110 protein-coding genes (1 of these 110 running past the window's edge) are annotated in these 112,301 nt (G+C 70.5%); 47 read left to right on the top strand and 63 right to left on the bottom strand.

The genetic code is table 11. The features are described from left to right. From EER30_RS23210 to EER30_RS23165, 10 genes are all read right to left on the bottom strand, one after another. Nucleotides 1–559, bottom strand: the 5' portion of a protein-coding gene (locus tag EER30_RS23210; RefSeq protein ID WP_127502615.1) for a hypothetical protein. The gene continues 500 nt to the left of window position 1, outside the view; the window shows 559 of its 1,059 coding nt (coding positions 1–559); the start codon lies at nt 557–559; the stop codon falls past the left edge of the window. 185 nt (nt 560–744) lie between these two features. Further along, complete coding sequence (locus tag EER30_RS23205) at nt 745–1,245, bottom strand: BON domain-containing protein (RefSeq protein ID WP_164842457.1); 501 nt, start codon at nt 1,243–1,245, stop codon at nt 745–747. A 5-nt stretch (nt 1,246–1,250) separates the two neighbouring features. Next, complete coding sequence (gene mnhG / locus EER30_RS23200) at nt 1,251–1,601, bottom strand: monovalent cation/H(+) antiporter subunit G (RefSeq protein WP_127502614.1); 351 nt, start codon at nt 1,599–1,601, stop codon at nt 1,251–1,253. Next, a complete protein-coding gene (locus EER30_RS23195) occupies nt 1,598–1,870 on the bottom strand; it encodes a monovalent cation/H+ antiporter complex subunit F (protein WP_127502613.1) in 273 nt (90 codons plus the stop codon). Before EER30_RS23195 ends, mnhG begins: the two co-directional genes overlap by 4 nt. After that, the gene (locus EER30_RS23190; RefSeq protein WP_127502612.1) at nt 1,867–2,406 is read right to left on the bottom strand and encodes a Na+/H+ antiporter subunit E; all 540 of its coding nucleotides are present in this window, start codon (nt 2,404–2,406) and stop codon (nt 1,867–1,869) included. Before EER30_RS23190 ends, EER30_RS23195 begins: the two co-directional genes overlap by 4 nt. Continuing rightward, entirely contained in the window at nt 2,403–3,902 is a 1,500-nt protein-coding gene (locus EER30_RS23185) for a Na+/H+ antiporter subunit D (RefSeq protein ID WP_127502611.1), read from the bottom strand. The genes EER30_RS23190 and EER30_RS23185 overlap by 4 nt, the downstream gene beginning before the upstream one ends. Next, the gene (locus tag EER30_RS23180; RefSeq protein ID WP_127502610.1) at nt 3,899–4,297 is read right to left on the bottom strand and encodes a Na(+)/H(+) antiporter subunit C; all 399 of its coding nucleotides are present in this window, start codon (nt 4,295–4,297) and stop codon (nt 3,899–3,901) included. The genes EER30_RS23185 and EER30_RS23180 overlap by 4 nt, the downstream gene beginning before the upstream one ends. After that, a complete protein-coding gene (locus EER30_RS23175; RefSeq protein ID WP_127502768.1) occupies nt 4,297–7,089 on the bottom strand; it encodes a Na+/H+ antiporter subunit A in 2,793 nt (930 codons plus the stop codon). Before EER30_RS23175 ends, EER30_RS23180 begins: the two co-directional genes overlap by 1 nt. Nucleotides 7,090–7,091: 2 nt before the next feature. Beyond that, nucleotides 7,092–7,802, bottom strand: coding sequence for a response regulator (locus EER30_RS23170; RefSeq protein ID WP_240670253.1), 711 nt, complete (start codon nt 7,800–7,802; stop codon nt 7,092–7,094). Continuing rightward, complete coding sequence (locus EER30_RS23165) at nt 7,799–8,737, bottom strand: sensor histidine kinase (protein ID WP_127502609.1); 939 nt, start codon at nt 8,735–8,737, stop codon at nt 7,799–7,801. Before EER30_RS23165 ends, EER30_RS23170 begins: the two co-directional genes overlap by 4 nt. A gap of 535 nt (nt 8,738–9,272) precedes the next feature. Between EER30_RS23165 and EER30_RS23160 the strand changes: the two genes are divergently transcribed. From EER30_RS23160 to EER30_RS23150, 3 genes are read left to right on the top strand one after another with little or no spacing between them, the layout of a single operon-like run. Then, nucleotides 9,273–10,088, top strand: coding sequence for a hypothetical protein (locus tag EER30_RS23160; protein WP_127502608.1), 816 nt, complete (start codon nt 9,273–9,275; stop codon nt 10,086–10,088). Then, nucleotides 10,085–10,996, top strand: coding sequence for a hypothetical protein (locus EER30_RS23155; protein ID WP_127502607.1), 912 nt, complete (start codon nt 10,085–10,087; stop codon nt 10,994–10,996). The genes EER30_RS23160 and EER30_RS23155 overlap by 4 nt, the downstream gene beginning before the upstream one ends. Further along, nucleotides 10,993–13,311 carry a hypothetical protein gene (locus EER30_RS23150; RefSeq protein WP_127502606.1) on the top strand — a complete coding sequence of 773 codons (2,319 nt, stop codon included), beginning with the start codon at nt 10,993–10,995 and terminating at the stop codon, nt 13,309–13,311. The genes EER30_RS23155 and EER30_RS23150 overlap by 4 nt, the downstream gene beginning before the upstream one ends. A gap of 5 nt (nt 13,312–13,316) precedes the next feature. Here EER30_RS23150 and EER30_RS23145 read toward each other — a convergent pair whose 3' ends face one another. From EER30_RS23145 to EER30_RS47255, 4 genes are read right to left on the bottom strand one after another with little or no spacing between them, the layout of a single operon-like run. Continuing rightward, nucleotides 13,317–14,438 carry a cation:proton antiporter gene (locus EER30_RS23145; RefSeq protein ID WP_127502605.1) on the bottom strand — a complete coding sequence of 374 codons (1,122 nt, stop codon included), beginning with the start codon at nt 14,436–14,438 and terminating at the stop codon, nt 13,317–13,319. Then, nucleotides 14,435–15,424 (bottom strand): hypothetical protein, encoded by a 990-nt coding sequence (locus tag EER30_RS23140; RefSeq protein WP_164842456.1) that lies wholly within the window; start codon nt 15,422–15,424, stop codon nt 14,435–14,437. Before EER30_RS23140 ends, EER30_RS23145 begins: the two co-directional genes overlap by 4 nt. A gap of 41 nt (nt 15,425–15,465) precedes the next feature. Further along, nucleotides 15,466–19,239 (bottom strand): FxSxx-COOH system tetratricopeptide repeat protein, encoded by a 3,774-nt coding sequence (gene fxsT / locus EER30_RS23135; RefSeq protein ID WP_127502603.1) that lies wholly within the window; start codon nt 19,237–19,239, stop codon nt 15,466–15,468. Next, nucleotides 19,236–19,466: a hypothetical protein gene (locus tag EER30_RS47255; RefSeq protein WP_164842455.1), complete on the bottom strand. Its 231-nt coding sequence runs from the start codon at nt 19,464–19,466 to the stop codon at nt 19,236–19,238. Before EER30_RS47255 ends, fxsT begins: the two co-directional genes overlap by 4 nt. 109 nt (nt 19,467–19,575) lie before the next feature. On the opposite strand from EER30_RS47255, the gene EER30_RS23130 reads away from it, so the two are divergent. After that, nucleotides 19,576–20,874 (top strand): aKG-HExxH-type peptide beta-hydroxylase, encoded by a 1,299-nt coding sequence (locus EER30_RS23130; protein ID WP_164842454.1) that lies wholly within the window; start codon nt 19,576–19,578, stop codon nt 20,872–20,874. Here the strand turns inward: EER30_RS23130 and EER30_RS23125 are convergent. From EER30_RS23125 to EER30_RS23105, 5 genes are all read right to left on the bottom strand, one after another. Next, entirely contained in the window at nt 20,795–21,772 is a 978-nt protein-coding gene (locus EER30_RS23125; RefSeq protein ID WP_127502601.1) for an AraC family transcriptional regulator, read from the bottom strand. The genes EER30_RS23130 and EER30_RS23125 overlap by 80 nt on opposite strands. Before the next feature lie 4 nt (nt 21,773–21,776). Next, nucleotides 21,777–22,589 (bottom strand): NmrA family NAD(P)-binding protein, encoded by an 813-nt coding sequence (locus EER30_RS23120; protein WP_127502600.1) that lies wholly within the window; start codon nt 22,587–22,589, stop codon nt 21,777–21,779. A 67-nt stretch (nt 22,590–22,656) separates the two neighbouring features. Then, nucleotides 22,657–23,043 (bottom strand): SPW repeat protein, encoded by a 387-nt coding sequence (locus EER30_RS23115; protein ID WP_127502599.1) that lies wholly within the window; start codon nt 23,041–23,043, stop codon nt 22,657–22,659. A 78-nt stretch (nt 23,044–23,121) separates the two neighbouring features. Continuing rightward, nucleotides 23,122–24,021, bottom strand: coding sequence for an alpha/beta fold hydrolase (locus EER30_RS23110; RefSeq protein WP_127502766.1), 900 nt, complete (start codon nt 24,019–24,021; stop codon nt 23,122–23,124). Nucleotides 24,022–24,026: 5 nt separating this feature from the next. After that, on the bottom strand, nt 24,027–24,437 hold the full coding sequence (locus EER30_RS23105; RefSeq protein WP_127502598.1) for a cupin domain-containing protein: 411 nt from the start codon (nt 24,435–24,437) through the stop codon (nt 24,027–24,029). An 84-nt stretch (nt 24,438–24,521) separates the two neighbouring features. Here EER30_RS23105 and EER30_RS23100 point away from each other — a divergent pair, with 84 nt between their 5' ends. Next, the gene (locus EER30_RS23100) at nt 24,522–25,199 is read left to right on the top strand and encodes a hypothetical protein (RefSeq protein ID WP_127502597.1); all 678 of its coding nucleotides are present in this window, start codon (nt 24,522–24,524) and stop codon (nt 25,197–25,199) included. Between the two features lie 4 nt (nt 25,200–25,203). Here EER30_RS23100 and EER30_RS47250 read toward each other — a convergent pair whose 3' ends face one another. Further along, complete coding sequence (locus tag EER30_RS47250; protein ID WP_164842450.1) at nt 25,204–25,365, bottom strand: hypothetical protein; 162 nt, start codon at nt 25,363–25,365, stop codon at nt 25,204–25,206. Between the two features lie 196 nt (nt 25,366–25,561). On the opposite strand from EER30_RS47250, the gene EER30_RS23095 reads away from it, so the two are divergent. Next, complete coding sequence (locus EER30_RS23095; protein ID WP_127502596.1) at nt 25,562–27,016, top strand: carboxylesterase/lipase family protein; 1,455 nt, start codon at nt 25,562–25,564, stop codon at nt 27,014–27,016. Between the two features lie 119 nt (nt 27,017–27,135). Here the strand turns inward: EER30_RS23095 and EER30_RS23090 are convergent, their stop codons facing one another. After that, nucleotides 27,136–27,543: a VOC family protein gene (locus tag EER30_RS23090; RefSeq protein WP_127502595.1), complete on the bottom strand. Its 408-nt coding sequence runs from the start codon at nt 27,541–27,543 to the stop codon at nt 27,136–27,138. Between the two features lie 63 nt (nt 27,544–27,606). Between EER30_RS23090 and EER30_RS23085 the strand changes: the two genes are divergently transcribed. Further along, nucleotides 27,607–28,659 (top strand): helix-turn-helix transcriptional regulator, encoded by a 1,053-nt coding sequence (locus EER30_RS23085; RefSeq protein WP_205650373.1) that lies wholly within the window; start codon nt 27,607–27,609, stop codon nt 28,657–28,659. Here the strand turns inward: EER30_RS23085 and EER30_RS23080 are convergent. Both EER30_RS23080 and EER30_RS23075 read right to left on the bottom strand, forming a co-directional pair. Beyond that, nucleotides 28,561–29,676: a M15 family metallopeptidase gene (locus EER30_RS23080; protein ID WP_240670252.1), complete on the bottom strand. Its 1,116-nt coding sequence runs from the start codon at nt 29,674–29,676 to the stop codon at nt 28,561–28,563. The genes EER30_RS23085 and EER30_RS23080 overlap by 99 nt on opposite strands. Nucleotides 29,677–29,785: 109 nt before the next feature. Continuing rightward, a complete protein-coding gene (locus EER30_RS23075) occupies nt 29,786–30,322 on the bottom strand; it encodes a TetR/AcrR family transcriptional regulator (protein ID WP_127502594.1) in 537 nt (178 codons plus the stop codon). 83 nt (nt 30,323–30,405) lie between these two features. Between EER30_RS23075 and EER30_RS23070 the strand changes: the two genes are divergently transcribed. After that, complete coding sequence (locus EER30_RS23070) at nt 30,406–31,347, top strand: LLM class F420-dependent oxidoreductase (RefSeq protein ID WP_127502593.1); 942 nt, start codon at nt 30,406–30,408, stop codon at nt 31,345–31,347. Here EER30_RS23070 and EER30_RS23065 read toward each other — a convergent pair. Then, nucleotides 31,337–31,945: a TetR/AcrR family transcriptional regulator gene (locus tag EER30_RS23065; RefSeq protein WP_127502592.1), complete on the bottom strand. Its 609-nt coding sequence runs from the start codon at nt 31,943–31,945 to the stop codon at nt 31,337–31,339. The two genes, EER30_RS23070 and EER30_RS23065, sit on opposite strands and share 11 nt — an antisense overlap. 36 nt (nt 31,946–31,981) lie before the next feature. Continuing rightward, nucleotides 31,982–32,164, bottom strand: a complete 183-nt coding sequence (locus EER30_RS23060; protein WP_127502591.1) for a hypothetical protein — start codon at nt 32,162–32,164, stop codon at nt 31,982–31,984. Nucleotides 32,165–32,258: 94 nt separating this feature from the next. Between EER30_RS23060 and EER30_RS23055 the strand changes: the two genes are divergently transcribed. The 5 genes from EER30_RS23055 (at nt 32,259) to EER30_RS23035 (ending at nt 35,430) form a co-directional block, all read left to right on the top strand. Next, nucleotides 32,259–32,648 carry a hypothetical protein gene (locus EER30_RS23055; RefSeq protein ID WP_127502590.1) on the top strand — a complete coding sequence of 130 codons (390 nt, stop codon included), beginning with the start codon at nt 32,259–32,261 and terminating at the stop codon, nt 32,646–32,648. A 78-nt stretch (nt 32,649–32,726) separates the two neighbouring features. Next, nucleotides 32,727–33,521, top strand: a complete 795-nt coding sequence (locus EER30_RS23050) for a hypothetical protein (RefSeq protein ID WP_127502589.1) — start codon at nt 32,727–32,729, stop codon at nt 33,519–33,521. Nucleotides 33,522–33,648: 127 nt separating this feature from the next. Then, a complete protein-coding gene (locus EER30_RS23045) occupies nt 33,649–33,873 on the top strand; it encodes a bleomycin resistance protein (protein WP_127502588.1) in 225 nt (74 codons plus the stop codon). A 67-nt stretch (nt 33,874–33,940) separates the two neighbouring features. Beyond that, nucleotides 33,941–35,176 carry an aminotransferase class I/II-fold pyridoxal phosphate-dependent enzyme gene (locus EER30_RS23040; protein ID WP_205650372.1) on the top strand — a complete coding sequence of 412 codons (1,236 nt, stop codon included), beginning with the start codon at nt 33,941–33,943 and terminating at the stop codon, nt 35,174–35,176. 17 nt (nt 35,177–35,193) lie between these two features. After that, entirely contained in the window at nt 35,194–35,430 is a 237-nt protein-coding gene (locus EER30_RS23035) for a hypothetical protein (RefSeq protein ID WP_205650371.1), read from the top strand. Here EER30_RS23035 and EER30_RS23030 read toward each other — a convergent pair. Then, the gene (locus EER30_RS23030) at nt 35,427–36,350 is read right to left on the bottom strand and encodes a GNAT family N-acetyltransferase (protein ID WP_240670251.1); all 924 of its coding nucleotides are present in this window, start codon (nt 36,348–36,350) and stop codon (nt 35,427–35,429) included. The two genes, EER30_RS23035 and EER30_RS23030, sit on opposite strands and share 4 nt — an antisense overlap. A gap of 16 nt (nt 36,351–36,366) precedes the next feature. Continuing rightward, nucleotides 36,367–37,488: an ankyrin repeat domain-containing protein gene (locus EER30_RS23025; RefSeq protein WP_164842453.1), complete on the bottom strand. Its 1,122-nt coding sequence runs from the start codon at nt 37,486–37,488 to the stop codon at nt 36,367–36,369. Nucleotides 37,489–37,506: 18 nt separating this feature from the next. Between EER30_RS23025 and EER30_RS23020 the strand changes: the two genes are divergently transcribed. Beyond that, complete coding sequence (locus EER30_RS23020; protein ID WP_127502586.1) at nt 37,507–38,400, top strand: DUF2199 domain-containing protein; 894 nt, start codon at nt 37,507–37,509, stop codon at nt 38,398–38,400. 181 nt (nt 38,401–38,581) lie between these two features. On the opposite strand, the gene EER30_RS23015 is transcribed toward EER30_RS23020, so the two are convergent. After that, nucleotides 38,582–38,893: a hypothetical protein gene (locus EER30_RS23015; RefSeq protein ID WP_127502585.1), complete on the bottom strand. Its 312-nt coding sequence runs from the start codon at nt 38,891–38,893 to the stop codon at nt 38,582–38,584. A 62-nt stretch (nt 38,894–38,955) separates the two neighbouring features. Here EER30_RS23015 and EER30_RS23010 point away from each other — a divergent pair, with 62 nt between their 5' ends. Both EER30_RS23010 and EER30_RS23005 read left to right on the top strand, forming a co-directional pair. Beyond that, on the top strand, nt 38,956–39,198 hold the full coding sequence (locus EER30_RS23010) for a sensor histidine kinase (protein ID WP_127502584.1): 243 nt from the start codon (nt 38,956–38,958) through the stop codon (nt 39,196–39,198). Beyond that, nucleotides 39,195–39,854 (top strand): response regulator, encoded by a 660-nt coding sequence (locus EER30_RS23005; protein WP_127502583.1) that lies wholly within the window; start codon nt 39,195–39,197, stop codon nt 39,852–39,854. Before EER30_RS23010 ends, EER30_RS23005 begins: the two co-directional genes overlap by 4 nt. A 4-nt stretch (nt 39,855–39,858) precedes the next feature. Here EER30_RS23005 and EER30_RS23000 read toward each other — a convergent pair whose 3' ends face one another. The 4 genes from EER30_RS23000 to EER30_RS22985 all read right to left on the bottom strand — a co-directional run bounded on the left by EER30_RS23000 (nt 39,859) and on the right by EER30_RS22985 (nt 43,325). Continuing rightward, on the bottom strand, nt 39,859–40,164 hold the full coding sequence (locus EER30_RS23000) for a hypothetical protein (RefSeq protein ID WP_127502582.1): 306 nt from the start codon (nt 40,162–40,164) through the stop codon (nt 39,859–39,861). Nucleotides 40,165–40,629: 465 nt separating this feature from the next. Further along, the gene (locus tag EER30_RS22995; RefSeq protein ID WP_240670250.1) at nt 40,630–41,589 is read right to left on the bottom strand and encodes a glycoside hydrolase family 6 protein; all 960 of its coding nucleotides are present in this window, start codon (nt 41,587–41,589) and stop codon (nt 40,630–40,632) included. A 9-nt stretch (nt 41,590–41,598) separates the two neighbouring features. After that, on the bottom strand, nt 41,599–42,900 hold the full coding sequence (locus EER30_RS22990; protein ID WP_240670249.1) for a PQQ-dependent sugar dehydrogenase: 1,302 nt from the start codon (nt 42,898–42,900) through the stop codon (nt 41,599–41,601). Next, nucleotides 42,897–43,325, bottom strand: coding sequence for an Lrp/AsnC family transcriptional regulator (locus EER30_RS22985; protein WP_240670248.1), 429 nt, complete (start codon nt 43,323–43,325; stop codon nt 42,897–42,899). The genes EER30_RS22990 and EER30_RS22985 overlap by 4 nt, the downstream gene beginning before the upstream one ends. Nucleotides 43,326–43,456: 131 nt before the next feature. Here EER30_RS22985 and EER30_RS22980 point away from each other — a divergent pair, with 131 nt between their 5' ends. The 12 genes from EER30_RS22980 (at nt 43,457) to EER30_RS22925 (ending at nt 61,291) form a co-directional block, all read left to right on the top strand. Continuing rightward, the gene (locus EER30_RS22980) at nt 43,457–44,539 is read left to right on the top strand and encodes a thiamine pyrophosphate-dependent dehydrogenase E1 component subunit alpha (RefSeq protein ID WP_127502581.1); all 1,083 of its coding nucleotides are present in this window, start codon (nt 43,457–43,459) and stop codon (nt 44,537–44,539) included. After that, nucleotides 44,536–45,522, top strand: coding sequence for an alpha-ketoacid dehydrogenase subunit beta (locus EER30_RS22975; RefSeq protein WP_127502580.1), 987 nt, complete (start codon nt 44,536–44,538; stop codon nt 45,520–45,522). Before EER30_RS22980 ends, EER30_RS22975 begins: the two co-directional genes overlap by 4 nt. Continuing rightward, nucleotides 45,519–46,748, top strand: coding sequence for a dihydrolipoamide acetyltransferase family protein (locus tag EER30_RS22970; RefSeq protein WP_127502579.1), 1,230 nt, complete (start codon nt 45,519–45,521; stop codon nt 46,746–46,748). Before EER30_RS22975 ends, EER30_RS22970 begins: the two co-directional genes overlap by 4 nt. A gap of 39 nt (nt 46,749–46,787) precedes the next feature. Next, the gene (locus EER30_RS22965; protein ID WP_127502578.1) at nt 46,788–49,973 is read left to right on the top strand and encodes an ATP-binding protein; all 3,186 of its coding nucleotides are present in this window, start codon (nt 46,788–46,790) and stop codon (nt 49,971–49,973) included. Between the two features lie 16 nt (nt 49,974–49,989). Beyond that, nucleotides 49,990–50,334, top strand: a complete 345-nt coding sequence (locus tag EER30_RS22960) for a hypothetical protein (protein ID WP_127502577.1) — start codon at nt 49,990–49,992, stop codon at nt 50,332–50,334. Between the two features lie 455 nt (nt 50,335–50,789). Continuing rightward, nucleotides 50,790–51,653 carry a CPBP family intramembrane glutamic endopeptidase gene (locus tag EER30_RS22955; protein ID WP_164842452.1) on the top strand — a complete coding sequence of 288 codons (864 nt, stop codon included), beginning with the start codon at nt 50,790–50,792 and terminating at the stop codon, nt 51,651–51,653. 6 nt (nt 51,654–51,659) lie between these two features. After that, on the top strand, nt 51,660–52,565 hold the full coding sequence (locus EER30_RS22950) for an ABC transporter ATP-binding protein (RefSeq protein ID WP_127502575.1): 906 nt from the start codon (nt 51,660–51,662) through the stop codon (nt 52,563–52,565). Then, nucleotides 52,562–53,326, top strand: coding sequence for a hypothetical protein (locus tag EER30_RS22945; RefSeq protein ID WP_127502574.1), 765 nt, complete (start codon nt 52,562–52,564; stop codon nt 53,324–53,326). The genes EER30_RS22950 and EER30_RS22945 overlap by 4 nt, the downstream gene beginning before the upstream one ends. A 354-nt stretch (nt 53,327–53,680) precedes the next feature. Then, nucleotides 53,681–56,971 carry a discoidin domain-containing protein gene (locus tag EER30_RS22940; RefSeq protein ID WP_127502573.1) on the top strand — a complete coding sequence of 1,097 codons (3,291 nt, stop codon included), beginning with the start codon at nt 53,681–53,683 and terminating at the stop codon, nt 56,969–56,971. After that, a complete protein-coding gene (locus tag EER30_RS22935; RefSeq protein WP_127502572.1) occupies nt 56,971–59,376 on the top strand; it encodes a glycoside hydrolase family 127 protein in 2,406 nt (801 codons plus the stop codon). Before EER30_RS22940 ends, EER30_RS22935 begins: the two co-directional genes overlap by 1 nt. 9 nt (nt 59,377–59,385) lie before the next feature. Further along, the gene (locus EER30_RS22930; RefSeq protein ID WP_127502571.1) at nt 59,386–60,819 is read left to right on the top strand and encodes a family 43 glycosylhydrolase; all 1,434 of its coding nucleotides are present in this window, start codon (nt 59,386–59,388) and stop codon (nt 60,817–60,819) included. 61 nt (nt 60,820–60,880) lie between these two features. Continuing rightward, nucleotides 60,881–61,291 carry a nuclear transport factor 2 family protein gene (locus tag EER30_RS22925; RefSeq protein ID WP_127502570.1) on the top strand — a complete coding sequence of 137 codons (411 nt, stop codon included), beginning with the start codon at nt 60,881–60,883 and terminating at the stop codon, nt 61,289–61,291. On the opposite strand, the gene EER30_RS22920 is transcribed toward EER30_RS22925, so the two are convergent. Continuing rightward, on the bottom strand, nt 61,276–61,827 hold the full coding sequence (locus EER30_RS22920) for a hypothetical protein (RefSeq protein WP_127502569.1): 552 nt from the start codon (nt 61,825–61,827) through the stop codon (nt 61,276–61,278). The genes EER30_RS22925 and EER30_RS22920 overlap by 16 nt on opposite strands. Nucleotides 61,828–62,028: 201 nt before the next feature. Between EER30_RS22920 and EER30_RS22915 the strand changes: the two genes are divergently transcribed. Further along, complete coding sequence (locus EER30_RS22915) at nt 62,029–62,877, top strand: alpha/beta hydrolase (protein ID WP_127502568.1); 849 nt, start codon at nt 62,029–62,031, stop codon at nt 62,875–62,877. On the opposite strand, the gene EER30_RS22910 is transcribed toward EER30_RS22915, so the two are convergent. Beyond that, nucleotides 62,833–63,093: a hypothetical protein gene (locus EER30_RS22910; RefSeq protein WP_127502567.1), complete on the bottom strand. Its 261-nt coding sequence runs from the start codon at nt 63,091–63,093 to the stop codon at nt 62,833–62,835. The genes EER30_RS22915 and EER30_RS22910 overlap by 45 nt on opposite strands. A gap of 160 nt (nt 63,094–63,253) precedes the next feature. Here EER30_RS22910 and EER30_RS22905 point away from each other — a divergent pair, with 160 nt between their 5' ends. Beyond that, nucleotides 63,254–64,687, top strand: a complete 1,434-nt coding sequence (locus EER30_RS22905; RefSeq protein ID WP_127502566.1) for a hypothetical protein — start codon at nt 63,254–63,256, stop codon at nt 64,685–64,687. A gap of 175 nt (nt 64,688–64,862) precedes the next feature. Here EER30_RS22905 and EER30_RS22900 read toward each other — a convergent pair whose 3' ends face one another. From EER30_RS22900 to EER30_RS22895, 3 genes are all read right to left on the bottom strand, one after another. Then, a complete protein-coding gene (locus tag EER30_RS22900; protein WP_127502565.1) occupies nt 64,863–65,495 on the bottom strand; it encodes a TetR/AcrR family transcriptional regulator in 633 nt (210 codons plus the stop codon). Nucleotides 65,496–65,505: 10 nt separating this feature from the next. Next, on the bottom strand, nt 65,506–65,739 hold the full coding sequence (locus EER30_RS48845; protein ID WP_240670247.1) for a hypothetical protein: 234 nt from the start codon (nt 65,737–65,739) through the stop codon (nt 65,506–65,508). An 89-nt stretch (nt 65,740–65,828) separates the two neighbouring features. Further along, the gene (locus tag EER30_RS22895; protein ID WP_240670246.1) at nt 65,829–66,491 is read right to left on the bottom strand and encodes an FAD-dependent oxidoreductase; all 663 of its coding nucleotides are present in this window, start codon (nt 66,489–66,491) and stop codon (nt 65,829–65,831) included. A 175-nt stretch (nt 66,492–66,666) separates the two neighbouring features. Here EER30_RS22895 and EER30_RS22890 point away from each other — a divergent pair, with 175 nt between their 5' ends. Then, nucleotides 66,667–67,398, top strand: coding sequence for a hypothetical protein (locus tag EER30_RS22890; protein ID WP_127502564.1), 732 nt, complete (start codon nt 66,667–66,669; stop codon nt 67,396–67,398). 65 nt (nt 67,399–67,463) lie between these two features. Here EER30_RS22890 and EER30_RS22885 read toward each other — a convergent pair whose 3' ends face one another. Beyond that, nucleotides 67,464–69,554: a glycoside hydrolase family 99 protein gene (locus tag EER30_RS22885; protein WP_127502563.1), complete on the bottom strand. Its 2,091-nt coding sequence runs from the start codon at nt 69,552–69,554 to the stop codon at nt 67,464–67,466. Nucleotides 69,555–69,914: 360 nt separating this feature from the next. Between EER30_RS22885 and EER30_RS22880 the strand changes: the two genes are divergently transcribed. Beyond that, on the top strand, nt 69,915–73,904 hold the full coding sequence (locus EER30_RS22880; protein WP_127502562.1) for an AAA family ATPase: 3,990 nt from the start codon (nt 69,915–69,917) through the stop codon (nt 73,902–73,904). Here the strand turns inward: EER30_RS22880 and EER30_RS22875 are convergent. The 4 genes from EER30_RS22875 to EER30_RS22865 all read right to left on the bottom strand — a co-directional run bounded on the left by EER30_RS22875 (nt 73,894) and on the right by EER30_RS22865 (nt 78,235). After that, complete coding sequence (locus tag EER30_RS22875; protein WP_127502561.1) at nt 73,894–74,538, bottom strand: DUF2182 domain-containing protein; 645 nt, start codon at nt 74,536–74,538, stop codon at nt 73,894–73,896. The two genes, EER30_RS22880 and EER30_RS22875, sit on opposite strands and share 11 nt — an antisense overlap. Further along, complete coding sequence (locus EER30_RS22870) at nt 74,535–77,120, bottom strand: FG-GAP-like repeat-containing protein (protein WP_127502560.1); 2,586 nt, start codon at nt 77,118–77,120, stop codon at nt 74,535–74,537. Before EER30_RS22870 ends, EER30_RS22875 begins: the two co-directional genes overlap by 4 nt. Nucleotides 77,121–77,420: 300 nt before the next feature. Next, a complete protein-coding gene (locus tag EER30_RS48000; protein ID WP_205650370.1) occupies nt 77,421–77,576 on the bottom strand; it encodes a hypothetical protein in 156 nt (51 codons plus the stop codon). Continuing rightward, on the bottom strand, nt 77,573–78,235 hold the full coding sequence (locus EER30_RS22865; protein ID WP_205650369.1) for a zinc-binding alcohol dehydrogenase family protein: 663 nt from the start codon (nt 78,233–78,235) through the stop codon (nt 77,573–77,575). The genes EER30_RS48000 and EER30_RS22865 overlap by 4 nt, the downstream gene beginning before the upstream one ends. 109 nt (nt 78,236–78,344) lie before the next feature. Here EER30_RS22865 and EER30_RS22860 point away from each other — a divergent pair, with 109 nt between their 5' ends. Next, nucleotides 78,345–78,941 (top strand): DUF998 domain-containing protein, encoded by a 597-nt coding sequence (locus tag EER30_RS22860; RefSeq protein ID WP_127502559.1) that lies wholly within the window; start codon nt 78,345–78,347, stop codon nt 78,939–78,941. Between the two features lie 172 nt (nt 78,942–79,113). Here the strand turns inward: EER30_RS22860 and EER30_RS22855 are convergent, their stop codons facing one another. Genes EER30_RS22855 through EER30_RS22840 form a run of 4 tightly spaced genes read right to left on the bottom strand, consistent with a single transcriptional unit; the run spans nt 79,114 to nt 82,365 of the window. Beyond that, nucleotides 79,114–80,037, bottom strand: a complete 924-nt coding sequence (locus tag EER30_RS22855) for an ABC transporter substrate-binding protein (RefSeq protein ID WP_127502558.1) — start codon at nt 80,035–80,037, stop codon at nt 79,114–79,116. A gap of 14 nt (nt 80,038–80,051) precedes the next feature. Continuing rightward, the gene (locus EER30_RS22850; RefSeq protein WP_127502557.1) at nt 80,052–80,711 is read right to left on the bottom strand and encodes an ABC transporter permease; all 660 of its coding nucleotides are present in this window, start codon (nt 80,709–80,711) and stop codon (nt 80,052–80,054) included. Continuing rightward, nucleotides 80,708–81,358: an ABC transporter permease gene (locus EER30_RS22845; RefSeq protein WP_127502556.1), complete on the bottom strand. Its 651-nt coding sequence runs from the start codon at nt 81,356–81,358 to the stop codon at nt 80,708–80,710. Before EER30_RS22845 ends, EER30_RS22850 begins: the two co-directional genes overlap by 4 nt. Then, nucleotides 81,355–82,365, bottom strand: a complete 1,011-nt coding sequence (locus EER30_RS22840; protein WP_127502555.1) for an ABC transporter ATP-binding protein — start codon at nt 82,363–82,365, stop codon at nt 81,355–81,357. The genes EER30_RS22845 and EER30_RS22840 overlap by 4 nt, the downstream gene beginning before the upstream one ends. Before the next feature lie 120 nt (nt 82,366–82,485). Here EER30_RS22840 and EER30_RS22835 point away from each other — a divergent pair, with 120 nt between their 5' ends. Then, a complete protein-coding gene (locus EER30_RS22835) occupies nt 82,486–83,934 on the top strand; it encodes an aromatic amino acid lyase (RefSeq protein WP_127502554.1) in 1,449 nt (482 codons plus the stop codon). Nucleotides 83,935–84,356: 422 nt separating this feature from the next. On the opposite strand, the gene EER30_RS22830 is transcribed toward EER30_RS22835, so the two are convergent. Beyond that, a complete protein-coding gene (locus tag EER30_RS22830; RefSeq protein ID WP_127502553.1) occupies nt 84,357–84,851 on the bottom strand; it encodes a cysteine dioxygenase in 495 nt (164 codons plus the stop codon). Between the two features lie 121 nt (nt 84,852–84,972). Beyond that, a complete protein-coding gene (locus tag EER30_RS22825; RefSeq protein WP_240670245.1) occupies nt 84,973–85,869 on the bottom strand; it encodes an amidohydrolase in 897 nt (298 codons plus the stop codon). 125 nt (nt 85,870–85,994) lie between these two features. On the opposite strand from EER30_RS22825, the gene EER30_RS22820 reads away from it, so the two are divergent. Further along, nucleotides 85,995–86,981 carry a LacI family DNA-binding transcriptional regulator gene (locus EER30_RS22820; protein ID WP_127502551.1) on the top strand — a complete coding sequence of 329 codons (987 nt, stop codon included), beginning with the start codon at nt 85,995–85,997 and terminating at the stop codon, nt 86,979–86,981. Between the two features lie 6 nt (nt 86,982–86,987). Here the strand turns inward: EER30_RS22820 and EER30_RS22815 are convergent, their stop codons facing one another. From EER30_RS22815 to EER30_RS22805, 3 genes are all read right to left on the bottom strand, one after another. Continuing rightward, a complete protein-coding gene (locus EER30_RS22815) occupies nt 86,988–87,749 on the bottom strand; it encodes a DUF899 family protein (RefSeq protein WP_127502550.1) in 762 nt (253 codons plus the stop codon). A 77-nt stretch (nt 87,750–87,826) separates the two neighbouring features. After that, a complete protein-coding gene (locus tag EER30_RS22810; protein WP_127502549.1) occupies nt 87,827–89,287 on the bottom strand; it encodes an aromatic amino acid lyase in 1,461 nt (486 codons plus the stop codon). Continuing rightward, nucleotides 89,284–90,297: an ornithine cyclodeaminase family protein gene (locus EER30_RS22805; RefSeq protein WP_240670244.1), complete on the bottom strand. Its 1,014-nt coding sequence runs from the start codon at nt 90,295–90,297 to the stop codon at nt 89,284–89,286. Before EER30_RS22805 ends, EER30_RS22810 begins: the two co-directional genes overlap by 4 nt. 59 nt (nt 90,298–90,356) lie before the next feature. Here EER30_RS22805 and EER30_RS22800 point away from each other — a divergent pair, with 59 nt between their 5' ends. Next, the gene (locus EER30_RS22800; RefSeq protein ID WP_240670243.1) at nt 90,357–91,184 is read left to right on the top strand and encodes a MurR/RpiR family transcriptional regulator; all 828 of its coding nucleotides are present in this window, start codon (nt 90,357–90,359) and stop codon (nt 91,182–91,184) included. On the opposite strand, the gene EER30_RS22795 is transcribed toward EER30_RS22800, so the two are convergent. Further along, entirely contained in the window at nt 91,181–91,819 is a 639-nt protein-coding gene (locus tag EER30_RS22795) for a hypothetical protein (RefSeq protein ID WP_127502548.1), read from the bottom strand. The genes EER30_RS22800 and EER30_RS22795 overlap by 4 nt on opposite strands. A gap of 163 nt (nt 91,820–91,982) precedes the next feature. Between EER30_RS22795 and EER30_RS22790 the strand changes: the two genes are divergently transcribed. Then, on the top strand, nt 91,983–93,311 hold the full coding sequence (locus EER30_RS22790) for an FAD-dependent oxidoreductase (RefSeq protein WP_127502547.1): 1,329 nt from the start codon (nt 91,983–91,985) through the stop codon (nt 93,309–93,311). Nucleotides 93,312–93,425: 114 nt separating this feature from the next. After that, on the top strand, nt 93,426–94,898 hold the full coding sequence (locus EER30_RS22785; RefSeq protein WP_127502546.1) for an RNA-guided endonuclease InsQ/TnpB family protein: 1,473 nt from the start codon (nt 93,426–93,428) through the stop codon (nt 94,896–94,898). Between the two features lie 118 nt (nt 94,899–95,016). Here the strand turns inward: EER30_RS22785 and EER30_RS22780 are convergent, their stop codons facing one another. Continuing rightward, the gene (locus tag EER30_RS22780; protein ID WP_127502545.1) at nt 95,017–95,640 is read right to left on the bottom strand and encodes a TetR/AcrR family transcriptional regulator; all 624 of its coding nucleotides are present in this window, start codon (nt 95,638–95,640) and stop codon (nt 95,017–95,019) included. Between the two features lie 92 nt (nt 95,641–95,732). Here EER30_RS22780 and EER30_RS22775 point away from each other — a divergent pair, with 92 nt between their 5' ends. Beyond that, the gene (locus EER30_RS22775) at nt 95,733–96,410 is read left to right on the top strand and encodes a hypothetical protein (RefSeq protein WP_127502544.1); all 678 of its coding nucleotides are present in this window, start codon (nt 95,733–95,735) and stop codon (nt 96,408–96,410) included. After that, complete coding sequence (locus EER30_RS22770; RefSeq protein ID WP_127502543.1) at nt 96,407–97,087, top strand: DUF4166 domain-containing protein; 681 nt, start codon at nt 96,407–96,409, stop codon at nt 97,085–97,087. The genes EER30_RS22775 and EER30_RS22770 overlap by 4 nt, the downstream gene beginning before the upstream one ends. Here EER30_RS22770 and EER30_RS22765 read toward each other — a convergent pair. The 3 genes from EER30_RS22765 to EER30_RS22755 form a co-directional block, all read right to left on the bottom strand. Beyond that, nucleotides 97,080–97,673: a sensor histidine kinase gene (locus EER30_RS22765; RefSeq protein WP_205650368.1), complete on the bottom strand. Its 594-nt coding sequence runs from the start codon at nt 97,671–97,673 to the stop codon at nt 97,080–97,082. The two genes, EER30_RS22770 and EER30_RS22765, sit on opposite strands and share 8 nt — an antisense overlap. A 301-nt stretch (nt 97,674–97,974) precedes the next feature. Continuing rightward, nucleotides 97,975–99,603 carry a thiamine pyrophosphate-binding protein gene (locus EER30_RS22760; protein WP_127502542.1) on the bottom strand — a complete coding sequence of 543 codons (1,629 nt, stop codon included), beginning with the start codon at nt 99,601–99,603 and terminating at the stop codon, nt 97,975–97,977. Next, nucleotides 99,600–100,373, bottom strand: coding sequence for a cyclase family protein (locus EER30_RS22755; RefSeq protein WP_127502541.1), 774 nt, complete (start codon nt 100,371–100,373; stop codon nt 99,600–99,602). The genes EER30_RS22760 and EER30_RS22755 overlap by 4 nt, the downstream gene beginning before the upstream one ends. A gap of 219 nt (nt 100,374–100,592) precedes the next feature. On the opposite strand from EER30_RS22755, the gene EER30_RS22750 reads away from it, so the two are divergent. From EER30_RS22750 to EER30_RS22740, 3 genes are all read left to right on the top strand, one after another. Then, entirely contained in the window at nt 100,593–100,844 is a 252-nt protein-coding gene (locus tag EER30_RS22750; RefSeq protein ID WP_127502540.1) for a type B 50S ribosomal protein L31, read from the top strand. A gap of 72 nt (nt 100,845–100,916) precedes the next feature. Next, nucleotides 100,917–101,840 (top strand): NADP-dependent oxidoreductase, encoded by a 924-nt coding sequence (locus EER30_RS22745; protein WP_127502539.1) that lies wholly within the window; start codon nt 100,917–100,919, stop codon nt 101,838–101,840. A gap of 51 nt (nt 101,841–101,891) precedes the next feature. After that, entirely contained in the window at nt 101,892–102,677 is a 786-nt protein-coding gene (locus tag EER30_RS22740) for an SDR family NAD(P)-dependent oxidoreductase (RefSeq protein WP_127502538.1), read from the top strand. A 3-nt stretch (nt 102,678–102,680) separates the two neighbouring features. On the opposite strand, the gene EER30_RS22735 is transcribed toward EER30_RS22740, so the two are convergent. From EER30_RS22735 to EER30_RS22720, 4 genes are all read right to left on the bottom strand, one after another. After that, on the bottom strand, nt 102,681–103,421 hold the full coding sequence (locus EER30_RS22735) for an MIP/aquaporin family protein (protein ID WP_205650367.1): 741 nt from the start codon (nt 103,419–103,421) through the stop codon (nt 102,681–102,683). A 794-nt stretch (nt 103,422–104,215) separates the two neighbouring features. Then, on the bottom strand, nt 104,216–104,506 hold the full coding sequence (locus EER30_RS48840) for a hypothetical protein (protein ID WP_127502537.1): 291 nt from the start codon (nt 104,504–104,506) through the stop codon (nt 104,216–104,218). 84 nt (nt 104,507–104,590) lie between these two features. Then, nucleotides 104,591–104,800, bottom strand: a complete 210-nt coding sequence (locus tag EER30_RS22725) for a hypothetical protein (RefSeq protein WP_127502536.1) — start codon at nt 104,798–104,800, stop codon at nt 104,591–104,593. Between the two features lie 187 nt (nt 104,801–104,987). Further along, nucleotides 104,988–105,665 carry a type 1 periplasmic-binding domain-containing protein gene (locus tag EER30_RS22720; protein WP_127502535.1) on the bottom strand — a complete coding sequence of 226 codons (678 nt, stop codon included), beginning with the start codon at nt 105,663–105,665 and terminating at the stop codon, nt 104,988–104,990. 180 nt (nt 105,666–105,845) lie between these two features. Here EER30_RS22720 and EER30_RS22715 point away from each other — a divergent pair, with 180 nt between their 5' ends. The 3 genes from EER30_RS22715 to EER30_RS22705 all read left to right on the top strand — a co-directional run bounded on the left by EER30_RS22715 (nt 105,846) and on the right by EER30_RS22705 (nt 109,607). Next, entirely contained in the window at nt 105,846–106,505 is a 660-nt protein-coding gene (locus EER30_RS22715; RefSeq protein ID WP_127502534.1) for a hypothetical protein, read from the top strand. Between the two features lie 112 nt (nt 106,506–106,617). Next, entirely contained in the window at nt 106,618–108,543 is a 1,926-nt protein-coding gene (locus EER30_RS22710) for a fibronectin type III domain-containing protein (RefSeq protein ID WP_127502533.1), read from the top strand. A gap of 59 nt (nt 108,544–108,602) precedes the next feature. Then, nucleotides 108,603–109,607 carry a WxL protein peptidoglycan domain-containing protein gene (locus EER30_RS22705; protein WP_127502532.1) on the top strand — a complete coding sequence of 335 codons (1,005 nt, stop codon included), beginning with the start codon at nt 108,603–108,605 and terminating at the stop codon, nt 109,605–109,607. A 60-nt stretch (nt 109,608–109,667) separates the two neighbouring features. Here EER30_RS22705 and EER30_RS22700 read toward each other — a convergent pair whose 3' ends face one another. Both EER30_RS22700 and EER30_RS22695 read right to left on the bottom strand, forming a co-directional pair. Continuing rightward, nucleotides 109,668–110,165 (bottom strand): hypothetical protein, encoded by a 498-nt coding sequence (locus EER30_RS22700; protein ID WP_127502531.1) that lies wholly within the window; start codon nt 110,163–110,165, stop codon nt 109,668–109,670. Nucleotides 110,166–110,274: 109 nt separating this feature from the next. Next, complete coding sequence (locus EER30_RS22695; protein ID WP_164842451.1) at nt 110,275–110,994, bottom strand: DUF2690 domain-containing protein; 720 nt, start codon at nt 110,992–110,994, stop codon at nt 110,275–110,277. Between EER30_RS22695 and EER30_RS49760 the strand changes: the two genes are divergently transcribed. After that, entirely contained in the window at nt 110,957–111,283 is a 327-nt protein-coding gene (locus tag EER30_RS49760) for a GNAT family N-acetyltransferase (RefSeq protein ID WP_349290887.1), read from the top strand. The genes EER30_RS22695 and EER30_RS49760 overlap by 38 nt on opposite strands. Before the next feature lie 40 nt (nt 111,284–111,323). Here EER30_RS49760 and EER30_RS22685 read toward each other — a convergent pair whose 3' ends face one another. Then, nucleotides 111,324–112,043: a DUF8817 family protein gene (locus EER30_RS22685; protein ID WP_127502529.1), complete on the bottom strand. Its 720-nt coding sequence runs from the start codon at nt 112,041–112,043 to the stop codon at nt 111,324–111,326. Nucleotides 112,044–112,301: the final 258 nt, after the last annotated feature.

Here is a 112,301-nt window from a genome sequence, read left to right as displayed (position 1 = left end):
TCTCTGGGAAGGCAGGGCGTGAGGCGAGCAAGCCGTGAGAGACAGTCCTCAGCGCGCCGACTATTTCCCGAGCTGCCTCGCTGTGTTCCTCGTCGGTCAGCCGGGGGTCAGAGAGCGTTCGAACCTTGTCGTCGACGGCGGCAAGCATGAAAAGAAGCTTCGGCAGTGGCTTCTCAATCTGCCAGTCTTCCATTTCAGGTGTGCTTCTCTCGTGCGCCGTGCCGACCTGTCCGTGTTCCGATCCCTGAAGCTTGACGTCGAGAGTCTCGATCACGTTATAGATCTCCCGGGTTGTCGGGTCCTCCCAATGCTCCGGTGGGGTAGGAGGATCATCGGTCCGGGCTGTCCCGTAGCCGGGTTCGGCCGATCGTTGGTCGTCGAGATCGTTGGCGTTCGCCGGGACAGCGGTGGAAGCAGACTCGATATCTGGTGCAAGATGTGTAGGCAGGATGTCGATGGGAAAGTATCCATCGCCGACATGTCCGGAGTCTTGATCCGTATCGCCCGCGTCCAGGTCCGCGTCTGGAATATACTCATTTTCTGGTTCTCGGAACTCCACGGACTAATCGTCGCTCACCCAAGGGCTGGCAGTAGTCTGTCGGATTTTGCGGATATCCGCGAGCGACCAAACTCTCGCTTCGAAGGACGGCAACGTTGACCGGTTCTTCTCCGAGGTCCAGCCAATCGGCTCCGAGACGCTCGGCAGCGTGGCCACGACGCGGGACATCAGCGCTGAAGGTGCGGTTATCGCCGCCGGCGGCGGAGCAGCAGGTCGGCGGCGAGGGCGAGCAGGCCGATGGCGAACAGGATGGCCAGCCAGCCTGCGATCTCGATCAGCACGACGGTCACCGGCAGGGCGAGCAGGACGGCGCCGACGCGGGTGCGGCGGCGGATCGGGCGGTGGGGAGGGGCCACGGCCAGGTGGGCGGCCAGTTCGCCGAACTGGCGGGCGGCTCGCAGGCGGGCCTCGCCGTCGGCGATCAGGAGGCCGTCGCACAGGTCGGTGACGCCGGGGGTCTGTCGTACGTGGAGGGCCAGCGCGTCGTAGATCTCGGGGCTCTCGACCGAGCCGGTCAGGATGGCCACGCGGTTCTGCACCTGGATGGCCACGGGCTGGCGGCGGAAGGCGTCGTGGCCGGCCAGGGACTCGGCTATCCGGCGGGCCAGCCGGCCGTCGGGTGACGGGTCCGGGGACGGGCCGGGCGAAGGCCAACGGTCCGGCGGCGGCGGGATGGGCGGCTCCACGGCGATCAGCGGCGGTTGGCCGGGTCGGCTACGTCGGCCAGGTCGTCGACGACGAGCAGGTCGGCGCGGGCCTGGCCGGCTCGGTAAGCAGCGCGGCCGATCATGTGGGCCGCCACGGGCGCGGTGGCCATCTGGAAGACCGCGACCAGCAGCAGCGTCGTCACGTCGACCGCGTCGCGCAGCCGCAGGGCGCAGCCCAGCAGCACCAGCAGCAGGCCCAGCACCTGCGGTTTGGTGGCGGCGTGCATGCGGGAGAGCAGGTCGGGGAAGCGCATCAGGGCCACGCCGGCCGACAGGCTCAGCAGGGCGCCGATCACCAGGCAGGCGTACGCGATCCAGTCGAGCACGGTGTTCATGACGTCTCCTCCGTACGGCGGCGGATCGCGAAGCGGGCCACGCTGACCGCACCCGTGAAGCCGAGGATGGACAGCACCGCGAGCACGGGCAGGCCGGTCGAGTCGCGGGAGAACGCCGCCTCGGCCGCGATCGCCATGACGATGACGGCGAGCAGCACATCCGTGGCGACCATGCGGTCGAGGATCGACGGGCCGCGCACGACCCGCACCAGGGCCAGGACAGCGCCCGCGGCGAGCAGGGTGGTGACGACGACGGCGACGACGGTCATGACGGAGCCCCCGAGGAGATGACGCGGCGCTCGGCGGCGGAGCCGAAGGCCTGGATGATGCGGCGTTCCAGGTCGAGCACGTCGCCGCGGAAACGATCGGCCTCAAGAGCGGACGAGACACCGAGCACGTGCACGTAGAGGACTCCGCGTTCGCGGTCGGCGTCGACGATCAGGCTGCCGGGAACCAGCGACAGCGCCTCGGCCGTCAACGTCAGACCGAGGTCGGACGGCGCGCGCAGCGAGACGGCGACGATCGCGCTGCCCGGCGTGTGCCCGAACCGGAACGCCAGCACGACGACCTGGGCGCTGGCGATCACCAGGTCGTACACAAATCTCAAACCGAACCGCAGCAGCCCCACCGGGTGGATGCGCCCGGCGTAGGTGACCGGCGGCAACGGGAAGACGATCAGCACCACGACCGCCACCAGCAGGCCGCCGATGAACGTCAGGGGCGTGAACGAACCCCACAACAGCACCCAGATCAGGGTCAGCCCGAGCGCGGCCACGCAGCGGTCGCGCCACCGTCCGCGGGTCATGGCGTACCCCCGGAGAAGACGGCCTCGACGTAGTAGGCGCGGGAGAGCAGGGACGCGGCCGCCTGGTCGCCGACTTCGAACAGCGGCCCGGCCACAACCGTCAGCGCGACGCCGAGGACGACCAGCGCGAGCGTCGGGGTGACCATCAGCGCGGGGAGACGTACGGACGGCATCGACGGGCGTGGGGTGCGCCAGAAGGCCAGGTTCCACACGCGCGCCACCGCGTAGAGCGTGAGCAGACTGGTCAGGATGCCGCCCGCGACCAGCAGCCAGGCGAGCACCCCGCCGTCGGCCACCCCGGCCTGTACGAGTCCGAGTTTGCCGATGAAGCCCGAGAACGGCGGGATGCCGGCCAGGTTCAGCGCGGGCACGAGGAACAGCACGGCGAGCAGGGGCGAGAGTTTGGCCAGGCCACCGAGCTTGTCCAAAGCCGTACTGCCGCCTCGTTTCTCGATGAGCCCGGCGGCCAGGAACAGCGTGGTCTGGATGGTGATGTGGTGAACGACGTAGAAGATCGCGCTGGACAGGCCGAGCTGCGTGGTCAGCCCGACGCCGAAGAGCAGGTACCCGATGTGGCTGACCAGCGTGAACGACAGCAGACGTTTGATGTCGGACTGCGCGACCGCACCGAGGATCCCGACCACCATCGTGAGCAGGCCGACGATCAGCAGCACGATCGCGGCCCGTCCTCCGGGGAACAGCAGAGTCTCCGTGCGAATGATGGCGTACACCCCGACCTTGGTCAGCAGCCCGGCGAACACGGCCGTGACGGGGGCCGGCGCCGTCGGATAGCTGTCGGGAAGCCACGACGACAGCGGGAAAACCGCGGCCTTGATGCCGAACGCGAGCAGCAGCATGCCCTGCAGCATCAGCCGCAGGCCGTCGGGCAACGCGTCGAGCCGCTCGGCGAGCTGCGCCATGTTCAGCGTGCCGGTCGCGCCGTAGATCAGCCCGATCGCCGTCAAGAAGATCACCGAGGACAGGAGCGAGACCACCACGTACGTCGACCCGGCGCGGATCCTGTTCTCGGTGCCCCCGAGGGTGAGCAGCACATAGCTGGCCACGAGCAGGATCTCGAACCCGACGTACAGGTTGAACAGGTCACCGGCGAGGAACGCGTTCGTGACGCCGGCCGTCAGGATCAGGTATGTCGGGTGGTAGACCGACAGCGGCGTCTCGTCGTGCCCGTCGGCCATGCCCTGCCCGATCGAATAGACCAGCACGCAGACGGTCACGGCCGACGAGACGACGAGCATGAGCGCGGCGAGCTGGTCGGCGATGAGCACGATGCCCAGCGGCGCCGCCCACCCGCCGACCGCCACGACGAGGGGTTCACCGGTCGTGGTCAGCCACAGCATGGCGCATGAGACGGCCAGGGTGGCCACCAGCACGGTGAGGCTGACGGCCCGCTGGGCTCGCGGCTTGCGGGCCATCATCAGGGTCAGCGCGGCTCCGAAGAGCGGCATCACGACGGGCAGCGGGACAAGGAAGTTCATCGGGCATCCTCGGTGTCGTCGATGCCGGAACCCTCGTCGCGTTCGGCGAGCTGCATGATGCGGCGGTCCTCGACGTCGTCCTGCACCTCGTCGTGGCCGGACAGCGCCCAGCTTCGATAGGCGAGGGCCAGCAGGAACGCGGTCATGCCCAGCGTGATCACGATCGCGGTCAGGATCATGATCTGGGGCAGCGGATCGGCCATCTCCTCCTGGGGCGACGAGCCGACGATCGGCGGCGATCCGGCCTTGCCGCCCAGCAGGATCAACAGGTTCACACCGTTCCCGAGAAGGATCATTCCCATGAGTACGCGGGTGAGGCTGCGCTCCAGCACCATCGAGACGCCCGCCGCGAACAGCACGCCGATCACCACGACGTAGACGAGATTCGGAGTCATCAGACCGGCTCCTTCTGTCGTTCGATCGCCCGTTTCGCCTCGCGTGCGGCGACGTCGTGCTGGCGGTCGAGCTCGGCCCCGAGGCTGCGCAGGATCTCCAGGACCAGCGCGACCACGATCAGGTAGACGCCGATGTCGAAGAAGACGGACGTGGCGAAGTGGATGTGCCCGAGCACGGGCAGGTGGACGTCGAGCAGCGCGCTCTGCAAGACCTGGCCGCCCGCCAGCAGGGCCGCCGCGCCGGTGCCGACCGCGGTCAGCAGGCCCGCCCCGAGCACGAGACCGGCGTCGACGGGTGCGGCCGCGTTCAGCTCGCGGCGACCGCCGGCCAGATAGCGCGTGGTCAGCGCCAGCCCGGCGACCAGACCCCCGGCGAAGCCGCCACCCGGCGCGTTGTGGCCCGAGAAGAGAAGGTAGACCGAGAACAGCACGATCGTGTGGAACAGCAGCCGGGCCACCACCTGCAGGATGATCGACTGGCGGCCGGCCTCCGGGTTGTCGCCCGCGCGCAGCCACGGGCCCGGCTCGGGCTGCACCTGCGTGGTGCCCCGCTCGGCGCGGCGGCGCTGCAACGCACCGGTGCGCCGGAAGATCAGGCTGGCCACGCCGGTCGCGGCCACGACCAGCACCGAGATCTCACCCATGGTGTCCCAGGCGCGGATGTCGACCAGCGCCACGTTCACGATGTTGTGTCCACCGCCGTACGACACGGCCGGCTCGGCGAAGTCGCCCGAGATGGGCACGGCGATGCGGCCGCCGACCGCCACGTAGGCCATGCCCGCCGCGACGAGCCCGGTCGCCACGGCCAGGGTCGAGCGGATCACCCGGCTGGCCAGCAACGGCCGCGCCGAGAACCGCACCGGCAGACGGCGCAGCACCAGCACGAACATGACGATCGTGACCGTCTCGACCAGGAACTGGGTGAGCGCGAGATCGGGCGCGCCGTGCAGGACGAACAGGACCGCCACGCCGTACCCGCAGACGCCGACGAGGATCATCGCGGTCAGGCGGCGGCGCGAACGGGCGGCGATCAGCGCGGCGGCGGCCACGACGACCCCCGCCACGAGCTGCAGAGGGGTGTCCCAAAGGCGTACGCCGGTCTCCCACGGACCGGTGAGCAGCAGGGTGCTCGCCCCCAGCAGCACCAGGACCAGCAGGATCACGCCGAGCGAGAACGGCAGCGAACCCCGCTGGGTGGCCCCGGTGACCTCGACGGCGGCCCGATCGAGCGCGGCCATCAACCGCTGATAGACCGCCTCGGCGGCGGGCAGGCGGCGGGCGGGCCACCGTTTCAGGGCGAAGAGAGCGCCGCCGACGGCCAGGACGACCCCGGACAGCAGCAGCGGCAGGTTGAAGCCGTGCCACAGCGCGAGGTGATCGCCGGTGGGGCCGGGGAACAGATCGGCGTACGGGGTGAGGACGCCGTCGAGCCACGACGCGCCGATCCCGGCCGCGAGACCCGTGAGCGCCAGCAGCGCGGCGGGAGCGAGGAAGGCGAACCCGGCCCGGGGCGGGGACTGTGCCTGCACGCCGGGCTTGCGCGCGAAGGCACCCCAGAGGAACCTCAGGCCGTACGCGACGGTCAGCGCGGAACCGGCGGCCAGGGCCGACAGCACCAGCGGGTCGTGCTCGAACGCGGCGAACAGCGTCTCCTTGCCGACGAACCCGGCCAGCGGCGGCACGCCCACCATCGAGGCCACGGCCAGCGCGGCGACGGCGGCGAGCACGGGCATCCGGCGACCGAGGCCGCTCAGCTCGCGCAGGTCACGGGTGCCGGTCAGGCGGTCGACGACGCCGACCACGAGGAAGAGCGCGGCCTTGAACAGGGCGTGCGCGAGCAGCAGGGCGGCACCGGCGAGCGCGGCCGCCCGCCCGGCGGCGCCGAGAGCGATCGTCAGCAGGCCCAGTTGGCTGACGGTGCCGTACGCCAGAAGCAGTTTCAGGTCGTGCTGGCGCATCGCGGTCCAACCGCCGAGCAGCAATGTCACGGCGCCGGCGACGAGCGCGACGGGACGCCACGGCTCGGTCAGGGCCAGCAGCGGGCCGAGCAGGCCGAGCAGGAAGACACCGGCCTTCACCATCGACGCGGCGTGCAGATAGGCCGAGGCGGGGGTGGGCGCGGCCATCGCGGCGGGCAGCCAGAAGCTGAACGGGAAGATCGCCGACTTGGACAGCGCGCCGGCCAGGATCAGCACGGCGGCGGTCGCGCTGCCCGCCGGGAGCGGGCCGGCCACGATGTCGGACCAGCGGTACGTGCCGGCGCCGTGCCCGAGCATGACGAAGCCGACGAGCATGGCCAGGCCGCCCGCGGTCGTCACGACCAGGGCCTGCATCGCTGCTCGGCGGCCGGCCGCGTGCTCGCCCCGGTGACCGATGAGCAGGTACGAGAAGACGGTCGTGAGCTCCCAGAACACGTACAGGAGAAGGAGGTCGTCGGCGATCACCAGGCCGGTCATGGCCGCCGCGAACCCGAGGAAGACACCCGCGAACCGGCCCAGGCTCGGGTCGCCGTCGGGGAAGTAGCGGGCGCAGTAGGCCAGCACGACCGCGCCGATGCCGCTGACGATGAGCAGCATGAGCCACGAGAGCGTGCCCAGGCGCAGTGCGAGATCCATGCCGAGGTGCGGAACCCAGGGGTACGTCTCGGCCACCGGGGGCCTGCGGACGAGGGCCCAGGTGAAGGTGGCCGCGGGGACGAGCGCGAGAACGTAGAGAGCGTTGTTGCCGATCCGGCGGACCAGCGCCGGGGCCAGAAGAGCGGCGGCGGCGTGCAGGACCAGGATCGCGAGCAGCATCACGGCTCGATCAGTCCGGCGCGGATGGCGTACCGGGTCAGTTCCTGCCGGTCCTTGAGGCCCAGCTTGGCCAGGATGTTGGAGCGGTGCCGCTCGACGGTCTTGACGCTGATGTAGAGCAGTTCGGCGATCTCGCGGGTCGAGTGGCCCTCGGCGACCAGCTTCAGGATCTCCTCCTCACGTTCGGTGACGGCCCGGTCGGGGATGTCGGCGCCCGTGCGGGCCCGCTCCAGGTATTCGCGGATCAGGGCGGTCTCCGCGCCGGGGTAGAGGAACGGCTCGTCGCGCATGGCGGCGTGGCAGGCCTCGACAAGGTCGCGGTCGGCGGCGGACTTCAGCACGTAACCGGCCGCACCGACGCGCAACGCCTCGAAGAAGAACTGCTCGTTGTCGTACATGGTCAGGATGAGGATGCGCAGGTTCGGCTGGCTGCGGCTGAGCTCACGGGCCGCCTGCAGGCCGGTCATCCGGGGCATAGCGATATCGAGTACGGCCAGGTCAGGCGGGTCGGCCGCGGCCAGGCTCAGTGCTTCCGCGCCGTCGGCCGCCTCGCCGATGACCTCGAGATCGGGTTCGCTGTCGAGAATCAGGCGGACCCCACGGCGTACGAGGGCATGGTCGTCGGCGAGAAGGATGCGCGTCTTGCCGAGCGTCATGGCATGCCCTCCCGGCCCTTCGGACGCTTCGCTGACCCCGGTGCGGTCGGTCATGCGGTGGGCACCTGCAACTGCACGGCCGTGCCCCCGGTCGTCCCCGATTCGACGGTCAGCCCGGCGCCGATCAGCAGGGCCCGTTCCCGCATGCCACGGATGCCGGCGCCCTCGGGTGCACCCCGAAGGCCCCGGCCGTCGTCGCGGACGCACAGTTGGACGCCGCCGTCCTTGCTCGCCAGCACCAGGTCGACGTGCTGGGCGGCCGAGTGGCGGGCCGCGTTGGTCAGGCTCTCCTGGGCGACCCGGTAGACCACGAGCTCGACCTCCTTGCGCAATACGGGCAGGTCGGATCCGACCTGGCGGCGCACCGCGAGACCGGCCGTGGTGAACTCGCCGGCCAGCGCGCGCAGGGCACTGGCCAGACCGAGTTCCTCGAGTACGCCGGGGCGCAGGCGACGGGCGATGCGGCGGATCTCGTCGAGGCTGTTGCGCGTGCTCTCCTGCACCTGAAGGAGCTGGTCACGCAACGGCTCGGGGGCGGCCTGGGCGACCCGTTTGAGGTCGAGCAGGACGGCGGTCAGGGTCTGGCCGATCTCATCGTGCAGCTCCTGTGCGATCCGGTGCCGTTCGGCCTCCTGCGCCGACAGGGCCCGGCCCGCGCTGCCGGCCCGCTCGGCCTCGAGGCGGTCCAGCATGGCGTTGAACGCGCTGATCAGGGCGGCGATCTCACCCTGGCCGCGGGGTGCCAGCCGGGTGCCGGGCTTGAGGAGGTCGACCGTGGTCATCACCCGGGTGAGCCGCTGGAGCGGGGCCAGGCCGACCCGCAGCATGACGGCGTTGGCGATCAGCGTGACCGCGGTGCCGGCCAGGATGATCAGCGCTTCGGCCAGCCGCGCGGTCGTCGACACGGTCACCGGGGCGAAGAGCAGCACGAGGGCCGCGACGGTCAGAACCGCCGCGTTCAGCGAGAAGATCCGCCAGAACAGCGACACGCGAGATCACCCTTCGTCAGACAGAAAGCCGGCTTTCCCTCTGACCCTGCCTGCTGCTGACCTGCGCGTCCATCCGTGCTGACCCTCACGCGGGCCGTTTTCGAGGGTGACCCGCACCACCCGCCACCCGAGTGAACAGCCGCCACTTCAGCGTGGGTTCCCTACCGTCCGTGACCTTCCCCGCCCGCCCAGGGGGGCCGCCCACCCTACGCGTTGCATCGAGGCCGCGGGCCGGCCTGTGGACAACCCAGCGGCGCCAACTATGACTCCAAGGTGGAGCGATTGCTTTGATCCGGCGGGACGTCCAATCCGTGTTTCTGAGGGGCGGTGTTGCTGGTGTGAGTGGACGAGTGATCGATGTACGTCAGCCGGTCGCGTGATCCGGAAAGGCGGGCGGCGGCATAGCGTGGAACCATGTGACGGGCCGTCTCGCGGAGGACGAAATGGAGAGTCGTTCTTACGACACCTGGAGTACGGCGCGGTTGTCCACAGGGCTGCAGCGTGGGTGGGCATGAGCCCGATACAGTGCGTGGCTATGACTTCACCCCGGCGCGCGGCCACCGTTCTGGTCGGGGTGTTGCTGGGCGCGGGGGTGGCCGGGCCGGCGTGGGCCGATGACGGCGCCACCGTCTTCTGCCTGGGCCACCAGCGGTCCCGCCTGGTCGACACGGCCGTGATGCTCGGTCTCGTCGATCGCGTGGGCGCCGATGAGGTCCGTCCCCGGTCCGCCCCGGCCACGACCCGGTTGACGCTGGAGAAGTGGCGTTCCGACGAGGGCGGCGATTTCGACCAGGCGTGCGAAGCCCTGATCGCCTCCGTCCAGTTGGAGAAGTCAGGTCGTGCACCCGGTCCCGGCCCGCTGCAGAACGTGCTCACCCTGCTCGTCCCGCTCGTGGCGGGTTCGCTGCTCACCTGGCTGATCGGGCTGCAGATGGCCGTCTTCACCGGTCGCCAGTCGCTGGCCGCCGCCCTGCGCGCGTCCGCACGGCTGCTGCGCAACGAGGCCGAGGCCCTCGTGCTGGCGCTGACCGACCAGAAGGGCGGCACCACCCCGTCGACCGACCGCCTGTGGCGGGCCCGCGCCGACCTGGTCACCCAGCTCGAACAGGTCAGGGCCCTGCGCGGCGGCTGGACAGTTCCGAGGAAAGTAGCCGACAAGTTGTACGACAAGTCATTCCTGGAACGTTTCGCGGTGGCGAAGTTCCGCAGCGGCAGCGACGAGGCCCGCGCCGCCGCCGAGAAAGCGGCCATGGACGCCGTCCAGGAAATCACCCAGGACGTGGAAGACATGTCGCTCGCCCTTCAGCGCCCGTTCCGGCGGCACCCCGAGATGACGGGAGCCACGTCGTGAGCGACCCGGTCAACCCGATGGACATCCCGGGCCTGTTGCGCGGCATGTCGAAGCTGCCGCTCAATCCGGTCGAGAATCCCGAGCTCATGAAACGGTTCGTCGACGTCGACGACACCAGGGCGGCGTTCGAGCAGTTCCAGCGCGACTTCGCCGATGCCCGGTGGCTCAACCACGGCGCGATCGTCATCGCCACCGGCCGCACGCAGACCGGCAAGACGGCCCTGCTCTATCGCTGCGCGCAATGGTTGAAGGCCAACCTCGGCGCCCCGGGCAAAGAGGTCCTGGTGCTCGACTGCACGCGGGTGCCGGTGACCGCGGGCAAGGCGATCGAGGAGCGCATGCGCGAGGTCTGCGCCACTCTCAAGGAGGAACTGTTCGCCGCGGGCGTCATCCTCGACGATCGGCTGCTCAGCGCCGACTCGCCCCAGGCCATCATCTCCCGGCTGGCCAAGGCCGTGATCCCCGAGGTCGTCGTCGTGGTCGTGCTCCCGCCGAGCGACGACCTCACCTCGGAGATCACGCAATATGCACAGTTGGTCCCCAAACGAGTCATGTTGCTGACTGAGACGGCGTTCGTCGTGAAGGCGGAGGAGGCCTACTCCCTTGTCGAGCGGTCCCGGGCGGTGTCGTCGGTGCTCGAGCTGGGGCCGTTGCGGGCAGCCGACGGCGACCTGTTCTACCGGGCCCGCCGCAAGCTCTACCCGCCCGACGCCGCCGTTCCGGAACCCACCGAGGGGACGCTCGAAAGGATCATCACCGCACGAGATACCACCATCGGTGACCTGCAGAAGCTAATCTGGGAGGTCTACGACGACATACCCCGTCGGAACGATGCCGTCCCCGCGGTGACCTACGAGCACATCACGGATTTCTACTTCCGAAAAGCTTCCCATGGGGGCAGGCGATGACCGATCACCACACGGCGGCGACCCCGGCCGGTGAGATCAATCCGTTTCCCTCGTCGGCCGTGGCCCAGGTCGCGCAGATCGGCGCCGACACGGTCACCATTCCGACCGACGCCATCCGGCAGGCGACGGCCGAGCTGAAGTATTACCTGTCCAACACGGCCACCCCGGCCGGCTCGTTCGGACGGGGCCGGGTGCTCGCCATCGTCGGCGATTACGGCACGGGCAAGAGCCACCTCGCCTTTCACCTGCTCAGCGAGGCCCAGGCCGAGGGCGGCCGCAACGTGCAGGGCGTCTACCTGAGCTCACCGCCGACGACCTTCGTCGACCTTTATCGCGAGTTCGCCCACAATCTCTACAAGAACAAAGCGGTCGTCGTCGAAGACCGGGTCCGGCAGATGTACGCCGAGGTCGTCGCCGATTCGCTGGCGAACTCGCCCGTGCACGAACCGATCCGCCAGCGGCTGCTCGACGCCGATTCCGACCCGCAACAGCTGGTCCGCGAGAACCACTGGGCCGAGAGCACCTTCCTCTCCCAGGTGCGCGAGCGACTCGCCACGATCACCGACAACGGGGCCTTCCTGACCGCGTTGACGCTGCTCATGCGCGACGGCTTCCGCGACGCGGTGTGGGAGTGGTTCCAGGGCAACGAGCCCGGCCCGGTGCTGCGCGACCGCGGCATTGTCGAGCGCATCACCGCCCGCGAGGGCACGGCGCTCGAGGCGATGGGTGTCTTCGCGCTGCTGATCGCCCACGGCCCCAACCGGTTCGTGGTGGTGATCGACGAGGTCGACCAACTGCTGTCGGCCGCGAGCCTGCCGACCGAAGAGCTCTACGGCGCCCTCAAGAAGCTGCTCACCGTCTTCGCCGACGCGGGCGCCTTCCTGGTGCTGGCCGGGCTGCCCGACTTCATGAACGCGCTGCGGCAGGACGTACGCGAGCGCATCGGCAACCAGATCTACATGACCGCGCTGACCGCCGAGGACGTTGTCGACTACATCGAGCAGCGCCAGGAACGTCAGCTCGGCGAGCGGCGCCTGGCCCCGTTCAGCGAAGACACGGTCCGCTACATCGTCGAGGTCGCGGGCGGCATGCCCCGGCACATCGTGGCCCTCTGCTACCTGCTCTACCGGCGGTCGTTCGACGAGGGCACACCGGTCAACGACGCCATGGTGCGCACCGTGGCCCGCGAGAACCTCTACGTACGCAGCACCGACAACATGCACGCGGAAGTGCGCCGGGTGCTGACCCAGCGCGGGCTCACCTACTATCGCGACCGCTACATCGGCGCGACCCGCGTGGCCTATTACGTGCCGCTCGGCGAGATCTCCGAGGGCCGGGTGTTCGCCACGGTGCTGCTGGTCTCCAAGACGCTTCTCGACGACTCCCAGTTCGACGACCTGCTCGAACGCATCGCCGGGCTGAAGGCCGAGGGCGACCATGAGGTCCTGCTGATCGTCGTCGGCCTCGTTCCCGAGCGCTACCAGGGCCGGCTGCGTGACGCGCTCGGCCGCGACCCTCTGGCGTACGACAGCCGCCGCTTCGTCGACCAGCTCGAAGCCGAGCTCAAGGCGATGGAGCGCGGCTTCGAGCGGCTGGCCGGCCGCGACCCGGTCGTCACCCTGCTGGCCCGGGTCGACCGCATGGGGCAGCAGCTCGCCAACACCCAGGGCCTGATCCTGCGGATGGCGTCCCACCTGGACAACGTCGCGTCGACCTCGGAGCAGCGGGTGTCCGATCTGGCCCGCCAGCTCAACGAGGTGATCGAGGTGAGCGCCCGCGACCAGGGGCTGACCGGTCCCGCGCTCAGCGGCGCGGCCGCGGCGCTGCCGGCCGAGGTCGCCGAGGCCTTCAACGAGGTGCTGGGCCTGCTCGACGTGCCCCGCCGGGTCACCCACGTGTTCGACCTCGCGTTCGGCGACAACGAAGACTCGGCCGCCGCCCGCAGGCTGCTGCGCATGACGCTGCGGCACCAGGAGGCGCACACCGCGGCCGGTGTCTCGGTGCTGCTGCAGGAGCTGACGGAGTCGTACCGGTCGGCGGTCACCGACTGGTACCGCGAGCTGAACGGCCCGCCCGCCGAGGACGACATGCAGCGTCTCAAGGAGATCGGGCAGATGTTCACGCTGCTGCTCGACTACCTGCCGATCCAGCAGGTCGAGCCGCTGGCCGACTTCTCGCTCGTGTCCGAGAACGATCCGGGCGGCGCGCTGGGCGAGAACCTGCGGTCGACCCGGGTGCTCCGCACCAACGACGCGCTGGCCGCACTCTCCGGTCGCGTCGAGCTGCTGCTGCCGGCCAGCCTGCCGGAGCAATAGGGGCGTCAGCCCGGGCGGCCGGCCCCGTTGCCGGCCGGCCGGCGCGCGGCCGGGTCGTCCGGGGTGGGTTCGACCGGCGTCGCGACGGTGCGGTCGCGACGCAGGGATTTGAAGACCAGGTGGAGCACGTTGATGGTGAGGATCGCGGGCGCGACGATGCCGACCGTGCCCGGGAACGACTCGTCGAGGAACAGGGCGAGGATCACCGCCGTGATGCCGCTCTGCTGCCCGAAGGCCAGATCACGCCGGTCGCGGCGAGGGCGGCGGACGGCCGCCAGCGAACCCACGACGTACTGTGCGCCGAAGGCGGTCGCCCCGAGCAGCAGGCCGGCCAGCGGGTTGATGCCGCCGTTGACCAGCAGCAGCCCCAGCGCGAACGTCCCCAGAAGGTAGGCGCCCTCGGCCGACAGTCGCAGCACCGAACCCATCCGCGGCCGCAGGAACAGCGCGCTGACGGCCAGCCCCAGCAGCAGGAACTCGACGACCGCGACCGCCCCCGCCGCCACCACCAGCACGATCTGCAGGGCGTTGCGCAGCGTCGCGTTCCTGACTGTCACCTTCGTGATCCACCACAGCAGACCGGCGACGGCCACGAAGATCAGGTTGAGCAGCAGGGTCCGGCCGAACTGCCCCAGTCCGCCGGCCAGGTCGGGCAGCTCGCCGCCCGAGTTGATCGACGATGCCGTCCACGACGTGAGGAAGACCGTCAGCACCACGGTGATCGGGTCGTCGAACGACGCCCACGCCCCGAGGATCGTGCGGGCCTGCGGCGACATGTCGTCGCGCCGCCCGATCGCCGCGAACGACAGCGGATCGATCTGGGCCACCGCGATGCCGAGGATCAGGTAGGCCGGCTCGCGATAGGCCGCGTACATGACCGCCGCGATCAGCGCCGCCTTGAGCAGCACCCCCACCGTGATGACGAGCAGGACCGTACGCCAATGCCGGCGCGCCTCGCCGCGGTCGATGTCCTGCACCGACGCGAACAGACCGATCGCCAGCAGCACCGTGACCGCCTGCAGATAGGCCTGGGGCGAGTCGGTGACGTGCACGTGGAACAGCGCCGCGACGGCCCAGCCAAGCCCGGCGACGCCGAGGAACACCCCGATCCGCAGAAGCGACCTCACGTACGCAGGTCCTGGGCCAGGGCGGCGATCTGCAGCTCGGCGGTCGCCACCTCGTCCTGGTCGAGGGACACACCCACCACGTACGTCGAGGGGTCGAGCCGGTGGAAGAAGAGCGCGCCCCGTTCGACGTCGAGCACGATGTGGCGCACCGACGGCCCTATCACCGGCTCGGCCGAGATGGTGAGGTCGTTGAGGTAGCGGCCGATCCGCAGGCCGAAGTGGGCGTAGAAGTGGCGCCGCTCCTCGACGGAGTCGTCGTCGAAGTTGAAGCGGTCGAGGGCCGGGTGGTGCATGACGTCGACCGAGGCGATCTCATCCGACTGCCGGTAGACCGCCGCGTAGTGCAGCTGACGGCAGCCGACGTGATCGAGGCAGATCTCGGCCGCCCGTTCGTCGCTGGCGTCGATGCGCGGTGCGACCGTGACGCCGGACGAGCAGTCGACCGGCGCCGGACGCGAACCGATCTCGGCCTGGGCGAGCCAGCCGCCGTAGTCGAGCGGCCGCTGGCTCATCTGCCGGCGCAGCTGGTTGGTCAGGTCGGCGAAGACGCTGTCGGCCCGGCGCGCGGCGTCCAGCGGGGCCTGCCCGGCGTCGGCCTCGAGCAGAGTCACGCCGGCCAGGTGGCGGCCGTTGGCGACCTCGGTGCAGTGGGCCGCGCCGCCGTCGGCGACCAGGAAGATGCGGATCAGCCGGCCGGTCTGCGCGTCGGACAGCTCGGCGTCGAGGCGCACCATGTTGTCGGCCAGCGTGCGGGTCAGCCCGGCGATCGGGCGTTCCAGGGCGGCGTCGGCCAGGGTGTCCACCGTGTAGTCGGGGGCGGCGTACGTGAACTGGCCGATGTAGGCGATCTGCGGGGTCTTCCCGACGACGCCGGCGACCAGGTCGACCGCGGCGTTGTCGGGACCCCAGACGCGGGCGCCGCCGGGCAGCCGGCGCGTCGGGGCGACCGTGGGGTGCCTCGCCATGTCCGGCAGATCCTCGACCATGTCCCGCCCCTCCGGTCCCTCCGTCATGTCCTGTCGCCGCGTCATGTCTTCGGCAGTTCGACGTCGACGTCGATCAGACCCGGCAGCGGCACGCCCCGGGCCACGCAGATCCGCCAGGTATCGACATTCATCAGACTTCCGGCGAGCAGTTTAAGGTAAGGGTGACCGGCCGGAAGTATCTGTTCGGCCGCGTTCAGGGTGTCGATCATCAACGTGGTCGCCTCGTCGCACGCGCCCTGGCAGAGGAGCACGTTGGCCAGGTTGACGCGGCCGGCGATCTTCCACGGGTGCATCGCCGCCGACCGCGCGTCGAGCAGCGACAGCGCGTCGGTCAGTTCGGTCCTCGCGTCGTCGAGGTGGCCGGCCTGACGCAGCAGCGCGCCGAGGTTGACACGGCACAGCGCCACGAACGGATGCGACGCCCCGACGCGTTCCCGGTAGACCTCGAGGGCTTCTCGCGCGACGTCGATCGCGTCGGTGAGGTCGCCGCCCTGGACGGCGAGGTCGGTCGCGAGGCTCATGCGGGCGGCCTGCGTCTCGATCGCCCGCGGCCCCAGCACCTGGTCGAGCACTGTGACCGCCTTGCTGATCGTCCCGCGGGCCCGCCCGCCGGCAGCCGTGCGGCGCTGCGCCACCCCTTCGGCGACGACGGCGCGCAGGGTCAGCGGGTCTTCCGCGCCGAGCATGCGTCCGAGGTTGTCGACCGCCGCCCGCAGCATGCGGCGAGCCTCGTCGAGGCGGCCCAGTTCGCGCAGGTAGATGCCCAGGTCGAGGCCGGACCACCAGGTCAGGAAGTGGTTCGGCCCGAGCAGCCGCCCGCGCCGCTCGAAAACCTCACGCTCGCGGACGACCGCGTCCTCCTGACGGCCGTCGAGGTAGTTGGACAGGGCAAGGTTGTGCAGCGAGGCCAGAGTCTGCGGATGGTCCGGGCCGAGCAGGGTCTTGAACGTGCGGTAGACGGTGACGTCCTCGGCGCGGGCCTCGGCGAACAGGCCCAGCCCGCGCAGGTCGCCCGCCATGCCGCGGCGTACATAGGAGGCCCGCAGGTGGGCGCTGCCGACGAGGACCTGCAGGTCGGCGAGGTTGTCGACGTCGGCGTGCAGCGCCTCGTCGTATCGGCCGAGCTGGCGCAGAAGGTCGGCGTGGTGGGTGCTGAGGCGCGTGCTGAGCCGGTCGGACGTCGGCCAGCGGGCCAGCACGTCCTCGGCGGCCAGGGCGGTCTCGGCCCAGCCCTCGGAGTCGGACAGATTGGAGGCGTACGCGAAGTGCAGCGTCACCCAGCGGCGGACCTCGCGCGACGACGTCTCCTCGAGGGCGCCCGAGGGCCCGACGTGCCGGGCGAGTTCGGCCAGCCGGTCCCAGCCGGAGCGAGCCCCGAAGAGGGCGTCGCTGGGGGCGTACGCGGCGAGCGCGTCGAGGGTGCGCAGCCGCACCTCTTCCCGCTCCTCGCCGGACTGCAGCGCCTGGACCATCCGCTGGACACCGCGGTGCGTGTGCAGGCGCTCACCGCCCCAATCGACCGTGAACAACGCCGTGCGGGCGCCGGCGGCGAACGTGTATTCGATCTCGCCGCCGTCCTCCGCGAGGCTCTCCGCGGCGTCGCCGGCCAGCTCGATCAGGCACTGAAGAAAAGCGGTGCTGCGCAGCAGGGCGAGCGAGACACCGTCGGGCGACAGGTTGGCGCAGATCTTCGTGAGGGTGACGACCAGGCGACCCGCGTCGGTGTTCCCAAGGCGGTCGAACATCAGCCGTCCGACGTCGACGAGGCGGTCGTCGGAGGGTGTTCCCGCGCCGATCGCCGTGACGAACTCGTCGACCGCCGCGACGGTGTCGTCGGAGGTGGGCGGGCCTGCGTTGTCGAGCGAGCCGGTCAGGACGCTCAGGTAGCCCGCGGTCAGGCGCAGGGTGAGCGGCGCCGTGCCGACCGCCCGCGCGACCGGCCGGAGGTCGGCGAACCGGAAGGTGGGAAGCTGAATGCCCAGCGTACGGACGGCCTCGTCCTCGGTGAGCGGCCCGACCTCGATCGGCGTGCCGGTCGCCCAGCCCGGCACCTCGCCCTCCAGGGTGATGACGACATGACCGGACCCGGCCGGCGGTAGCAGGTCGCCGATCGCCCCGAGATCGGCGACGCCGTCGTAGACCAGCAGGTAGGGCAGCCGGTCGTCGCGCAGCAGCAGAAGCGCGGCCTCGGCCTCGTCGCCGCCGGCGTCGACCCCGAGCTGGCGGCCGAGGCGCCGCAGGCTCGACCGGGCGGCCTGGCGGCTGTGAGCGGGCACGAACCACACGATGTCGTAGCCGTGGGCGAAGCGGTGCGCGAACGACTTGGCCAGCTCGGTGCGGCCCGCGGACGCCCCGCCGTGCAGCAGCACCCGGCCGGCGGTGGCCGGGTCGAGACTGTCGCGCAGGGACTCGAGCAGCTTCGGCCGGTCGACGAGGTCGGGGTCGGTCGCCGGCACCGAGAACGGGCGGTTGCCGGGCCGGGGCGCGGCCGGGTAGTCGCCGGCCGGCGTGGTGCGGGGGACGGAGTCGGCCGAGCCGGCGAACGAGGCGACCAGCCGGCGCCGGGCGACCTCGGCCGGGCAGCCGACGACCCGGATCGACCGCGAACCCTCGGGGACCATTCGCGGGGGCGCGTCGTCGATCCGCACGACGACCGTGTCACCGGTGACCGGCCCGTTCGCGTTGACCAGGCCGGATGACAGCCGGGAGAGCAGCACCACCCGGGTCGCCGAAGACTCGGCCGGCGGGCCGTCGAGCCGGCGCAGCACGGCCGGCACGCCCATCGCCACGAGGTGGGCCCGGGCCCAGTCGCCCCACGGCCGGTCGGCCGGGTGATAGATGACCTCGACCGGTTCGTCGGTCGCCTCGTAGTGGCTCGGTGTGCCCATGCGCTGGGCGTACACCTCACGGACCAGGCGCGGGACGGCCGGGAGCCGTTCGACGACCCCGCCGGTCACCGCCGAGACCAGGCGGGCGTACGCCTCCAGCAGCGATTTCCGTTCCGAAGGCTCGTAGGCCAGCGCGACCAGGGCGTGCTCGAGCGAGTAGAGCGGGACGGGCACCTGCACCAGCGCCCCGGGCCCGATGCGGGTGCGCGCGGCGCGCAACGACCGCAGCAGGTGACTGCGCATCTCTTCGTCGTGCTCGTGGGCGCGCGCGGGGTCGCTGTCGTCGAAGAAGCCGGGCACCGCGATGATCCGGTTGCGGACCGCGCTGTGCCGGGCGACCTCGACCGCCAGCAGGGTCGCCGCCTCGAACGACTCACGGTCGGGCTGGAAGCAGACCACCACGCTGTCGGCGAACAGCCCGTCGCGGCCGGCGGTGACCGCGCGTTCGGAGGGCGGCCCGTCGAGGAAGATGAAGTCGTAGCCCGCGTCCGAAAGGGACCGCCGTAGATCGAGGAAGACGGCGAGGTCGTCACCCGCGGGCGTGGGGGAGTCGGGGGTGGCCTCGTGCCGCACCACGTCGAGCCGCGCGCTCTCGCCGGGACCGGCCCCCGCGTATCGCCGCAGCCGGGGTGCGGCCCGCTCGGCGGGGGAGCGCACCGACATGGTCGCGTTGAGCACGCCGGAGAGCTCGTCGTCGAGGAAGGACGTGACGGCGCCCTCGGCGACCAGGAACGGGCGCAGGTATTCGTGGACGGCCGAGCCGCGCGGGTCCCAGTCGAGCACCAGCACGTCGTGGCCGGCCGACGCGACCAGCCAGGCCAGGTTGGCCACCAGGCTGGTGCGCCCGCTGTGCGGGGCGGGGGACACGAAGGACACGATGGCCGGACGGACCGGCTCGGCGCTGGAGGCTGCGGTTGTCTGCGTCATCTCGTCTCGCCGGTGGGTCGTCGGCGCTCGGCGGTGGCCCCGCCCTCGCGGCGGTGGTGCACGACGGTGTTCTGGAAGCCGGTGTATTCGGGGAGGCCCGAGCCCACCTCGTCGATGAGCCGCCGCAAGGATTCCAGGACGATCGGGGACGGAAGACCGGCGATGACGCGCAGGCCGTCACGTTCCACGTCGAGAAGGTCCGAGACGAGCCGTTCCTCTTCTGACATTCACCCGCCAACCGTCGCTCGTGCCATCCTCACGGCTGCTAACTGTATCTGTCCAGATTCGCACAGTCGCGCTGCACCATATCGGCGACAGGCGATACGATCTGTCAATATGTCGACTGTGCACGGGGCGGGCAACAGTCCACCGCCCGTCACCGTCGCGGCCGGCATTCTGGACGGGATCGCGCGTGGCGGCGGCGGCGGCGCGCTCACCGAGTTGATCAGGGCGCAGCACAGCAAGGTCGCCCTGCTGGTGCGGGCGATCGCCGAGCTGAGCGAGTCCCGGCCCGCCTATCGCGCCCTGCTCGCCGTCGCCGACCGGGCGCCCGAGGCGGTGTCAGCGGTCCTCATTCACCCGTCCGTGCTCGGCTGGGCCATGTCCACGACCGCGCGTCTGCACGCCGGTCTGCCCGCCGAATCCGAGACGCTGGCCCTGGTCGCGGCCGCGGCGGCGGTGCGCGGCGGCGCCGGGTTCGAGGTCGGCCCGCCCGCCGACCTGCCCCTGCCGTCACTGGGCCGCCTGCTCACCCCGGCCGCCGGCGACCGGCTCGACCTGACAACGGGGGGAGAACTGCTGGTCAACGGCCGGCCCGCCGGCTCGAACTGGCGGCCGCTGACCCGCCTGCGGATCACCGATCGCTGGTCGGTCCGGATCGACGGCGTGCATTCACCGCTGCCCCCGGCCGAACCGCTGCTCGACGCCGCGACGGCCGAGCGGTGGCGTGCGGGTCTGGCCGCCGGGTGGCGGATCCTGGCCGACGATCACCCGGGCGTGGCGGAGGACGTCGTCACCGCCGTGCGAACCGTGCTGCCGATGCCGGCCCCGCCCGAGGGTCACACCAGCGGAACCTACCGCCACGCCTTCGGGTGCCTGGGCATGTCGGCGCCGCAGGACCCGACTCTGACCGCGCTCACCCTGACCCACGAGCTGCACCACCTGAAGCTCTCCGGCCTCACCGACCTCTTCGAACTGATCGAGATGACCACGGAGCTCGGCTACGCACCCTGGCGTGCGGACCCGCGCCCGCACATCGGCCTGCTCCACGGGGCGTACGCCCATCTCGGGGTGGCGGCCTTCTGGCGGCGCCGCATCGAGGCCGAGAGCGACGAGGGCCGGCGTCACGCTGCCCGGGTCGAACATGTGCGCTGGCGCGAGGCCGCCCTCGAAGTCTCCACCGACCTGCTCGCCACGGCGCCGCTGACGGGGCTCGGGCGGCGTTTCGTGACCGGCATGCGGGACGAGATGACGGCCTGGCGCGCCGATCCGATGCCGCGCGTGGTGACGGCCGAGGCCACCCGCCTGAACGACGAGCACCGCGCGAGCTACAAGATCAGCCCAGCCGGACGACCCGGGGCAGGGGCGAGGCCCGCGGAGCCACGGCCGGGCGGCGGCGATACTCCTGCGGGCTGACCCCGCGCTCGCGTTTGAAGGCTGTGCTCAGGGCGAAGGCGCTGCCGTAGCCGACACGCCGGGCCACCGACTCGAGCGTCGCGTCGCCCTGACGCAGCAGGTCGGCTGCGAGCGTGAGGCGCCAGCCGGTCAGATAGGCCATCGGTGATTCGCCCACCACCTCGGTGAACCGCCGCGCCAGCGAGGCACGGGAGACTCCGGTCCGTGCGGCCAGAGAGGCCACGGTCCAGGCGTACGCCGGCTCGTCGTGGATCAGGCGCAACGCGGGACCCACCACGGCGTCGGCCTGGGCCCGCTGCCAGCCCGGCACGTCCTCGCCGGGCGCGGCCAGCCACGAGCGCAGCACCGACACCAGCACCAGATCGAGCAGCCGGTCGAGAACCAGGTCCTGGGCCGGTTCGGTGCCGCCCATCTCGCGCACGAGCAGGTCGATCAGCGCCCGGTCGCCCGCCTCGGCCGAGCGGATCAGCAGGCCGGGCAGCGCGTCGAGCAGCCGCCGGCTGACCTCGCTGTGCATCTGGTAGGTGCCGCTGACCATCACGGTCGCGCCGTCCGGCTGGGCGCCCCACGTGCGGATGCCCTGGCCGGTCATCGTCATCTCGGTGCCGTCGATCGACTCGCAGCGCTGCCCGGGGTGAATGACCAGTTGCGGCGCGGTGCCCGGCGAGTCGGCCACCACGTACGGCTCGACGCCGTTGACGACGGCCACGTCACCCGGGCCGATGCGGGCCGCGGCGGCGTCGCGCTTGAGGATCCACGCCTCGCCGCGCACGAGCGTGATCAGCGACAGGGGTGAGCCGTCCTGGATCCGCAGCGACCACGGCGGATCCAGGACCGAGCGCAGCAGGAACGCCCCTCGGGCGCGGGGCCCGTCGAGCAGGCCGGTCAGCGCGTCCATGCCGTCACGGTACCGGCGCCGCGCTCCAGACTCCGGTCGCCGCGGCCGTCCGGGCGTACGCGGGGAAATCTCTCGGGGGACGGCCGAGGGCCTCCCGCACCCCGTCGGACGGCCGGGTGTTACGGCCGTCGAGGATGCCGCGGAACATGTCGCCCAGCTCGACGGGCAGGCCGGCCTTGCGCAGCACGTCCTCGTACTCCTCGAACGTGATCGGGGTGTAGCGGACGGCCCGGCCCGACGCGCGGCTCAGCTCGGCCGCGACCTCGGCGAACGTCAGCGCCCTGGGACCGGTCAGCTCGTAGCGCCTGCCCTGGTGCGAAGGGTCGGTGAGGGCGGCGGCCACCACGTCGGCGATGTCGTCGGCGTCGACGAACGGCTCGGCCACCTCGCCCGCCGGCAGCCGCAGGTCGCCGTCGAGCACCGCGTCGAGCAGGAACTCCTCGCTGAAGTTCTGGGCGAACCAGCTGCAGGCCACGATCGTCCAGCCGGTGCCCGCGTCGATCACCCGCTGCTCGGCCTCCTGCGCGAGTGGCTCGCCCCGCCCCGACAGCAGCACGAGCTGCTCGACCCCGTTGCGGGCGGCCAGGTCGGCGAAGGCGCCCACCCGATCCGCCGCGCCGGGCAGCCCGAGATCGGGATAGAACGTGATGTACACGGCGTCGTGTCCGTCGATCGCGGGCCGCCAGCTCGACTCGTCGTCCCAGTCGAACCTGGTCCGCGAGCCGCGCGACCCCACCTGTACGGGAATGCCCCTGTCCTTGAGCCTCTGCGAGACTCGCCGTCCGGTCTTGCCGGTACCGCCGATGAGAAGTGTCATGCCTTCAGTGAAGCGGCGCGCGGTGAGACGCTGAATGGCTCAGGGGCTCACATGCATAAGCGAGGCGCTAGCGAGAGCGGGGGTGCGCGGTGATCGCGTTGACGACCGAGAGCAGCACGACGAGCGTACCGATGATCATGTCGTTCCAGGCGACGCCGAGCTGATCGTGGAAGCCGAGCGCGAACGGGGAGGCGATCAGCCACGCGCCGACCAGCGCGGCCACCATGCTGAGCCGCGCCGACCTGCCGGGCCGGGCCACCTGCAGCACGCTGAGCGCCAGCAGCATCGCGCCGGCGGCCACGTCGCTCCACCACGGGTAGACGCCGTGGTCGATGACGATCGGCGTGACCACCATCCAGACGCCGCCGAGCCCGACGAACACGCTCGGGGTCAGCACGATGTCACTGCCGAGCCTACGCGCCACCCGGGACCGCACGGCCTCTTCCGCCGGCATGACCTCACACCCTTCCACCAGGCCTTTCATTCAACCATCGGCCAGTGGTGACGCGAAGTCGTGACAGTCACATGACAATCAGCGATCGGCTAGCGCGGCCACCTCCCGCACGGCGTCGGCGAAGGCCTCGGGTGACTCCTGGGGCAGGTTGTGACCGGCGTCGGACACCTGACGGTGCACGCGCGGACCGGTGAAACGAGCGGCACTCGCCCGCCCGTCGGTGGCCGGGAAGTTCCCGTCGGCGGTGCCGTCGAGCGTCACGGCGGGCACGGTGATCGGCGGGGTCCGCGCGAGCTGGGCCTCGGCGCGGGCATAGGCGGGTGCTCCCTCGGCGTGACCGAGCCGATGCCGGTACGAATGCAGCACCACATCGACGTAGTCGGGATTCTCGAACGCCGCCGCGGCCCGGTCGAGCTCGGCCCGGCCGAACGTCCACTTCGGCGAGTTACGCCGCCAGATCACCTCGGCCACCTCGCGCCGGTTCGCGGTCAGCCCGGCCCGGCCCCGCTCGGTCAGGAAGTAGAAGAAATACCAGAAACCGGCCTCCAGATCGGGGCGCAGCGGCTGGTTGGCGGCGTTGATGTCCTGGATCAGATAACCGTTGACCGACACGATCCCGGTGACGCGTTCGGGTCGCAGCGCGGCGGCGACGCAGGCGGCCCGACCACCCCAGTCGTAGCCGGCCAGGATCGCCCGGTCGATCGCGAGCGCGTCCATCAGCGCGAGGGCGTCGGCGCCGAGCGCGGCCTGCTGCCCGGAGCGTGGCGTGGCCGGGTCGAGGAACCGGGTGGGGCCGTGACCGCGCAGGTAGGGCACGATGACGCGGAGACCGGACCTCGCGAGTTCCGGCGCGACCTCGACGTACGAATGAATGTCGTAGGGGAAGCCGTGCAGCAGCAGAACAGGTTGCCCGTCGGCGGGCCCGGTCTCGTGGTACGCCACGTCGAGCAGATCGGTCGCGACGTGGCGTACGGGCATCGGGGTCACCCGGCCGCCTTGACCCGGCGGTCGGCGCGGGCGGCGAGCTCGTCGTCGTCGACCAGCACCAGCATCGGCTTGTCGGGGTCGCAGAGCATCGTGACGGTGAACCGCACCTTCACGTCGTCGCGGGCGTTGCCGTCCTGGTAGTGGATGACGTCGCCGCCCGGCTCCCAGAACGCCTCACCCGTCCGGACGACCCGCGGGGCCTCGCCCTCCAGCTCGAACAGCATCTCGCCCTCGAGCACGACACCGAAGGCGGGCCCGGAGTGGCGGTGCGGGGGAGTGCCGGGATCACCGGGCGGGTACTCGATGACGATCGTCATCGCGTGCGCCCCCGCGGGGACGAACGGCGGCTGGGCCTCCTGAAGCAGGGTCAGCGCCGACTTCCAGGCTTCCGATCGTGTGGTGCCCATCAGGACCTCCCGGTTCGTTGTAGATCATTTCTTCGACCGCCCGGGTGGTCGCGTTTGTGACAGGCCGATGGGTATACCTCGGGGGTGGATGTCGTTCTCGCCGCCGTCAAGGCCGCCTACGGGACCACCGCGCTGCCCGGCCTCGCCTCCGGACTCGTGGTGCGCGAGCTCGACGGCTGGACCCGGGCGTCGGAACTCGACCCCCGCCGGCTGGTCGACGCGGCCCAGCGCCGGTGGGAGGCGCCCCCGCACGTGGCGGTCGCCCTGCTGTGGCGGGCCTACGCGCTGTGGCTGTCGGTGCCGGCCGCCTTCGGCTGGGTGGCCGCGCGCCGGGTGCCGCTGCTGGGCGGCGGCGACGTGCTCGTGCGGCTGGACGCGCCGATCGCTCCCGTGCGGCTGGGGCTGCGCAGTTCAGAACTCGTTCCCGCCTCGCCGGCCGTGCTGAGACGGACCCTGCTCGACGAACACGTGCTGCCGGTGCTCGACGGCCTGCAGAGCGTCGTGCGGATCAGCCGCCGCATCCTGCTGGGGTCGCTGGCCGCGGGCGTCGCCCACGCCGCCCGGCACGCCGTGCGGGTCGTGCCGGGCACCTCGACGTCCGAGATCGGCACGTTGCTGGCCGTGCTCGGCCTCGACGACCTGCTCGACTGGAGCGCCGACGAGGCCGGGCTGGTGTCGATCCGGCGGCGCACATGCTGCCTGGCCTTCATGTTGCCGCAGCCGCGCTTCTGCGGGGACTGCTGCGTCCTGCCGACGGTATGAAGGCTCAATTCCGGACCCGCGCGGGATCAGCCACCGCGTACGCCTCGACGGCCTCGGCGCCGGGGTTGAGGAACCGCAGCGTGTCGAAGTCGTGGATCAGGGTTTCGAGGAAGATCGTGCCGGGGGCCACGCGGGCGCTGTCGCGGCGTCGGCCCCTCAGCTCCATCCGAGGTCTGAGGATCGTACGTACTGTCTCGCGCGTCGAGCTGTCGCCCGAGGTCGCGGCGTGGGACACGGCCGATCCGCGTTAGCCGGCCTCGGACATCGGGATGGGGCGGCGGGAGACCGTCGCCGGGTATCGAAAACCGCTGGCCGGCCCGCGAGCCCGGCGGCACAATCCGGCGGGGGGAGGGACGAGGACGATGGCTGAGGTTCGTACAGGGTCGGGGATTGTTCGCGGCGAGGACGACGCCGGCGTGGCGGTGTTCCGGGGTATCCCGTTCGCCGAGGCGCCGACAGGGGCGCTTCGGTTCGGCGCGCCACGGCCGGTCCCTCGCTGGGACGGAGTGCGACCCGCAACAAAGTACGGGCCGCCACCGCCGCAGGCTGATCAGTTCGACACGACCGGCGACTGGCTGACAGTCAACGTCTGGTCACCTGACCTCGGGTCGGCGCGGCTGCCGGTCATGGTCTGGATCCACGGTGGCGGCTACGTGTTCGGCGCGTCGGGCAGCCCCGAGTTCGACGGGCGGCGTCTCGCGCGGGACGGCGGCGTGGTCGTGGTGACGTTCAACTATCGGGTCGGGTTCGAGGGCTTCGGGCTCATCGCGGGCGCCCCGCCCAATCGGGGGCTGCTCGACCAGGTCGCCGCGCTCGAATGGGTGCGCGACAACATCGAACGCTTCGGCGGGGACCCGGGCCGGGTCACGGTCTTCGGGGAGTCGGCCGGGGGCGGCTCCGTCGCGGCCCTGCTGGCGATGCCGCGAGCGGCCGGGCTGTTCCGGCGGGCCGTCGCCCAGAGCGTTCCGGGCACGTTCTTCTCCCCGGAACTCGCCGCGGACATCGCCACCGCGCACGCCGCCGAGCTGGGGGTGCCCGCGACGGAGTTCGCGACCGTCGACCCGGCGTTGCTGGTGCTCGCGTCCGAGTCGATCACTGCCACCATCACCGGACGGACGGCGCGCTGGGGCCGGGCGGCGTACCGGAAGATTCTCTTCTCTCCGGTCGTCGACGGGGACGTTCTGCCGGTCACCCCGTGGGTGGCGCTGTCCGGCGGCGCGGGCCGGGACATCGACCTGCTCGTCGGCCACACCCGCGACGAGCAGCGGCTGTTCACCGCCATCGACGGGCTTCTCGGTCAGATATCACAGGAGCAGGCGTACGAAGCCCTGGCCGTTCTCGCCCCCGAGGCCGGATACCCGGAGGCGAGCCCGGAGGAGCTGTACGAACTGGTCCATTCCGACTGGCTGTTCCGCATGCCCAGCCAGCATCTCGCCGAGTCGCAGGCCCTCGGTGGCGGGCGCGTCCACGCGTACGAGCTGACGTGGCCGGCGCCCGGCATGGGCGGCGCCCTCGGCGCGTGCCACGGCCTCGACGTGCCGCTGGTGTTCGGCAACCTCGACCGCGGCCAGCCCGCCCTGCTCCTCGGCGAGACCCCGACCCCCGAGGCCGAGAAGTTGTCCGCCGAGATGCGGACAGCCTGGACGGGTTTCGCCGCCGACGGCAACCCCGGCTGGCCCGCGTACGACACCACGCGGCGCCTCACCCGCATCTTCGACACCGAGGCAGCGGTGACCCCGTACCCGGAGGAGGTCTCGCGACGGATCTGGCAGGACCACACGTTTCCGGTGCTGCCGCTGACGCCGGTTGAGCCGTGACTCAGTGAGCCGCGAGCAAGGCGGCCACAGTGAAGCCGGCCGCTACAGGCCGAGCATGCCCGCCTCCGCGCCGAGCGGTCGGCACCTCGACGACTTCGTCAGCGGCGATCGCGAGGCGGCTAAGCGGCGGCCGGGGCGACGTCGAGGATCCAGGTCACGCCGAAGCGGTCGCGCAGCATGCCGTAGAGCGGCGACCAGCCGGCCGGCCCGAGGTCCTGCACGATCGTCGAGCCCTGGGCCAGGTCCTTCCAGTACGCCGTCAGTTCGTCGGCGTCCGTGCCGCGGACCGAGACGAAGAAGCCGGCGTCGTCGGTCCGCCCGGCCGGGACGTCGTACGCCATGACGTGGAAGCCGTTGCCGGAGACCTGACCCCAGGTGATGCGGTCGGTGTCGGCCGGGTCCTGCACGTTGTGCGCGTCGGCATAGGTGACCAGGGCCAGGTCGCCGCCGAAGACCGAGCGGTAGAACTCGAGCGCCGCCCGGGCGTCGCCGCGGAAGTTGACGTGGGTCGTTGTCGTGATCGTCATGGGAGCCACGATCGCGGGTGAAGAGGCCAGGTTGTGTCCTCTTCTTCCGGCACCATCAAAGTCATGCCGAAGACTTCGGGACGACTGCTCGCTCTGCTCTCGCTGTTGCAGGCGCGGCGCGACTGGCCAGGTGCCCTGCTCGCCGAGCGTCTCGAGGTCAGTCCGCGTACGGTCCGGCGCGACGTCGACCGGCTCCGGGAACTCGGCTACCCGATCGCGGCGATCAAAGGCCCGGACGGCGGCTACCGGCTGGCCGCGGGCACCCGGATGCCGCCGTTGCTGTTCGACGACGAGCAGGCCGTCGCCCTCGTCCTCGCGCTGCAGACCTCCCCGGGCGACGCGGCCGCCCGCGCGCTGACCACCGTGCGGCAGGTGCTCCCGCCCCGGCTGCGCCACCGCGTCGAATCGTTGCGCGTCAGCACGGCCGACCCGCAGACCGAGCTCGAGACCGGCGTCCTGCTCGCGATCAGCGCCGCCGTGCACGCCCGCGAGGTCCTCCGTTTCGACTACCAGGACCGCCGGCGCCGCGCCGAACCGCACCACGTGGTCCTGCGCGGCGGCCGCTGGTACCTGATCGCCTGGGACCTCGACCGCGACGATTGGCGCACGTTCCGCGTCGACAGGATCGACCCGCGTGCGCCCACCGGCCCGTGTTTCGCCCCGCGCGAGATCCCCGGTGGCGACGTCACGGCGTACGTCGAAGGCAGTTTTCGCCCGGCCGCTTGCCGGGGCACCGTGATCGTCGACCGGCCCGCCGCGACGGTAGCCGCCCATACCCGCGACGGCGTCGTCGAAGCGATCGACCCCGGCCGCACCCGGCTCACACTGACGAGCTGGTCGTGGACGAGCCTGGCCGTGGCGTTCGGCCGGTTCGACGCCGAGCTCGAAGTCGTCGGACCCGGCGAGCTCAAGGACGCTTTCGCGACCCTGGCCCGCCGGTTCGGTAACGCCGCCGACGGAGTTGTGTCCGCCGACTGCGGCGAACTCGCCCACATAAGTGTGGCCGTCGACGGAAGTTCAGCCGCCGGTGATGCTCCAGTGCCAGGCTTCCGACGGCAGGTTGACGAAGCCGTACTTCTTCGCGTTGACGGACAACCACTTGAAGGCGGGGCTTGAGCGGGTCAACGTTTTGCCGCCGGACGAGATGTCGATCGCCATGCCCAGCTCGTGCAGCGAGCGCCCGGGGATCGCGGTCGGCACGCGGCACGACGACGACGGCGCCAGCCACACGTCAGGACAGCCGTTGATCTTGCGGAGTTCGATCTGGCGCTGCTTCGTGCGGAAGCCGCCGCCGCTGAGGACGATGCCGCTGCGCTTGGCGTCGTCGACCATGCGCTTGAAGGCGTACGCCACGTTCTTGTGCACGGTCGTGCCGTAAACCGTCGTCGTGTCGGTGACCGCGAACCCGGTGCGGGCCTGGGCGACGACGTCCTTGCTGAGCACCGAGGCCTGCCCGGCCAAAGTCTCCGCCGGGGGCAGCAGGGCGAGCCGCTGCTGGGTCGCGCGCACCGCGGCCGCGGCCGACTCGCGGGCGGCGGTGGCGTTGACGAGCAGAGCCGCCGCCGTACGCGTCTCGACCTGCGCGGTCGTCAGGGCCGTCACGGCCTCGCGGGTCTGGGTCTGGCGTGCGGTCAGGGTCCTGGTCGCGGCGGCCACCACGTTCTTGGCCTTCGTCGTCGCCGCGGCGGCCGCCGTACGCTTCTTCGCGGTCTTGGCCTTCTTCTGGGCGGCCTGGGCGGTGGTCAGGGCGGTCTTGGCGGTGGCCAGGCTGGTCAGTGCGTAGGTCTGGCGGGCGCGGGCGGCGGTCACGGCGGTGGTGGCGGTCGTCAGCCCGGTCTGCGCGGCGGTGTTGCGGGTGGTGGCCTTGGCGATCTCGCCGGTGCGGGTCACCACGGTGGCCTGCTGGGTGGCGATCGTCGTGCGCAGGGTGGTGGCGGTCTGCGGGCGGGTGAGGCTGCGGTACATCAGCGCCGACCAGGTCCCGGCGACCGCGGGCGGCGCGGCCTGGACCGGGACGGCTCCGGCGGTGACCACCAGGCCGGCCGCGAGCGCCGCGGCGAGGGGTGCGGTGATGGCCCGGCGGGCTCGGGCGCGAATCCGGTGATTCGGTCGGAGTTCCTGTCGTGTCGTCACCCGGCAAGAGTCCGGCGCGCGAGGAGCTGTTCCGGGGCCGTGGCGGTGCGTCCCGGTTGCCCCGGGCAGAAACCCGGCACCCATGGGCAACGGGCGGCCCCGGGCGGAATCAGTCCAGCAGTGTCGCTGCCGCCACCGCCCGCGCCGCGATGTCCTCGACCGAGGCCGTGTGTTTGGTGTAGAAGCCGTCGGCGAACAGCGACGTGAAGCCGTGCGCGACCGCGATCGTCGCCTCGACCCGATGCAGCGACCGCTCGTAGGAGACGTCCCCGGCCAGGTCGATCAGCGTCGTCATCAGCGCCCGCGTCTGCTCCCGCCGTTCGTCGTCGGGCACGGCATAGAGCTCGGGCGCGAAGATCACGTGGAAGCCGGCCCCGGTGCGGGCGACATAGCGCACGTACGCCCCCGCGGCCTCGGCGAGCGAACCGGCCGCCTCGATCGCCTCGCGCAGTTCCCGGGCGGCGACCCCGGAGACCGCGCTCAGCAAATGATCGCGATCGGGAAAGTGCCGGTAGGGAGCGGCCGAACTCACCCCCGCGCGCCGGGCGACGGCCGCGACCGAGAAGCGCCGCAGGCCACAGTCGGCCAGCACCTCGAAGCTCGTGCGGATCAGAGCCGCGGGAAGGTCGCCGTGGTGGTAACCCACATCTCCTCCGGTTCTGTTTGCGCGCAAGTAAGTCGTCTCTTACATTACCTTGTAAGAAGGCTCTTACATCGACGGAGGCAGTCGTGACCATCCGGCTCGGGTACCAGATTCCGAATTTCACCTACCCCGGCGTCGCTGAGGTGGACCTTTTCGACACCGTCGCGGCGCAGGCCCGGGAGGCCGAGGCGGCCGGGTTCGACACCGTTCTGGTGATGGACCACTTCTATCAACTGCCGGGCCTCGGCCAGCCCGAGGACAACATGCTCGAGGCCTACACGACGCTCGGCGCGCTCGCCTCGGCCACGTCCACGGTTCAACTGTCCGCGCTGGTCAGCGGCAACACCTACCGCAATCCGGCTCTGCTGGCCAAGACCGTGACGACGCTCGACGTCGTCTCGAAGGGCCGGGCCGTGCTGGGCATCGGCGCGGGCTGGTTCGAGCGGGAGCACCACGACATGGGCTTCGAGTTCGGCACGTTCGGGCAGCGCTTCGAGCGGCTCGAGGAGGCGCTCACGATCATCGCGCCCATGCTCAAGGGCGAGAAGGGTCACCTCGACGGCAAGTGGTACACGGCCCGGGGCGCCATGAACAACCCGCGCGTACGCCCGTCCGTGCCGATCATGCTGGGTGGCGCCGGCGAGCAGAAGACGTTCCGGCTGGCGGCCCGGTTCGCCGACCACATGAACATCATCTGCGACCTGGACGACCTGCCCCGCAAGGTCTCGGTGCTGCGTCAGCGCTGCGAGGAGATCGGCCGTGACCCGGCCACGCTGCCCACCAGCTTCCTGATCATGGGCATGGTCGGCGAGACCGAGCGGGAGGCCAAGGAACTCGGCGAGCTGATTCCCGACGACCGCCGCAGCCGCGCCTTCGTCGGCACCCCCGACCAGGTGGCCGACCAGGTGCAGGAACGCATCCTCGACGCGGGCGTCGACGGCATCTGCATCAACCTGATCGCCAACGGCCACCGCCCCGGCGTGGTCACCGCGGTCGGCGAGGCGCTCAGCCCGCTCGTCAAGCGGTAGTAGGAAGCGCTCGCAGGGCGAGGTCGACCGTGGCCTGCAGACTGGCCCGGTCGACCCCCGCGGCGGCGTGCACGGCGTTGCCCTCACTGACGGTCATCACATAACGGGCGAGGGTGGCGGCGTCGGTGCCGGCGGGCAGGTCACCCTCGTCGACCGCGCGCTTCAGCCGCTCGGCCAGGGCCCGCTCACCGCCGCGACGGCTGTCGGCCAGGAACCGCGCGATCTCGCCGTCGTCGCTGCCGCTCGCTATACCGCCCTGGATCGACAGGCAACCGGCGGGCCGATCGGGCCGGGTCAGCGCGTCGGCGTTGTCCCGCAACAGCTTTTCGATCACCCCGTACGCGGTGGGCTGCGCGAGCGCCTCGCGGACGTAGGCCATGTCGACCTCGGCGTACCGGGTCACCGCACGCCGGAAGAGCTGTTCCTTGTTGCCGTACGCCGCGTAGAGGCTGGGCCGGTTGATGCCCATCGCCTCGGTCAGGTCGCCCAGCGAGGCGCCCTCGTACCCGTGCTGCCAGAACACCACGATGGCGCGGTCGAGCGCCTCGTCCGCGTCGAATTCTCGCGGCCGGCCCCGCTCCCGCGTCGTGCTGGTCATCCACCAATGGTAACCGCCCGGTACAGAAACCCCGGATCACGCCGGCTCGGGGATGCCCTCGGGATCGGGTTCGACCGGCTCGACCAGCGGCTCGACCGGCGCCGGGGGCAGCGTGTCCGGGCTGCCCGGCTCCAGCTCGCCCGGATCGTCGGGAATCGGCGCGCCCGGGTCGAGCGGCGGATAACGGTCGGGGTCCGACGAAACGCCCTGCGTCAGCATCAAGATCTCCTCCAACGGGTTCCCGCCCTGCCTACCCGCATGATCGCCGGACAAAACGGCCGGTCACCCGAGTGGTGCGCTGGGGGATCGGTCGATGAACCGCTACGTTGGACTCATGCAGACGGGCGGTGCGCGCGGGGCGATCTCCGTGCCCTCGCTGTCCGCCATGCTCGCGGCGCTGGCCGCGGCGCCTCTGTGGACGTCCTTCTTCGCGGCCCTCGTCCCGGCGCTGGCGGCCGTGCTGACCACCGCAGCCGTGCGAACATCGAGCACGGTCTTCGCCGCGGTCCTCATTGCTCTCGCCGCCGTTGCCCTCGCGACTGCTGCTCTGGCAATCGCCGCAATCGGTGCCCGCGTCCCGGCCCGGCCGCCCGTGGCCGCCCGGTCATCGGCCGAGCCGCCCGGCGACACCACGCGCCTCCTCCTGACGCGGTTCGCCGCGGGCGTCAGCGGTTCCCGCGCTCCTCCGCTCGCGTCCGCCTGACCATCCGCGGGGCGCTCAACCCCGTCCGCATGGTCGCAGCCCTCCCCAGGACGACCTCGCGGACGAACGGATCTCATCGTGAACACGGTTGCCGAAATGCTTCTCACCCAGCCCGCCCCGATGGCCATCTGGGCCACCCTGTTGCTGCTGACCTTCCCCGCGTTGCTGCTGCTCGGCAGCCCCGAGGCGATGTCCCGGCCCCGGCACTCGGCGCAGCAGTTCGTCGTCGCCCTGCGGGGCCGGGGCGCCGAGCTACGCCGGCGGGCCGAAGAGGCTGCCCGCGCCGACCAGCAGGCCACCGCTGAGGCCACTCGCGCCCAGCAGTACGCCGCCGAGGTGCGCGTCGCCGCCGACCGGGCCGACGCCGCCGCCCAGCAGTGGCAGGAACTGTGGGAGCGTTCCGAGACCGACCGCGACGACGCCTACCGCGCCTGGCTGGAAGCCGACGCCGGACTGCGTACCGCCGCCGCGGCCGCCGCGTGGGGCACGACCTGGTCGCTGCGGACCCCCGACGAGTACGCGACCCGCGAACGCTTCCTGCACCGCGAGGTGTCGGCTGCCGTGGCCCGCGGCGACCTGCCCGCCGAGGCGCTGACCGACGCCCTCGCCGCTCGCAACGGCTGGGACCCCCGACTGCACCCGGCCGACCAGCAGCTCGTCATCGCCCGCGCCTCGGTCGCGTGGCGACGCCACCGCTACGACCAGGCCGTCGCCGCCGAACGCCGCGCGAGCCACGACGTCGAAAAGGCCCGCCGCGCCGCCTCGAGCCTGCGCCACGAGTCCCGCACCGCCGCCGTGTATGCAAGCCCGGCCGCCCCACGTGGCGTCTCGGCCCGTCCGGCCGGTTACTCCGTGGCCTCCCCGGCCCACTGACCGTCCGCCGGCCTCCCGGCCCATTGACCACTCAGCGGGTGATCAGCGACTCATCCGTGAACGCCCGGCGATCGGCGGCGTGGAGACTGGCGGAAAGCCGGGCACCACAACACGGGAGGTAGACAGCATGAGCACGCTGAACAACGACACCGTCGCGGCCCAGGCGGCGCTGCTCTTCGAGACGGCCGAGCACCACGGCGCCTTCGAAGCGGTCACGCCGCCGCACAACTGGTGGGACTGGTACGCGGCGTACATGGTCGCCCGCCAGGCCGGGAGCACGCCGGAGGAGTCGTCGAACGCCGCCGATCAATACATGGCGGACGTCAAGCACATCGTGAAGCGCTCTTCGTGAAAGCGGATTCATAGACGATCATGTGGGGTAGGCGATCGATGTTCCTGGAACCTGAAGGGGGTACATCATGCCGGCTCCCACGCATGACATCGAGGACCTGCGGGTCAACAGCCGGATGTACGACGCGGTCATCGAGGAGATCGACGGCCGCCGGATCCGGATCGGCCACGACTGGCTGGTCGACTGGGCGTCGTGCAACTATCTCGGCTTCGACCTGGACGACGAGGTCATCGAGGCGGTCGAACCGCAGCTGCGTAAATGGGGCACGCACCCCAGTTGGTCGCGGATGCTCGGCAGCCCGGCGCTGTATCCGCAGCTCGAGGGGCGCCTGAGCAGCCTGCTCGGGGCCGAGGACGTGCTGCTGCTCCCGACCGTCTCGCAGATCCACCTGGGCGTGATCCCGGCGCTGATCGGCGGGGGCACGCTGATCATGGAAAGTCGGGCGCACCGCACGATCTACGACGGATGCGTGTTCGCGCGGGGGCGGGGCGCGACGATGCGCCGGTTCCGCAGCGGCGACCTCGGCGAGCTGGAACGCCTGCTCACCGAGGCCACCGCGCGCCCGATCATGGTGTGCATGGACGGCGTCAACAGCATGACAGGCGACATTCCTGACTTGTCGGCCTATGCGAGGCTGTGCCGCGAGCACGACGCGATCCTCTACGTCGACGACGCGCACGGCATGGGCGTGATCGGCGAGCGGGCCGAGAACGAGACCTCCCCGTACGGGATGCGCGGCAACGCGATCGTCAAGCACAGCGGCGAGACGTACGACAACATCATCCTCGTGGGCGGCCTCTCCAAGGCGTACTCGTCGCTGCTGGCCTTCCTGGCCCTGCCGACCGCGCTGAAGAACCAGATCAAGGTCGCCGCCCCCACCTACCTCTACTCCGGACCGTCGCCGGTCGCGTCGCTGGCCACGGTCAACGCCGGGCTCGACGTGAACGAGAGGCGCGGCGACGAGCTGCGCGGCCATCTCTACCGGCTCACGGCGAAACTGCTCACCCACGTACGGGAAATGGGTGTCCGGACGTTGAACGTGCACGACACCCCGGTCGTGGAGATCCCGATCTCGCCCGAGCACGACCTGATCGACGTCTCCGAGCGGCTGTGGGCGGCCGGGCAGTACGTGACGCTCGCGCCCTATCCCGGCGTGCCGCGCGACGAGATCGGCTTCCGGATCCAGCTCACCGCGGCGCACACCGAGGCGCAGGTCGACGACCTGAACAACGTTCTCACCGCGCTGGCCCGCGACGGCGCCCTGCGACCGGCCCTGCCCGAGCAGCGGCGCCCGGCAGCCTGAGAAAGGTGGTGTCAGTCGTGCGAGACCGAAGCCCGGACGGCCTCGAACCGATCGAGACCGCGTCCGTCGACGACCTGCGATCCCCTCAGTTGCGGCGGCTGCAACAGACACTGCGGCACGCGTACGAGAATGTGTCTCTCTATCGCAAGAAGTTCGACGAGGCCGGCGTACGCCCCTCGGACTGCCGTTCGCTGGAGGATCTGTCGCACTTCCCGTTCACCACGAAGGTCAGACGCATCATCGACAACCGCTAGCCGCGCTTGATCAGCGGCGCGTCGCGGGAGAGCTCGCGGAACCCGAGGCCGTAGTAGAGACCGCGCGCCCTCGGGTGGCCGGGCGCGCCCAGGCAGACGACCGTCGCGTGAATGGCTCCGGCGGCTCGGGCCAGCTGCATCGCGTGCAGCAGCATCGCGTGGGCCAGCCGGTGACGCCGATATTCGGGGTGCGTTCCGACCGGCTCGAACTCGACGGATCGGTTTGCCGGGTCGAACCACATGATCGCCGAGGCGGCCATCGTGCCGTCCGGGGCTTCGACCAACACGTGGAGGTCACCCCGGTAGGCCGCAGTCTGCCGGACGTCCTGATAGCTCTGGACCGTGTAGGCCGAAGGGAACCAGGCGTCGGTGTGAGCCTGAACCACGGCCTCCGGCGTGACCTCGTCGGCCGTGCGGAACCGGAAACCGGGTGGCAGTACCGGATTCTCGACGTCGGCGAGGTCGCGCTGGTTGAGCTGGGTCCAGCCGCCGTCGTCGCCGAGCGCGGCCGCGTCGGTCTCGTAGCCGCGGGCAGCCCAGCGTTCGAGGGCGAACTTCTCGGCGGTCGTCGGCAGCACCGACTTCTCGAGCCCGGCAGCGACACCCTCGTACCAGTCGATCACCTCGTCGACCAGGGCGAGATGATCGGGATGCACCTGATAGCTCAGCGAAGCGCCGGTGATCTCGCGGACCGACCCGTCGTTGCGCGTCAGCTGCCGCGGCAGGAACGCCCAGCCCCACGTCACCACGTCGTCACCGTCGAACCACAGGCGGCGTGCCCAGGCGTGACGGTGGCGGGCACAATCCTTGCCCCAGACCCAGGCCAATTCCCCGTACGACGCCCCGGCGCTGATCAAATCGGGCCGGAGAGCGGTGACGCGCTGGGCCAAACCCTGCATGAGCTCGATGTCGGCGTCCACACTCGTATAGTGCCGTTTAATCGATCACGGTCAAGGGATTTAACTGTCCGCCGGGCGTGACGGCGTCGACCCGTATGTGGGAACCGCCTTGGAAGGAACAGGCCGTCGCGAGAAGCGTGCCGTCGGGCGAGAACACCACCCAGTCGGTGCGTTCACCGGCCTCGACCTCGGCGGTGATCTGGCGCGTGGCCAGGTCGAACAGCACCAGCCGTTCGGTGTCGACGGCCGCTGCGAGATGCCGGCCGTCGGGCGAGAAGGCCAGCACGGTCGCGTCGACGAGCTGGGGGAGCAGCTCGGGCTGCGCGAGGTCGTGGTCGCGAAGCTCGACGGGCGCGTCGGCGGGCGCGATCGCGATCAGCGGTTGGAGCGGGTGGACGGCGAGGGCGCGGATCGCGGAGTGCTCGGTCGCGACGATCACGTCGGGCTGCGACCGCCGCCGATGGACCAGGGTCGCGTGCCCGGCGACGCTGAAGCCCTCGGCCAGGTCTTGCGCGCTCACGGACTCAGCCAGGGACACGCACGTCGCGTCCATCAGGCGGCGAACCTCTTCGGGACCACGGGTGCGGGCCAGGTGGACCGGGGTGCTGCCGTGGTCATCGCGTACGGCCGGGTCGGCGCCCTCGGCCAGCAGAAGCGCGACCGCCTCGGCGTCGGCGTCCCACACTGCTACGTGCAACGGTGTTCGGCCGTAGGAGTCACGTGCCTCGAGCTCGGCCCCCGCGGCCAGCAGCGCCCGCGTTTTGGCTGCCCCGGCGCCGTGCAGCGGCGTACGCCCCTGGAAGTCTTTTGCGGCGAGCGAGCCTCCGTGGCGAATCAGCGCCTCGACGACTCCCGGATCGGTGGCGCAGTGCAGCGGCGTCTGCTGGTGCTCGTTGCGCTGGTCGGGGCGGCCCTGCCGCAGAAGCTCGGCGATCTCGCCGGTCGCCGCCCGGTGCAACGGTGTGTCGCCGTTGTCGCGGCGGGCGCGCGGGTCGGCGTGCGCCGCGAGCAGCATCCGTACGGCCTCGGCTCTTCCGGCCGCGGCCGCCGCGTGCAGCGCCGTCTCGCCCATCCACCCACGAGCGTGCACCGCGCGCGGATCGTCGTCGAGCAGCCGCCGCAGCGCCCCCAGCTCGCCACTCCGTGCCGCATCGATCACCACGCTATTGTGCCCGCCATGGTTGATCATCTGCCGGGGTGTTCGTGCTGTGGTGCTCCGCTCGACGCTACGGATCTCGACATCCGGTCGGAGTGGCCGGACGCGATGCTTCCGCTCACGCCGGAGCAACGCGCCGCGTCCTGGGGCAACCGCAGCCTGCAGCGGCTCGAAGGGGTCGGTGCCTTCGTACGCTGCCTGATGCCGGTGAGCCTCAGCGGGGGCGGCAGCGTGACGTACTCGGTCTGGCTGCGGGTCGACGACGATCAGTTGCGCGAGGCCAACCGGGTGTGGACAACCGATGAATATCAGGACCTGATCCTGTACGGAACCGTGGCCAACACGGTCAAGCCGTGGGAGGGCCTGCTCGGGGAGTCCGCGCGGACCGAGGTGCGCGACACCGAGACGCTGCCCTATCTGGTCGCCGCCGAGGGGAGCCTGCTGTCCCGGATCCTGTCCGAGCCCTGGGACCGCGACGACGTGCTGAGCCGCATCGCGCACGGCCTGCCGGTCCCGGTGCGCCAGCAGATCACGGACATCTGGTCGGTCGAACGGACCGCCGGCCTGGCACCGCGCGTTCGTGACGGCGTGACGCGGTTCATCGGACCGGGCCGCACCGTGCAGATCGAGGCGTTCGACCATCCGGCCGGCACCACGCCCGCCGAGGCCATCGCCCGGATGACCGAGGGCTCGCCGCGGCAGCGGTCCGGCGAACTGACCGAACACGACGGCAACCTGACCCGCCACGCCTTCTGGCTGACCGTCACGGCGAACGACAGGCAGCAGCACGAGCTCTACGGCTACGCCGCGACCGCCAACCACATCGTCTGCACAACCTGCGTGTACGACGACCCGGCCGATCTGGAGTGGGCCCAGCAGGTCTGGCGTTCCGCCCGCACGACGCCAACCAGTTGACGCGCCGGAACGCCCCCGAGGTGCTCTGGGAACGCCGCCTCCATCTGCGATCGAGCGGCACTGGGGCGAGACCGTCATCGTCGGCGATCGCTGCATCTACCTCAGCCAGAGCAGCGTCCTGTGGACCACCTCGTGGTGGGCGGCAACGGCCCCCTCCACGTCCTGGGCAAGGGCCGCCTGATCACGTCCACCGGAAGAAACGGACCGCGAGCAGAACACACACCACCGCGCAAACGGCCAGGCTGACCAGACTGGCCGGGTGGGCTCCCGCCCCCGCCCAGGCGTCGCCCAAGGCCCGCACCGCCGCCCCGAACGGCAGCGCCTCCCCGACCCGTACGACCGGCTCGGGCAGCCGCGCCATCGGCCCGAACATGCCGCCGACCGCCCCGGTACCGAAAAGCACCACCAGCCCGGCCGCCAGCGCCGCGTTGGCCGTGGGCGCGACCGCGGCGACCACGAGTCCGAGCGCGAACATCGCCACCGTCACCAGCACCAGGACGGCCAGCGTGAGCAGGGGAGAGGCCGGCAGCTCGGCGCCGAACCATGATCCGCTGCGTGCAAGAGGTCGTGACCAACGCGATCCGCCACGCCCGCGCCAGCGACCTGTGGATCGACATCCGTACGGGCACCGACGGCAGCCTCCACTTCGAAGCGTGCGACGACGGCCCCGGCGCCGCCCGCGTCGAGATGGGCAACGGCCTGACCGGCATCGCCGAACGCGTACGCGAGCTGGGCGGCCGCGTCCGCTTCGACGGCCGCACCGGCTTCCGCGTGACCGCCGAGGTGCCGGCGCCGTGATCCGCGTCTGCGTGGTCGACGATCAGACCCTCGTGCGCCAGGGCATCCGCAGCCTGCTCGGCGTCACCGGCGAGGTCGAGGTGATCGCCGAGGCCGACGACGGCGCTGCCGCGGTCGCCGCGATCGAGGCCGATCCGCCCGACGTGGTCCTGCTCGATCTGCACATGCCCGGCCGTGACGGCATCTGGGCCCTGCGCGCCCTGCGCGACCGCGGCATCGAAGTCCCGGTGCTGGTCCTGACCACGTTCGACGACGACGAGCTGGTGCTGCAGGCCGTCCGGGCGGGCGCCGCCGGCTACCTGCTGAAAGACGTGACGCTCGATCAGCTGATGGGCGCCGTACGCACCCTGGCCGCCGGCGGCACCCTGGCCGCCGGCGGCACCCTGGTCCAGCCGGCCATCACCGAACGGCTGCTGCGAGCCGTCCGCGCGACCCCGCCGCCCGAGCACCCACCCGAGCTGCAAGAGCTGACCGACCGCGAAACCGAGGTCCTACGCCTGCTGGCCAGCGGCTACGCCAACCGCGAGATCGCCGCAGCCCTGTTCCTGGCCGAGGGCACAGTGAAGAACCACGTCTCCAACGTCCTCTTCAAACTGGGAGTCAAAGACCGAACCAGCGCCGTCCTTCGCGCCCTGCAACACGGCCTCCTCGGGTGACCGTCTACGCGAGGCTTCGCCACCACTGCTCGTCGACGGTCGCGAACAGGTCCGGCCCGATCGCGAGCGGGTCGACCGGCCGGGCGGGGCCGCGCGCGGCAACCGCGACGACCTCGTCCGGCAGGCGGACGTCGTGCGCCTCCACGTAGTGCGCGAGTCCTTCCGGCCAGACGAAATGCTCGCCGTCGGTCAGCTCGGTGCTCCCGTTGTCGTCCCCACAGACCCGGCAGACCGAGAAACCGGCCGCGGCGACAACCGCCGTCCCCGACCGCAGATAGGCCACCACCGCGCCGCGCTCCTCAGCCGACATGCTCTCATCCACGAACGGCCGGACCTCCGGCCAGCCCTCCGGCTCCGAAGGGTCATCCCAGTAGCCGATCAGCCGAAGCCCGCCCCGAACCACCGAACCTCCCCGCACCGAAAGAACCCGCACAGGATAACCAGGCACCCGGGCTCGCCAGCGCCCCCAAACCAGCGAGCCGAGGCGGATCCAAGCCGTCGGCCGAGCCCGGCGAGCTGAGCCGTGTCGAAGCCGTCGGCCGAGCCCGGCGAGCTCTGGGCCCACGAGTTGCGGGCAGGCCTCATAGCGACCCCGTTCGACGGCCGGGGGAGCCGATAGGTCGTCGGCGGTTCGTCGGCGGAAGGGCTACGCGCCGCGTCTCTGGCGGAGTGACCGACTGTCGTCATCGTGGGCGCAGCCGTCACCCGCGAGACCGAGCGGGGTCAAGCCACCAGGCGCAGCCAGGCGGCACCCGCCTGGCGTTCCCCGCCGAGGTCAGCCGCGGGCCAGCGACAACGCGTACGAGGGCCACCACACCCCGGCCGCCGGAGCGCCCCGCCCGCAGGCCCCGTCGGATTCGCCCGGCCGTTTGACCCACAGGTACGCGTCGACCAGCGGCTGCCCGGTGGCCAGGGTGGGGGCCTCGCCGAGGGCGCGCCCGGGCGGGTTGCACCAGTGGTGGTGACCTTTGGCGGCCGGCCCGTTGCCGTTGCGGCTCGTGTCGATGACGAACGGCGCGCCGCCGAGCTTCGCCGACAGCCTCACCCCGTACGCGATGGTGTCCTTGGTGGTCTCGAAGTTGGCGACGTTGAGCGCGAACCCGTCGGCGTGACCGACGCCGGCCCGTTTCAGCGCGCGGGCCATCCGCGTGGTGTCGGTGATCCAGGCCGAGTTGCCGGCGTCCAGATAGAGCTTCAGCCCGCGATGGGCCGACAGGGTGCGAAGAGCGTCGCTGAGCAGCGCGAACCGCCCCGTCGCGCCCCGGCAGCCCTGCAGCGTCTGGGCCACCGCGTCGGGCTCGATGATCACGATGGCGCGCTGACCGTCCAGCGCTTGCGAGAGAGCCAAGACCCAGGCCCTGTACGCCGAGTCGGAGGCAGCGCCGCCCGCCGACTGACCCGAGCAGTCGCGGTGCGGGACGTGGTAGAGCACGATGACCGGCAGGCGCCCCACGGCGGCCGCGTTGACCGCCAGCGACCGCGCCCGGGCGGCGTAGCCGGGTGACTCGTCGGCGAACCAGGCCGCCGCCGGGTTTTCCGCGATGCGCCGGATCAGCGCCGCGTCGGCTGCCCGGCCCGTGGCCTCGTACGCCCGCATCTGCTCGAAGGGGGCCCCGCGCGGCTCGACGTAGAGCCGCGAGGGTGGGAGAAAGGCGCCGTCGTGCGGGCTGAGCCGGTCGGCGGGCAGTACGGCGGCGACCATCGCCGCCACCACCAGAACCGGACGAAACACCACCGCCCGATTTTACCGTTTTGCCGACACCCGGTAGACCGCACCCGCATAGTCGTCGCTGACGTAAAGGGCGCCGTCCGGCCCCTGAACCGCCATGACCGGCCGCCCCCACCGTGACCCGTCCGGCAGTTGGAACCCGCCGAGCAACGTCTGCTGCGGCCCGAGCTTGCCGTCGCGCCAGGCGAAGAACGACACCTCGGGCTGCCGCGGCGGCTGGCGGTTCCACGAGCCGTGCACGCCGACCAGCGCCCCCGTGCCGTAACCGCCCGGAACGTCGGACGCGAAACTCAGACCCAGCGGCGCCGAGTGTGCGCCCAGGCCCTGCTCGACCGGAGGCAGTTTCGAGCAGTCGAGCTTCGTACCGTCGGGGTTGGTCTGATAGTCGCGGGTGAAGGGCCGGTTCGTGTAGCTCAGCGGCGACTCCTTGTCGCCGGCGCGCAGGTCGGGTTCCGGGTTGCAGTAGGGCCAGCCCAGGTCGCGGCCCTGATCGAGGCGGGCGAGCGGTTCGAGGGGGTGGTCATTGACGTACGCCATGTCGACCTCGCCCCGGTCGTCGAAGTCCGACGGGTAGGCGATGTTGTCGCGGTTGTTGACCGCCGTCCACACCGCCCCGTCGGGCGCGACCGCCAGCCCCGTGCCGTTGCGGACGCCCCGCGCGAACACCGCCGGCTCCCCGCCACCGGCCCGCACCCGCAGGATCGCCGCCCGCTCCGGCTTCTCGGAACGGTCGGCGGCCGAGATGTTGCCGGTCGACCCGATCGAGAAGTAGAGCGACTTGTCCTTACCGACCACCACGGTCTTCAGCGCGTGCGCATATTTTCCGCCCAGCTCGGCGTTCTTCTCGTCGGGCAGCCCGGAGACCAGCACCCGCCGGCCCGACACCGACCCGGCCCGATAGGTGAAGGCGTCGACCTGGTCGCTCTCGGCCACATAGAGGGTGTCCCCGTCGAAGGCGAGCCCGTGCGGCTGGTTGAGCCCGTCGACCAGCGTGGTCTGCGCCGGCTTGCCCGAGCCGGGCGTCAGCGCGAGCACGTCACCGAACCGGGGCCGCGACACCAGCAGTCGGCCGTCGGGCGTCCAGGCCAGCAGCCGCGCGCTCGGCACCCGCGCCCACAACGACACCGTCCACCCCTGCGGGGCCAGGATCTGCCGTTTCTCCTCCAGCGGCGTCCCGGCCGGGTCGTCGACCAGTTGCACCTCTGTGGAGACGAGGCCGGGCGGCGGCGGTTCGGTGGGGGTGGGGGAGGAGCAGCCGGTGAGCAGCAGCCCGCAGGCGAAAACGCGCACGATCGTCTTCACAGGTGCAGTCCTCACGGCTCGGCCTCCTCGAAGACCAGCAGCGTACGGGTATTGACGACGCCCGGCATCCCTTGGATCTCGTCGAGCACCAGCCGGCCGAGCGCCGCGTTGTCCCGCGCTCGCACCAGCATGATCACGTCGAACTCGCCGCCGACCAGCGCGATATGCACGACGCCCGGCAGCGCCCGCAGCCGCTCGGCCACGTCTCGCCACTCGGCCTGGTTCAGATTCACCGTCACGTACGCCGATGTCCCCAGGCCCGCCGCGACCGGGTCGACGTCGGCGCGGAACCCGCGTATCACCCCGGTCGACTTCAGCCGTTCGAGACGGGCGTACGCGTTGGCGCGCGAGATGTGCAGCCGCTCGGCGAGGGTCCGCATCGACATGCGCCCGTCGCGGGTCAGCTCGGCCAGGATCTGCTGGTCGATGTCGTCGGCCACTTGTCTCGCCCCTCCGCTGCCAGACCCCCGCCGATTGGACGAACGGACCTGGAACAGGGCCGCCGGAGATACATTTTCTCGGGCTCGCGCCAATACTGGATTCCGTTTGGCAACGCTACAAGCATATGGACATGACAGGTGACGCAGACCACCTTCTGCCCTCCGATTCCCCCGTGACTCTCATCGGCACCGACGGCCACCCCGTCGCCGACGCCAGTCGCCCGCTCCCCGACGACGCCGAGCTTCGCCGAGCCCTCGCGTCCCTGATCACCGCACGGCGGCTCAACGACCAGGCGTACGCCCTGGTCCGCCAGGGCCGGCTGGCGGTCTACCCGTCCTCGCACGGGCAGGAGGCCTGCCAGGTCGCCGCCGCCCAGGTCCTCGACGACGGCGACTGGCTGTTCCCGACCTACCGCGACACGGTGGCCGCCGTCGGCCGCGGCGTCGACCCGGTCGAGGCGCTGACCCTGCTCAAGGGCGACTGGCATTGCGGCTGGGACCCCTACGAGCACAAGGTCGCCCCGCACGCCACGCCCCTCGCGACGCAGCTCCCGCACGCCGTCGGGGTCGCGCACGCCGCCCGTCTGCGCGGCGAATCGACCGTCGTCATGGCCCTGTGCGGCGACGGCGGCACCAGCGAGGGCGACTTCCACGAGGCCCTGAACTTCGCCGCCGTGCTGCGCGCGCCCGTCGTCTTCCTGATCCAGAACAACGAGTACGCCATCAGCGTGCCGCTCGCCCGCCAGACCGCGGCCCCTTCACTGGCCCACAAGGGCGTCGGGTACGGCATCCCGGGCGAACGCGTCGACGGCAACGACATCGCGGCGCTGCTGTCCGTGCTGGGCGAGGCCGTCGCGCGGGCCCGCGACGGCGGCGGGCCGCAGCTCGTCGAGGCCCACACCTACCGCATGCAGGCCCACACGAACGCCGACGACGCGACCCGGTATCGCGCCGACGCCGACGTCGAGGCGTGGGTCGCCCGCGACCCGATCACGCGCCTCAAAACCTTCCTGGCGCCCGGCGACAGCGAGATGGCAGCGCTGCACGAGCAGGCCGAGAAGGTCGCCGAGCACGTGCGCGACGGCCTCAACCGCGACGTCGAACCCGACCCGGCCGACCTGTTCGCCCACGTCTACGCCGAACCGACCCCGCAGCTGCGGGAACAGGCCGCCCAGCTCGCCGACGATCAGATGCGCGAGGGAGCGCTGCGATGACCCACGAGAAGCTGACCATGGCCCAGGCGCTCAACCGGGCACTGCGCGACGCGATGACCGAGGACCCCAGCGTGGTCGTCTTCGGCGAGGACGTCGGCCCGCTCGGCGGCGTCTTCCGCATCACCGACGGCCTGACCGCCGACTTCGGCGAGGACCGCTGCTTCGACACCCCGCTGGCCGAGTCGGGCATCGTCGGCGTCGCGGTCGGCATGGCCATGAACGGCATGCGCCCGGTCGTCGAGATGCAGTTCGACGCGTTCGCCTACCCCGCCTTCGAACAGATCGTCAGCCACGTCGCGAAGATGCGCAACCGCACCCGCGGCCGGGTGGCGCTGCCGATGGTCATCCGGATCCCGTACGCGGGTGGCATCGGCGGCGTCGAGCACCACTGCGACTCGTCCGAGGCCTACTACGCGCACACCCCCGGCCTGCACGTCGTGACGCCGTCGACGCCCGGGGACGCGTACTCGATGTTGCGGGAGGCCATCGCCTCGCCCGACCCGGTCGTCTTCCTCGAGCCGAAGAAGCTCTACTGGAGCAAGGAGGAGGTCGAACTCGGCCGATCCTCCGCCGCGATCGGCCGGGCGGTCATCCGCCGCGAAGGCACAGACGCCACCATCATCGCGTACGGCCCCAGCGTGCCGGTCGCCCTCGAAGCCGCCGAGGTGGCCGACCGCGAAGGCCGCAGCCTGCAGGTCGTCGACGTGCGCTCGATCGTGCCGTTCGACGACGAGACGATCTGCGCCGCCGTGCGCTCGACCGGCCGTGCCGTCGTGGTGGCCGAGGCCGCCGGTTTCGCCAGCGTCGCGTCCGAGATCGTCGCCCGCGTCACCGAACGCTGCTTCCACTCCCTGGCCGCCCCGATCCGCCGGGTCGCCGGCCTCGACATCCCCTACCCGCCGCCGAAGCTGGAACACCTGTACCTGCCGTCGGTCGACCGGATCCTCGACGCCGTCGACGACCTGCAGTGGGAGAACTCGTGAGCGACCAGGTCTTCCGCCTGCCCGACCTCGGCGAGGGCCTGACCGAGGCCGAGGTGGTGCGCTGGCTGGTGTCCGAGGGCGACACCGTGACCGTCGACCAGCCCGTCGTCGAGGTCGAGACGGCCAAGTCCCTCGTCGAGGTGCCCACACCGTACGCCGGGACCGTCGCGACCCGGCACGCGCCGGAGGGCTCGGTCCTCGAGGTCGGCAAGCCGCTGCTGACGGTTTCGGCGGCGGCGTCGGCTCTTCCTGCCGAGACCTATCGCGAGGAGGAGCGGGCCGGTTCCGGCAACGTCCTTATCGGGTACGGGACCTCGGGCGCGACGGCCTCGTCGGGGCGTCGCCGCCGTCCGCGCGCTGCCGCCGCTACCGCTCCTGCCCCCGCTCCTGCCCGTCACCGCGTTCCGCTCGTCGTCTCGCCCCTGGTGCGGCGGCTGGCTCGGGAGGGCGGGGTCGACCTGCACACGCTCGACGGCAGCGGCCCCGGCGGGCTGATCGTCCGGGCCGACGTGACTCGCGCGCTGGCCGTGCCTTCCGCCTCTCCCGCGGTATCGCTCTCGGGCGAGCGGCGGATCCCGCTCACCGGATTCCGGCGCGCGGTGGCGACCGCGCTGACGCGTAGCCGGTCCGAGATCCCCGAGGCCACGGTGTGGGTCGACGTGGACGCCACCCGCCTGTGGGAGCTGCGCGAATCCCTGCGCCCCGGCCCCGGCCTGCTCGCCTACATTGCCCGCTTCGTCGTCGCCGCGCTGCGCGAATACCCCGTGTTCAACTCGCGCGTCGACACCGACCGGCAGGAGATCGTCGAGCTCTCGCGGATCGACCTCGGCCTGGCCGTACAGGGCTCCCGCGGTCTCGTGGTCCCCGCCGTCACCGACGCCGGCGCGCTCACCACGACCGGCCTGGACGAGCAGATCAGGCACGTCACCGAGGCCGCCCGCAACGGCACCGTCCTCGGAAACGGCACGTTCACCCTGAACAACTACGGCAGTTTCCGGGTCGACGGCAGCGCCGCGATCATCAACCACCCACAGGTGGCGATCCTCGGCTTCGGCCGCATCCTCGACCGCCCGTGGGTCGTCGACGGCCAGCTCTGCGTCCGCAAGATCACCCAGATGAGCTTCGTCTTCGACCACCGCGTCTCCGACGGTGCTGAGGCGGCCGGCTTCATGCGCAGCGTCGCCGACGCCATCGAGAACCCGGCGACGGCGATCGCCAAGCTCTGACGGTTCACCCCCGCGTGCCCGCGTGCGAGACTCGCGGGCATGCGGGTGGTACTGCTCGGCCCGGTGACGGCGGAGTCCGGGGAGGGCCCGCTGCGGCTCGGCGGCCTCAAGCAGCGAGCGGTGTTCGCCCTGCTCACTCTCAACGCCCGACGGGTCGTACCGCTGGACCGTTTCGTCGACGAGCTCTGGCCGGCCGAACCGCCCTCCCGGGCCACGCTGGGCCTCCAGTCGTACGTCTCCCGCCTGCGCCGCATGCTTGCGGCCTCCGACGATCCCGAGGCCCCGCGCCTGCTGACCCGCCCGCCCGGCTGGCTGCTCGACCTCGACCCGGCTTCCGTTGACGTCGTCCGGTTCGAAACCCTGCTGGCCCAGGCCCGGCACGCGCCCGCCCCGCGCCCGCTGCTGGCCGAGGCCCTGGCCCTGTGGCAGGGCGAGCCCTTGGCCGATCTGCAGGAAATCGCGTTCGCCCGCGAAGAAGCCGCCCGCCTGAACGAACTACGCCTGTCCGCCGAAGAGCTGGCCCTCGACGCCGCCCTCTCCGCCGGCGACGCCGACACCGCCGCATCCGCCCGTTTCGTCGCCGCCAATCCGTTCCGCGAACAGGGCGTACGGGCGCTGGCCCTGGGTCTCTACCGCTCGGGTCGCCAGCCCGAAGCCCTAGCTGCCATAACCCGCCTCCGCCACGCCTTGGCCGACGAGTTGGGCCTGGACCCGTCCACAGAAACCCAGTCCCTGGAATCCGGCATCCTGCGGCACGACCCCACCCTCACCCTCGAACCCCCACCCCACCCAAGCCAGCCCACTGCAATCTCGCCCGCTCCGCCCGCGGCAACCTCGCCCGTTGCAGTCTCGCCCGCCCCGCCCGTTGCAACCTCGCCCGTTGCAGTCTCGCCCGCTCCGCCCGTTGCAACCTCGCCCGCTGCAGTCTCAACCGCTCCGCCCGCTGCAATCTCGCCTGTCCCGCCCGCTGCAACCTCTCCCACGTCTTCCCGTCGTTTTTCGATACCTCCCATGTCAGATTTATCCCTTGAATCGGGCGCATCGGGGATCAGTGCGAGCGACGTCAACGGCGGGCTTCTTGGACGCGACGTGGCGTTAGCGGCTGTGGACTTCGCCGTGGCAAGAGGGCGGGACGGGCAAGGGACGCTGCTCGTGCTCGAAGGGCTCGCCGGCGCGGGCAAGACGACCCTGCTCGAGGCGGTGGCCGAGCGAGTCGCCGCGGCCGGTGGGCAGACCGTGCACGGCTCGGGCGTCGGAACCGGGGCTACGCCCGCGCTCTGGCCCTGGGTGACGATCGTGCGCGAGATCGCCGAACGCATGCCCGACAGCGAACCCGGGGACGCCGCCCGGCACGCCCTGGACCTCATGCGGGCGGGTGGCCCAGCGGCGACCACGGCACCGAACGGTTCCCAGACGCGGCTCTTCCGCGGCGTCGTCGACCTGCTGCTCGCCGCGCATCGGCGGGCGCCGCTCGGGGTCGTACTGGATGATCTGCAGTGGGTCGACCCGGACAGCCTCACGCTGCTCGCCCTCGCCGTCGACCAACTGACCGCGCATGGGGTGGTCTTCGCCGTCGCCGTCCGAGTCGGAGAGCCCGGCGCGGACGCGGTCGCCGCGATGCTCCAGGGCGTCCGGCGCGACACGATCGTCCGGCCGCCCCTGCCCGGCCTGGCCGTCCAGGACGTCGCCGAAATCGTGCGCCGCCTCTCCGGACGCGTCCCCGACACCGACGTCGCCGCGGCCGTCCACCGCCGTACGCTCGGGAACCCGTTCTTCGTCGGCGAACTCGTCCGGCTGCTCAGCAGCGAACAGCGGCTCGACCCGGCCGCCGTCCACGAGGCGCTGCCCACCGGCGTCGAAGAGGTGCTCAAACGCCGCCTCGAACGCCTCCCGCAGCAGACGGTCGCCCTGCTCACGGTGGCCGCCCTCGCCGGTGGACCCGTTGACGTCGACACCCTCGCCGCGGTCACCGGCCTCGACGCCGACGCCGTGCTCGACGCCTGCGAGACCGCCCTGCTCGCCGAACTGCTGGTCGAGGACGGCCCCGGCTTCGCCCTGCGCCACGACCTCGTACGCCAGACCCTCGAACGCGGCGTCTCGCAGGCCCGCCGCGTACGCCTGCACGCCCGCCTCGCCGAAACCCTGCGCACCCGCGGCGTGCTCGCCCCACCCGACGTCGTAGCCGTAGCCCGCCACCTCACCCTCGCCGAGCCCGTAGTCGGCCCCGCCGCAGTCCCCTTCCTGGCCGCCGCGGCCGACGACGCCGTCACCCGCAACGCCTACCGCGAGGCCGAGCGCCTGCTCGAACAGGCCCTGAGCCTGGCCACCCGCGCCCCCGACCGCGCCGAGGCCGCGCGACTCACCCGCAGCGTCCAGAGCCGCCTGTTCGTAGTACGGATCTGGAGCGGCGGCCCACCCTCCGAAACCGGCACCACCGACGAGCCCGACCCCGCAGAGAGCACCGCCGGCTGGGTGAACGCCCTGGTCACACGCGCTGTGACCGGCCGCTACGGCGAGGTCGTAGCCATCGCCGAGCGCGCGTTGGCTTCCCGCCTGGACCCCGCCGCCGAGGCCGCCGCACATTTCGTCGCCGGCTGGGGCCAGACGGTCCGCGGCCGCCTGGACGAGGCCTCAACCCACCTGCGCGCGTACGAGACCCTCGACGCTTCGCTGCCGACCAGTTCGCTGGTCCCCGCCGTGCGAGTCGCCGCCGCCGGGTACGCAGCGGTCATCGCACACTGCCAGGGCGACGATGATGCCGCGAACCGGGCCTCCCAGTCGAGTGCCTCACGCGCGGCCGGCAACGAAAACCTCCAGATGGAGGCCGACCTGTACGCGTCCTGGCTGCTCGCGATGCGCGGCAACGCAGAGTCCTGCCGCCGGCGGGCCGCCGCCTGCGCCCGAACAGCCGACGCCCAGGGCCACCCCCAGTTCGGCCGCCACGCCCACGTCCTGCTCGCCTGGTCGGACACGCTGCTCGGTGACCCCTCCGCGGCGTTCCGCGCAGACGAAGCGTACGAGGGCGTGGCCGCCTCGGGCGTACTCCTGTTCGAGCCGTTCTACCTGCTGCTGCGGGCCGAGGCCCATCTTTCCGCCGGCCGCACCGACCGGGCCTCCGAACTGGTCGCCGAGGCTTCCGCCCGCAGCTCCGTGCTCGGCGACGTCTGCCTCGCGCCGCGCCTGGTCGCCCTGGCCGCACGCGTGCAAGGATCGCGCAAGCCCTGAGGTTCAGGCTCGTCACATGACCACCGTGCTTCGCCGGGTGCCCGCTGAGCGGCGGCATCTCGCCCGGTCGCTCGCCCCCGACGCTTCCGACGTCGACGCCGTGTGGTGGGAGCTTGTCGACGTTTCGCTGCCGCCTGATCGTCTGCCCGCCGCGGTCGCCCTCACCCGTCTCTCTTTCGACGGTGTGGTCCGGGTGCTGGTGCTGGCTCCTCCGGTTCCGCGGCTGGTGCGTGAGCTGGTCGCGGCCTTGCGTCGTACTGACGCGCTCGCTCTGGAGGTCGCATCGGGTGGCGGGGTCGTGGAGGCGCTGAGCTGCGAGGACGTGGAGTATCTGGGGGACCTGCTCGTGGTTCGGTTCTGACGGCTGCCTTTGCCCGCGTCGTCGTTTCGGGTGGAAGACTTCGGGCCGAGCCTTCAACGACCCGTTCCCGGTTTTGGGCCTGCGCTCTTGCAGGGCGCTCCGCGCCCGGTCGGTGAGCGGCACGGTTCGTTCGCTTGACCACCGCCTGGGTCCGCGCGCAGTTACTTGCGCGCCGTGGTGACCACCGCGCGGCAGCAGGGCCTACGCCCTTTGAGGTGACCGCCCGGCTTTCGTTGCCGCCAGCGGCCGGTGACCCATTTCCCGGCGTGACTTTCGGCCATGCAAGGGGTGGGCCGGGGGTGAGCAACCACAGTCATAGCTGCTTCTCAAAGACAGTGGTTGCTCACCCCCGGCCCACCCCGTCCCAGGGCGACCACCCCCGATGCAAGCCGCAGGCAAGGACCACGCAAGCCCCGATCGCGACGATGCGGTGGTCATCGAGAAAGGAAGCCGCCATGCAGACCACCCTCGCCACCTCAGGAGCCGCCGCCGCTCCGACCCGTCCCGGCCTGTCGGGATGGATCACCCGACACCCGCTCACTTCCTTCCTGCTCTGGCTGTTCACCGTCGGCCAGGCGATCGCGTTCATCCCGCTGGTCGTCGACGTGCCCGTGCCCGATCAGGTGTTCATCGTCGCCACCTCGCTCGTCGGGCTGCTTCTGCCCGCCGTCGCAATCACCTGGGTCGCTGACGGGCGGGCGGCCGCTGTGCGATTCCTGCGGCGCTTCGTCGACTGGCGGGTCGCCTGGCGGTGGTATGCCGTCGCGCTCCTGCTCGTCCCGCTCGTTGCCTACGGTCTGGCCCGGGTTCTGCTCGGTGCGCCCACCGGTTCCTGGGGGAGCGCTCTGCTCTCCGGTTTCGCGCTCTCGTTCGTTCTCACCCTCGTACCCAACAACTGGGCCGAGGAGGGTGCCTGGTCCGGGTTCTTCCAGGCCCGCCTGCAGCGCCGTCACCGTCCCGTGATCGCCGCGCTCCTGGTCGCCCCGGTTTTCGCCCTTCAGCACGTCTCGCTCGCCGTCGGAAATCCTCTGCCCGCCGCGATTCTGCTGCTCACTGCCCTCGCCGTCGTCATGATTCCGTACCGCATGCTCACCGGCTGGGTCTGGAACCGCACCGGCAGCCTGCTCATCCTCGGATTCCTGCACGCCGCCGGCAACGCCGCGGGCCCCGGCAGCGGCTTCGGTGAGGGACTGCTGCGCACGCTCTACCCCGGTGACGAGATGACCGCCGGATTCCTGCACCTCATCGCGTACGCCGTGGTCGGTCTTGTGGTTCTGATCGCCACGCGCGGGCGCCTCGGCTCCTCGGAAAGGAACTGACCCACCATGCTGGACATCGAGCACGTCACCAAGCGATTCGGCAAGCACACCGCCGTCGAGAATCTGACCTTCGGCGTACGGCCCGGGGTGGTCACCGGTTTCCTCGGCCCCAACGGCGCCGGCAAGTCGACCACCATGCGCATCGCTGTCGGCCTGACCCGCCCCGACGCCGGGAAAATCCTGATCAACGGCCGCCCGTACGAGAAACTCGCCGCGCCATTGAACGAGGTCGGTGTGCTGCTCGACGCTCGCGCCGTGCACCCGCGCCGCAGCGCCTACCAGCACCTTGCCGTGCTGGCCACCACCCACGGCATTCCGCTGCGCCGGGTCGACGAGGTTCTCGGACTGGTCGGGCTCTCCGAGGTGGCCGGACGGCGGCCCGGCGGGTTCTCGCTCGGCATGTCACAGCGGTTGGGCATCGCCGGCGCCCTGCTCGGCGACCCCGGCATCGTCATCCTCGACGAGCCGGTCAACGGCCTCGACCCGGAGGGCATCCGCTGGGTCCGCCGGCTCCTGCGCGGCCTGGCTGCCGAGGGTCGCACGGTTTTCCTCTCCTCGCACCTGATGAGCGAGATGGCACTGACCGCCGACCGCCTGGTGATCATCGGGCGTGGCCGGCTCGTAGCCGACGTGACGACGGCCGAGCTCACCGCGCAGCATCGTCCCGCGCTCCGGGTCCGTACGCCCAAGGCCGTTGACCTGTTGGCCCTGGTGCCCGGCGCGGCTGACCCCGCTGACGCGCAGCTCGTCACGATCACCGACCGCTCAGCCGAAGCCGTGGCCGAACTCGCGGCCCGGCACCAGATCCCGCTGTACGAGCTCACCCCCGTACGGCAGTCCCTGGAGGACGCGTACCTGGAGCTGACCCACGACGACGTCGAATACACCCTGGAAGGGAGCACCTCGCGATGACCACCACCGGTTTGACCCTGCCCCGAATCGTGTCCGCCGAACAGCGGCGCCTGCGCACCCTGCGCTCCACCTGGTGGTTCGCCACCTCAGCCGCAGTCCTGACCGTGGCGATCGGCGTGTTCCCCGCCATCGGCGTAGCCGCCGGCGCCCTGCCCGCCGACCTCGAGAACGTAGGCCCGCTGGGCGGAGCCCTGACCGGCCTGAGCATCACCGAGCTGATCGTCGCCGCTTTCGCCGTCCTCGCGGTAACCGCCGAGCCCGCAGCCGCCACCTTCACCGCCGTGCCTCGCCGAGCTTCGGTCGTCGTCGCCCGCGCCACCGCGACAGGCGCCGCGGTGCTCGCGTTGTCACTGGCCCTGACCTTCGGCACGTTCGCCGCAGCCCACCTGCTGCTGAGCTCAGCCGGCGTAGACCTGCCCCTCACCGCGGGTGTGGCCCGATCATTGTCCGGCGCCGCCGTCTACCTGTCCTTCGTGGCCGTCCTCGGCGTGGCAGCCGGTTGGCTGCTGCGCGGCGCGGTCGCCGCAATCGCCGCCGTGCTCAGCGTCTTCTACCTGCTGCCCGTAGTCGGCCTGCTGCTGCCCGACGCCATCGCCGAAGCCGTCCTGCCCTGGTTGCCCAGCAACGCGGCCGCCGCCCTGCGCGACCCTGCCCCCACCCTCGAGATGCTGACCCCCTGGATCGCACTGACGGTCCTGGCCGCCTACGCCGTCGGCGCGGTGCTCCTCGCCTCCGCCGCAGTCCGCCGCCGCGACGTCTGACACCGCACGCCCGCTTCCGCCCGGCGTCACCTAACACCGGGCGGAAGAGGTGCTCACCCTGGCTGGCCATGCCCGCTGACGTCGTGCCCGAGCGCCTGCCGCCCGTCACAGGCTGCCCGGCCGTCCCAGCGCAAGTGAACCAGGGCCATACAGCCGAAAACTTTTTCGGTAGCACATAGCGAAAACACCCCCGTTGACATCGCCGAAGCTCGATGGAAACATCCCCGAAAAGGTTTTCGGCGTTTCTCCCCCTGCACAGCCCACCCGGGCCGTGTTGCGCCTTCGGCCGCTTCTCCGCCCGCTGCTCCCGGCACAGATCGGGAGAGCGAGCACGCAACCGAAGGAGGTGCCGCGGTGCCACGTCCCCCACTGGCCATCGCGATAACCGCAGTCCTGACCGGATCGCTCCTAGTCGTCGCCACCGCCCCCGCGCAAGCGGCGCAGACCATCGGATACCCCACCTTCTCCGGATCATCGTCGATCCCCGCGCCGCCGGTCGCGATGACCACCGGCAACACCATGCAGGCCATCTACGACGCCGAGGCCGGTGGCACCGACTTCTGGATGGACCGCCTACTCGCTCGTCCCGGCAACGACCCCGCCGGTACCTGGCTCATGAGCCGGGGACGCGCGGTCTTCATGAAGACGCATACCCCGTCGGTGCTCGGCTTCGGTGGAACCGTGGCCTACTGGGAGAGCATCAGCGATCAGGCCGCGTTCACCGTCACCGCCGGTTCGGGCACCTGGTCCGAGCAGGTCTCTTCGCGCTGGCAGGCGCCCAGCCACTGGAAGAGTGTTCACACCAACGGTTCGCTTCGCATCAACCAGACGAAGTTCATCACCCAGAACAACGTCGCCGTCGACAACCTGGCCATCACCAACACCGGCACCTCTTCGCAGACGGTCGCGCTGCGGGTCACCTCGCCCTACGCGACCACGGTCAGCGGCTCCGAGCTGACCGGTTCCCGAGCTGTGAAGAACAACCTCACGACCCTGGGTCTACGGCTCTCCGGTGACAGTTTCACCGCGGCCGGTGGCGCCCTTACCCGCAGCGTGACGGTCGCCGCCGGCGCCACCACGACGGTCAAGGTGCAGATGGGTTTCACCGCCTCCGAGCTGCCCGACTCGACCACCGAGTACAACACCGTGCGCAATGCCGCCGCGGCCGATGCCTTCGCCAGTCACGTGCGGGAGTACAACCGCTGGTGGGCAGTGAACGTCCCCTATCTCGATGTGCCCGAGCCGGCCATCAAGAAGGAGATCTACTACCGCTGGTGGCTGATGCGGTTCAACTTCCTCGACGCGAACATTCCCGGGCAGGATTTCCAGTTCCCGGTCAGTGTCGAGGGCGCGCTCGGCTACAACAACGCGATCGCGCTGACCCAGCCGATGCACATCGACGACCTGAAGTATCTGCGCAACCCCGCCTGGTCGTACGGGCCGTGGTTGTCGGTGGGTCAGTCGTCGAAGGGCGGCCGGTTCATGGACAACCCGGGTGACCCGGAGAACTGGTCGAACAGCTACACGCAGTACATCTCCGAGGCCGCCTGGCGCAGCTATCAGATCCACGGCGGGCAGCCTTCGATCGCCGCCAATCTGGCGAAGTACGCCGAGGGCGACGTCAAGGGTCAGCTCAGCCACTACGACCACGACAACAACGGCCTGATCGAGTACGACTGGGGCGCGTTGACCGGCAATGACGCCGACGCGGTTTCGTTCCACTGGCGGGCCGGCAACCTCGACCGCGCGGAATCGGCGTACGTCTACAGTGGCGCGCTCGCCGCCGCGCAGGCTTACACGGCGATCGGCAACACCGCCAAGGCGACCGAGATGCAGCAGATCGCCGACCGCATCAAGAACGCGATCACGACGTACCTCTGGGATTCTCCCAACAAGCTGATCAAGCATCGGCACGTCGGCACGAACGCGCTCGTGCCGTGGAAGGAAATCAACAACTACTATCCGTACGCGGTCGGGGCGATGCCGAACACCGACGAGTACCGGCAGGCTCTTCGCCTGTTCGCCGATCCCGCCGAGTATCCGGTCTTCCCGTTCTTCACCGCGAACCAGAAGGACAAGGCGGCAGCGGCGGCGGCCGGCCAGCCGGGCAGCAACAACTTCTCGACCATCAACTCGACCGTGCAGTTCCGGCTCTATTCGTCGGTGCTGCGCAACTACCCGAACCAGTGGATGAGCGCCGAGGACTACAAGAAGCTGCTCTACTGGAACACCTGGGCGCAGTATGTCGGCGGCAACACGCAGTGGCCTGACGCCAACGAGTTCTGGGCCGACTGGAATGCGGGGACGAGCACGATCGCGTACCGGTCCTGGATTCACCACAACATCCTCGGCAGCAGCAACTGGACTGTCGTGGAAGACGTGATGGGTCTTCGGCCGCGCTCCGACAAGCAGGTCGAGCTGAGCCCGATCAACATCGGCTGGACGCACTTCGCGGCCAACAACCTGCGCTACCGCAACGCCGATCTGAGCATCGTCTGGGACGACCCGGCCGACGGGATCACCCGCTACAGCGGAATTCCACAGGGCTATTCGATCTTCGTGAACGGCACGCGGGTCGCGACGGTCGACCGGTTGACGCGTTTCGTCTGGAACCCGGACACGGGCGCGGTCACATTCCCTTCGGGCACCGGCACCGTTCTCTACAACCAGGCGTACTCCGGAATGCGGGCGCCCGCCTCGGTCACGCAGAACAGCACTCAGATGGTCGACATGTTCAACAAGGCCGGCGTCGACCTGAGCGCCAACCTTACGAACTTCGCCCAGGGCGTGAGCACCTCGGCGTCGTACACGGCTTCGGGAACGAACGGCGCGAACGCCGTCGACGGTTTCCCGATCAATGAGCCGCTGTGGGGGACGTACGGTTCGGCCAACGCCACCGACTGGCTCGAGCTCAACCTCGGGCAGGCCCGGACCGTGGACGAGGTGCGGCTGTGGTTCCGCAACGATCGCGCCACCAACCGTTACCGGCAACCGGCGTCGTACCAGATCCAATATCTGAACGGCAGCACCTGGACCAACGTGGCCTCGGCGGTCAAGACGCCGTCGTCGCCGCAGGCCAACTACAACAACGTACGATTTGTCGCCGTCAATGCGACGAGGCTGCGGGTTCAGGTCACCCACGCGAGCGGATTCAAGACCGGCATCACCGAGGCGAAGGTCTACAACCGTGGTGGGGGAGTGGTCGAACCACCGCCGGCCGGCACGAACAAGGCTCTCACCGCGACGCCCTCGGCCAGCTACACGTCGTCGTGGGAGAGCGCGGCGGCGCTGAACGACGGCATCGACCCGGCCTCGTCGAACGACACGGTCAACCCCAGGTGGGGCACATGGCCCGAGACCGGGCAGCAGTGGGCGGAGTTGACGTGGTCGTCGGCCCAGACGCTGACCAGCGCCAATGTCTACTTCTTCGACGACAACGGCGGCGTCCGGGCCCCGGCGTCCTGGAAACTGCAGGCCTGGAACGGCAGCGCGTACGTCGACGTGGGCGGCACCTCGGGCTACCCGGTCGCCATCAACCAGTACAACAACGTCACCTTCTCGTCGGTGAGCACCACCCGGCTGAGGGTTCTCCTGACCGGCAGCGGCACCGCCTCGGTGGGCCTTCTCGAGATCAAGGCGTTCTGATGAACCTGACACGACGAACCCTGCTCGCCGGGTCCGCCGCGGTCGCCGGGGTGGGGGCGGTCGGCCTCTCCTCGAGCCCGGCATCGGCCGCTGCCCGTCCCGACACCGGCGTTTCCGCGTACGCTTTCCCGCTGTCGGCCGTGCAGCTACTGCCCAGCGTCTTCACCGCCAACGCCGCCCGCATCCAGTCGTACCTGCTGTTCCTCAACAACGACCGGATGCTGCACACCTTCCGCCTCAACGTCGGGCTGTCCTCGTCGGCGACCGCTTGCGGCGGCTGGGAATCGCCCAGCACCGAGCTGCGCGGGCACTCGACCGGTCACCTCCTGACCGGTCTGGCCCAGGCGTACGCCGGTACGGGCGACACGGCGTACCGGACGAAGGGTGATCAGATCGTCGCCGTGCTGGCGCAATGCCAGGCGCGAGCGGCGACCGCCGGTTACAACACGGGTTATCTGAGCGCGTTCCCGGAGAGCTTCATCGACCGGGTCGAGGCGCGGCAGAGCGTGTGGGCGCCGTACTACACGCTGCACAAGATCATGGCCGGGCTGCTCGACATGCATCTGCTCGCGGGTAATTCGCAGGCGCTGACTGTGCTGCTCGGCATGGCGTCGTGGGTCAAGTTCCGCAACGACCGGCTCACCCAGACGCAGCGGCAGAACATGCTCGACACCGAGTTCGGCGGCATGAACGAGGTGCTGACCAACCTTTACCAGCTCACCGGGGACGCGGCGCACCTCGCGGCGGCGCAGCACTTCGACCACGACGAGGTGTTCAACCCGCTCGCCAACAACCAGGACGCGCTGAACAACTATCACGCCAACACGCAGATCCCGAAGGTGCTCGGGGCGATCCGCGAGTACCACGCCACCGGCAGCACGCGGTATCGCGACATCGCCGTGAATTTCTGGGACATCGTCACGCGTCATCACACGTACGCGATCGGCGGGAACTCGAACGGCGAGTACTTCGGGCTGCCCGACCGGATTGCGAGCGAGCTGTCCGACACGACGGCGGAGTGCTGCAACTCGTACAACATGTTGAAGCTCTCGCGGCAGCTGTTCTTCACGAATCCCACCCGGGCCGACTATCTCGACTACTACGAGAAGGCCCTCTACAACCACATCCTGGCGTCGCAGGACCCGAACTCGTCCCACGGGTTCCAGTGCTACTACGTGCCTCTGCGGGCCGGCGGCATCAAGACGTACAGCAACGACTACAACAGTTTCGTCTGCTGCCACGGGACGGGGATGGAGAGCAACACCAAGTTCGGCGACACCATCTACTTCCACGACGGCGGCAGCACGCTCTACGTCAATCTGTTCATCCCGTCGGTGCTGACCTGGAACGGTCGCACGATCCGGCAGGAGACGTCGTTTCCGGACGCGGGCTCGACCCGGCTGACCGTCACCGGTTCGGGCGTGTTCACGATGCGCATCCGCATTCCGGCCTGGGCCGCGGGGGCGCAGATCCGCGTCAACGGTGGCGCGGCCACGACGCCCGCGACCGGTGCCTACGCCGTTCTGAATCGCACGTGGGTGTCGGGTGACGTGGTGGACGTGACGCTGCCGATGGCGCTGACCCGGGAATCGACCCCCGACAGCAGCACCACGCAGGCGATCAAGCTCGGGCCGATCGTCCTGGGCGGGCTTTTCGGATCGCAGAATCTGAGTGCTCTGCCGTCGCTCGACCCGGCCACGCTGACACCGACGTCGGCGGGAGGTGTCGCGCTGCAGCCGTTCTACAAGGTGCACGGGCAGCGGTACAGCGTCTATTGGTCGGTGACCGGTTCGCCGTTCGTCGCGCATTATCCGTTCGACGGGTCGCCGGCCGATGCCAGCGGGAACGGGCGCACCGCGACGGTTTACAGCGCCGGGTACGTCACCGGGCGTACGGGAAACGCTCTGAATCTCGACGGCACGGCGGGATATGCGGCCCTGCCGTCCGGGATTCTGTCGGGGGCGTCGAACTTCACGGTCGCTCTGTGGGCGCGGCTCGACACGGTGACGACGTGGAGCCGGCTTCTCGACTTCGGGACGGGCACCTCGGCGTACATGTTCATCTCGCCGCGGTCCTCGGCCGGGGGGCTCCGATTCGCCATCACGACCGGGGGATCGGGTTCCGAGCAACGGATCGACGGTCCTGCGCTTGCCGTCAACGCCTGGACCCACGTGTCCGTCACGCGCAGTGGGAACCTGGGCGTGCTCTACGTGAACGGCGCCGAAGTGGCCCGCAACACCGGGTTGACCCTGTCGCCGTCCTCGCTCGGGGCGACGACGCGCAACTGGCTCGGGCGATCGCAGTACGCCGATCCCTACCTCGACGGCGCTCTCGACAACGTGCGGCTGTACGGCCGGGCGCTGTCGGCGTCGGAGGTCAGCTCCCTCTACTCCAGCGGCACCTGAGGAGTCCTGATGCATGTCACCCGAGTCCGGGCGGCCATCGTCGCGGCGACGATGCTGCTCACCCTCCTGATCCCCGGCCGCGCCTCGGCCGCGGTTGCCTTCACCAGCACGATCGCCAACACCTCGACCAGCAACTGCGTGACCACCCCGTCCTCGGGGAACCAGCTCACCCAGGCCGCGTGCGCCCAGACGTTCACGCTGACCCCGGTAGGGGACAACTACACGATCCAGACCCCGGCCGGCCTGTGCGTCGACGTGAACGCGGCCAGCACGGCCGACAACGCGGCGATCATCCAATGGTCCTGCAACAACCAGAACAACCAGCGCTTCCAGCTGCGTCCGGTCGCCACGAACACGTTCCAGCTGGCGGCCGCGCATTCGGGAAAGTGCATCGCGGCCAATGGCACGGCGGCCGGCCTGATCCAGTTGCCGTGCACGACGGCGGCGGCCCGGGTGTGGCGGCTGGCCGGCTATCCGACCACACCGCCGCCGGGACGCACCTTCACCAACCCGTTGAAGCAGCAGGGTCCCGACCCGTGGCTGACCCACTACAACGGCTACTACTACCTGGCCACGACCACCTGGAACCGGACGATCACGATGCGCCGGGCGACCACCCTCGCCGGGCTCGCGACCGCCACCGACCAGGTCATCTTCAACCTGACCCGGCCCAACGGGGCCGGCACCATGTGGGCGCCCGAGTTCCACCTGCTCAACGGGCCGAACGGGCTGCGGTGGTACTTCTACTACACCGCCGGGCAGGAGCCCTTCAACCTCGGTACGCAGCGCATCCACGTCCTCGAGTCGGCGGGCACCGACCCGATGGGGCCCTACACGTTCAAGGCCGACCTGCTCGACCCGACGCAGAACAACACGTGGGAACTCGACCCGAGCATCCTGCAGCTCAACGGCAAGATGTACCTGCTCGGCACGTACTACACCGGCTCGCAGCCCAACTTCATCCGCGAGCTGTCCAACCCATGGACGGAGGCCGGCACGCGGCGGGTGCTGTCCACGCCGACGCTGAGCTGGGAGACCGTCGGCGGGGCGGTCAACGAGGGCGCCGAGGTGCTGCAACGCAACGGCAGGACGTTCATCATCTACTCGGCCTCGCACTGCTCCACCGCCGAATACAAGCTCGGCATGCTCACCTACAACGGCGGTGACCCGCTCAACTCGTCCTCCTGGGTCAAGTCGCCGCAGCCGGTCTTCCAGCGCAACAACGCGGCCGGCGTCTACGGCCCTGGGCACGGCGGCTTCTTCAAGTCACCCGACGGCACCGAGGACTGGATGGTCTACCACGCCACCACCAACCCGAACGGCAACTGCGACATGAACCGCTCTACCCGGGCCCAGAAGTTCACCTGGAACGCCGACGGCACGCCGAACTTCGGCACCCCGGTCGGCCTGGGCGTCACCCTGACGGCACCCTCCGGCGAGTAGTCCCCGATCCGACGCCCGGCGGCGATGGACGCCGCCGGGCGTACGGGGGCACGCTGTTTTCATGCCCTCAAAGGTGGACGAGTTCCTGACCGAGATGTTGCCGCGCCAGATCGAAGCCGAACGCGCCCTGTGCCGTGGCGACAACTCAGCCCGTACGGCGACCTGGTCGCAGAACGACCCTGTCACGCTCTTCGGTGCGGCCGTCCCCGTACGGCAGGGCTGGGCTTCGGTCGACCAGACGTTCCAGTGGCTGGCCGGGCAGTTCGAAGGCAAGCCGCTGCTCTCCTACGACCTGGAGCTCATCGCGGCCGGCGCGAGCGGCGACCTGGCGTACACGGTGGCCTTCGAACACAAGTCGTTCGAGATCGACGGCCAACCCGAGAAGTGCACCCTCCGAGTCACCCACCTCTACCGCCGCGAGGCCGGAGAGTGGCGCATAGTCCACCGCCACGGCGACTACCCGCCGTCCTGACCGGCGCGTCGCCAGCGCCGGACCGGGCTGTCGGTCCAGCCGAGCGTGTCGCGGGCGATCAGCCACCAGTGGCGTTCCCGCAGCAGCGTGGCCGCCTGGAGCTCGCCGATCCATTCGCCGGTGTCCTCGGCCGGTTGGAGCGTGGGATCGTGAGGAGTGAAGACCGGCACGTGAGCCACCGGCACGGGCAGCCGGTAGGAGTCGTCGGCCCGCGGCACGATGTTCCGGACGAAGCCCACGCATCGGGTCGGGGCATCCGTGCCGAGGTATTGCCGCGTCAGCGCGGACACGCCCTCCTTCGCGGGCCGCCATCCGTCCGGGCCACCGAGGAAGACCGTGGGCAGATCGGGTCCTCTGGCTCCCGAAACGCAGAACAGTTCCCGGCCGCCCGGGCCGTCTCGCTGCACGAGCAGCCGAACGATCACCGCAGGTTCCGGAGCGTCGATGTCCGCCCCGCCCCAGATCTCCGCCGTACTGCCCGCCGGCAGCCAGGAAGCCTTCGGAACGGCTCGTATCAAGCGCGGCGAGTTGATCATGGTTCCATGCTGACATCCGCGCGCCATCCACGCTCATCGAGGTCGACAGTGGAGCGCTCGCGAGGTCCCCTGACAGACTAGGTTCCTAGGATGCCCTGCAGGTGTTGACCGAGCTCGCATCGGTTCTGCATCGGGCCGACGACTGCTGACCGCCGGGAAACGCCCTTGTGGAGCCGAGCATTGCCCACCTACGGTGCCGGGGTGACCGAGGTCGTGCCGTATCGTTCGCTGCCGGTTGACCAGTCGGATGTTCGGTATGCGTATGGGCCCGACTCGTGCCGGCAGGCGGGTGTTCCGGTCGGGCAGACCGTCGAGTTCGCTGGGGACATCAGCGAGATCTACCCGGGTACGTCGCGGAAGTTCTGGGTGCATGTGCCCGCTCAATACCGACCGTCGCAACCGGCGTCGCTGATCGTGTTCCTCGACGGCCAGTGGTATCTGGATCCCGAGGGGCAGGTTCGAGGCGCGATCGTGCTGGACAATCTCATTCATCAGGGTGACCTGCCGGTGACGATCGGGGTGTTCGTCGACCCGGGTGTGATTGTCGGCGCGCCCAACCCCAAGAACCGCAACGTGGAGTACGACGCCTTCGACGATCGGCTGGCCCGCTTCCTGCTGCGGGAGATTCTGCCTACCGTCCAGCAGCGATGGTCGATCAGCGAGGACCCGGATCAGTGGGGCATCTGCGGCGGCAGCAGCGGCGGTAACGGCGCGTTCACGGTCGCTTGGCTTCGCGAAGACCGGTTCCGGCGGGTGATGTGCTGCCTGTCGAGCTTCGTGCAGATGCCCGGCGGGAACCCGTACCCCGAATTGATCGGGCGGGTTCCCCGCAAGGCTCTACGCATCTTCATGCAGGCCGGCCATCGCGATCTGCGGTGGAACGAGCCCGAGTCGAACTGGCTCGCGGCCAACCTGCGCGTCGCGGCGGCGCTGGCCGAGGCCGGTTACGACTTCCGGCTCGCGCTCGGCGACGGTGGCCACAACCCCAACCACGGCGGCGTTCTGCTACCCGACGCGCTCCGATGGCTCTGGCGTCGGGTCGGCGGCTGAGGGGCGGTCGACCGCCCACGCGATGGCCTTTTCGATCAACATCCAGCCGAGTACGCCGGCGACGGTCAGCGGGACCATGACGTACCACTCGCCGAGCAGGCCGTATTCGTCGGCGCGGCCCATGCGGTGCAGGATCGTGACCGCCGCGAGGGGCAGGCAGGACGCGGCGATCACCAGGCGGCGGAGCCAGATGCGGGCGGGCGAGGCGTTTTCCATGCCGCGAAGTCTGGCAGTCACCGGGGGTCGTGCGGATCTGGCGACAGTCGGAGGCGGGTCTATGCCCTGAGGCATAAGCGAATTTCGGTGGACGGCCCGGTGGGAGCGAGTCGATACTGGTCGGCTGGTCTGCGGGGGCCGGCGGGGGAGGCGACGGATCGTGGACCGCACCGAGAATGAGATTCTGCGACGGCTGTATCGAGGGCTTCGGGAGCGACGGGCGCCACAGGACGTGGCGGCGGATCTTCTGGAGTTGAGGGCGGAGCGCTGGCTCAGCGCCGTCGGCATACGGGACCTGTATCGCATCGTGCGGTTCCACGGCACGCAGAGCGGGTCGTCGATGCCGAAGACGTGGCGGCGTCACCCCGGACTCGGGCGTTCCTATGAGGTGGCCGCCGCCGCGCTTACCGCGGTCGGGCAGAAGCCGGAGGCGGCGGATCCGGCCGATCCGGTGTCGCTTCGCCGGTGGCTCGGCGCGGCGACGGCGCTGCTCGGGCTGCCCGAGGGGCCCTCGCGACCGCCGCGTTCGACGGTCAAGCGCCGGCCGGTGGCGATGACGTGGGGGCACTGGACCTACTACCGGCTGCCGACGCCGCGCGGCGCGAGGGGTGAGCGTGGCGGCCACGTCGACGCGCGGGAACGCCTGGACGCCGAGGCACGACGCGAGCGGCTTCCCGGCGTACCCGTGCGGGCTTATCGGCGGGCCGTTCGCGCTGTGCTGCATCTTCAGCAGCGCACAGAGGTGCTGGCCGCGGAGCGAGACCGGGAAGCGGCAACCGCGTTCGGCAAGGCGCGGCTGGCGCACCTGGTCGCGGAGGACGATTTCGTCGCGTGCCCGGCGACCGCGGCGTTCACCGCGTACTACGTGGCGCGGCTGAATCTGCGGACCGTGTTCACGTCCGGCAGTCAGGCGCGGCCGATGGATTCGCTCGCGGAGGAGTTACTGGCGGCGGCGATGGCGAGCCCGGTGCGGCAGCCGTGGGTGCTCGCGTCGGTGCTGACCCGGTGGAGCGTGCTCGATCTGCTGGACGACGTTCAGTGCGGCACGTTGATGGCCCTGTACTACGAGCAGTTCGCGGCGGCCGCGCGGGCGTTGCGGCGCTCGTTCGACGAGAATCGGGACCCGACCCACATGATCATGCGGATGGGGGATGACTCGTCGACGTGGAACGCCGCGTCGCGGTCGTTCAACCAGGCTCGTACGGGATGGCTGAATCTGTTGCGGGGCCTGGGATATGAGGATGTGCTGGAGGCGAGCTGCCCGGGGAAGGTTCCGGCGCTGGTCGCGGCCGACGTGGCGGCCTGGCATCGGCTGTCGGGGCGCGACCAGCATGTCGACGTGCGGGTGTGGGCCGAGCTGCCGCTGCCGTGGGACGTCGTGCTCGGCGATGACGACTGCCCGGCCGAGCTGGTGCGGCGGGTGTGCGCCCGGCACGGGGTGGACGCGGAGGCCGCCGGCTGGACGCAGCCGTACCGTCAGGTGCGAATCGAGCTGCCCGAGCCGGCACCCGACCTGGTGCACGGGATCGCTGTCGCCTCACCGATGCTGGCGGGCGTGCTGCGGCAGGCGGGCGTGTTCTCGGGACAGTTCTGACGTATTTCGGTTGCGCCTCTTGGCTTGCGGCGGGAGAGTGGTCGGGCGCGGCGGTAGCTCAGAGAGCCGGAGGAGGCTCCGGCCTGGCAGAGCGGGCGGCTCACGACCTTCCGCCCCGACCCCGTTTCGACCACGGGTCGTCGCGCGTCGCCGGAGGAGTCATCCTCCGGCGATTTCATTTGTGGGGTCCGGTGATTCCGTTGAGGACGAGGTCTACGCCGGCGAGGAACTGGGCGCGGTCGTCGTGGTCGCGGAGCTGGCCGGCGATGGCTTGCAGGAACGGATATTCGTGCGGGTCGAGGTTGCGCCAGTGGGCTGCCTCGGCTTCGAGGACGGCGGTGCGGTCGGCGCCCGGCGGCTGGTCGCGGGCGTTCGCGGCGTTCTGGCGTGCGGCGCCCAGAATGTGGATGAGCAGGGCGGACGCCGACGTGAACTGCGCCTCCTCGGGTACGCCGAGCGCCTGGATCTGCTGTCCGAGGCGTTCGAGGATCCGTAACGTCAACGATCGCCACGGGCCGTGGGAGAGCTGCGCGCCGAGCCACGGATGCTCGTCGATGGCGTCGAACAGGCCGAGCGCGATGGCGCGGATCGCGTCGGCGGGGTCGGAAACCTCGACAAGCGTGGTATCGGCGAGAACGCGAGAAGCCGCGGCGTCGAGCAGTTCTTCTTTGTTGGCCACGTGCCAGTAGATCGCGCCGGGGCCGGTCTTCAGGCGCGCGCTGAGGGCGCGGAAGGTCAGCCCGCCCTCGCCGGCGTCGTCGAGCATGTCAACGGCGGCGCCGACGATGCGTTCCCGGGACAGAGCCATGCGCCCATCCTCACATCGCGGTGGCCCGACCGAAAAACTCGATCAGACCGTACGGGGCCCGCTCGCCCAGACAGAGGTCGAGGATCTCGAGCGCGTCCGCATACTCGGCCTCACTGCGGGTGAACATCCTTTCCTCGTACGCAGTCAGGGCCCTCTCGATGTTGTCGGGGTTCGCGGCAATCGCCTCACCGAGCTCGGCCGCGTCGAGCATGGCCAGGTTCGCGCCCTCGCCGGCCGGCGGCATGAGGTGCGGGTCGAACTCGGCTGCGACCCGGGCGGCTGCGGCAGCCGGGTCGGTGAAGTCGATGCCGGCGACCCAGTCGGCGGGCCGGTTCAGTTCGACGTACGTATGCAGGATGTCGCCCGCCTCCCGGTGCGCGAGGATCCCTGCCCGGGCGTGAGCGCGAACATCGAGCCCCGCCCGACCGCTGCCGCCGTGGCCGGGTGGCGCGCGTCGACGTCGTACAGGTAGGTCTCGACGAAGACCGTGCCTACGTATTCGGGCTTGACGTCGGACAGCAGCGGGCGGACCTTCGACCAGGCCCCGTCGGCGCCGACGAGCAGGTTCGTGGCTACGGTCGACCCGTCGGTGAACGTGATCCGGCCCGGCGAGGCGGCGGAGACCTTCTTGCCCCACTGCACGGTTCCGGTGGGCAGCGACTCGATCAGGATCCGGCGCAGCTCGCCGCGGAGCACCTCGGGTCGTCGTCCGGTGCCGTCGTCGGCCTCGTCGAGCAGCACCGTGCCGTGCGGGTCGAGCGCCCGGGTCGCCTCGGCCCCCTCGTGGATGATCGCGTGGAACTCGTCGGTGAGCCGGGCCGCCTCGAGGGCGCGCTGCCCGTTGTGCTCGTGGATGTCGAGCTGCCCGCCCTGCGTACGTGCCTGGGCCGACGGCTCTGCCTCGTAGACGGTCGAGGCGATGCCGTGAACGTGCAGAACCCGCGCCAGGGTGAGGCCCCCGAGCCCCGCGCCGACGATCGTGACCGGTGTTGTCATGTGCTTTCCTTCCCGAGAGCTGCTGGAACGCCGTTCCAGAACCAGTATGGAACGGCGTTCCAGAAGCGTCAAGCGAAAGGCGGGCGACGACGGCTCGGCAGTTGATCTACAGTGACGGCCGTCGTTCGAGTGGCGGGGGAGCAAGATGCGGGTACGGCGGATGGTCGGGGCGGGTGTGGCGGTGCTGCTGGCGGCGTCGGGAGCCGCGTGCGCGAACAGTGCGGTCGATGCAAGTCCGACTCCTCGCCCGCCCGCTTCGATCCCGGCCGATCCCGCCGCGGCGTTCGCGGCGGCCAAGGCGCTGTTCGGCCGGGAATCGGTCAAGGTCGCACTTGTCGCCGGGGATCCGGCGTTCAACTACACGGGCGTGGTGGAATCGGGCACGAATAATTGGGAGGTCAAGGGGGACGGGTTCGTCGTCCGGCGGATCGGGCCGAAGTTCTACGTACAAGGCGGCGCTGAATGGGCCCGCCAAGACTTCTCCCTGACGCCGGCCGCCGTTGACCATCTCGCCGCGGGCGGTTGGGTACATTCGGCGGCACCGGAGCATGGGTATTCCAGCACGGTTCTCGCCGACGGTTTCCCCTGGAACCTGTCCGGCTCCGTGACCCGGGCCACCGGGTTCACCAAGACCGGGGACCGCTCGTTCGAAGGGCGGATGCCGGGTAGGAGCAGCAACAACCCGGTCAGTACACAGCCGCCCCGGCAGTACGAGATCCGCGTCGAGCTTGATGAGCAGGGACGCTTCGCGGCGATCAGGTTCGAGCCCCTCCCGAAGGCACCTGGGCAGTCGTTCGCGTATACGTTCTCGGAATACGGGCTCCAGGCAAAGATCGCGGCGCCCCCGGCCGAGGACGTGCTCGAGACGCCCTACTCCGGTTTCCTCGACCTCTTGCTGCCCACCTGACCCAGCTCGTCTACCTGGTGCACCGGCCGGCGCGAAGCACCTCACGCCGGCCGGGCAACCTTGAGTCAGGTCGAGTAGACCTCCAGGGCAGAGAGCTGCCCGGCCGGCCAGCCGGTGTTGGCGGTGACGGTGACGCGGACGTAGCGGGCCTGCGCGGCGGTGCCGGTCACGGTGACGGTGTTGCCTGAGGCGGGGTCGAAGACTCGGGCGGCCGCGGCGGACAAGGTCGTGAACGAAGAGCCGTTGGTGCTGGTGGCGACGGACAGGGTCTGGGTTCGGGCGCCCCAGCCGGGTGGGAGCTTCAGGACCACGCGGCTGACGGCGGCGGTTGTTCCCAGGTCCACCTGCGCCCACTGGGGGAAGGCGTTGTTCGTGCTCTCCCAGTACGAGCCGGCGTCGCCGTCGACGGTGTTGCCGGGGCCGTAGGACTGGGTGAAACCGCTCGAGGACGTCGGCTTGCCTCGGGCGAGGTCTCCCGAAACCGGCGGCGGGGGCGTGCTGTCGCCGTACGCCTGGATCTGGGAAAGCTGGGCGGCCGGCCAGCCGGTGTTGGCGGCGAAGCTCAGCCGGACGTACCGGACCGCCGCGCCCGAGAGCGTGACGTTGACCGTGTTGCCCGAGGCGGGGTCGAAGACGTAGCCCGTCGCGGCGGTGAGGGTGGTGAAGGTGGTGCCGTTGGTGCTGCCCTGCACGGTGATGTTCTGCGTACGGCGTTCCCAGCCGGGCGGCAGCCGCAGCGCGAGACGGTTCACGGCATAGGCGCCGCCGAGGTCGACCTGGAACCATTGCGGCAGCGCGCCGCTGCTCTCCCAGTACGACGACGTGCTGGCGTCGACCGCGTTGGCCGTCGGGTAGGGGCCGTTGGTGCTGCTCGCGCTGGTGGACTTGCCGGCCGCGAGGTCGCCGGTCGGGGGCGGAGGCGTGCCGGTCGTCGGCTGCGTCGGGCGTACGGCGGTCAGGGCGATCTGGCCCTTGAGCATCTTGCCGCCGTCCTGGGTGATGCGCAGGTAGTAGTCGGCCGAGCAGAACGTGCCGTCCTCGTCGAGCGCCCGGATGCCGCTGCCGGCCGGCGTGGAGGCGGCCGTCTCGGAGGTCTTGGCGATCTGGTTGCCCTCGTTGAACTCGTCGAACATGGACACGTAGAGACCGGCCGACCCCAGTTTGATCATGTTGTAGAGGCTGCGCCAGTAGTAGTCGCCGTGCCGGCGGGCGCCCATCGACAGGTCACCGGGCAGCACGCAGGGCTGGTAGTCGATGCCGTACGCGTCGCACTCGGCCTTGTCGGGGGTGTTGACGTTGGCGAGGTAGTCGTCGAGGCCTTGCAGGGTCTGGGTGCGGCCGACCATCCACGGGGAGATCATGTTGAAGGCGCGGTAGACGTCGATGAACCCCGCGCGGCTGTCGTCGACGCCGCGCCGCCAGTGGGTGGGCACACCACCGATCACGTAGCAGCCCTGCGCCTTGAACCAGTTGACGACGTCGAGGCACGGGCCGGGCGTGAACGGGCGGCCCTCGTCGCTGAAGCCGAAACCCCAGATGCAGACGACGGGTTTGCCGTTCTGGCGCGCGTAGGCCGGTGACGACGTGTGCGCGGCCATCTTCGCCGTCCAGTCCGCTTTGATCTCGGACTGCATGGCCGTCCAGCTCGTGACGTCGTACATGATGTAGAACTTGCGGCCGGTCGCCTCGGCCGCCGTGCGCACCTTGACCGCCATCGCGTCGCGGGTCGGGCCCTCGTCGCCCATCGGGTTGAACCGTTGCAGCGCCGCGGTGTCGATGCCGTAGTCGCGCATCCACTGGAAGTGCGTGTCGACGGTCTGCTGGTCGTAGGAGGAGAACAGCGTCGCCGGCCGCCCGTCACCGAGATTCCCGTACGCCGTGGGGTAGGCGTGGGTGAAGTCGCGCATGTCGGGCCAGGACACGATCGTGGTGTTGCTGGGCGACGGCGGCTGGAAGCGGTCGCGGCTCCAGTGCCACCAGCCGCCGATCGGCGCGCCGTCGCCGGGGCAGGCGAACCAGCCCTGATAGCCGACGGTGATCTTGCCGACGACGTCGCCCGGCGGGGACGCGGCGTGGGCGGGGGAGAGGTCGGTGAGCAGGGCCGCGGCCGAGCCGAAGGCCGCTGTGGACAGCAGTGTTCGTCGGGTGACGGGCATGGGGGACTCCTGTCGATCCGGGGGCGGGGAAGTGGGGAACGGATCGACGGTCATCGTGACAGCCGTATTCACAGGAACGCAATAGTTGGACCGAAGCTTGAAATATCGCGTACATCAGATGGAAATCCGGGGCAACCGTGATCAGCCTGTTACTTTAAGTGAACTGCGGGGCTTGCGGATCTTGCACGTTCAGTGAGGATTCCGTATGAAGTCGCAGGTCAATGGCGTGCTGTGCCAACACTGTGGTTACGCGTTGTGATCGTGACCCACGCCTCCCTACCCTGATCGATGGCTACAGTGGGTGACGGCTGGGGGGCCGTGATGGGAGGATTTCCGGGGCCCAAGAGGGACCCGTGGACGGTGTCGTTGCACGCCGGGCCGGCCGATCCGGGGGGACGACCGGCCGGCGACAGGCCGCTCGGCTGCGGCGTGCTCATCGACGCGTGGCGGGTGCTGACCTGTCTGAGCGTCGTGCTCGACCGTTTCGGCGGGCGGGCCGACGATCTGTGGGTCGCGTTCCCGAAGGCGGGCGTGCCCTGGACCGTACGACGGCAGGTCGTGTCGGTGCGCGCGGACGTCGCCGCCGACGTGGCCGTGCTCGTGCTCGGCGAGCCCGCCCCGGACGGCGTACGGCCCGCGCCTCTGTCCGCACCGGACGCGGCCGACCTGGTCGGCGAACCGTGGTGGGCGTTCGGTTTCCCGCCGGACACGGCCTTCGGCGCCGACGGCCACGGACGGGTCGGAGCGGCCCTGTCGTACGGCTGGGTGCGGCTCGAGGCCGACAGCGTCGACGACGGGTTCGTGGGCGCGGCCGTCTGGTCCCCGCGCTTCCAGGCGGTCGTCGCCGTGATCGGGCGCGTGCAGGTCGTCGGCGGCCGCGCCGGCGAGGTCACCGCCCTGACCGTCGGGCAGGCCATGAGCGCCCTGCCCGAGGAGTGCCTGCACGACCTGGCCGGCTGGTCGGCCGCCGACGCCGGCGAGTCCGCGCTCGCCGCCTGGGGATGGTCGCTCGAGTCGGACGCCGAGGCGCACCGGCACTGGCTGCCCAGAGCCCGCGGCGTCGCCGTCGATTCCGAGGCGGGCTACCGGTTCCGGGGGCGGCGCGCGGCCCTGTCCACAGTCGTCGAGTGGCTGCGGCGGCCCGCCGTGGACGATCGGGTGCTGGTCGTGACCGGCTCGCCCGGCGTCGGCAAGTCGGCCGTGCTCGGACGGGTGGTCACGACGGCCGACCCCGCGTTCCGGGCGCTGCTGCCGGGCGGCGACGACGCGGTGAAGGCCGACGTCGGCTCGGTCGCCTGTGCGGTGCACGTCAAGGGCAAGACCGCCCTGGACGTGGCCGTCGAGATCGCGCGGGCGGCCGCGGTGCGCCTGCCGCAGACCCCGGAGGAACTCGCCCCGACGTTACGCCGGCGCCTGGCGGACCGGCGTACGTCGCGTTTCCACCTCGTCGTGGACGCGCTCGACGAGGCGGTCAGCCCCGAACAGGCCCAGCGGATCGTCGAGGACATCGTGCTGCCGATCGTGCGCACCTGCGGCTCGGTCGGCGCGCAGGTCGTCGTCGGCACCCGCCGCAGCGACGACGGCGGCGACCTGCTGCGCCTGTTCGGGGCCGACTGCGAGGTGGTCGACCTCGACGGCGAACGCTACTTCGAGGTCGAGGACCTCACCGCGTACGCCTGGGCGACCTTGCAGCTGACCGGGGCGGAACGCGTGGGTAGTCCGTATCGGGCCGATCACGTGGCCGGGCCGGTCGCCGCGCGGATCGCCGAACTGGCCGACCGTAACTTCCTGGTCGCCGGGCTGACCGCGCGCCGGCACGGCCTGCACGACCACGTCGCCGTGCGGCCCGAGGATCTCGCCTTCTCGCCCGACGTCGACGCGGCCCTGGAGGCGTACGTCGGCCGGCTGCCCGACGGCCGGCTGCCCGCCCGGACGGCGTTGACCGCGCTCGCCTACGCGCAGGCGCCCGGCCTGTCACTGGAGTTGTGGCAGAGCGTCCTCGAAGGGTTCGGGGTGCACGTCGAGCAGGACGCGCTGGCCGGTTTCGCGCGGTCGTCGGCGGCGAACTTCCTGGTCGAGTCGAGCGGGGAGCGGCGATTCCGGCTGTTTCACCAGGCGCTCGACGACGCGCTGCTGCGTGAGCGGCGGCACGCCGGGGCGACCGTCAACGACCAGCGGGTGATCACCGATCGGCTCGTCAAACACGGCCGGGCCCGCGGCTGGGAGAACGCCGACCCCTACCTGCTGCGCTCGCTGGCCGAACACGCGGTCGCCGCCGGGCTCATCGACGACCTGCTGCTCGACGACGAATACCTGCTCTACGCCGACCTGCTGAGGCTGGTCCCGCCGGCCGACTACGCCCGCACGATCCTAGGACAGCAACGCGCCCGGCTGCTGCGGCTGACTCCGCGAGCCGCGTCGGCCAGCCCGTCGGAACGCGCCGCCCAGTTCAGCGTGACCTCCGTGCTCGAAGGGCTCGACGCCCGGGTGGCGGTCAACCGGCGGGCTCCCTACCGGGCGATGTGGGCGTCGGTGCAGAAGCGCCGCGAATGGGCGGTGCTCGACGGGCACGTCGGCGGCACCGGGGCGGTCTGCGAGTTCGAGTCCCGCGACGGCGAGCGGCTGCTGGCCAGCGGCGGCTCCGACGGCACGGTGCGAACCTGGGATCCGAGCACGGGTCAGCAGCTCAAGGTCATGCTGGCCGGCTCCGAGGTGGTGGCACTTCAGCCCGTACGAATGGACGGCCGCACCCTTGTCGCGTCGGCCGGAGCGGACGGGACCGTGCACCTGTGGGACCCGGGCAGCGGTCAGTCCCGCCGCAGCGTGCGGTGCGAGCCGGGCCAGATCCGCGCGGTGATGCCGGCGTTCGTGCCCGGCGAGGAGGGCTTCGGCGTGGTCTGCGCCGACGGCGTGTTGACGAGCTGGGACCCGCCTCGCCGCCGCATGGTCCACACAGGGAAGGTGGCGGTGGCGCGGCCCTGCGGCCCTGACCGGGTGGTGAGCGCGGGCACCGACGGGACGCTGCAGTACTGGCAGGCCGGCGCGCCCGAACCGGGCTGGGTGGCGGCCGCGCACAGCCGGCCGATCACGGCGTTGTGCCTGCTGCCGGCCGGTCTCGTGGTCAGCGGCAGCCTCGACGGCACGATACGCGTCGGCGACACGGCCACGGGCGCGGCGCTGCTGACGATCGATGTCGGCGACCCCGTGCGGGCGCTGTGCCCGATGACCCGCCGCGGCGCGCTGCTGCTGGCGACGGCGGGCGACGACGGGGTCGTGCGGCTCTGGGACGCCCGCACCGGGCAACTGCTGCGGGCGGTGGTGACGCACGGCGGGCCGATCCGCGACGTGTGCGCGGTCGAGGTGCAGGGGCGGCTGCTGATCGCGACGGTCGGCGAGGCAGCCGTACGGCTGTGGGACCCGGATCTGACCTCCGGGCCGCGCGCGGGGGCGGCGTCCACGTCGGTCACGGCCCTGGCCGCGGTGTGGCAGGGGAAGAAAGACCTGATCGCCACCGCGTACGGCAACGGGACGGTGCAGCTGCTGAACGCGGCCACGGGCGAGCCGGTCGACGAGCTCACCGGGCATCGCGACGCCATCACGGGGCTCGCGCCCGTGTTCGCGTACGGGAAGATTCTGCTCGCCTCGGCCGGAGCCGACGACAGCGTGGGCATCTGGAAGCTGGAGACGGCGCGGCAGCGGGCCGAGCTGCGTCCGCGCGCGGGATGGTCGACGGCGGTGTGCGCGGTGTTCCTCAACCGGCATCTGTGGATCGCCTGCGCGGGAGAAGAGGGCACCGTACGGCTGTGGGACCCGTTCACGGGCAAGCGGCGCAGGCAGGGCATGAGGTGGGGTCGCCGGGCAGCGCACCACGGGACGGTGTCGGTTCTGTTCGGGATGCCCACCCGCGACGGTCCGCGGCTGGTGACGGGCGGGTCGGACTGCACGCTGCGCGTGTGGGAGGTGGAGAGCGGGCGGCAGGAGGCGATCTTCGCGCGGCACACCGGGCGGGTGCGGGCGGCCTGCCTGCTGTCGTCGACGGCCGGGGAGATGGTCGCCTCGGGCGGCGACGATCAGGTGGTGCGGGTGTGGGACCCGTGGACCGGCCAGCAGCGCCTCGAACTGCACGGGCACACCGGCCGGATCACCGGGGTCGGCCCGGTGCGCGTCGGTGGCCGCACGCTGCTCGCCTCGGCGGGTCACGACGCGACCGTACGGATCTGGAACACCGCCACGGGCGCCTGCGAGCTCACGATCCCGGTGCACCACGAGGCGACGGCGTGCGTGTCGGTGGCGGACGAGCTGGTGGTGGGGACGACGGCGGGGGCGCTGGCGATCGCGCTCAGCCTTTGAGGCGGTAGCTCGCGTCCAGCACGAGCGCGCCGGGGCGCCAGCGCGGCGGATAGCGGGTGAGCACGACGGCGGCCGTCACCCCGATCATCCACAGGGGGTGATGGATGCCGGGCACGGCCATGATCGCCATGAGGGGGCCGCAGACGCCCAGGCAGCCCAGGCCGTGCCACAGACCGAACCTGGCCGCGCCGCGGGTAGCCCGCCAGCCGGTGGGCGGCAGGGGGATCGTGCGGTGGCAGGCCCGCATGCCGGCCCGGCGACCCGGCAGGAACAGCCACAGGGCCGCGAACAGCAGAACAGCGGTCAGCAGTACGGGTGGGGGCGGCAACGCGAAAAGCGGTATGAGCACGGCGCCGGCGGCGACCCAGACGGCCAGGTAGCCGGCCAGGAAGGTCGCCATCGCGCGTTGCCGGCGGCGGCGCAGACTGTTGACGGCGACGTGCCGCAACGCCGGAAGGACGACCGGGACCATCATCGCCACCGACATCAGCGTCCATGCGGTCAGCGTCACCCCGTGGACGTGCCCGCTCCTGGTCAGGATCGCCACCCAGGCGGCGGCCGGCAGCGCCAGCGCGAACAGGTGGGGACGGCGCCGGAGATAATCCCGCGCCGTCCCGTCGACGGGCTCTGTCACCGGTAGAACAGGCTGACGCGGCCGATGCGTACGGGGGCCTCCTGCGCGGCGATCGTCTCGGCGACCGCGGACTCGTCGATGCCGCGCGCCCTCATCGCCGACGGGTCGGCCTGCGGCTCGACGCGCACCGGGCGGAACGTGACGGCCACGCCCTGGTCGGACCACTCGCCGCGGGCCCGGCGACCGGCGACCCAGGCGGAGATGTCGAACGTGCGGCGGAAACCGTGCGGGCCGTCCTCGGCCGGGCCGCGCTCGCCCAGGTGCTCGATGCCGAAGAACGACACGTTGCCGACGTAGAACGGCGTCTCGTCCGGTGCGTCGATCGGTCGCACGAACACCTCGTACACGGTCTCGGGGGTCTGCTCGGCCTCGACGTCCTCGAGGTTGAGCAGCACCTGCTCGGACGCGGGTCCCTGACGGCGGGCCGTGACGGTGCGGGTGTCGATCGGCACCTCCACGCGGGCCGGACCGCCGGTCAGGTCGATCGCGCGGTCGGACGCGCCGACCAGCTCCGGTTCCGGCCCGTCGGCCGGTTGTGCGTCGCTCATGAACCGCTCCTGCCCACTCCGCGTGCGCGCTCTGCCGTCCTGATAGACGTAGCCGAGCTGGCCCATGGTGTCGAGCACCCCGGCGGTGGTGATCGTGACCGGGTTGCCGGCCCCGTCGTGCAGCCGCCACGACACGTCACGCCAGCCGGTCTCGCCCGGGTCGGCCCGGCCGCCGCCCTGGGCCAGCCACAGCGACCAGATCCGGTCGATGTTCGCGTGGTGCAGCCAGAAGATCGGGTCGAGGGCGGCCAGGTTCGGGTTCGACATCCAGCCGCCGATCAGCACGTGGATGTCGTTGTGCGGGGTGAACTCGAGCTCGCCGAACTGGTTGAAGAAGTGCTGCGGGGTGGTGCGGCCGCCGCCGAAACCCGGGGTGAACGCGGTTTGCGCGAGCGCGGCCGACGCGGAGGTCGAAGTCGACGGCAGCGTGGCACCGGTGTTGACGGCCGGGTTGCGGTTCGCGACGAACAGCGGATTCGGTGAACCGTCGGGCATCGTGGGCTCGCGGAACGCCGGCGGGAGCACGTTGCGGCCGGCGATCGCGTAGTTCCAGTACGGCAACGCCCAGTCGGACGGACCGCCCTGAGCCACCACCTCAGCTCGTACGATCTCCTCGAAGTAATAGAGGAAAGCGCGGTGCCAGGGCAGGAAATGCCAACTGCCGTGCTGACATTCGTTCCAGACGACGCCGACGGGTGCGGCGCCGGCGCGGCCGTGCACGGCGGCCTGATACTGCCAGCCGCGCGGATCGGTCAGCGCCCGTGCCTGCATGGCGCGCACGGCCCGGGCGTACGCGAGGGTGTAGGAGTCCCAGGGCCCGTTGGCCTGCAGATCCCAGATGTCGCGGCGCACCCGGAAGGTCCTGAACGTGCCGTCGCCGTTGTTGTGCGCGGTCCACACCCCGTCGTCCCCGAAGCCGACGATGTCGAGCCGCCGGTCGCCGGTCACGTCGGCGAGCACGCGCGGGTGCCGTTCGACGCGCCACCGGCCCGCGTCGTGGGCGAAGTTCGGGACGACCATCGTGGGCTGTGGGAACGTGCTGTTGCCGGTGTTGCGGGAGACCCAGACGCCGTCGTCGCCGAAGCCGATGATGTCGGCGCGGCGATCGCCGGTCAGGTCGGCGGCGAAGCGGGGGTGTTTCTCGACGCGCCAGGTGCCGGCGTTGTAGCCGAAGTTCGCGACGACCATCGTGGGCTGGGCGAACGTGCCGTTGCCGGTGTTGCGGGAGACCCAGACGCCGTCGTCGCCGAAGCCGACGATGTCGGGCAGGCCGTCACCGGTCGTGTCGGCCAGCAGGCGGGGGTGCCGTTCGACGCGCCAGCGGCCGGCGTTGAAGGCGAAGTTCGCGACGACCATCGTGGGCTGGGCGAACGTGCCGTTGCCGGTGTTGCGGGAGACCCAGACGCCGTCGTCGCCGAAACCGATGATGTCGGCCCGGCCGTCACCGGTCAGGTCGGCGACGAAGCGGGGGTGTTTCTCGACGCGCCACTGGCCCGCGTTGTAGCCGAAGTTCGCCACGGCCAGGGCCGGCGCGGCGAACGTGCCGTTGCCGTTGTTGCGCGAGATCCAGACGCCGTCGTCGCCGAAACCGACGATGTCGGCGCGGCGGTCACCGGTCACGTCGGCCAGGAAACGCGGGTGCCGCTCGACCCGCCAGCCACCGGCGGCGTACCCGAAGTTCGCGATGACCAGCCGCGGCTCGCCGAAATGGCCCTTGCCGTCGTTGACCGATACCCACACACCGCCGTTGCCGAAGCCGACGATGTCCGGGATGCCGTCACCGGTGATGTCGGCGAGCTCGCGGGGGTGCCGTTCGACCCGCCAGTTGCCGGCGTTGTAGGCGAAGTTGGCGACATCGAGCCGCGGGGTGTCGAAGCTGCCGTTGCCGGTGTTCGTCGAGACCCAGACGCCGTCGTCGCCGAACCCGAGAATGTCGGCCGACCCGTCGCCGGTCAGGTCGGTGACGAAGCGGGGGTGTTTCTCGACGCGCCAGGTCCCGGCGTTGTACCCGAAGTTGCTCAGCACGAATTGCATCAGGTTCCCCCTCCGCGGCGCGGATGTCCGAAGTCACCCCCAGCCTCGGCCCGGGTGGTGGGGGTGGGTGCGTGAAGTCCTTGATTAGACAGCGTTTGCCGCCGCGTTTCGGCCGGACGGATGAAACCGGCTGACCAGACGTCCAGGACCCGCGGATTCGCCCGACCCAGCCGGAACTTCAACGCGGCCGGCTTGGGGGCCGCCGCCGTGATGCCGCGTCGATATCAAGGGTCAGCGCGATTGCTCGGCCGGGGTCATGCGCGCGATGCCGTCAGAGCATCGAATGACGCGCGACGATGCTCACACGGCCGGGTCGGCGTGGTCTTCGCCGATGGCTTCGAGGCGACGGCCGACGTAGGAGGTCGGGGAGGGCCTCAGCACGGCGGCGCCGTTCACACGGCCGGCGGCCAGGTCGGACAGGGCCTGGTCGGCGGCCGACATCGGGTAAGGGGTCACGGTGAGGCGTCCCGGGCCGAGGCCGCGCCCAGGTCCAGGGCCAGGCGCTGGGCTCGAGCTGATCTGGTCAGGACGTGGACTTCGGCGCCCTGAGCTATCGCCACCTGGGCGGTGAGGTGCGCGGAGGCGCCGAAGCCGTAGATTCCCAGGCGGCCGCCGGGCGGCAGGTCGGCCAGCCGCAGCGCTCGGTAGCCGATGATCCCGGCGCACAACAGGGGCGCGAGCTCCTCGTCGGAGTAGCCGTCTGGCAGGGCGTACGCGAAGTCGGAGCGTACGGTCGTGAACTCGGCGTAGCCGCCGTCGGCGTCCCAGCCGGTGTAGCGGGAGGCCGGGCACAGATTCTCCCTGCCGCGTCCGCAGAAACGGCACGTGCCGTCGGTCTCGCGGAGCCAGGCCACTCCCACGCGATCGCCGGGTCGGAAATCGGAAACCCCGTCGCCGACCTCGGTCACGTGACCCACCACGTCGTGACCCGGCACCACCGACGCCCGGTGCACCGGCAGCTCGCCGGACGCCACATGCAGATCGGTCCGGCACACGCCGCAGGCATCCACCGCGACCAGCAGCTCACCGGCCGCGGGTCGGGGAGTCTCCATCTCGACCCGGCTCAGCGCCCGCTCGACGTCCGGGCCGGGTTGACCCACCTGCCACGCGTACATGCGTTCATCATCGTCCCGGCCCCACCGGACGGCAGCCGGAGGGAGATGAGCGCTGGGTCACCTGGGTCCTCGATACGGTGACCGATGGCGGGTCGATCATGATGGTGGGGTGAGCAGGGCGAGTTTCGGTGCGGCCCTCGGCGTCGCCGCGGGGGCGGTGACGATGTTGGTCGCGTTGGTGGTGGGGCCGCGCGGGTGGTGGGACGGATATGTCAGCGAGGCCGGCACGGGCGGGCAACCGTACGCGATCACGTACCGAAGCGGTCTTGTGCTGCTGGCCGTGGGGGTGGCTCTGCTCGGGCTGGCGCTGCGGCGGATGCGGCTCGTCAGCGCCAGCCTGGTGATCGCGGCGGTGCTGGCGGCCACCTCGGGGCTCGTCGCTTGCAGTGACACGTGTCCGCTGCCGCCCTACGAGCCGTCCACCCCGGCCGACATCGTGCACGCCACCGCCTCCGTCGTGGGCATGATCGTGCTGGCCGCAGCGATGGTCCTGATCTGGTTCACCGATCCGCGGCCGGTGATGAGACGGCTCGCGGCGGGGGCTCTCGTGCTGGTCGTGCCGCTCGGGGCCGCGTTGGGGGCGACCATGCTTTTCGTCGGCCGCAGCGACTTCGGCGCCGTCGTGGAACGCCTCGTGCTGATCGTCGCTGTGAGCTGGCTGGTGGGGGCGGGCCTGGTGAACGGGCTGGTCCGCCCGTCGAGGTGAGCCGGTCAGCCGCAGCGCGGCCAGGACCAGCACGAGGCCGATCCAGCGGCGGGGGCCGGTAGCCGTCATCCTCTTCGGGTCCTCAACGTCGCAGCGGCAGACGTCTCCTCCTATCGGCCGATCGCGACGAGAATGAGGGATGCCGCCGAGACGGCATCCCTCCAGAAACCGGTCAGAGCAGCCCGTTCTCCGTCAGCCAGCCCTTGGCGACCGCGGCCGTGTCCTGCTTGTCGACCTGCACCTTGGCCAGCGTCGCGGTCAGGTTCTCGGTGGTCAGCTTGGCCGAGACGGCGTTCAGCGCCCCGCTCACGGTCGGGTTGTTGGCCGACGTACGGATCAGCGGGATGATGTTCTCGGCCAGGTAGAGGTTCTTCGGGTCCTCGAGCACCACCAGCTTGTTCGTGGTGATCGCCGAGTCGGTGGAGAAGATGTTGCCGACGTCGATCTGGCCCTTGAGCAGCGCGTTGACGGTCAGCGGGCCACCGGCGTCGAGCGGCTTGAACTCCTTGAACTCGACCCCGTACACCTGCTTGAGTCCCTTGAGACCCTGGAAGCGTTCCTGCCACTCCGGCCCCGCGCCGATGCGCAGCTGACCGGCGACCGGCTTCAGGTCGTCGATCGTCTTGAGGTTGTGCTTGGTCGCCGTCGCCTGCGTGACGGTCAGCGTGTCCTTGTCCTCGGCGGCGGCCTGCTCGAGCACCTCGGTGCCGCCCGGCAACACCTTCTTCAGAGCAGCCAGTACGTCGGTGGGGTTGCTGACGCCCTCGGGGGCGCCCCCGGTCGACAACGCCGAGAGCAGCGCGCCGTTGTACTCGGGCAGCAGGTCGATCGAGCCGTCCTGCAGCGCCTTGAGGTAGAGCTCGCGGGCACCGATGTTGAACTGCCGCTTGACCTTCACCCCCTTGGCCTCCAGGGCCTGCGAGTAGATCTCGGCGAGCAGTTCGCTCTCGGCGAAGTTGGCCGAGCCGACCGTGATGGTGCCCGGCGCCGCGCTCCCGCCGCCGGTGTCGGTGGCGAGCGGGTCGCTGTCGGCGCCGCAGGCGGTCAGGGCGAGGGTGAGGGCTATGCCGGCGATGGCCAGACTTATCCGTGACATTCGTGGACCTCTTCTCATCGAGTGACCCGGAGACCGGGGGAGACGATCCAGCGCTGGGTCAGCGCGAGGACCAGGTCGAGCAGGACGGCCAGCACCGCGACGACGATGGCGCCGGCCAGCACACGGGAGTAGTCGTTGACGGCCAGGCCGTCGATGAGCAGCCGGCCCAGCCCGCCCAGGCCGACGGCGGCGGCCACGGTGGCGGTGGCGACGACCTGCAGGGCGGCGCTGCGCACGCCGCTCATCAGCACCGGCAACGCCATCGGCAGCTCCACCTTGAACAGGACCTGCCACGGCCGCATGCCGACGCCCCGGGCCGCGTCGACGACCCGCTGGTCAAGCGAGCGCAACCCGGCGTACGCGGAGGTCAGGATCGGCGGGATCACCAGGACCGTCAACGCGATCAGGACCGGGAGCAGGCCCAGGCCCAACAGGGTGACCATGAGCATGAGCAGGCCGAGCGTGGGCAGGGACCGGCCGGCGTTGCCCGCGTTGATGGCCAGGAACGAGCCGCGGCCGGTGTGCCCGATGTACAGCCCGGCCGGCAGCGCGATCGCCGTGCCGATGGCGAGCGCGAGGAAGACATACCAGAGGTGGGAGAGGATCAGTTGCGGGATGCTGCCGGCGGTATCGAGCTGCCAGTGGGTGATGTCGAAAAGGTATGACAGGTTCATGCCCGGCTCCCGGCGAATCGGGTCCACGGTGTCACGGCCCGCTGGATCAGCACGATGATCAGGTCGGCCACGGCGGCCAGGAGCACGCTGAGAATGATGCCGACCAGGATCGGCTCGAGATAGAAGAGCTGGAAGCCGCGGGTGAAGAGCTGACCGAGCCCGCCGACGCCGATGAGCGCGCCCACGCTGACCAGGCTGATGTTCGCGACGGTGGCGACGCGCAGACCGGCCAGGATCACCGGCAGGGCCACGGGTAGTTCGACGTCGACCAGGCGGCGCACCCGGCGATAGCCCATCGCGGTGGCCGACTCGATGACCAGCGCGTCGACCGACCGAAGACCATCAGCGACCGTACGGGCCAGAAGCGCGACGGTATAGATCGTGAGCGCGACCACGATGTTCAGCGGCGACAAGATCTTGGTGCCGAGCAGGACGGGCAGGAAGACGAACAAGGCCAGCGAAGGTATCGAGTAGAGCACTCCGCACACGTTGACGAGCGGGTGATAGAGCCACGGCACGCGTACGCCGAGGTAGCCGATCGGCAGGGCGATGAGGAAACCGAGCACGACCGGGATCAGGGCGAGCGCGATGTGCTGGCGCAGCGCGGCCAGCACCACCTCGGAGTTGTTCTGCAGGTAGGTGATCATGAGGAGCGACGGGCCTCCAGGTGGTCGACGAGGTCGCGGTGGCGCACGACGCCGTCGGCCGCGCCGTCCTCGCCGACCCGTACGGCGATGCCCACGGGGGAGAGGATCGCCAGGTCGGTGACCAGGCGCAGGGAGTCGGTCTTGGTGAACGTGCCGCCGGTCGGCACTGTCTCGTTTGTCTTCCGCCACCCGACCGGGCGGCCCGCGCCGTCCAGTTCCAGGTCGTCGGGTACGGGCTTCACCGGCAGGTCGGCGGCGGTGTCGAAGGAGAGGCTGCGCAGGCCCCGGTCGCGGCCGACGAACTCGGCGACGAACCCGTCGGCCGGGTCGGCGAGCAGTTCCTGAGGCGTGCCCACCTGGGCCAGCGTGCCGCCCTGGCGGAAGATGGCGACCACGTCGCCGAGCTTGATGGCCTCGTCGATGTCGTGCGTGACCATCGCGATCGTCTTGCCGAGGTCTTGTTGCAGGCGCAGGAACTCGCGGTGCAGGCCCTCGCGGACGACCGGGTCGACCGCGCTGAACGGCTCGTCCATCAACATGATCGGCGGGTCGGCGGCCAGCGCGCGGGCGACACCGACACGCTGCTGCTGGCCGCCGGAGAGCTGCGCGGGGTAGCGCTTGGCCAGTGCGGGATCGAGGCCGACCCGTTCGAGCAGGCCCAGCGCGGCGGCGCGGGCCTCGCGGCGGGTCTTGCCGACCAGCACGGGCACGGTCGCGACGTTGTCGAGCACGGTGCGGTGCGGGAACAGGCCCGCGTGCTGGATCACGTAGCCGATGCCGCGGCGCAGCAGGGCCTCGTCCTGCTGGGCGACGTCCTGCCCGTCGATGAGCACGCGGCCCGAAGTGGGGCTGATCAGGCGATTGATCATGCGCAGCGACGTGGTCTTGCCGCAGCCGGACGGTCCGACCAGGACGGTCGTGCGGCCGGTGGGAAGTTCCAGCGAGACATGATCGACTGCGGTGCCGCCGCCCGGGTAGACCTTCACGACGTCATCGAATGTGATCATGGCGCTCCCGGTCTATCGGCTCGCGGTGAATACCGCTATTCATACTTCCGTGGTAGTGAATAGGGTGTCAACGGTCACGAACAGCCGTTACGGTTCGGCAACACGTGTGATGGTGAGCGCATGCAGGTAGAACGACTGGACGGCCGGAGCCTCACCATCGGTCGTCTTGTGGATATCGCGTCCGGCCGGTGCGCGGTGGAGGTCGACCCGGCCGCCCTGTGGAGGGTCGAGAAGCGGCACGCGCGGCTGCAGGAAGCCCGTGCACAGGGGGCTGTGTACGGCGCGAACACCGGTGTGGGCGCGAACCGGCACGAGAACAGTGTGGACGAAGGTTTCCACGGGTTGCGGTTGCTGCGCAGTCATTGCGCGGCGGTCGGGCCGGTGGAGGACGACGTCACGGCCAGGGCAGCCATGACCACGCGGCTCAACCAGATCCTGGCCGGCGGGTCGGGGGTGTCGCGGGCCGTGGCGGCGGCGCTGGCCGAGGCGTTGAGCAGGGGCGCGGTGCCGACGATGCACTCGTGGGGCGCGATCGGCACGGGAGATCTGGCCGCGCTGGCCGAGCTCGGGCTGACGCTGGCGGGGGAACGGCCGTGGCAGTCGGGATCGGCGCCCGTGGTCGCGATCGGGCCCACGGACGCGCTGCCGATGATCAGTTCGAGCGCGGTGACGGTGGCTACGGCGGCGCTCGCCTTGCACAACGTGCAGAGCCAGCTGCGCGCTTCGGTCGTCGTGGCGGCGTTGAGCTTCCTGGCGCTCAGGGGCAACCCCGAGGCGTACGACCCCCGCGTGCACTCGGCCCGCGCCCACCCCGGCCAGGTGGAAGTCGCCGCCCTGCTGGAACGGCTGGTGGCCGGCAGCGGCGCGCCCGCGCGCATCCAAGACCCGTTCGGACTGCGCGTTCTGCCCCAGGTGACCGCGCCGGCTGTGCACGCCGCGCGCTCACTGCACGACGTGTTGACAGCCGAAATCAACGCGGCTGTGGAAAACCCTCTGGTCACCCCCGACGGCGTACGCCATCACGGACAGTTCCACACGGCGACGCTGGCCTCCATGCTGGACGCGGTACGCGGGACGTTCCTGCCGGTGCTGTCGCTGTCCACAGCCCGGCTGGGCCTGCTGATGCGCCCCGACCTGACCGGACTGCGCGCGTTCCTGGCGGCCGGCCCCGCGGGCAGCTCCGGCCTGATGATCAGCGAATACGTCGTGCAGGACCTGCTGACCGAGATCCGCGTCGGCATGACCCCGACCGCGGCGGGCACACTGAGCATCTCGCTCGGCCTGGAGGAACACGCCAGCTTCGCGACCCAGGGGGCCCGCTCGCTGCGCACGATGACCGCCCTCGCCCCGACCCTGCTGGCCGCCGAGCTGATCGCGGCCGTGCGCGCCCTGCGCATGGCCCCCGGCCGCCTCACGGAAGGCCTGGCCCGGCGCGCCTTCGACATGGCCGCCGACGCCCTCGACCCCGACGAATCCGACCGCCCCCTGGGCGACGACCTCGCCCGCGCGGCCGACCTATTGCCGGAGCTGGGCGCCGTGCTCGACCATTCACCGATCGACCTGACCTAGCTCCATCCGGCGGATCACCCGGGGCTTGATCCACCACCTGTGGCGCTGATGTCGTGGTGCCGTGCCGTGCTGCTTGTCGCGCTGACAAGTGGTCAAGCCGGACGACAGATCCCTACTTCAGGCAAGCAGGCCCTTCCCCGCCCTGGATCAATTCGAGGTCCTGGATCTGGGCCCCTGGAACGCCATCGAGACCCCTACGTCAATGATCTGGCGTATGGACGCGATCGAGGCGCCTACGTCAACGATCTGGCGTACAAACGCGATCGGGGCCCTGCATCAACGATCAGGCCTGCAAAGGCCCGGGGACAGACCTCGATCCTGAAGGCTCTTTAGACAGCGCGGTCAGCTGTCGATCGGGGCGGGGCGCGGTCAGCTGTCGATCGGGGCGGGGCGCGGTCAGCTGTCGATCGGGCGGCGTGCGGTCAGCCGTCGATCGGGCGGAGTTCGTCGGCGTAGCTGACTGTGCGGCGGCGGAGGATGCCGGACGGGCTTATCGAGTACTGGCCCATGCGCCACAGCGGCGGTGAGTAGGCGTGGACCGAGACCGAGCCGTCGGCCGCGCCGGCCATGCGGTGGATGTGGTCGGGCCCGAAGGCGAAGGTGTGCCCGGCGGTGACCACGCGGGTGACCGGGTCGCCGCCCATGCGCGGGGTGGCCTCGGTGACCGCGCCGCGCACCACGGCGACCGCGCCCGACGACGTGTCGTGGTCGTGCCAGCCGGTGTCGTCGACGACGTTCCAGCAGAGCACCCAGACGTCGATGTCGGTGTCGCGGTGCAGCGACGCGTAGTGCCGCCGGCCCGCGTCGTGGCGCACCAGGTGCTGCCACAGTTCGGGCCGGCCGGCGAGATCGTCGACCCAGCGCCTGAGTTCGCGCGGCTCCAGCACCCGGCCGGGCAGGGCCGGCATGACCGTCATCGGAGTGCTCCCGCGCACGCCCGGGTCGACGGTCTCCAAGCCGTGGGCATCGCGTCGTCAATGTTGATGCTCGTCCCGTCAATATTGACGCGATCAATATTGATAGCGTCGTCAATATGAGTCAGCATCGCGGCTCTCCGGTCAGGAAGTGGTGCGGGTTTGCTTGAAAGAGGGCGTGGGTGAACGCCGCGCCCAGGCCCGGGTCGGTCGCGTCGGCGTAGGGGCGGTCGGAGCCCGAGATGATGGGGTCGACGCCGACCACCCGGGTCATCGCGTCGATCGCGCGGGTGCCGTACGAAGACGTCTCGTAGAAGACGTTCGGGTCGACCATCCCCAGTGTGCCGCCCCGGGCCGCCAGACGTTCGTGGTGCAGCGGGGCCAGGCCGGCGAGGGCGACGAAACCGACGCGCAGCCGTGGATGGCTGGCGCGGCCCGCCACGTGCCAGGCCGCCCATGCCTGGTGAAGCTGCGACACGTACGGCACCAGGGCCGGCCACCAGGCGGGCAGGCCGGGATCGCAGGCCGGCGCCGGGCCGGGGTGGATCAGGACCGGCTTGCCGGCGCGCTCGACCTCGGCGAGCAGGGGGCCGACGTGCGCGATCGCGGCCGGGTCGGCCAGCGCGGTCGCCGGGAGCTGGAGGCCGGCGACGCGCTCCTCGCGCAGCAGCTTGGCCAGGCCGTCGGGGTCGAGATCGGTCACGGGCGCGGCCGCCCACAGGTGGAACGGGTCGTTCAGCTCGATTGCGCTCTCGTGCCAGATGGCGATCAGCTCGGCGCCCTCGCAGGCGGGCAGATGTTCGATGCCGAGCGGGCTCGACAGCGACAGCAGCACCCGGGACGTTCCCTCGGTCAGCTCGGCCGCCCGCCGCCGCTCGACGTCGTGGGCCCGGGGATCGATCGCGCACGGGTCTTCTCCCGCGAGGTGCAGCGTCCAGTCGCGCAGGAACGGTGGGGAGTAGCGCCGCCGGAGGGCGTCGAGCAGTCGCTCAGGCCATAGGTGCTGATGGCAGTCGATCATCAGCGCGGCTCCTCCACAGGCAGGTGAAGCGCTTCACTCCTCCCCGAAGTGAAGCGCTTCCCTACCCCCGTACGCAATGTGTTCTCAGGCACCGGGACGCCGCCACTCGGTGTTACCCTCGGCCGATGTCACGGCAGCCCGGTCGACGGACGCTGCAGGACCTGGCCACCGCAGCCGGGCTGTCGCTCGCCGCCACCTCCTACGCGCTGCGCGGGGTGCGGGGCTCGCCCGACACGATCCGCCGGGTGCGGGAACTGGCCGACGAACTCGGCTACACCGTCGACCCGATCGCGCGAGCGCTGGCCAGTGGGCGTACGGGATCGATCGGGGTCTCCGGATCGCTGCGCGACCTGTGGCAACAAGACCTGTCGGTGCTGCTCACGCGGGCCCTGCGCAGCGAGGGGCGCTATGCCACGATCGCCGACGCGGATGCCGACCCCGAGCAGGAACGGATGATCGTCGAGCAGTTCGTCGCCCAGCGGGTGGACGGGGCCGTGGTGTCGCCGGTCGACCCGTCCGCCGACTACTGGCAGTTGCTGGGCCCGGAGATCCCGGTGGTCTCTCTCGGCGACGCGCTCACCGCTCGACCGTCGTCGGGGTGCGTGCTGTTCGACAACCGGTGCGGGGTCGAGACCGCGTTCCGCCACCTGGCCGAGCTCGGGCATCGCCGCATCGGCCTGCTCACGCCCGCGCTGCCGTCGACGCCGGGGCGCCCGGCCCAGCTGCTGGCGCCCGAGATCGCCGCCGGACTCGGGGTCGAGCTGGTCGAGATCTCGGCGCCCGCCGCCACCACCGATGCCGTCGACGTCGTATCGATCCTGCTGGCCCGCGCCGGGCGGCCGACCGGGGTCTTCTGCCTCAGCGATTCCCTGGCCTTCGCCGTCTATCGGGCGGCCCGCGACGCCGGGCTGCGCATCCCCGAGGACCTGTCCGTGGTCGGCTACGACGATCACCAGCTCGCCGTCCTGGTCGAGCCCGGGTTGACGACGATGGCCTGGGACGAGGACGCGATCGTGCGGGCGGCGATCGACCAGCTCGCCACCCCCTCGACCGGCCCGACCTTCCGTCCCGAACTGGTCGTGCGCGGCTCGACCAGCAAGCCGCGCCGGTGACCAGCGTCAGTGGTGGTGGCCCTTGCGGCCCAGGGTCTTCTCGGGGGTGACTCCGGGGCGGGTCCACTGGGGAACGGGGCGGCCGGTCCCGCCCCAGGTCGGTTCGCCGTTCACGTCGGTGCGCCAATACCAGCACGCTCCCTGACTCTCGGGCCAGCCCTCCGGCTTGTCCTCCCAGTTCTCGCCACGGCCGTACACGGTCATGTCCAGCAACGCGAACGTGCTGTTCAAGACCTCGTTGCCGCGGCCGGTGGTCTCGTAGGTCAGGAACGCCCGGTCACCGTCGCGCAGATAGATCGAGGTGTAGCCCATCTCGCCACCCGCCGGACCGTCGATGTCACGCACCGAGTACCACGGCTGCTCGTACCCCATGAATTCGACGAAATCGGCCACCTCATCCCACTCGCCAGTGGTCACGATCGCGAACGACACGCCGCGCGCGTTGAGATAGGCGGCGTCCTTCAGGTGCCACGCCGCCCACGTGCACCCTTCGCATTGCCCCTGGTGCGGCGCCCCGTCGTGCCACATGTGCTTGTAGACCACGAGCTCGTCGCGGCCCTGGAACAGGTCGAGAAACGGGACCGGCCCGTCGGGTCCGACAACTTTCACCGTCGCGTCGAACTCGACCATCGGCAGCCGGCGACGGGCCGCGGCGATGACGTCGCCCGCACGGGTGTGCGCCTTCTCGCGCAGCAGGAGCTCGTCGCGCGCCGCCTGCCAGGTGGCCTGGTCGACCACGGGCGGGCGGCCGGTGAGATTTTCGGGCATGGTGTCCTCCACGATGAAGAGATCGGGTCACCGGGTCAGACTCGCGACCCGGCCGGAACTCATCGCGGTGGCGCCGATTATTCGAGCACGCGGGCCGACCGGGACGCCACTGCCGATGTTGAGCCGCTTTCGAGCAGTTCGACGATTTTGTCCAGGTCGCGGCCGTAGGGGCGGTCGGTCGTCCCGGCCGGCAGAGCGGCATCGATCTCGGTGAGGGCGAGGGAAGCGGGCGCGCCGCTGGGGAGGGAAGCGCTGAGCCGTCGGGCCTGGACAAGCGCCAGCAGTTCACAGGCGAGCACGTCGCGTAACCCCGTGATCGCCTCGTTCACGCACTCCACCGCCTCGAAACCGAAGCTCTGCACATCCTCCTGCCCGAGCGAGGTCTCCATCGCGCCGACCAGGGCGGGCATCGCGAAACGGCGCAGCCGGTGCGCGACCCCGACCGCCCGCTTGTGCACTCCGGCCAGACCGGCGTCCACTCCGGGAGAAGCGGCGAGCTGCCGGTTCAGCCCCGTGACCGCCGGGTCGAGCAGCCGGTGCAGACGGGCGGCCCCGAGCTCGGCCAGATGCACGAGAGCCGTGGTCAGCGCCCCCAGCGCGGCCGCCAGCTCGGTCCCCGCGAACCCGAACGTGCCCACGAACTCCCCACCGAGATGGGCCGGCGAGTCGGTTACCGCGCCGAGTGCCCGATCGACCGCCGCGTCCAGCTCTTTCACGGCCCGCATCGCCACGGCCAAAGCCGGGGCACTGACCCGGTACGACACCGGCGCCTGCAGCGCATTCACCGGCCCGTCGCCACGCAGCGACCGAAGATCGTCGAGCACCGCGCCCAGCTCGACGCTGTCGGCCAGAGCCGGGTGCAACGGGTCACGGCTCGCGCCCGCCACCGCGAGGGAGCCCGCCAGCGCCACCACGACCTGCGGCAACAACCGGCGTACGTCATGGCTCGCCAGCGCCGACATCCCGGTCAGGCCGGGTACGCCCTCGAGGAACGCGATGCCCTCCTTGGCCCCGAACGACCGTGGCGGCGGCGGGTCGCCCGGTTCCAGAACCTCGCCCCGGCCCAGCAGCACCGAACCCGCGTGGGCCAGCGGGATGATCTCGCCGGCCGCGCCGCTGCCCCGAGCCGGGATCGCCGGCACGATGTCGTCGTTGAGCAGGTCGACGAGCGCCTCGCACAACCCCACCGACACGCCCGCCGACGGATGCAGGAACGTGCGCAGCCGGGCCGCGATCAAGGCGCGGGCCTGGTCACGGCGCAGCCACGGCGCCGACCCGACCGCACGCCCGGTCATCAGCGTGTCCTGGTGACGAGCCTGCGCCGCGGCGTCCAGCCGCACCCCCGACAGCGCCCCCATGCCGGTGTTGACCCCGTACACGAGCCGGTCGCCCGCGAGATCGTCGAGCGTGGCCCGCCGGCTGACGACGAGGGCGTGCTTGAGGTCGTCGGCGAGCTCGATGCGGCCGGTGCCCCGCGCGATGTCGACGATGACCGAGCTGTCGAGGTCATCCGGGCGGGCGATACGCCGTACGGTCATCGGTAGCGCAGCATCGTGCCGGTGCCGGTGGCCTCGGCGCGCGTGAGTATGAGGTGGGCCAGCGCGACGTCGAGAATCGACAGACCGCGATGCCAGAACAGGATGCGCTCGTCGGGCTTCTCGCGTCCCGGCTTGCGGCCGCTGACGATCTCGCCGATCTGGGCGTGCAGCGTCTCCTCGCTCAGGCGGCCGGTGTCGACGTGCGCGCGCAACGCCCCGAAACGGCCCGAACGCGACTCGCGCCAGTCGTCGACGACCACCTTGTCCATGACGTCCAGAAGGTCGATCTCCACAGCACTGATGGTGCCGTAGGGGACGACGAACGCGCCCGGCTTCACTGCCGCCGTACGCAGAAGGGGTGTGGGCTTTTCCAGTCGGGACGCCTCGACCAGGATGTCGGCGCCTTCGTACGCCTCGTCGGCCGTGGCCACCGCGCGAACCGGTGTGTCGATCACCTCGCGCAGGCGGGCCGCGAAGGCCTCGCGCGACTCGGGGCGGCGGCTGGTCACCCGGATCTCGTCGAGTTCGAACAGGCTGTCGAGCATGGTGACGTTGGCGAACGCCGTGCCGCGCGCGCCGACGTGACCCAGAATCCTCGAGTCGGGCCGGGCTAGGTGCTTCGCGCCCACGGCGGTCATCGCACCGGTGCGCACCTCGGTGATCAGCGTCGCGTCCATGATCGCCAGCGGCACGCCGTTCGTAGGATCGAAAACGGTCATCATGGCCAGCTCGCTCGGCAGGCCCTGCAGGTAGTTGGGCACGAAATCGCCGACGATCTTCACGCCGCTCAGACCGCGTTCGCCCAGCGTGTCGACGTGGCCGCGCAGCACGTTGAAGTGGCCAGCGCCGTCGTTGCGAGGCACCAGATGCGTACGGGGTTCGAACACGGTTTCGCCTCGGCCGTGTGCCCCGACCACGGCTTCGACGGCCGCGATCACGTCGGCCGTACCGATGCCCAACGCGTCGATATCGGGGCCGGAGAGGAACCGCAACCAGATCGTACGCATCATGCGATGCACCATATAACCTAGGTGTATCGGGGTATTCAGGCTCTCTGCGGGGCGGGTGCGTGACGCTGGAGAAACGGCGGGACACCGGGCACGCCGAGGACTGGCTGCTCGACCTCGCGCGGCGCCGGCGGCTCTCGCCCACGCAGCGCCAGATCGTGCAGCGCATGCTCGGCATGTTCCCCGACGTCGCGTTCCTGTCCACGGTTGAGATCGCCGACCGTGCCGGGGTCAGCCAGCCGACCGTGACCCGGCTCGCCACCGCGCTGGGCTTCGCGGGCTTCCCCGAATTCCGTACGGCGTTGCGCGGCATGGTGCTGAGCGGGCAAACCGGTGAAGCCCGCGCCCGGCCCGCCCTCGACCAGGAGATCGCCAACCTGACGGCCCTCGAACGCGTGCTCGGCTCCCCGTCGATGGAGACCGCCGTACGCCTCCTCGCCGCCACGTCGCCACTAGGCGTCATCGGCCTGCGGGCCTCCGCCGCCCTCGCCGACTACTTCGGCTACTTCGCCCGTCGCGCGCTGCCGTCGGTGCCCGTCCACACCGACGCGAGTTCGGTCGACGACTTCCTTCTGCAACTGACCCGGCAGGGCGCGTCGGCGGCGCTGTTCTTCGCGATGCCCCGCTACCCGGCCGGTCTGGTCGCCGCGCTCGGAACGGCCCGCGAACTCGGCCTGGCCACGGTCGTGATCACCGACAGCCCTCTGGCGCCGTTCGCCGCCGACGCCTTGCTGGTCGCACCGGTCGGCACCGGCCCGGTCTTCGACTCCCACGCCGCGGCCGTGGTGCTGGCGATCAGCCTGCTCGACGCCGTCGCCGCCACCGACCCGGCCCGTACGCAGGAGCGCCTCGAGGCACACGAGGCGCTCGTCGCCCGCTGGGCCTTCTAACAGCGCTTCTTCGCGACGGCCTCGCGGGAGAGGCCCGTGAAACCTTCGCCGGTGTATTCATACCGGTAGGTCAGGGACAGGTCGGGGCACGACTTGGTGCCCTTGAGGGTCGTGCCGTAGGCCTTCACGGTGACGATGTTCTTGGCGACCGCGACGCTGGTGACGACCGGCTCCTCCTTGTCATCCTGGAGCAGGGTGCCGAGGCGCTTGCGCGATTCGCCGTCGAAGACCTCGATCGTGGACGCCCAGTATGAGGTCGAGGCGTCGCAGCTGCGTGTGACCAGGGTGTCGGCGGTGCCGTCCTGGGTGACGTCGGCGGTCGTCACCTTCTGGATCTCGACCTTCTGGCCGGGGTAGGGGCACTTGTTGACCAGCTTGGCCCAGTCGGCCTTCGGCGGCGTGGTCTTGGCGGGCTGGGATTTCGTCGTCGGGGCGTTGGTGGTCGGTGCCGCGGTGGCGGGTGTTGTCGGGCTCGTGCCGAACTTGCTGTCGCCGCCGGCCTGCCCGCCGTTTGACGGACTGGTCGCGGGCCCGGCCGGTTTGTCGGCCGCGTCGCAGGCGGCGGTGCCGGCCAGCGCCAGCCCCAGCATGGCAATCGAGATGGTCTTGATCAGGAGTCCCCGTTCACGTCGCATGCCGATGACGGTAGGGATCTTGCTGCCCGGGTTGATCCCCGATTCATGCCATCGGCGCCCGGTAGTCGGCTTCGTGACACCTTCGCCCTCCCGGGGTGGGTCTATCGGGTCGGTTTCGTGACGAGCGGCCCGCCCCGGCTGTTGCCGGTCCTAGGCTCGCGGCATGGAGGTAGCCATCGCCGGCGCCGGGCCGTCCGGACTGTTCGCCGCGGTCGCGCTGGCCCGCCGCGGGCACCGGGTCACCGTTGTCGACCGGGACGCCGGGCCGAGCGACGACGGCGCCTGGGCCCGGCGCGGCGTGATGCAGTTCCACCACCCGCACGGCTTCCGGCCGCAGATCGCCGAGGCGCTGCGCGCCGAGATGCCGGAGATGCTCGACGCCCTGGTCGCGGCGGGCGCCGAGGTGGTTCCGGCGCCGGGAGGCCTCGGTTCGCCGGCCGGTGCCCCGGCGTTGCGTTGCCGCCGGTCGGTCTTCGAGCGGGTGCTGCGCGCCTTCGCCACGGCCGAACCCGGGGTCACCGTGGGGCAGGGACACGTCGACGACGTTCTGCGCTCCGGCGGCCGGGCGGCGGGGCTGCTGGTCGACGGCCGCCCGCTCGCGGCCGAGCTGGTGATCAACGCCTCCGGACGGTCCGCGCGCCTGGCAGCCGACGTGCGCGCCCCGGCCGAGGGTGGTGACTGCGGTCTGGCGTACGTCTCCCGGCAGTACACGCTGCTGCCGGGCGCCGAGCCGGGGCCGATGAACGCGCCGATCGGCATCATCGAGACGCTGACCGGTTACATGGTCGCCGTCTTCCTGCACGACAACCGTACGTTCTCAGCTTTGATCATCAGGCCCGCGGACGATCGCCGATTCGCCGCGCTGAGATCGTCCGCGGCGTTCGAGACGGCGAGCATGGCCGTGCCCGCGCTGGCCGGCTGGGTGGCGCCGGACCGCAGCCGGCCGATCAGCCCGGTGCTGCCCGGCGGGCGCCTGCACAACACGTATCGCGGGCAACTCGACGGGCGTGGCCGGGTAGGGCTACCGGGCCTGCTGCACCTCGGCGACGCGGTGTGCACCACGAATCCGTCCGCCGGCCGGGGAATCGCGGTGGCGATGCGCCAGGCGGTGAACCTTCTGCGCCTTCTTGACGAACATCCCGGCGATCCCGACGCGGTGGCCCTGGCGTTCGACGAGTGGTGCACGGAAAACGTGCGCCCGTGGTTCGCCGACCACGTCTACTGGGACACCGACCTGCTGCGCCGCTGGGCCGGAGGCGACGTCGACGTGACCCGCCGCCTCCCCAGCGACCTGATCATGGAAGCGACCGAGGCCGACCCAGCACTGTGGAGGGTGGTCGGGCCCTACATGGCGATGGAGGCACTTCCGTCGTCCTTGGACGAGGTCGAACCCCAGGCCCGCGCCATCTTCGCCGCCGGTTGGCGCCCACCGCTGCATCCGGGTCCGACCCGGGACGAACTCGCCGAGCTGATTTCTTTGCCGCACCCGTGAGCATGCGGGGCCGCCGCGCCGGTTGGTCGTTGACTGGCTAGTGCGGTGTCCACAAACGTTGGCCGGGCCGAGAGGGTGGTCGCGTATAAGCTGGTCCTGTGACATGATGGTCGCATGCCTAGACGTCGTGGCGTAGGCGCCGGCCCGGTGGTGCACCGCACCGCCCGGATCGGCCTGCGCCTGACCCGGGCCCAGCGGCAACGCTGCTTCGGGCTGCTGCGGTCGGCCGGGGATGTGTGGGCGTGTGTGCTGGAGATCAACGCGTGGCGGCGGCGCCGTGGTGACCAGCCCGCGGCGTCGTATCAGGAGTTGTGCCGGTTGTTGTCGGCGTCCGGGCCGGGCACGTTCGGTGAGCTTGACAGCAGCGGGGCCCGGTCGGTGCTGCGCCGTTACTGCGATGCCTGGTTCTCGGCTGCCGCGCGCCGCAAAGCCGGTCATGCCGAGGTGCGGTTCCCGCGGCGGCGGCGGGCGTTGATGCCGATCCGCTGGTATCACGGCACCTTCACCATCACCGGACGGCAACTCCGCCTGCCGGCCGCCCGCGGCTGCCTGCCACTGCACGTGCGGCTGGACCGGCTGGTGCCCTACCCGGCCGGAACCGTCCGATCGGTGACCCTGCTGTTCGACGCCGGACGACTCGGGATCGACGTCACCGCCGAACTACCCGTCACCACCTACCCCCACCACGCCCGGCCCGATCCGGACCGAGTGGCCGGGGTTGATCTGGGCATCATCCATCCCTATGCCGCCGCCGGCCTCGACGACGGCACCGCCCTGCTCGTCTCCGGCCGCGCGCTGCGCGCCGAACACCGGCTGCACCTGGCCGACACCAAAGGCCGTCGCCGGGCCACCGCCGCCCGCGCCCCCAAGCCTGGCCAGCGTGGGTCCCGGCGGTGGCGGAAGACCCGCCGCCGCGCGCGGCTGGCCGAGACCCGGCACCGCCGCCGCACCCGCCAAGCCCTGCACGAAGCCACCACCACGTTGATCGGCTGGGCCGTGGACAAGCGGATCGGCACGCTGACCGTCGGCGACCCCCGTGGCGTCCTCAACCAGAATGCGGGACGCCGACACAACCTGCGGCTACGGCAGTGGCAGATCGGCCGCACCCTGCAGATCCTGCAGGACAAAGCCGCCCTGGCCGGGATCCGCGTGCATCTGGTCGACGAGCGTGGCACCTCCTCGACCTGTCCCGCCTGCGGCAAGAAGATCAGTAAGCCTCGTGGCAGGGTGATGACCTGCCAGCATTGTCAGTTCGCCGGGCATCGTGATGTTGCCGCGGCGTTCACCATCGCCACCCGCACCCCGGGCGGCGCCACCACCACCCCAGCCCAACCATGTTCTGGGGTGGTCACGCACCGTCGAGCCGGAACCCACCTCCCCGGCAGGGGTTCGGCACGGCGTGACCCCCGCCGCCGACCACCACGGTCAGCGGCAGAGGGGTCCCTTGGCCGGCGGAGGCCCGCCCCACCACCCGTGACGGGCCGTCGCTCGCCACCCGTGGTGGGGAGTCGCTCGCCCACACCCGTGGACGAGGATCCACAACACGACCGGTCACAACCCGGCCAACGTTGGTGGACACCGCACTAGGGTCCAGCCGGGCTGTCTTGGCGTGCCATAGCGCCGGACGGGTCGCCGCGGCCGGGCCGTCGCCGCCGCCGGCCGGGCGCCGCAACACGCCGGTGGCGTTAGGGCCGGAGTGTGACGGTCAGCCGACCCGGCGCAGTTTGGCGCGGAGTGCGCGGCGAGCGACCGGGCCCAGATCGTCCACCACCTCGAAGAGGACCGCCAGGCGGTTGAGGGAGTCCAGCGCTGCGCCGGCCGCCTCGGGGGCCACGCCCTCGTAGAGCTCGAGGCCGATGAACGCGGCGCTCACCGCCCGCGCTAGCCCGGCCGTGTCGATCAGGTCGACGGCGGGGGAGCCGGCCAGCAGCCGTTCGAGGGTTTCTTCGATCGGGGCTATCCACAGGTCGAGCGCGGCCGAGGTGGCTTCGGCGAGTCCGGTGTCGTTCTGGGCGCCGGCCAGCAACTGGGCCAGCACCATGACGTTGCCGTGGGCGCGTTCCTCGGCGTGCAGTTCGCGGCCGACGGCGAGCAGGCCGCGCAGGTCGCTGACCTGGTCGAGACGGTCGGCGAACGCGTCGACCCGGGTCTGGGTCGCGTCGAGGCAGGCCGCTCGGAGCAGGTCGTTGACGCTGCCGAAGTGGTAGAAGACCAGTGCCTGGCTCACCCCGGCGGTGGCCGCGATCGTGCGGGCCGAGGTGCCGGCGATGCCGTGGGTGCGGATCGTGTCGATCGCGCCGTCGATGAGTCGCTGCCGGGTGTCTGCCACATCACCACCGTACGCAGTCTTGAGCGATCGCTCAAACCCGCGTACCGTGCCGTCCTGAGCGATCGCTCAAACTGGTGGACGAGGGGAGCACCGTGCGCATCTACGTCGAGACGCTGATCCGGGCGGAGCTGGGCGAAGTGTGGCTCCACACCAAGAATCCGCAACGCCACGCCCGCTGGGACCTGCGCTTCACCCGCATCGACCACGAAACGGCGAAGCGCTTCCGCTATCGGACGACGCTGCTACCGGGCGTGCACATCGACGGCTACGGCCACACGACCGGCGACCGCGACCGCGACCGCCCCGACGGAAGTGCCCTCTCGGTGCTGCGGTTCGGCTCCGCCGATCGGCGGTCCCTCATCGCCCACGGCGGCGGCTACTGGCGTTACATCCCGGTCGCCGACGGCGTGCGCTTCCTGACCGCGTACGACTACCGGCCGCGCTGGGGCCGCGCCGGCCGGCTCGCCGACCGTGTCTTCCGCCCGCTCTTCGGCTGGGCGACTGCCTGGTCCTTCGACCGTCTGCGGCTGTGGCTGGAAAACGGGGTGAGCCCCGCGACAAGCCGCTGGTGCTGGCTGGCCGAAACCGCGGTCCGCGCCGGCCTCATCGCCGCGACCTGGCGCTTCGGCCCGCTGCCGCTGATCGTCGCGCTCGCCTTACCCCCATTGCCCTGGACCCCGGCCGCCCGCCGCTGCCACCGCCGCCCGCCGGCGCAAACCACCAGCCGTGGCTTCTCGCCGCGCAATCCCAGAAAGACAGGTACGGCATGAACGCGATCTTCCAGCAGGCGCTCGGCGACGACTTCGACCGGCTGCACCCCGAGATGCGGCGGCGTTTCAGCGTCTCCGCCGACAATGCGACCGCCTGCGTAGGCACCGGCGTCATGGACCGCGTCTGGCATGGCGGCCGCCACCTCGAGCCGTTCCTGCGGCTCGGGGCCAGCCGCCACATCCTGTTCCCCGAGCGCGGCACCGACATCCCCTTCACCATCGAGAACTACGGCTACCGGGACCGCTTCGGCCGCGACACCGTGACCTTCGTCCGCACCTTCGAGGTGGCCCGCGCCCGTCGCCGCCGTTTCGACGCCACCATGATCTACAGCCCGGCCCGCCGCGCGATCGTCGACTTCCTCGGCACCCATCAGCACCTGGCCGTCGACCTCGAGGTCAGCGTCGACGAGACCGGCGGCCTGCACATCCGCAGCGGCGAGCAGCGCTTCACCGAGGGCCGCCTGCGTTGCCGCATTCCGGCCGTCCTCAGCGGCGGGGCGACCCTGCACGAGTGGTACGACGAGGCGGCGCAGCGCTTCCGCATCGACGTACGCGTCGTGAACCGCCGCTTCGGCCCGATCTTCGGCTACAGCGGCAGCTTCACCGCGCGCTACGTCGACACGAACGAGGCACCTGTCCCCGCCGCCGTGCGACCGCTGCGCGAATGCCTCAGCTGAAAGAGGCGGGGACGGCTACGGAGATCGCCGTGCCCGCCCCCGGCTCCGACTCGATGGCGAGCCGCCCCGCGACGCGCTGCACCCGCTGCCGCATGCCGACCAGCCCGAAACCGCCGCTGCCGAACCCGGCGGTCCGGCGGCGGGAAGGGTCGAACCCCACCCCGTCGTCCCGCACGTCCAGGGTCACCAGATCCTCCATGTACGACAGGGTCAGCCCGACCCGCCCCGCCGAGGCGTGCTTGGCCACGTTGGCCAGCGCCTCCTGCGCCACCCGCAGCAGGGTCACCTCGACCTCGGCGTGCATCGGCCGGGCATCACCGGTCGTCGTCAGCACGGCCGTGACCCCGTACACGGAAGACCACCGCCGGGCCACCTCACCGATCGCCTCGGGAAGCCGAGCCTCGGCGAGCAGTGAGGGTTCGACCGCGTCGACCGTACGCCGGGCCTCGACCAGACTCTCCCGGGCCAGAGAGACCGCGTTTGAGACATGCCGGTCCCGCTGCGGAGGGGACTGCTGCGCCGCCTGAAGCTGGGTGAGGATGCCGGCCAGCCCTTGCGCGAGGGTGTCGTGGATCTCGCGCGCCATCCGCTGCCGCGAACAGGCCGTACCAGGGCGCGACAACCACGAGCCCCGCGGCGAGCGCGATGAACCCCGCGTAATAGAGAACGGGCCACCGCCGGAACCAGAACAGCCACACCACGGCCGCGGCCGAGAGCCCGAGCGTCACCGCGAGATGTGAGAACGGAACCACCAGCGCGACGACCGTGCACACCGCGAGCAGCACGTACGGCAGGACCCGGAGGACCTTCTCCTCCCTGCGCTCCCAGCGGTCGAACTCCGCGCGCAGCTCGGCCTCGATGCTCACGACCCACTCCCCAGCGGCTTGTCAGTGCCCGCGGAACGCCTCCTCCAGCCACCACGAGGGCCGGCCGGCGGCGACCTTCGCGTCGACGACCATCGGGACGTCACGCGGACCGGCCAGCCACGCGGCGACCGGCTCCAGGTCCTGCGGACGACGGACGATCGCGGACTCACAACCGTACCCTCGGGCGATCGCGGCGATATCGGTCGGCGGGAACGTCACCGTGGACAGCGCAAAGCCCTCGGGCCCGAAGTGATGAACCTCAGCCCCGTACGCCTCGTCGTTGTAGACCACGATCAACATGCCCAGCCCGAGACGGCGTACGGTGTCAAGCTCGGCGATGCCCATCAGGAACCCGCCGTCACCGCAAGCGGCCACCGGGACCCGGCCCGGCGAGGCCAGCGCGGCTCCGAGCGCGGTGGCCAGGCCCAGCCCGATCGACTGGAAGGACTGCGTGAAGCAGAAACCGCGCTGGTCGGGCACCGACAGGAACATCGACGGGTAGCCCATGAAGTTGCCCGAGTCGACGGCGATCACGCGTTCACGGGGGATCAGGTCGTCCAGCGCGATGCTGAACGTGCGCGGGTCGATGTGCTCGGCGTCGCCGTCATCGTCGTACGACACGTCGCGCCACCGCCCCTGAAAGACCAGCCTTTCCTGTACGTCGGCGGTCCGATACCCGGTTTTCTCGCCCGGCAACGATTCCAGCACCGCCCGCGCGCTGCTCGCCACATCCCCGACGACGCCCAGGTCGACCCGGTGGTGGGCGCCGAGCGCGGCCACGTCGAGATCGACCTGTACGACCGTGGTGCCCGTGTTGAACAGGGCGCCGTGCTTGGTCGTCCACATGGTCAGCGACGCGCCCCACGCCACTACCGCGTCGGCCCCGGCGATCAGGTCGGTCGCGGCCGGGGTCGCGAAGCCGCCCGACACGTCGAGGTTCCACGGGTTGCCCGCGAACAACCCTCGCGCCACCGCCGTCGTGGCCAGCAGCGCCCCGCACGCGGTCGCCAGCGACTCCAGCTCGCCGCGCGCGTCCAGGGCACCCCGCCCGGCGATGAACACGGGCCGTTCCGCGTCGGCCAGCAACGACGCCATGGCCGTCACCGCCTCCTCCGACGCGAGCGGCCGGGTGACGTCCACCGGGTCGGGAACCGGTACCGGCTCAGCGGCCGCTGCCTGCACGTCCAACGGCAGATTGAGGACGACGGTCCGCCGCTCGTTCACGGCGAGGCGCCACGCGCGTATCACGTCGTCGACGGCCGTGCCGGCACTGTGGACACGTACGGACGAGGCGCCCACCGCCCGCGCGATCGCCTCCTGGTCGACCGCGAAGTTCGACCGGGGCGACGTCGCCTCGGCGGCCAGCACGATCAGGGGCGTACGGCTCTTGGCCGCCTCGGTGATACCGGTCATCGCGTTCGTCAGACCGCACCCCTGGTGCACCGTGATCACGCCGACCTTGCCCGACACGCGCGCATAGGCGTCCGCCGCGGTGGCCGCGCCCATCTCGTGCCGGGTCGCCACGAACCGCGCGCCGCCCGCGACCAGTGCGTTGGTCACGTGGAAGTTGCCGCTGCCGACCACGCCGAAGACCAGGTCGACGCCCAGCGAGGTGAGCGTCGCGCCGACCGCCTCGGCGACGGTCGTCATCGTTCGACCAGGGCCAGCACGCGCGCGGGGCTGCCGGAACCGCCGACGATCGGCAGCGGCGCGACGATCACGACCGCGCCGACCGGGGGCAGGCTGTCGAGGTTCTGCAACTGGGTGAGGCCGTACTTGCCCGCGCCGAGCAGGAACGAGTGGCACGGGAACGGCGGGTCGAAGCCGCCCGCCTGGCCCGCGTCGGTGCCGACCGTCTCGACCCCGACGCCGATCACCGGTGCCTCCTCGGCCAGCCACTTCGCGCAGTGCGGCGCGATGCCGGGCGTGTGCGGGCCCGCGTCGTCGACGTTCAGGAAGTCCTTCTGGCTGCCCGAGCGCGCGTCCCACCCCGTACGGATGAAGAGCCAGCTGCCCGCGATGAGCGCACCGTGCTCGGCCTCCCAGTCGCGGATGTCGGAGACCTCGAGCAGGAAGTCGGGGTCGTCGGCGACCCGGGGGGACACGTCGATAACGGCGGCCGGCGCGACCAGCTTCATCGGCGCGATGCGCGAGACGTCCTCGCCGTCGCGGGCCGTCACCCAGTGCACCGGGGCGTCGAGGTGGGTGCCCGTGTGCTCGCCGGTGTGGATGTTGTTCCAGTACCAGGCGGGCCCGCGCTCGTCGTAGTGGCTGATCTCCTCGAGCCCGAAGCCCATGGTGTTGCCGAACGGCGCCGGCAGTTGCAGGATCGGCGTCGAGCTGGTCAGCGGCGCCGTGAGGTCGACGACCTCGACCGAGCCGGTCCGGACAGCGCGCACGAGCTCGTACAGAATGCTCATCGATCATCCCGCCCTGTGATCAACACCGTGACGCAGAGCAGCCTACGACTCACACCCCGCCCACGGGAACGCCCGAAGGGCCGGGAATCCCGGGGGCCGCCCCGGCCGGAAGTCCTCCCGAAGGCCCGCCCGTTGTGGCCTGGAACACGCCTCTGCCAGGGGAAATATCGAGGGGGGCCGCTCGGTTATGACAGGCGACTTCCTCGGGAGGACAGAGACATGAAGAACGGCATCCACCCCGCCTACAACACCGTCGTCTACCGTGACCGCAACGCCGACTACGCGTTCCTCACCCGGTCGACCGAGACCAGCGAGAAGACGGTCGAGTGGAGCGACGGCAAGACCTACCCGGTGATCGACGTTCAGATCTCGGCGGCGAGCCACCCGTTCTGGACCGGTCGCAGCCGGGTGCTCGACACCGCGGGCCGCATCGAGAAGTTCAACGCCAAGTACGCGAAGTTCGCGAAGTAACGGCCTGAAAAGCGCCCGGCATCACACGATGCCGGGCGTTTTTGTGTCCGTACGCGGGCAATATGTACGTACATGAGGGCAATAGCGATTGACGAGTACGGCGACACCGAGGTCATGACCCTGCGCGAGCTGCCCGATCCGCCCGTCGGACCGGACACCGTACGCATCCGCGTGCGCGCCGCCGGGGTCAACCCGGTCGACCACCTCATCCGCGCCGGTCACCTGCAGGGCGCTTACCCGCATCACCTGCCGCTGATCCCCGGCTGGGACGTAGCGGGCGAGGTCGACCAGGTCGGGCCGGCGGTGACGCGCTTCGCGCCCGGTGACCCGGTGATGGCGTACGCCCGGAAAGACAGTGTGCAGCACGGGACGTACGCGGAACTGGTCTCGGTGACCGAGCGCGCGGTCGCCCACAAACCGGCCGTGATGTCGTTCGCCGAGGCCGGTGGTCTGCCGCTCGCCGGGCTGACCGCGTTGCAGGCGCTCTCGGCCGCCCACGTCGGCGCCGGAGACGTCGTGCTGATCCACGCCGCGGCCGGGGGAGTGGGGCACCTCGCAGTGCAGCTCGCCCGCGCGTTCGGCGCGAGCCGAGTGATCGGCACCGCCTCGCCGGCCAATCACGAGTTCCTGCGCGGACTGGGCGCCGAGCCGATCGAATACGGCGAGGACCTGCCGAAACGCCTGGCCGACCTGATCGGCGGGGACGGGCGGGTCGACGCGGCGGCCGACTTCCACGGCGGGGGCGCGTTTTCGCTGGTCAGGAACCCTCTCCGGTACGTGTCGGTCGTCGACCCGGCCGTCAAGGAGCAGGGCGGACGCTACGTGTTCGTGCGCCCGGACGGCGTCGAGCTCGAGTCGCTCGGCGGGCTCGCCCTGATCGGCAAGCTGCGCGTACACGTGTCCCGGGAGATGCCGATGGTCGAGGCGCCCGAAGCGCACCGGCTGATCTCCGAAGGGCACGTGCAGGGCAAGATCGTGCTCGAAGGGCTGGCGTGACTGTCGCCCCCGCTGGTGTGACCGCCGCGCTCGCGGGGAACGGTCGTACGCATGCGCCTTGATCTTGCTGGAAGAACGGCCCTGGTCACCGGATCGACGCAGGGCATCGGACGAGCCATCGCGGCCGGGCTGGCGGCGGCCGGAGCCCGGGTCGGGGTCAACGGCCGGTCGCGCGAATCGGTCGACCGGGCGTTGTCCTCGCTGGGCGACGCGGGCGACTTCGTGCCGGTGCCGGCCGACGTCACCACGGCTGAGGGGGCTGCGGCCGCCCTCGAAACGATCGGGCCGGTCGACATCCTCGTCAACAACCTGGGCATCTTCGGCGCCCAGGAGCCCCTCGACATCACCGACGACGACTGGCGGCGCTACTTCGAGGTCAACGTGCTGGCCGCCGTACGGCTGACCCGCTCGACGCTGCCCGACATGCGCTCGCGAGGCTGGGGCCGCATCCTCTACATCGCCAGCGACTCGGCCGTAGTCATCCCGGCCGAGATGATCCACTACGGGATGACGAAGACCGCCCTGCTGGGCGTCTCGCGCGGCTTCGCCAAGGAGGCGGCCGGCTCAGGCGTGACTGTGAACAGCGTCATCGCCGGCCCCACCCACACGGGCGGCGTCGAAGACTTCGTCTACGAACTGGTCGACCGCGAACTGCCGTGGGACGAGGCCCAGCGCGAATTCATGCGCCGCTACCGCCCCCAGTCGCTGATCCAGCGCCTGATCGAACCCGAGGAGATCGCCAACATGGTCGTCTACCTGGCCTCCCCACTGGCCTCGGCGACCACCGGCGGCGCCCTGCGAGTCGACGGCGGCTACGTGGACGCGATCCTGCCCTAGTTCTTACGCCCGCAGCACCCGCTCGAAGAGGAACGTGGCGACGGCCCCGCCGAGCAAAGGCCCGACGATGTACGCCCACCAGTCCGTCAACTGGCCGGCGGCGATCATCGGCCCGAGCGCTCGCGCGGGGTTGACGCCCGCCCCCGTGACCGGCCCACTGACCAGGATCGCCACCGCCAGCGCGACCCCGATGGCCAGCGCCGCTCCACCCCGAGACACCCGCGCGTCGTTGGCGACCAGCACGACGACCAGCACGAGAATGAACGTCACCAGCGCCTCGACCAGCAGCACCCGCACCGACCCGACCCCAGCGGCCGGCGCGGTCGCGCCCAGGTCGGCCATCTCGCGGGCCCGATCCCCGTACGCTCCCCAGGCCACCACCGCGGCGAGCAGCGCCCCCGCAAGCTGCGCGACCAGATAAGCCGGCACCCGCCCCCACGGAAGCCGCCCGGCCAACGCCAGCGACACCGTCACCGCCGGATTGAAATGCGCCCCACTGATCGGGCCGAGCGCCGCCACCCCGATCGCGAGCGCCGCACCGCCCGCCAACGCCACCGTCTCGGAGCTGTAGGCCCCACCGGCCACCGGCGTATTGAGCGCCGCCGCCACCGCCGTACAAATGATCGCCAGAACCAGCACGAACGTGCCGGTGCCTTCCGCAACCGCCGCGCGGCCACTCTCACTGTGCAGCTCATGCCCGTGCAGCCCGAGCTCCCCGCCGCGCCGAGCCGTCTCCATAGCCATAGCCGATCCCCCCAGACCTCCGCCTGAGATCACAGCCTGCCGCCGCCCCCGACCAAGCCACATCCGTCACTTGACTCGTAAGCCCAGCAGCCCCGTGTGACGTCGCCGACAAACTCCGTAAACGCGGGACTTGGCGGCCGTTCCTACCACGGCAGTCATGGCCGAGAGCGGGCACGATTCAGGCCGGGAATTGCTGACCCTGGTCTCCCGCCTCCCCTCGCCAAGGCCGACGACGCTCCAGCTCCCCAACACAGAGCCAACCTCGTCCAGAGAATCCCCGACAGACTCGTCCTCTGACCAATCGCTGTCTCGAGCAGCAGGCGCGCCGGAGAGTGAGACGCGCGCATGCGCATTCGGTCTTTTGATTCAGAGGTAGGCGCGGGCTTGGTGTCGCTCCGTTTGACGAGCTCGACTGCCTCAAAGAAGGGCAGCTCCCGGAGGCGCTGCGACCGACCAACGCCAGGTTTGCGGGCCTGGTGCTCGAGCACATCGAATACCACCAGGTTGGCCGGCCGGGCGGCTTCGGCCTGTAGCCGGCGTCCTGCTGTGACCCGACCCTGTACCGCCGGGAACGACGTCCCTCCTGCGGCCTCGTCCCACCCGAAGATCTCGCCCACCGACCACAATGCCAGGTGAGAGCGTGGCCGCCAACACGGCAGCGAGAACTAAGGGCAACGTCAGACGTCAAACCGTCGGCGGTTGCTGGTTCAGAGGGTGATGACAATGCCGACGCCGGGCGGCCTCTTGAGGCGGAACAGCCTGGAGAGTCCACCGCCGATGCGGGCGGTGTGCGATCAGTCGCCGCAGAACCACAGGTACAGATGTCGGCCTTCCTCGACCAGAGCCGCGAGCCGGTTGATCTCGGCACGAGCGGGCTCCGGGATCACGCCGGCCGGGAACCGCTCCAACTCCGCGAGCAGGATGGGAATCTGACGCTGGTTGAAAACCGTGTCGAGGTAGGCGCACAGCCCCGCGAGCATCGGAAACGCTGCGGGATCGAGATCAATGAGCTCTTGAGTCCACTCGAAGCCACGCTCATCGGCCACGACCCGGCCGGACTCTTCACGCACTTGGAGATCGATCACCGCACCACGGTAACGGCACCTTCCTACCGCTTCCCGGACTCGCCGGTGGCGCCTGCGACCCCGTTGCCCTTTCGGGCGCGAGGCTTAGGATTCGCCGCGGGCATTCCTTCGCGGTGCGATGAAGACGGCCCAGGCAGCCACACCGAGGGCCGGACCCAGCGCGACACCGAGACCGACGTTCTCAAAGAAAGTCCCGACGAGGAGGCCGGCGGCGGCGCCAAACGCGATCCAGATTCCGAGGTTTCCCCAGATCCCGAGACCTGCGGCGCCCGGGGGCGTGTCGTTGCTCGTCATCGCATCTCTCCCAGGACCCGGGTGAAAGGCTGACATTCCGGCGGCCCCCCCGCGACGGATGCGCAACCACCTTCCTCCACAAGCTATCACCGCACATCAAGGGCCCATCTTCGTCGAGGGGTCGGTCACCGCGCCGGTGCCTTCCCGTCGGCCCGCTTGCCAAGATCAGGCGCCCGATCTGCTGCGGTCAGTAGTGGTCGAGCCAGAGGACGATGCCGGTCAGGTTGTGCAGGACGGCGGCGACGCCGGCGCGAACGGCGGCGGCGCATCGCGAAGCCGTGAAGGACTTCGGGTCGTACGTTGAGGCGCTGCCCAGGCCTTCGCCGCGGAATGACGCGCCGGTCCAGTCGACCGCCGTCACGTTCTGGGTCGGCTCGGCCAGTTCGGCGCCGACGATCAGGAACTGCTGGTCGAGGTGGTTGGCGCTGACGATGGCCAACGGGTCGATCAGGTCGTTGCCGGCGCTGATGATCAGGTCCGGCTTCAGGGAGCGGGCCCGGGTGATCGCGGGGATGAGATCGTGCGCGCCGTCGGCGACCACCGCGCGTAGGTCGGCGTCCTCGGCCGCGGCCCACTCCTTCACCGCGGTGACCAGCGCCTTCGTCGGCGCGTCGTGGCCGGTGGTCAGCAGCACGACCCGGTAGTCCTCCGACGGGTGCACGTCCTTCCACGAGCCGGGCGCGGGGGTGATGACCGCCTCGGGCGCCGGGGTCGGCACGGAGAAGCCCGCGCCCAGCGAACCGACCGGGGTCGGCCGGGGGTGCGGCTCCGACCAGTCGGAGGAGGTGAAGGCGGCGCAGGCGGAAGAGGCGGTGAGGGCGGCGGCCACGGCGAGGGTGGTCACCGCCCGGAGCAGGGGGCGCAAGAGCGTACGTCCTCGGGAAAAGCGGGTCGGGGTCTCGATCGGGAAAGTTAGCCCTATCCGAGGCTGTGACAAGGACTTGTGGGCGGTTCCGATCAGGTTGTCGCCAGTGGTTCGCCCGCGATCTGGATCTTGTTAACCCGGGGCGTGCACGGTGCGCAGGAACTGATCGCTAGGAGTCACATGTTTCGCCGTACGCTTTTCGCCCTCGCCGCCGCGGCTGCCGTCCTGGTCATCCCGCAGCCGGCCGAAGCCCACGGGTTCTCGTCCACCGTCTATGCCGACGTCCATGAGAGCGGTCCACAGGTCAAGACCAAGCTCGAGCTCGAGTACGACCTGCTGGTCGTCTCGGCCGCCGACGCGGAGAAGGACGATCCGCTGTTCCGGGCCGGCACCGCCGCGTTCGAGGCCGGCGACACCAAAGGGCAGGGCGCCGCGCTCGACGCGCACGCCGCGACCGTACTCAAGTATGTGGAGAAGCGCTTCACTCTCGCGAACTGTACCGCGCGCCAGGACGGGAAGTTCGTCATGGGCGAGCGCGAAGGGGTCCCGTACGCGGGCATGAACTTGACCTGGAGCTGCGGAAAGGGGAGCGGGCACGAGGTGTCGAGCGCGCTCTTCGGCGACGGTGAGGGCTACGTGAAAAACGTGCGGACCCTCGTGACGTACGACCTGGACGGGCGCAGCGGCAGCGCGACGCTCGACAGTGCACAACCCTCTTTGTCCACAGGCCGTCCGTGGTATGCGATTTGGTGGGTATGGACGCCACTGCCCGTGCTGGTGGCGCTGCTCGTCGTAGTAATCATGCGGAGGCGCAGGTCACACGTTCGTGAGCTTGGCTAACTTCACCCCGACGATCTTGATCTTGTTCATGATCGGTTCACCGAGCCCGTCTTTCGTGAGCGAGCCCCCTCCGGGGCAATAGTTCTCATCTGGAAGAAGGATCGGACAACCGATGAGATTCAGCACCATCCTGCAGGCCCCCGGGCCCGCCGGGCGTCGCGTCGCCACCGGCTTCGCGGCGACCCTGCTCGGCCTGTCGGTCGCCCTCGGCAGCGGAATGGCGAGCCCCGCCTCCGCCGCCGACACGGCCACCGCCAGCGCCGTCATCCTCGGTGTCGGCGCCAACGAGACCCAGCGCATCGTGAGCTGGTACTCCTCGGCGGACACCGCGCAGACCGTCCAGCTCGCCCCGGCCGCCTCGGTGGTCAACGGCGAGTTCCCGGCGGATGCCGCGACCTTCGCGGCGATCGGCGCGGCCAACATCGCCACCAGCGGCGGCTTCAACCGGCACGCCACCCTGACCGGCCTCAAGGAGAACTCCGCGTACTCCTACCGGGTCGGGTCGGAGGGCAACTGGTCGTCGGCGTACACCTTCAAGACTCAGGACTTCGAAGGTGACTACGACTTCCTGTTCTACGGTGACCCGCAGATCGGGGCGTCCGGCAACCTCGCCAACGACCAGGCCGGTTGGAAGGACACCCTCGACGTGTCGCTGGCCGCCAACCCGAACGCCGAACTTCTGGTGTCGGGCGGCGACCAGGTCGAGACCGCGAACACCGAGTCGCAGTGGGACGCCTTCCTGGCCCCCGACAAGCTGCGGCAGTACCCGTGGGCAGCCACCATCGGTAACCACGATGTCGGCGGCAAGGCGTACGAGCAGCACCTGTTCACCCCGAACACGGACCGCTCGGCCGCCTACTACGCGAACGGCAACCCGACGTCGAACACCTCCGGTGGCGACTACTGGTACATCCACAAGGACACGCTGTTCATCGACCTGAACAGCAACTCGTACGCCACCTCGCAGGGTGGCGGCGGCGACGAGGCGCACCTGGCCTACGTCTCCGACGTCATCAAGCAGCACGGCGCCGAGGCGAAGTGGACGGTGCTGGTCTACCACCACGCCATCTACTCCGCGGCCTCGCACGCCAAGGACGGCGACAACAAGATCCGGCGTACCGACTTCCCGACCACGTTCTCGAAGCTCGGCGTCGACCTGGTGCTGCAGGGACACGACCACGTGTACACCCGCAGCTACCTGATCAAGAACGGTGCGAAGGCCAACCCGGACGAACAGCCCGGCCAGGCCGACGTCACCGCCGGTCCCGGTGGTGTGCTCTACGTGACGGCGAACTCGGCCTCGGGTTCGAAGTACTACAGCATCACCCCGCCGGACAACAGCGGCACCAGCGGTCCCGGCAACGGGGCCGACCCGCTGAAGCCGGAGAACTACTGGTACAACTCGGTGCAGAACCAGGAGAAGGCGCGGACCTATGTTCGTGTCCAGGTTCGCAACGACAAGCTGGTGGTCGAGAACGTGCGCAGCGCGGCCTCGGCGAACGGCGAGGTCGGCTCGCTCGTCGACAAGGTGACGGTGCACCCGTACCACGGCGACGGCCAGGACATCCAGGTCAACGTCCCGAACCCGCTCCCGGGCGAGTTCGGCTGGACGATCGACGGCGCCAACGGCCTCGTCGACCTGGGCACCGCCAAGGAGAAGATCGGCGAGTACTACGCGGCCGGGGGCAAGATCAACCCGATCGCCGTGACGGACACCCGCCGCTCGCTCGCCCCCTGGTCGCTCTCGGCCGGCGTGGGTGACTTCAAGGACGCCGAGAAGTCGTTCTCCGGCGCCTACCTGGGCTGGACGCCGAACGTCGTCACGCCCGGCGCCGGTGCGACCGCCGGTGCGGCCGTGCCGTCCAAGCTGGACGACAACGGCCAGGGCCTCTCGGTGTCGAGGGGCCTCGCCTCCGCGGCGCAGGGTCACGCCCGCGGCACCGCCAAGCTCGGCGCCGACCTGGATCTCAAGATCCCGGCCGAGGCCGAGAAGGGCAACTACCGCACCACCCTCACGATCACTGCCCTGAGCAGCTGATTATTTCGGCGGGGCGCTTCTTTCGAGGGCGCCCCGCCTTCCCCCTAAGGACCTCACTTATGCGTACGCCCATCGCGGCCGTTCTCGCCGTCGCCGCAATCCTCGGTTTCGGAGCGCAACCCGCGCTGGCTTCCGACGAAGTCACGTGGACGGTGCGGACCGCCTCGAACTCGTTCGGCGCCGACCGGTCGAGCTACAGCTACAACGTGAACCCCGGCGGCTCGCTGAAGGACGCGCTGGTCGTCGCGAACCGCGGCAAGAAGCCGGTCAAACTGGCCGTCTACGCCTCCGACGGCTTCACGACCGGCACCGGACAACTCGACCTGCGAGGCCACGCCGACAAGCAGACCGGCGTCGGCGCCTGGGTGACCTCCGCACAGAAGTCGCTGACCGTCGACGCGGGCAAGACGATCACGATCCCGTTCACGGTGACGCTGCCCGGCAATGCGACCCCCGGCGACCACGTGGGCGGCATCATCACCTCGCTCACCGCCCCCGACGCGACCGAGACGGTCAACGTCGAGCGCCGCCTCGGCATCCGCATCAAGATGCGCGTCGGCGGCGACCTCGCACCGGCCTTGGCGATCGAGAAACCCCATCTGTCGTACGAGGGTGGGCGCGCGACGCTCGACTACACGCTCCACAACACGGGCAACGCCACGCAGTCAGCGGATCAGGCCGCGAAGGTGTCCGGCCCGTTCGGCTGGTTCTCGTCGACCGCGGGCACGATCGCGGCCCCGCCCGAGCTGCTGCCGGGCGAGACGTGGAAGGTGTCGGTCCCGCTCAGCGACGTGACGCCGGCGTTCTGGCTCACCGGAAAAGTCACCGTGACCCCGCGCCTGACCGACGCCTCCGGCTCGACGACCTCGCTGAAGCCGGTGACCGCGACCGCCCACGCCTGGGCTGTGCCGTGGCTCGTGGCCGCGCTCGTCCTGCTGCTGATCGCCGCGATCGTCCTCGGCGTGATCCTCTACCGCCGGGCCCGTGTACGCCGCAAGGAACGCGAGGACGCCCGCGTCCGCGACGCGGTGGCCGAGGCGCTCGACGCCGCCGCCCGCCCCTGACATTCCTCCCTCCTCCGAAAGGGCGCCCGGCTTCCGAGCCGGGCGCCCTTTCCTTCTCGATCAGCGGTCAGAGGGCGAAACCGGTGACGGACAACCTTCCAGGTCTCGTCGCGGTGTCTCCACCGGCTGCGGGGCGCCCGCCGGCCAGCGAATCTGCTTGACCGTCGATCTGCCGCCGACGGTGAACCGATAGATCGCCGTCCCGTCGATGAAGCACACATGGTCGACCGATCCCCGGTCCGTTTGCAGAACCAGCTTGACGGGGTCGGTTTCCGAGTCCGAGCCGCCCCGCACAATTTCGAAAAGGTGCCACTGTGGATCCTTCGGATCCTTACATTTCATCAGCAGGAATTCCTCGGGCTTCCCATCGTAGTCGAGGTCGTAGTATTCGTACTTGGTGTCGACCGTGTCGACGCGATATCCGGCGTCCGCGTCCCGGGCCTCGGCCCGCTCGTCCTTCATCTGGCCGGCGGGGTCCTCCGGCCCGCATCCGCTCATGAAAGCCAATACCACGACCACCCCTACCCAGATTCCCTTTCGGAGTACGCGCATCATCATCAGACGGCTCCCTCTGTCATCTGACTGCCAGGCCGGTCTTCAGCCTGCCCCGGCCGTGCGCTCGGACTCCAGGGGTGCGATGTCAGTTGACAACGCGCTGACAGGGCCGCTAATCGAGCACCGCGCGCCCGGTCTCCCCGTACGCCACCTCAGCCCCGTCGAAGCGCACATCGACCCAGGCGAAGAACGGCCCTTTCCCGGTGACGAGAAGGCCACCCCAATGGTGATCGAACCCGTACTCGACCCGGTATTCCACTCGGCGGTCATCGACCTCCCGTGCCACCCCGACGGTGAGATCGACGTGATAACGGTGCATCGCGAGCATGTCGAGGCCGGGTTCGCCGCGGAACCGTCCCCAGGCGGCATGCGTACGCGGGGAATAGCGCAACTCGACCAGCCCGATGATGTGCCGCTTCGCCGCGAGGGACACGCTGGCCGCCCGGGCTGTCACAGCGTCATCGCGGCACCCGGCGTCCACCGGATCGTTGCCGTCCGCGACTTCCTGCTTCCCCCACGGCGACGCGAGCACCGGCGTGGTGAGGGCCGCATATGTCTCAGTCCATTTGCGCCGCCACTCGTCGACGTCGCCATCGCATGCCGTGACAAAGGCCGTCGTCACTTCCAGCGAGGGAAACTTCTTGCCGCCCACCGCGTCCGCAATGGTCGTGTGCGAAAAGAACGTCTTCCTCGCCACGGCCCGCAGACTTGTGATCCCGGCCGACACCCGCAACCGGTCGAGCTCCGCCGCGAACAGCCGCCGGAGATCGCCGGCTTCCTGAGATGAAGCGCTCATGATCAGGCACTCCCGGGGCATTGTCGTCCCCGTCATCCCATCCCGCCCCAAGCCCGATGGCAACAATCTGTCAACTTGCCGGAAAACCCTTGCCGACCGCGGCAACCCCGAGTTGATCCTCCACCGGGGCCACGGCCTGGGCAGGTGGCTCGTCGACAGCCTCGTCGAAGACCTGTCCGCCGAGGGAGTCCTCCGATTCATGCTCGCCACGAAGGACGCCCACGACGTGTACCGCCGCTCGGGCTTCGACGCGCTCGCCGGCGCCGATCGCTTCATGGAGATCGATCGCCGCCCGAGGCGGGCGGCCATTCTCGGTCCGACCTGACGGCCGTGCCGGCAGCAGGCTCTGGACGACCCCTCGAACCTCACCGGAGCGCCGCTGCGAGGTCGGCGGCGGTCTCGAAAGTCGGTGCCGCCCGTCCGGTCTCGTCGGCGTTCAGTGCGACGTGCTCGACGCGGGCCAGCATTTCCGTTGCGGTTTCCCGGTCCTCGAGCGTCATGGCCAGTTCTGCGCGGTAGACCAGGACCTCTACGTGTGTGACGGGGTCATCGTCTGCCTGCGGGCGCGCCAACGCACTGTCGAGAATGCGGGCTGCTTGGCCGGCGTCACCCTTGGAGTCGGCCAGCACAACGGCGTTCGCCAATACTTTGGCGAGCCGTCCGGCGGGTGCGGGTGCAGGCGTGGGCATCGTGGCGGGCTTCTGGAAAACGCGGATCCAGTTGCCGCCCGGGTCGACGACGCTGAATCCGCCCAGCCCGTCGGCGTTCTTACGAGCCCTGGGCCGGGTCATCCGCGGCATCCCGGACACCAGGACTTTGCCGTACGCGGCCCGCATGCCGGCGGCGAAAGCCCGGTGCAGCTCCGCGATGTCCGGGGTGATCACGAGGCAGGAGCCGTACGACTGCTCCGGATCGAACCCGGCCATCTCGAAGAATTGCAGGTGCAGGTCTTCGCGTTGCAGTCCCACGCACGGGTTGGGTTTGCGCTGCTTGTACGTGGTACTGAAGCCGAGAATCCGGTAGAAGGTTTCGATGTCGTCGATCGACGCGCAGGGCAGCAGGGGAACGGTTACCTCGTTGGCCATGGCTCCTTCCTAGGCGTCGCAGACGGTCCGTCGCACATGGAAATAGCCGATCATCGCTTGGTCCCGTCCGATCAGCCGATGCGACCGCAGTCGGCATGCGATTTAGCCACGGACGCGTAGGCATCCGCAGTTCGCAGATCCTAATGAGTTCTGGGAGCACGCCATCGGGCAAACTCCTGGTGGGTAGGTAGCCGCCGGCGGACGAGCACTCAGAGTTCCTGGACGTTGAGTCCTGCTGAAAGATCGTGCCGCTGCCGG

This window comes from Actinoplanes solisilvae (genome assembly GCF_003999975.1).
GTDB lineage: Bacteria > Actinomycetota > Actinomycetes > Mycobacteriales > Micromonosporaceae > Actinoplanes > Actinoplanes solisilvae.
This window is presented reverse-complemented; position numbering and strand designations above follow the sequence as displayed.

Bases quoted from the DNA above. Each gene is read 5' to 3' on its own strand.
- mnhG (WP_127502614.1), bottom strand. From the start codon at position 1,601: ATGAACACCGTGCTCGACTGGATCGCGTACGCCTGCCTGGTGATCGGC.
- EER30_RS23195 (WP_127502613.1), bottom strand. From the start codon at position 1,870: ATGACCGTCGTCGCCGTCGTCGTCACCACCCTGCTCGCCGCGGGCGCT.
- EER30_RS23190 (WP_127502612.1), bottom strand. From the start codon at position 2,406: ATGACCCGCGGACGGTGGCGCGACCGCTGCGTGGCCGCGCTCGGGCTG.
- EER30_RS23185 (WP_127502611.1), bottom strand. From the start codon at position 3,902: ATGAACTTCCTTGTCCCGCTGCCCGTCGTGATGCCGCTCTTCGGAGCC.
- EER30_RS23180 (WP_127502610.1), bottom strand. From the start codon at position 4,297: ATGACTCCGAATCTCGTCTACGTCGTGGTGATCGGCGTGCTGTTCGCG.
- EER30_RS23170 (WP_240670253.1), bottom strand. From the start codon at position 7,802: ATGACCGACCGCACCGGGGTCAGCGAAGCGTCCGAAGGGCCGGGAGGG.
- EER30_RS23160 (WP_127502608.1), top strand. From the start codon at position 9,273: ATGACTTCACCCCGGCGCGCGGCCACCGTTCTGGTCGGGGTGTTGCTG.
- EER30_RS23150 (WP_127502606.1), top strand. From the start codon at position 10,993: ATGACCGATCACCACACGGCGGCGACCCCGGCCGGTGAGATCAATCCG.
- EER30_RS23140 (WP_164842456.1), bottom strand. From the start codon at position 15,424: ATGGTCGAGGATCTGCCGGACATGGCGAGGCACCCCACGGTCGCCCCG.
- fxsT (WP_127502603.1), bottom strand. From the start codon at position 19,239: ATGACGCAGACAACCGCAGCCTCCAGCGCCGAGCCGGTCCGTCCGGCC.
- EER30_RS47255 (WP_164842455.1), bottom strand. From the start codon at position 19,466: ATGTCAGAAGAGGAACGGCTCGTCTCGGACCTTCTCGACGTGGAACGT.
- EER30_RS23130 (WP_164842454.1), top strand. From the start codon at position 19,576: ATGTCGACTGTGCACGGGGCGGGCAACAGTCCACCGCCCGTCACCGTC.
- EER30_RS23125 (WP_127502601.1), bottom strand. From the start codon at position 21,772: ATGGACGCGCTGACCGGCCTGCTCGACGGGCCCCGCGCCCGAGGGGCG.
- EER30_RS23120 (WP_127502600.1), bottom strand. From the start codon at position 22,589: ATGACACTTCTCATCGGCGGTACCGGCAAGACCGGACGGCGAGTCTCG.
- EER30_RS23115 (WP_127502599.1), bottom strand. From the start codon at position 23,043: ATGCCGGCGGAAGAGGCCGTGCGGTCCCGGGTGGCGCGTAGGCTCGGC.
- EER30_RS23110 (WP_127502766.1), bottom strand. From the start codon at position 24,021: ATGCCCGTACGCCACGTCGCGACCGATCTGCTCGACGTGGCGTACCAC.
- EER30_RS23105 (WP_127502598.1), bottom strand. From the start codon at position 24,437: ATGGGCACCACACGATCGGAAGCCTGGAAGTCGGCGCTGACCCTGCTT.
- EER30_RS47250 (WP_164842450.1), bottom strand. From the start codon at position 25,365: ATGGAGCTGAGGGGCCGACGCCGCGACAGCGCCCGCGTGGCCCCCGGC.
- EER30_RS23095 (WP_127502596.1), top strand. From the start codon at position 25,562: ATGGCTGAGGTTCGTACAGGGTCGGGGATTGTTCGCGGCGAGGACGAC.
- EER30_RS23090 (WP_127502595.1), bottom strand. From the start codon at position 27,543: ATGACGATCACGACAACGACCCACGTCAACTTCCGCGGCGACGCCCGG.
- EER30_RS23085 (WP_205650373.1), top strand. From the start codon at position 27,607: ATGCCGAAGACTTCGGGACGACTGCTCGCTCTGCTCTCGCTGTTGCAG.
- EER30_RS23065 (WP_127502592.1), bottom strand. From the start codon at position 31,945: ATGACCAGCACGACGCGGGAGCGGGGCCGGCCGCGAGAATTCGACGCG.
- EER30_RS23060 (WP_127502591.1), bottom strand. From the start codon at position 32,164: ATGCTGACGCAGGGCGTTTCGTCGGACCCCGACCGTTATCCGCCGCTC.
- EER30_RS23055 (WP_127502590.1), top strand. From the start codon at position 32,259: ATGAACCGCTACGTTGGACTCATGCAGACGGGCGGTGCGCGCGGGGCG.
- EER30_RS23045 (WP_127502588.1), top strand. From the start codon at position 33,649: ATGAGCACGCTGAACAACGACACCGTCGCGGCCCAGGCGGCGCTGCTC.
- EER30_RS23040 (WP_205650372.1), top strand. From the start codon at position 33,941: ATGCCGGCTCCCACGCATGACATCGAGGACCTGCGGGTCAACAGCCGG.
- EER30_RS23020 (WP_127502586.1), top strand. From the start codon at position 37,507: ATGGTTGATCATCTGCCGGGGTGTTCGTGCTGTGGTGCTCCGCTCGAC.
- EER30_RS23000 (WP_127502582.1), bottom strand. From the start codon at position 40,164: ATGTCGGCTGAGGAGCGCGGCGCGGTGGTGGCCTATCTGCGGTCGGGG.
- EER30_RS22980 (WP_127502581.1), top strand. From the start codon at position 43,457: ATGACAGGTGACGCAGACCACCTTCTGCCCTCCGATTCCCCCGTGACT.
- EER30_RS22975 (WP_127502580.1), top strand. From the start codon at position 44,536: ATGACCCACGAGAAGCTGACCATGGCCCAGGCGCTCAACCGGGCACTG.
- EER30_RS22965 (WP_127502578.1), top strand. From the start codon at position 46,788: ATGCGGGTGGTACTGCTCGGCCCGGTGACGGCGGAGTCCGGGGAGGGC.
- EER30_RS22960 (WP_127502577.1), top strand. From the start codon at position 49,990: ATGACCACCGTGCTTCGCCGGGTGCCCGCTGAGCGGCGGCATCTCGCC.
- EER30_RS22955 (WP_164842452.1), top strand. From the start codon at position 50,790: ATGCAGACCACCCTCGCCACCTCAGGAGCCGCCGCCGCTCCGACCCGT.
- EER30_RS22950 (WP_127502575.1), top strand. From the start codon at position 51,660: ATGCTGGACATCGAGCACGTCACCAAGCGATTCGGCAAGCACACCGCC.
- EER30_RS22945 (WP_127502574.1), top strand. From the start codon at position 52,562: ATGACCACCACCGGTTTGACCCTGCCCCGAATCGTGTCCGCCGAACAG.
- EER30_RS22935 (WP_127502572.1), top strand. From the start codon at position 56,971: ATGAACCTGACACGACGAACCCTGCTCGCCGGGTCCGCCGCGGTCGCC.
- EER30_RS22930 (WP_127502571.1), top strand. From the start codon at position 59,386: ATGCATGTCACCCGAGTCCGGGCGGCCATCGTCGCGGCGACGATGCTG.
- EER30_RS22925 (WP_127502570.1), top strand. From the start codon at position 60,881: ATGCCCTCAAAGGTGGACGAGTTCCTGACCGAGATGTTGCCGCGCCAG.
- EER30_RS22920 (WP_127502569.1), bottom strand. From the start codon at position 61,827: ATGATCAACTCGCCGCGCTTGATACGAGCCGTTCCGAAGGCTTCCTGG.
- EER30_RS22910 (WP_127502567.1), bottom strand. From the start codon at position 63,093: ATGGAAAACGCCTCGCCCGCCCGCATCTGGCTCCGCCGCCTGGTGATC.
- EER30_RS22900 (WP_127502565.1), bottom strand. From the start codon at position 65,495: ATGGCTCTGTCCCGGGAACGCATCGTCGGCGCCGCCGTTGACATGCTC.
- EER30_RS48845 (WP_240670247.1), bottom strand. From the start codon at position 65,739: ATGCCGCCGGCCGGCGAGGGCGCGAACCTGGCCATGCTCGACGCGGCC.
- EER30_RS22895 (WP_240670246.1), bottom strand. From the start codon at position 66,491: ATGACAACACCGGTCACGATCGTCGGCGCGGGGCTCGGGGGCCTCACC.
- EER30_RS22885 (WP_127502563.1), bottom strand. From the start codon at position 69,554: ATGCCCGTCACCCGACGAACACTGCTGTCCACAGCGGCCTTCGGCTCG.
- EER30_RS22870 (WP_127502560.1), bottom strand. From the start codon at position 77,120: ATGCAATTCGTGCTGAGCAACTTCGGGTACAACGCCGGGACCTGGCGC.
- EER30_RS22865 (WP_205650369.1), bottom strand. From the start codon at position 78,235: ATGTACGCGTGGCAGGTGGGTCAACCCGGCCCGGACGTCGAGCGGGCG.
- EER30_RS22855 (WP_127502558.1), bottom strand. From the start codon at position 80,037: ATGTCACGGATAAGTCTGGCCATCGCCGGCATAGCCCTCACCCTCGCC.
- EER30_RS22850 (WP_127502557.1), bottom strand. From the start codon at position 80,711: ATGAACCTGTCATACCTTTTCGACATCACCCACTGGCAGCTCGATACC.
- EER30_RS22845 (WP_127502556.1), bottom strand. From the start codon at position 81,358: ATGATCACCTACCTGCAGAACAACTCCGAGGTGGTGCTGGCCGCGCTG.
- EER30_RS22840 (WP_127502555.1), bottom strand. From the start codon at position 82,365: ATGATCACATTCGATGACGTCGTGAAGGTCTACCCGGGCGGCGGCACC.
- EER30_RS22835 (WP_127502554.1), top strand. From the start codon at position 82,486: ATGCAGGTAGAACGACTGGACGGCCGGAGCCTCACCATCGGTCGTCTT.
- EER30_RS22830 (WP_127502553.1), bottom strand. From the start codon at position 84,851: ATGACGGTCATGCCGGCCCTGCCCGGCCGGGTGCTGGAGCCGCGCGAA.
- EER30_RS22825 (WP_240670245.1), bottom strand. From the start codon at position 85,869: ATGATCGACTGCCATCAGCACCTATGGCCTGAGCGACTGCTCGACGCC.
- EER30_RS22820 (WP_127502551.1), top strand. From the start codon at position 85,995: ATGTCACGGCAGCCCGGTCGACGGACGCTGCAGGACCTGGCCACCGCA.
- EER30_RS22815 (WP_127502550.1), bottom strand. From the start codon at position 87,749: ATGCCCGAAAATCTCACCGGCCGCCCGCCCGTGGTCGACCAGGCCACC.
- EER30_RS22810 (WP_127502549.1), bottom strand. From the start codon at position 89,287: ATGACCGTACGGCGTATCGCCCGCCCGGATGACCTCGACAGCTCGGTC.
- EER30_RS22805 (WP_240670244.1), bottom strand. From the start codon at position 90,297: ATGATGCGTACGATCTGGTTGCGGTTCCTCTCCGGCCCCGATATCGAC.
- EER30_RS22795 (WP_127502548.1), bottom strand. From the start codon at position 91,819: ATGCGACGTGAACGGGGACTCCTGATCAAGACCATCTCGATTGCCATG.
- EER30_RS22790 (WP_127502547.1), top strand. From the start codon at position 91,983: ATGGAGGTAGCCATCGCCGGCGCCGGGCCGTCCGGACTGTTCGCCGCG.
- EER30_RS22785 (WP_127502546.1), top strand. From the start codon at position 93,426: ATGCCTAGACGTCGTGGCGTAGGCGCCGGCCCGGTGGTGCACCGCACC.
- EER30_RS22770 (WP_127502543.1), top strand. From the start codon at position 96,407: ATGAACGCGATCTTCCAGCAGGCGCTCGGCGACGACTTCGACCGGCTG.
- EER30_RS22765 (WP_205650368.1), bottom strand. From the start codon at position 97,673: ATGGCGCGCGAGATCCACGACACCCTCGCGCAAGGGCTGGCCGGCATC.
- EER30_RS22760 (WP_127502542.1), bottom strand. From the start codon at position 99,603: ATGACGACCGTCGCCGAGGCGGTCGGCGCGACGCTCACCTCGCTGGGC.
- EER30_RS22755 (WP_127502541.1), bottom strand. From the start codon at position 100,373: ATGAGCATTCTGTACGAGCTCGTGCGCGCTGTCCGGACCGGCTCGGTC.
- EER30_RS22750 (WP_127502540.1), top strand. From the start codon at position 100,593: ATGAAGAACGGCATCCACCCCGCCTACAACACCGTCGTCTACCGTGAC.
- EER30_RS22745 (WP_127502539.1), top strand. From the start codon at position 100,917: ATGAGGGCAATAGCGATTGACGAGTACGGCGACACCGAGGTCATGACC.
- EER30_RS22740 (WP_127502538.1), top strand. From the start codon at position 101,892: ATGCGCCTTGATCTTGCTGGAAGAACGGCCCTGGTCACCGGATCGACG.
- EER30_RS22735 (WP_205650367.1), bottom strand. From the start codon at position 103,421: ATGGCTATGGAGACGGCTCGGCGCGGCGGGGAGCTCGGGCTGCACGGG.
- EER30_RS22725 (WP_127502536.1), bottom strand. From the start codon at position 104,800: ATGACGAGCAACGACACGCCCCCGGGCGCCGCAGGTCTCGGGATCTGG.
- EER30_RS22715 (WP_127502534.1), top strand. From the start codon at position 105,846: ATGTTTCGCCGTACGCTTTTCGCCCTCGCCGCCGCGGCTGCCGTCCTG.
- EER30_RS22710 (WP_127502533.1), top strand. From the start codon at position 106,618: ATGAGATTCAGCACCATCCTGCAGGCCCCCGGGCCCGCCGGGCGTCGC.
- EER30_RS22705 (WP_127502532.1), top strand. From the start codon at position 108,603: ATGCGTACGCCCATCGCGGCCGTTCTCGCCGTCGCCGCAATCCTCGGT.
- EER30_RS22700 (WP_127502531.1), bottom strand. From the start codon at position 110,165: ATGATGATGCGCGTACTCCGAAAGGGAATCTGGGTAGGGGTGGTCGTG.
- EER30_RS49760 (WP_349290887.1), top strand. From the start codon at position 110,957: ATGATCAGGCACTCCCGGGGCATTGTCGTCCCCGTCATCCCATCCCGC.
- EER30_RS22695 (WP_164842451.1), bottom strand. From the start codon at position 110,994: ATGACGGGGACGACAATGCCCCGGGAGTGCCTGATCATGAGCGCTTCA.
- EER30_RS22685 (WP_127502529.1), bottom strand. From the start codon at position 112,043: ATGGCCAACGAGGTAACCGTTCCCCTGCTGCCCTGCGCGTCGATCGAC.